The organism is Siphonobacter curvatus (assembly GCF_002943425.1).
Taxonomy (GTDB): domain Bacteria; phylum Bacteroidota; class Bacteroidia; order Cytophagales; family Spirosomataceae; genus Siphonobacter; species Siphonobacter curvatus.
Genome location: NZ_PTRA01000003.1, coordinates 172,024 through 287,366, shown reverse-complemented (window position 1 = coordinate 287,366; position 115,343 = coordinate 172,024). Strand labels below are relative to the sequence as shown.

Below are 115,343 nucleotides of genomic sequence, written 5' to 3'. Positions count from 1 at the left end.
CCCAGAAACGGGTCTACGATCAGTTCGTAGGGCGAATGTTTCGCGTATGCCGCCGCTATGTACGCAACGACGAAGAAGCCCGCGACTTGCTGATGACTGGTTTTGTTAAGTTTTTTCAGCGCATACAAACCATTGAATGGCGACAGGAACAGGCGCTGGAGCCGTACCTGCGGAAACTCATGGTCAACGAATGTTTACAGCACTTACGAGGGCAGAAGATTTCGTACGTGGCCGTCGATGAGCTTTCCGAACACCAGCAGCCTTTTCAGCCACCGGATGACCACTGGAGTAGTGAAGAAGTATACCGCCTGATTCTGGAACTACCCGATGGGTACCGCACCGTTTTTAATCTTTACGCCATCGAAGGGTATACCCACCGGGAAATCGCAGAGCAGCTTCAAATCAGTGAAAATACGTCTAAAAGCCAGCTTCATAAAGCCCGACAATTATTACAGGAAAAACTTAGAAAACGCGGATACGATTATGGAAAATCCCATGGATGACTGGTTTCGAAACCAGCTTGAGGAGGTACCGGAAACGGTACCCTTCTCGACGGAATCACTCTGGAAAGACATTCAGACCGCACAAAAAACCAAACCCCGCCCCTACTACCGCTGGGTTGCGGCCGCGTGCGTTGCCGTGTTGGTACTGGCAGGACTTAGTTGGTTTTTGACTCAACCCGATCCCGTTGCGGCTACGCCTGAGCTGGCCCAGCGTTCAACTCCTCGTACCACCGCACCCGCCAAGCCTGCGATGCCAACTCCCAAACGAGTCCTTTCGGTACCGCCCACTTTAGTCACAAGTCGTTTGGCAACGGTTACAAAGAAACCAGCTTTGCAAGTGCCTGTACCCCGTGATTCAGCCGTGGATGTTCTCAACGTTACACCAACGGAACTCATTGCGGTAGAAACCCCGGTCCTTCCGCTGCCTTCATCCGTGGCCACTCGCCCCGTCAAACGGTTCCGGGTCTTGCATGCCAATGATGTACAGGCTCAGCAGGACGCTCAACCTAAACTGTACCGCTCCGAAGGCTTTGTCCGGTTGGGGCCACCCGCGGCCGATTCAGCTCCGGTGCACACTCCTCACCTTTCTACGCATTCTCAACCCTAAACTTCTCTTTCGTATGCTACGTACCTTTTTACTGGGCTTGCTGATTCTGGGCGAGCTGGGATCGCTATGGGCTCAGTCCATTGATCAGACGTATAAAAGTCACATTACCCTTCGACTAACCAACAACCAGTCGGTAGAGTTGGAATTCAATCAGTTTTCGGTCCTGCTGGCACACCGAAACCTGGATTCGGTCCTGCATCTTTTTGTAAGGGATTACCAGAAAGTGCGGGATACTTCCGAGGCGTTGACGGCTCATAAAATTCGTTTCCGCTTCGACGAAAATCGGCGGCAACTCGATGTACGCTCGTACCCGCAAACGCAGCAGGCCTACCATTTCTCCGGTACGGAGGAACCCGCCCTGCTTAAAACCCAAAGCGATACGCTTGAGTTACCTGCCTGGCAAGCGCCTGCCGCCGTAGGTTGGGGTTCGGGTTCGCCCCAATTCTGGGTACAATTCGTACTTAATGATCTGTCGTTTATTGAAACGCAATTGAAAAATGGTGGTTTTAATCCTTTATTGGAAGAAGCTATTCAATCGGTGTATCAGTACAAAAATCATCATCTGACCTCGTCTAAGGTAACGTTCGATTTGGTACAGGAGGGTAAAAAAGCGACGTTCAGTCAACTGAATTTCGTTCGGGCGGCCTTTATCTCTTTTCAGCCCCGGGCGGAAGTAGGTGTCATTCGGCATCGACTGGTGCCCGCACTGGCGGCGGATGTCATGTGGGTACCCGACTCGTACCGGGGTATGGGTTTCTCGGTCGGCTTGCAATCACACTTCTTTTTCCGGGGCACGCCCGAAACGGGTTTTCATACCGATCGCAATGATTTCCTGAATCTGGGCGTCCATTTCTATAGCCGCCGTCCCAACGGTCAGAAAGCGGAATTCAGTAAACTCCTGACGCACCTGAGTGTGGGCGTTCCCCTCCGGCGAGTGGGTGGGTATTTCCCAAAAAATACGGTCCGACTGAGCGGGACAGTCTTTAGTCGCGGATTCATTAAACTTGAACCCGAATTGTATATGACGGGTTTTTTCAGGAACGTCTATCCGGGGGTACGCCTTCGACTCGGTTTGTAGATTTTCCCGCGATTTAGCAACGTAGGGTTCTAAATTTCCGTATATACAGCTAGACAGACCCCTAGCGGCTTAAACAATCAGGCTAATTGCTTGTTTATAAGATAATTACGCATTATCCCCGATTGAAGCGTCGCTCCGGACTTTTTCAGCCTACGAGCAGGCTGGCCTGAAAGTTTACAGCATATCCAAAAGAAATCCATTTCTTATTCCAACTATTTGGCTTTAAGCTGTGTCTGTAGTGTAATTTTGCCTTTACCACCGCTAAATGAACCAGAACCTTATCGCTGATTTATAATGAGCCAACCCTTCAGAAAAGCAGATATCATCTTCGACTGTGAACGAATGAAGCATGCTCATACGGGGCTTTATCACTTCTGTTTGCAACTGGGTAACGCGTTGCTCTTAAATCGAAAAAATACGCAGCACCGGTTGGGCTTTTATCTGCCTTCTTCGGAAATTGATTTATTTGGCGATAATCCGTTTAACAAACGGCAACATTCGCTGCATAAATATGCCATGCCTTTTGCTAATCAGTACAAAGTATGGCATGGTACCTATCAGGATTCTAATTATTTCCCCTTACGGAGTTCGGCGAAGAAAGTACTGACGATTCACGATCTGAACTTTTTACACGAGAATAAACCCCCGGAGAAAGTTAAGAAGTACACGCAGAAATTACAGGATAAAATTGATCGGGCGGATCGCATTGTGACCATCTCTAATTACGTCAAAAACGAGATTGAGTCTACGATGCACATGGGTGGTAAAGAAGTACAAGTCGTTTACAATGGCTGTAACATCAACGAACATATCAACCCCATTAAACCCCAGTTTTCAACGGATAATCCGTTTTTGTTCAGTATCGGTACGGTAGCTCCCAAGAAGAATTTCCACGTTCTGCCCGCCATGCTGCTTCAGAACGATCTAGATCTGATCATTGCCGGCACGACTACGCATAAAGAGTATTACCAGAAAGTACTCAACGAATCCAAACGGCTGGGCGTACAAAACCGCGTTCACCTGACGGGACCGATTACTGAAGCCGAAAAATACTGGTTACTAAAAAACTGTGATCTGTTCTGCTTCCCCTCGCTGGCGGAGGGTTTTGGATTACCCGTTATTGAAGCCATGCATTTTGGCAAGAACGTAGTACTCTCCGATGCTACTTCCCTACCCGAAATTGGCGGACCTTACGCTCATTATTTCAACGGCTTCGACCCTGAACAAGTCAGTGATTTAACTACCCAGATTCTGGAACAAATCGATACCAAGTCCGAAAGTGAGCTCATCAAGGAATGGTCGCAGCAGTTTAACTGGCGGAATACGGCCAATGACTACTGGCGGATTTATGAAGAACTACTGAATGAATAAACGATACAAAAAAGGCCACCCGATTGGGCGGCCTTTTTTGTATCGTTTAAGCTACTGACTTGTGCTTAAAGAGCGGGTCATTATCTGGCTTTTACTTCCGTTATTTCGAGATATCCCAAAGGGCAACCCTGAAAGGGACAAGGCCCGTCATAACATTTAACCTTTCCACTAACTAAAAGGTTAAAATCGTCTATATAAACAACTCCATCCTCTCGTGTTGCATTTTTAACACCCTTAAAAGGCATGAGTTTGGTTGAATCACATACGGTATACGTACTTAATCCAGAACCTGCCTTGTACAAAAAACCCCTAGTGCCTTTTTCGTGAAAACTCATAGGTACATCTTTGAGCGTTTCAATGGTTGCACCGTGGCAGGAGCATTTGTCCTTGCGATCACAAGAAAGGAAAATACTTCCAATCATTAAAAGTCCAAAAGTGAGTGCTTTTCTCATCATACTTTATTAGTAATTATTAGCTTATGAGCGAATGCTCCTGTGGCGTTTTCAAATATTAATAGGTAAGTTCCTGAATGAAAGCCGTTTATATTAAAGGTACTTATTGGCTCTTTGGTAATCCATTCTTTAGAATATTCTCCCTTACAAACTTATCGTACTGGTTTAAATTGTAACAAAGTCACTGGTTGAATTAGGATGAATCTTCACTTGATTTTCCGTTACGCTCTGATCTTATTCGGCTACGATCCGGCAAAACTATGCTTCGTTTTTTTTGACATAAAAATACCCCCAAGTAGTATCTAACTTCTTGGGGGCACTTCACAGTAGGCTGTTCTTTAAAATATTCCTACTTATGGATTCGCTTTTGCCGGAGCATTTTTCAGCGAGTTAATCCAGGCTGCGATTTTCAAGGCATCCCCTTTCGGTACCTGCGGCATAGGGGGCATTTCCGTCGCGTAACCCGGCCAGTTTTGCGGCTTAGGATTATAGATCAGATCCACAATTTTCTCGTTGGAGTAATTGCGTTTGGCCACGTCCCGGTACGCCGGTCCTACCTGACGCTTGTCAGCGTTGTGACAAGCCAGACAGGTATACTTCGAAAGCAGCGGCTTCACTTCTTCGTACGAAGGCACTTTCGCAACGGCAGTTTTGCCGTTTTTAGCTACGGTCTCTTTAGTTGTCGTCGGTTTCTTCACCGTACTCGATACCGCCGAAGTTTTCGTACTGGCCTGAGAAAGGCTCAGTTTTTCACCCGTCGGGATATTATTCAACGTGTAGTAAGCATTGGGGTGTACCAGACTGAACTTGGTACTTTTTTCGCGAATGCCATCGAGCGTCAATTGGTGGATGTAGTACTGACGCAGGTTGTCCACGATGATACGGGCCTTGAGGCCGTCGCTGGATACTTTCACGCCTTTTACCGCATTTTCCACTTCATTGATCGTGGGGCTACCATAGGTGGAGTGGTACTTGTAGATAAAGCTCTTCACCTTATAGCTGGCCAGATCTTCGGCACTGGCCGCGTCGATCGGTTGCGTAAACTCGACTTCGAAGCCGTCCGGCATGGCCCGTACCGCCTTCATTTCGAAGGGTGTTTTACCGGTCCATACGAGTCGTTGCAAGCCTTCGTTAGCTTCCCCGGCGGAACCCCAGCCCCGATTGGTTTCACCCACGAACAGCGAATGATCTTTACCAAAAGCCATCCGCAGTACACCCGACTGGAAGCCGGAACGGAAGTCGAAAGCTGCACCCTGGTATTCGCCGTTTACTTGTTCCATGAACACCCGCATGATTTTCGACTGTCCCTGATCACCAATCAGCATTTGTCCGGCGAACGGACCGAACGCTCCCTGCGTATCATCGCTGATGATCTCCGAGTTCGAAATACCCAGTACGCCGTGGGGCAACCATACGGCGGGCAACTGAATTTCGGGGAACTTCTTTTTGGCTTCAAACAACAGCAGCGGGTTCTTTTCCGAAGCATCGTTTTCGGGTTTGATGGCCCGGCCATTGTTGTCGCGGCGACGGCGTTCGTCGTACGTCTTGTAGAATTCTTCCTGCGAAAGTTTCACGGGTGAGTTTGGCAGCGACGTCCAGCGTAAACCTGCCGGGTGCCCTACGAACGCTCCTTTTTTCACGTGCCATACACCGCCTGAACCCATCCAGTCACCTTGGTTGTCGGTATAGAACAGATCGCCGTTGATCATACCCAATCCGCACGGTGAACGCATCCCGGTTGCCCAGGGCTCCATTTTTCCGTCGGGAGAAATTTTCATAATCCAGCCGCGGTAGGGTACTTTACTTTCCCCCCGCCACCATTCTTCGTCCCCGAAGGCCACGTTGGCACTCACAAAGAAGCTGCCATCGGGAGCCACTTTCGGCCCGAAGCTGTACTCATGGTAGTGACCAGAAATCGGCCAGGCGTATACCGTCTGGTACTTGTCGGCTTTTCCGTCCCCGTTGGTATCGGTCAGTCGGGTCAATTCACCGCGTTGAGCACAGTAGAACGAACCATCCTTGTAAACCAAACCCAGGATTTCGTGCAGACCGCTGGCAAACTTGCGGAAGAAAGGTCGCGGGCTGCTGGGGTTTTCAATCACCCATACATCTCCCCGACGCGTGGATACTGCCACATCGCCGTTGGGCATACTGGTGACGCCACCGATTTCGAGCACAATGCCTTCGGGCGTACTTACTTTGACAATTTTGTAGAGATCGCTTTCGGCCGGAGAACTGTCCTGAGCCAGGGCCGCCGTAGTCAGGCCCAGTCCGAGAAGCGTTGTATGAAGAATCCGTTTCATGCGTATATGCTTGTAAAGTAGCTGCTTAGCTAGTCAGCTACGGATCTTATTAAAACAGAATTTCGTATTTGATCGCGTTGGTACTCACGGGCATCAACAACTCCTGACGGTTGCCGGATTTGCGTAAGGTTGCACCCGTCACGCGGACGTAATACGACTTGCCGTCAATGGCATACAAACCGGGCTGTACCTCTACGATGTCGCTACCCGTAGCTACGAGGTGGTACAGATTGGCCGTCGGATTTTTCACCGTGATTTCGCGAACCAGGTATTTATTACCTTCCACCGGACGGATTTTATCCGAGACTTCGCTACCGAAATAGGTATAGTTGAAGGTCGGCAGTCCCGCTTCATCTACGTCGTAACCCAACGGTTTGTAGGTACCGCCTTCTTCGGGCATATTTTCCGTCCAGGCTTTGGAAGAAGAACTTAACACGGCGAAATCAGGAAAATCATTGAAAGAAGCCAGTACGCCACGGGGCCGCGAGGAACCGTCCCCCCGGTCGTGCCACATGGGCGTAGCATCCAGGAAATCGCCTTTCCAGGCCTGTACCAACGCTCCATTGTCGAGATCAAAGGTGTAATGCAGACCATCGGCAGAACCCACCTGTACGGCGTGTACAATCCGCTTGCGTTTGCCATCGGGATAAATGTCCATGAAGCTACGGGTAATCGTGTTTTCACGAGCATCAATCAAGATGGGGTCCGTCGATGGATTGGTCAGCAGGGAGGCAGGAGCCGTCAGGCTCGTATGCCGCACACCGGGACCTTCCACTTCGAGGGCTAAGCCGGGGCGTACCCATTCGTCGCGTTTGACGTAGGCAATTTCTACGTTCGCCGTACCAGCGGGCAGTTTAATCGTTCCAGCGTTGTACTGACCGGGTTGCAGAAATCCTTCTTTAACAACGACCTGATTGTTGACTTTCAAACGAGCCGTCCCCCCCGCGGAAAGGAAGAATTTGTATTCACCCGCCGTAGGAACCGTAAGCTTACCCGTGTAGAGCAGGCCAAAGTTATTGGTCTGATTGGTGACGTCCCAGTTTACCTGCGAAGGCGTACCCGTACTGGTCGATTTGAGTTTAGTGAAATCCGGAATCTGGGCAAAAGAATCGTTGTTGGAAGGTTCGTAGGCTTTGAACTGCGTACCCGTCAATTGCAGTTTTTCGTCACCGTAGCTGCGGTAACGAAGGTTACGGAAGGCAATCGCCCCGTGATCCCCCTGAATCATGATGGGTCCTTTGGCAGCTTCTTCTTCCGAGATCGGGCCGCCCGTCGGTCCGGAAAGCTCCACGTTTTCCTGAATAGTGATGCCGTTCAGCGAAATTTTCAACACTTTGGCGTTGGCAATTTTCTTACCGGAAGCATCAAAACGAGGAGCCTGGAATGAGATTTCCATGTGTTGCCACAGACCGGGAGCCTTACCGGCATTGATCCGCGGAGCGTGTCCTTCGTACATACGTCCCGAAGGCAATTCGCGGCGTTTGTAAATTCCGCCCACGTCGCTGTCTGAAGGAGCTTTCACGCCCCAGCTGTCGAGCAATTGAATTTCGTACCGGCCCTGCAGGTAGAATCCGGAATTTGAATGCGAAGCCATCATGAAGTCAAACTCCAGATCAGCATCTCCGTGTTCGAACGTAGTCAGCAGGTTGGCCCGGTTGTTGGCATCGGGCTGGTTAACCAGCACGCCCGAACCGGCTTTGGTGGTAAGTACTTCTTTTTGCTGCAAATCGGCCGCTACCTCACCGACAATTTTCCAATTGCCGGCTTTCGTAGGACGAAACGCACTCATATCGGTCAGTGAAAGGGTCTGGGGAACCGTACCAAACTGAGCGAAAGCCGCCGCGTTTAGTCCGGCCACAAGCCACCCGGCAGCCCACAGCCGAAGAAGAGGTCTTTTCATAGTACTGTTGAAATGTTGGTTAGCAATGAACTTGCAAATCAAAGCAGTGACGCCCACATTCCAACTATACTGATACCCACTTAACAATAAATAATCGTATCTAACCTACTTTAATTAAAATACGACTGGTTTCCGCTAAAGCCGTACAAGTTAAAATTTCGCCTTGGGCTAGCTCCCGTTCGGTCAGTACATCGTTGATGGTCATTTTCACCCGACCTTCCAGACACTGGGCCACGCAGGTACTACAACGCCCACCCCGGCAACTATACGGCAGTGCAATTCCCGCTTTGAGAGCCGCCGTCAGCAGATACGTTCCAGCCGGAACCTCAAGCGTATACCGTTGATTCTGGTAGTCAATTTCCACCTGACTCGCCACACCAAAGCCCTCGGGAATGGCGGGCGTCTGAGGAGGAATGACAAAGTTTTCCTTACGAATCGATTCGGCTGGGAAACCCAGAAATAGCAGTACAATCCGTACGAGTCGCATGAAATCTTCCGGACCACAGAGGTAGAAAGCGGGTCGACCAGCCCCCAAATGCCGGGCCAGCAATTTTTCAAAAAGGGTATTGTTGAGGCGGCGGGGTAGTTCATCCGCGGGCGGATTGCTATACAGATATTCAATGGTCAGTCGCTCCGGGAATTGCTGCGTGAGTGCATCCAGCTCGTCTTTGAAAATCGTACTGCCTTGACTCGTATTACTGTAAAAAAGTACGATTCGCCGCTGCGGCTGCTGATACAAGGCCGCTTTGATCAATGAATAAATGGGCGTAATGCCGCTACCCGCCGCTACAAAGAACAGATCCGTTTCCACTTGCGAATCCAAGGTGAACCGGCCGGCCGGAGGCAGGCTTCGTAGCGTATCGCCCACTTGCAGGTTTTGTAAAAGCCAGCGGGACACTTCACCGTTCACCACCCGCTTCAACGTCAGGCTAACGCTTGTATCTACTTCCGGCGTGGAGCTGATGGAATACGAACGCCGTAGCTCGTGTCCTTCGTGCTGCAACAATAGCGTCAGAAACTGGCCCGCCTGATACGGTACTGGCAAGCCATCGACCGGTTCGAGCACATACGTTTTACAATCGGCCGTTTCTGGGCGTATGCCGGTTACTTTCCATTCAATCCATTCAGCCATGGCATAGTTTATGGTTAATCGACTGGTTTTATTTCTTGTGTAACACAACGTTTCTAGCCGAAAATCGGCTCTTGCAATAACTCAAAAATGCGTAAACAGTTGAGTCCCCTTTTCTAACGACTGAGGCACCTTTTCCGGCAATTCAGCCGCCCCACTTTCTTCAATCGCTTCAGTATCAGCCAAATTCACACTCACAAACCCCTTTATTTTACGTCGATTGTAGGCAAGCAACCTTTATTTTTTTGTACTCCGTGGGGGATCACAAGGGTAAAGTTGTCCTAGGAGCGATGTCGAACCGAGCGGTTTTTCACCTTCCCTTCGATCCCTTTTATACGCCATGAACACTTTACCTACCCTTACTTTTCCGGCCTGGATGCTCTGGGTACTCGGCTTCCTGCTGAGTGTTCCGCTACACGGCCAAGTCTCAATCCAAGAGGTTTCCGGACAAATTACCGATCAGAAAACGGGTCAGGCCATTCCTTTTGCTTCGGTAGGCGTACTTGGTAAACCCAGTGGTACGGTCGCCAACGAAGAGGGTCGGTACCAGCTTCGCAGCCATCAGCCCCTGGATTCGCTGCTGATTTCTGCCGTAGGTTACCAAACTACTCGCGTCGCCGTTACGGGCGCTTCCCTTTCGGTGGCTCTGCTGCCCGCAACAGCTACGCTCAGCGAGGTCGTGATTCGGGCGGGTGAAAATCCGGCGTTTCGTATTCTCAAAGAAGTACACGCCCGCCGTACCACCAATGACTTCCGCCAGCTTTCGGGCTACACGTACGAGGCCTATAGCCAGCTTTCGGTAGGTATTACCCAGATGGACGAACGTTTTCAACAGCTCAAACCCGTGCGGACTATTTTACAGGCCGTACCGAAGGAGAGTCGGGAAAACCTTCCGGTCTTTGCTTCGGAGACGGTCTCGCGGGTGTACGCCCGTCGACATCCGCAGTTGAGCAAGGAGGAAATTCTTAAAACGAACATCAGTAGTGTAGGTATTACCGATGACAGCTTCATCGCGATGTTTACCGGAGCCGGGTTCAATACGATTAATTTCTACGAAAATGAGGTAAGTCTGTTTCGGAAGGCCTTTGTTTCTCCGCTGGCTTCACACGGACGCCAGGCGTATACCTACTTCCTGGCGGATACCACGCAGATCGAAGGCCGTACGTGTTACACCCTGGAATTCGATCCTAAACAGGAGCATGATCTGGTCTTCCGGGGCCGTCTATTCATTGATACCCTCACCTACGCCCTGGCGGGGATCGACGCTCGCCTGGGAGCCGAGGCCAATATTAACTTTATTAAAGGCATTGATCTGTCGATTACCTATGAGCTGAGTCCAGCTCAAGTCTGGATTCCTAGCCTTACCCAGTTGACGATTCAGGCCAGCGAGGTGGTGAAACATACCTTTGGAGCAAGGGTAGAGTATGCGACGTCCTTGCATCACTTTACAGCAGAAGAACCCCGAAATGTACGCTTCTTTTCGACCAACGTGGAGCTGGCAGCGGATCGTCAGCAGGCCAGCGACGCGTTTTGGCAAGAGCACCGCGAGCGGATGCCTTCCCAGGAATTGGAGAAAAGTCGTCATCTGATCGATACGGTTCGAAACGTTCCCCTGGTTAAGAAAGCAACGCAAGCGGCTGAATTGGTACTCAATGGCGGTTATTTGCCGGTCGTGAAAGGGCTGGAAACGGGCTCCGTATTTTCGGCCTGGGCGTATAACCGCGTGGAAGGTCACCGCCTCCGCTGGGGTCTGCAGACTAACGCCAGCTTTAGCAAAACCTGGCAATTATCAGCCTATGCGGCCTATGGTACCCGGGATCAGGTTTGGAAACGGGGGGGTGAAATTCGCTTCATTCCCAAACGAGCCCCCCTGACGTTAGTAACGCTTCGGCATACCTACGACCTGGAACAAGTGGGCTTACGCCTGGATGAAAGCGGCGATGATCCTTTTCTGAAAATCACCAATCGATTCAGTCGGTTCCGGCAAGCGTATTATTGGGGAGAAACCGTATTGGCAGGCCAGCAGGATTTGGGGCCGAACTTCACCCAAACGGTTGGGATTCGGCAGCAGTCCCTGGCGTTTTTGTTTCCCATTTGGCTCCCTGCTTCGGAAACCGGTGTAGCAACCTTGACGAATCTGTGGACCCGGGAGTTATTTATCGAAACTCGTTACGCCCCGGGTCGTTTGCCCAATCGCCGGGTAAACAACCGGAAAGTTCGGCAGCGACCCGCCGAAACCGCCCCCATTGTTACGCTTCGCTATCAGTACGGTACCACCTACGAACCCAGCGGAGCCTCATCTTCGTACCCGTCTACTACGTACCATAAATGGCAATTACAACTCGACCACGCCGTGCTCTGGGGACTTGGGGGGCGTACCAACTATACCGTTCGGGCGGGTTATACGCCTTCGACGTTGCCTTATCCTCTATTGACCGTTCATCAGGGGAACCCTACGCCTTTCTACAACCGCAGTGCCTTTAACCTGATGCAGTACGCTGAATTCGTGAGTGATCGTTACGTATCGCTAGCGGTAGAACATAAATTCGAGGGGCTGTTCACCAATCGTATACCCCTGATCCGTTACTGGGGCTGGCGAAATTTTATTACGGGTAAAGTACTGTATGGACAACTGAGTGCAGCCAACCAGCGACTCCTGATTCAACCCGAAGGAAAACCGGGTATTGAGTCGCTTCAATCCCTGCCGTATGTCGAACTAGGTTACGGATTTGAAAATGTCTTTCGGATCGCCCGCATCGAAGCCCTGCACCGACTAACCTATCGAGATCATCCCAACGCTCAGCGTTTTGCAATCAAAGTATCCTTCCCATTGGGTCTGTAATCAAGTGAGCCTTTCTCCGGAGAAAGGCTCACTTGATTTTGGCAGGCAGGGGCTTTTTGGGCTGGTGGCCAGCCGATCAACATACGATTGAAATTCGATTTATTTATGGTTCGGTTAAAAAAGACGGGACCTACTGACATAGGGTTGTCAATAGCGGGTTTTAGGTTTGCTTTTAGGAAATTGACGAATCGCTGCGTGAGGTCTAGCACGGTCCGGTAGTTCATCACGAAAATTCGTCCCTCTATCCTAAAAGTATAGGTTGATAAAGTCACTAATCTGACTTTTGACCTCTCATCTCCTTAACTCTATGATCCCATGATTGTTATGCTGCGTCCGCTTCGGCGAAGTCTTCTCATCCTGAAAAAAACTTCGTAGCTTTGAGCCGTTCCAGTTCGGCCTATTCTTAACCAATCAACGATTCCTCTCCCTACGAGTATGAGCTTGTAAGAACCCGGGGGCTGTGCATCCATCGCCCCTATCCGGTTTCATCCCCGGACCTATCATCTTCGGAGTACGATTCATCAAAGAATCCTTCAGGATTCAACGCTTACGTCGTGTTTCGGTACCTAACCGAAATACGTTCAACACAACCATATCCCATGAAAACACTCATTCTGATCCGATGGGGCACGCTTTGGTGTAGCTTCATTGTCAGTTTTACGGGTTTGTGCCAGCAAACCTTCACCCTCAAAGAGGCTGTTGATTACGGGGTCAAAAACAATCGCAATGTTTCCAATACCCAACTGGATGTAGCGATCGCTCAGGCTCGTATCGGCGAAATCAAAGCCACGGGTCTACCCCAGGCCAGCGTGGCCCTTGGGCTTTCGCATACCATCAAACCTCAGCCTTTCTTTATGCCTCCGGGGATGAGCTTCATCCCCGGGGAACCCGCTCTGCCGGGCGATGAAGAACTGGCCCTGGCTTTAGGTGGCGTTCGGTACAATTCCAATGCAGTCGCCAATCTGAACTGGCTGTTGTTCAGCAGTTCGTATCTGCTGGGTCTAAAAGCTGCCAAGGTGTATACCGAGCTGGCGAACAAGAACCTGACGGCCAGCAAGATCACCATTGCTGAAAACGTAACGAAAGCATACTATTCCGTACTCGTCAACGAAGAGCGGCTGAATTTGCTGGAAGTAAACGTGCACCGACTGGATACCCTGCTGCGAGATACGCGGGCTTCGAACGTGGAAGGCCTCGTTGAAAAAATCGACGTACAACGAATTGAAGTCCAGCGAAATAACCTCGTTACGGAACAACAGAATGTGCAGCGATTACAGGATCTGGCCTACCTGCTACTCAAGTACCAAATGGGTTACCCACTGGATCAACCGATGGCCTTAAGCGAAAAGCTGGCCAAAACGGAATTCAGCGAAGCGATGATTCAGCACGTCAAGAAACCGTTTCAATACGCGGACCGCATTGAGTATTCAACCTTGGAAACGCAACGCCAGCTGCAGGTACTTGACGTCAAGAATGTCAGCCGCAGTTTATGGCCTACGCTTTCGTTGACGGGGAATTACGGCTTTTACAACGGTCGGCAAACCATTGCCCGCTTTGTTACCCGCCCCTGGCTGGATGCTGGTTCGATTGGCTTTGCCATCAATGTACCCGTATTCGATGGGTTTACGCGACGGTACAAGCTTTCCCAGTCCCGCAGTAACCTTCTGAAGATTGATAACAGTATGAAACTTCTCGAGCAGAGCATCGACTTGCAACTCAGTCAGTCGGAAGTACAGCTTCGCAACTACTGGTTTACGCTAGGGGAGCAACAAAAGAATCTCGATCTGGCTCAGGAAGTACTGCGAGTTACGCAAATCAAGTACCGGGAGGGTGTAGGTTCCAACATTGAAGTTATCAATGCCGAAGCCAGCTTCCGGGAGTCTCAGACGAATTACTACACCGCCCTGTACAACGCTTTGGTCGCCAAAGTTGACTTGGACAAAGCAGCGGGTAAACTGTACACCGAATAACGGACTCAATTCATCTCTTTACACACGGAAACGATTCTCATGAAAGTCACATACTTACTTGCTATTTCCCTCTTCGTTGTTGCCTGTTCCCAAAAAAAAGAAGGGCTGGAAGGCAAAAGAGCCGAACTGGCTGAATTAAAGCAAAAACAGGCCGAGCTAACGGGCCAGATTAAAACGCTGGAGGGTGAAATTGCCAAGCTTGACCCCAAAAAAGCGGAAGAAACCAAAGTGAAGGCCGTTTCGGTAACGCCTTTGCAACCCAGTACCTTCGAACACTTGATTGAGGTGCAGGGTACGGTGGATGCCAAGAACAACGTGCAGGTAAGTCCCCAGGCTTCGGGTGTTATCAAAGCCATTTACGTCAAGGAAGGCGATGCCGTCAGCGTGGGAACGCCGCTGGCTAAAATCGACGATGCCATTCTGCGGGAATCCGTGGAAGAAACCAAAAACCAGCTTTCGCTGGCCAGTACCCTGTACGAAAAACAGAAACGCCTCTGGGATCAGCAGATCGGTACGGAGATTCAGTATCTCCAGGCTAAAAACAACAAGGAAGCCCTGGAAAAACGGATTGCGACACTGCAGGTACAACTGAATCAGTCGAAGGTTACTTCTCCCATCGCTGGTACGGTCGATCAAGTCGATGGTAAAGTGGGCATGATGGCAACGCCGGGGGTAAGTATACTCCGCGTGGTCAATTTGAGCAGTCTGAAAGTAATGGCGAAAGTGGCCGACACCTACGCCGCCAACATTCGCCGGGGCGACGCCGTGACCATCAAGCTTCCGGATCTGAACAAAGAAATGAAAGCAAAACTCAGCTTCGTTGCCACTACGGTAGATCCCCTCTCGCGAACCTTCACCATTGAAGCAACCCTCCCCCCCAGTAAGGAACTCAAACCCAATATGCTGGCCCAGGTACTCATCAATGATGTTACGAAGACCAATGCACTGGTGATTGACCAGAACCTGATTCAGAATACCGAAAACGGTCAGATCGTATACGTGGCCATTACCGAAGGCAACCGGAAAGTAGCCAAAGCCCGGCCCGTGAAAACGGGCTTGAGCTACAATGGGAAGATCGAAATTACGGAAGGCCTGCAAGCCGGTGATGCCCTCATCACGGTGGGCTACCAGGAGTTAACGGACGGACAAGCGGTTAGTTACTAACGAAACGCGGGGCTTGTACCCGCGTTCTCTCAACCATCCAAGCAATGAAATTTGAAGAATACAAAACCCTCGGTTTTACCAACTGGTGCGTAGAAAACCGAACGACCGTATACATCTTCACGGTCATCATTACGCTGGCGGGGTTTCTGGTGTACACGAACCTGCCCAAGGAGCAGTTCCCGGACATCAAGGTTCCGCAGGTGTACATCAATACGGTCTACTTCGGTACGGCTCCGGCGGATATTGAAAACCTCATCAATAAACCCATCGAGAAGCAGTTGAAGTCGCTTTCGGGGGTCAAGTCAGTCAAGTCGAATGCCTTGAATGATGTGTCGGTCATTCTGGTGGAATTTTTGCCGGAAGTGAATTCGGAAGTCGCCCTCCAACGAGTACGCGACGCCATCGACAAATCGAAACAGGATTTACCCGCCGAACTCGACGCCGGACCGACGGCTCAGAACGTCGAGTTTTCGGAGTTCCCGATCATGAACGTCAACCTGGCGGGTAATTTCCCCCTGCAGAAACTCAAGGATTACGCCGAGGACTTGCAGGATGCCATGGAAGGCCTGCCCGAAATCAGCCGCGTGGATATTGTCGGAGCCTTGGAGCGGGAAATTCAGATCAATGTGGACTTGCCCCGCATGCGATCCACGGGATTGAGCTTTTATGACATTCAGCAGGCCGTTCAGGGTGAAAACATCAACATTTCGGGCGGCGAGTTGAATGTGGATAACGTGCGGCGTACGCTTCGCGTGAAGGGTGAATTTACCGACGTAGCCCAAATGCGGGAGTTACAGATTCGCACGTCTACGGGAGCAACGGTTCGTTTGGGCGATGTAGCTGACGTAGAGGACAGCTACGAAGAACGGCAGGATTTCGCCCGTCTTGACAACAAGGCGGTCGTTACGCTCAACGTAATCAAACGAGCCGGAACGAACCTGATCTCCGCTTCCGAAGGCATCGAAAAGATCATCGAAGAGTACAAACAGGATCGTTTTCCGGCGGGTTTGAAGGTACAGATTACCGCGGATCAGTCCGAGCGAACCAAAGCCGACATTCACGATCTCATCAATACCGTCATCCTCGGTTTCATTTTCGTGGTACTGGTTCTGATGTTCTTCATGGGCGTTCGGGATGCCATTTTTGTGGGACTTTCGGTACCGCTTTCGACGCTGGTTGCGTTTGTTTGCTTCCCGCTCGTAGGTCCGCTGATTGGCTCGGCCTTTACGCTGAATACGCTTGTACTCTTCGCGTTTTTGCTCGGCTTAGGGATCGTGGTGGATGATGCCATCGTAGTGATTGAAAACACCCACCGCCTCTTCAATCAGCATAAGGACTGGGACATCAAGCAGGCCGTAAAAGCCGCCGCCGGTGAAGTATTCGTACCCGTACTTTCGGGTACACTCACGACGATTGCTCCCTTCTTTCCGCTGTTATTCTGGCCGGGCATCGTGGGTGAATTCATGAAATTCCTGCCCATCACGCTCATCATTACGCTCTTTGCTTCGTTATTCGTTGCCTACGTGATGAACCCCGTCTTTGCGGTAAGCTTCATGACCCGGCACGACGAGCAGCACGGCGAGCACGTACAGAAACAACACTGGCAAGAACTTCGCAAACCCACGTTTGCTATGCTGGCCCTGGCACTGGTGGGCTATTTGATCAACCGGGGTGTGGGTAACTTTTTCGTGTTCCTGCTGCTGCTGTACTATTTCAATCATTTCATCCTGACGCCGCGGATTCTGGTACCTTTCCAGGAAAACATCCTGCCGAAACTACAGCATGGCTATCGGCGACTGGTCAGCTGGGTGATTCAGGGCTGGCGTCCCGTATTGGCCGTTGTCGCGGCCTTCAGCTTGTTGATTGTGGCGATCGTCGCTACGGCGATTCGGCAACCTAAAGTGGTCTTTTTCCCCAGCGGCGAACCCGATTACATCTACATCTACAACGTGATGCCAGTAGGTACGGATGCCGTCGTAACCGATAGCGTCACGAAGGAAATCGAGCGGCGGGTCTTCAAGATTCTGGCGGATAATCAGGCCACGAAAGCCGTGAACTCCGTTATTTCCAACGTGGGTAAGAATGCGGGAGATCCCTTCAACCCCGACCGTTCGGATACGCCGCATAAATCGAAAGTGACCGTTGCGTTTGTGAAAAGTACCGACCGCGGGGATATCTCTTCGCAGGCGATTCTGGAAAAAGTACGCAACGCCATGCAGGGCATTCCGGGTACGGAAATCTCGGTGGAACGCGAGCAGAACGGACCGCAAACGGGGAAACCCATTCAGGTAGAAATTGCCGGCGATGAATTCGAGCCGCTGATGAAGATTGAAAAGGAATTTCGGCAGAAGCTCAAGGAATCGGGCATTACGGGAATCGATCAGCTGAAATCCGACCTGATTACCAACAAACCCGAAATCATCGTACAGATTGACCGGACCAAGGCCCAACGCGAAGGCATCAGTTCCCAGCAGATTGCCGGAGCCATCCGTACGGCCTTGTTTGGTTTAGAAATCAGCAAGTTCCGGGATGCGAAAGATGAGTATCCGATCATGCTTCGCCTGAAGCCCGACGACCGCAGTCAGATCGAACGCTTGCTGAGTCAGGACGTGGTATACCGCGACATGAACCTGGGTGGCCAACTGCGGCAGGTACCGCTATCGTCGGTAGCCAACATCAGCTACTCCACCACGTTCAGCCAGATTAACCGAAAAAATCAGGAGCGGGTCATTACGCTGAGTTCGGACGTAGTTCCCGGAGCTAACGCCAACGAAATCAACGTTCAGCTCCAACAGGTGATTAACCAGATGGAATTGCCCAACGGCTATACGATGGCTCTGGGCGGTGAACAGGAAGCTCAGGCCGAAACCTCCAACTTTCTGGGCGGTGCGTTTCTGGGAGCCATTCTGCTGATTTATCTGGTACTGGCCACGCAGTTTAACTCGGCCGTTAAGCCCGTCATCATTTTCAGTACCATTCTGCTCTCGCTGATTGGCGTACTGCTGGGCTTTACGATTTTCAACCAGACGTTTTCGGTAATCATGTCGGGCGTGGGAATTTTCGCTCTGGCGGGGATCGTGATTAAAAACGGTATCCTGTTGATTGAATTTACCGAAGAGCTTCGGCAACGGGGCTTCCCGCTCCGGCAAGCGATCATTGAAGCCGGCGGTATTCGGATGACGCCTGTACTGCTCACGGCTTCGGCGGTAATTCTGGGTCTGATTCCGCTGGCCATTGGTCTGACGGTAGATTTTGCTAGCTTCTTCAGCGATTTCAACCCGCATATTGTGATTGGTGGGGATAGTGCCGTATTCTGGAATATCCTGGCCTGGACGATCATCTACGGGGTTATTTTCTCGACGGTACTAACGCTGATCGTGGTGCCCTGTCTGTACTACATCAACGAAAGAGTACGGATGAAGTGGTTTGGAAAAGTGGACCCGGCCGAGGGAAAACCCTTGCCGGAATCCGCTGAGATGGCGATTTAATTTTTTCTTACAATCCCCGGCTACTTCGCCGGGGATTGTTCTTTTGAACGTAGGCCCACGCGGCCGGGATGGCAATCGCCAGAGTTTTACTGATTCCGGCATACGAAGCCCAGGCCTCCGACCAGGAATGGCCTTTCAGCCAGGGATACACGACTTCCAGGCCTACGCCAATGCTCTGCATCAATAGCGCATAGCTTAAGAAGTAAACGAAATAGCGTTGGAGCGAACGGTCCATTTTCATACGCCTATCACTGAAACAAGAACAGGAACGAAAGCCTGCAGGGGCCGTTTTAAAGGTGTACGAGGAAAGGGACAGCGTTTTCATGCGTAGGTCCTGGGTTTAGAGGATCGTGGGTTTACGGAAGGCCTGTACCAGCGTTATTACCAGTACGAACAGCAAAAGGGCCGGGAAAACGACATTCAAAACGCTGGTTGCTCCCCAGTACCCGAGGTTGTACCAGATGGACTTATCCGTAAATTTTCCGAAGTCCAGGGTGGCTAGTTTTTGGCTACCCTGAACCAGTTTTACCAAGATTTGAAGGGTCAGTACAGCCGTGGCTAATTTCATGCGAAGTGCAGTGTTCATGATTTTTGGATGGTTTGTGTGTGATTGATGATCCAAAATTGGCCACTCTTGGGGGCTCAGAGAAATGAAGATGACTAAGCCCGCCTACGCCGTGACGAAGCGGGCTTGAGCCGAGTAAAAGGCTTCGTCCCGCTGAATCGGGGGTTCGTCCAGTGCAGTAGGGTTCGTACCAGGACTACGGGGATTCATCCATCTAGGCGGGGGATTGATCCTACACATCCGCCGACCACTGCTTTTCTGCGTACTTTTGATTTCCTCTGAAATCCTATCGTATGCCCCTGTTTATAAAAGCGTTGCCGAAGTGGTTAGGACTCATCGTGGCGTTTGGTCTGTACGGGCTGGTGTTTTATGGATTGATCACCGCCGACGGAGCTACGTACGTACGGACCTACGCTCTGGTGTTCATTAGCTCAGGTGTGCTGTTGTTTGCCAGTCAATATTACGTTTGTCTGCCCTACTGGCAGCAACGCAAACGGGCGGAGTTTCTGCTGGCTACGCTCCTGCTGCTCGGAATCTGGACCCTATTCCGTTCCTGGTTCCTGTTGGCGTATACACCGGTCGATCGGCTCCTTTCCACGAATTCCGATACCCAGCGGGGCTTCAGGGATGGGTTGATGGAAAGCAACCCGGCCTTTGCTCCCGTGCTACCTCAGATCGTCGGGATCCTGCTGAATCTAGGCTTGACCCTAGGGGAAGGACTAATTTTTACGGCATTGAGTCTTTGGTATCAACGGGGCAGGCAGCCCCTACCACTGTTTTCCAAACGGCTGAAACAGTGGATACAACCGTCAAAAACCAGCCGTCTGGCCATGGGTCACCTGCTGGGCTGGGTAGCCTATTTGCTCCTTTCCAATCTGTTTGATTTCTTTCGAAAAACGTTTTATCTGCCCATGGAACTGCTCCTGCTGGTTCCAACGGTAGCGGCCTTTTACCTCTGCCTACGCAGCAGTTTCCGTTTTTTATCCCAAAATCGGTTGATTGTGGCCGTAGTTAGTGCCTTAGGCATTGGGGTAATTTCGGCCATACTGAAAGGCATCCTCTTTGGTATCGCCGTGAAAGCAGGCTGGCCGCCGTACCTGGACGGCATTAACGTGTTGGCCAACCCAGCGGACTTTCGTACGATTTCCGTGGCCAAGCTTACCGGCTATGGTATGGCCCGTACCTTGTCGAGCGAAGCCTATCCCATTCTGATCAGCTTTATTTATGGCTATGCCCTACAGGCCGTACGGGATCAGCAGAAGCTCCGTCTCTTGAGTGAAGAACGGCAAAGGGAAATCCAACGCCAGCAACAACTCGAAAATGAAGTCACCGCGGCGAAACTTCAGACCCTCCGCTATCAGATTAACCCGCACTTTCTCTTCAACAGTCTCAACTTTTTGTACGCTCAGGCTCTGCCTTTGTCCGAAAATCTATCCCGGGCGACGTTGTTGCTTTCGGAAATCATGCGGTATGGCTTGCAGGAATCCGAAGCGAAAGTACCCCTGGAACAAGAAGTACGGCACCTGCAGAATTTTGTGGATTTCAATCAATTACGGTTCGCCAATCGCCTACAGGTACAGTTTACAGTGGAAGGCAGTCCCGCCTTTCGTCGCATCATGCCGCTGCTTTTGATCACTTTTGTAGAAAATGCGTTCAAATACGGCGAGTTACACGACCCAGGTTTTCCTTTACAGATTATCTTACGCATTGATTTCGAAACGCTTTCCTTCTTCGTTCATAACAAAAAACGGCAAGGGCCGAAGGAAGAATCGACGGGTATTGGGCTGGATAATATTCGCAGGCGACTCGAACTGGCTTACCCTTCCCGCTATACGCTGAACTTACACGATCAGCCTCAGGCGTACACCGCTGAACTTCAAATCCAACTCTAATGCATCCATTAAACTGCCTGCTGGTCGACGACGAGCCCGCTGCGCTCGACATTCTGACGCATTATGTCAATCAGACGCCTTTCCTGAAGCTGGCGGGGCGTTGCCTCGGGCCGATTGAAGCGCTGCAAAAAGTATACAGCGAACCTATTGACCTGATTTTTCTCGACATCCACATGCCGGAGCTTTCAGGGCTGGATTTCATCAAGGTACTCAACGGTCGGGCTAAAGTAATCCTGACTACGGCTTATAGTCAGTACGCGCTGGAGGGGTACGAATACAACGTAGTCGATTACCTGCTCAAACCCGTAGCGTTTGACCGGTTCCTCAAAGCCGCCCAGAAAGCACTCGACCAGCGTTCACCCCTGACGCCACCCACCCCTACCGTACCTACGCAACCCGCCGAGGAAGATTACATTTTCGTTAAAGCCGATAACCGTACCCAGCGGATTACGCTTTCCGACATTCAGTACGTGGAAGGACTGGGCAACTATGTGAGCATCTACACGGACCAGGGCCGCGTGGTCACCCTACTGACCATGAAAGAAGTGGAAGAACGCCTGCCCGAACGCCGCTTCATGCGGATTCACCGAAGCTATCTGATCGCTCTGGATCGCCTCCAGTATATTGAAGGCAACGAAGTATTTCTGGATAAAAAAACGGCGATTCCTTTGGGTGAAACGTACCGGGAAAAGTTTTTCAAAGCCTTGGAGTCTAAGACTTTAAACAAACGCTAAGGCAGGGCGTTGCTGACTAAACTGGCGGGGTAACTTCCTAAAACCAGGCAGACCACCCGCCCTGAAGGAGCGTAGGTGGTCTGCGAGCACTGGTTAATTTTCTTACGGAATGGAAGCGTAACGAAAGAACCTTCCTTACCAGCCGGGGTTTTGAACCATCGCCTGATTTTTATCCACTTCACTTTGGGGTATGGGCCACCAGTAGTGCTTATTTTCAAAAACTCTGGTTTCAAAAACGGTTCGTTTGAAGAAACTTTCGTCGGTTGCACTGGCGCCTAAATCAACGGACATACCCTCAAAACTTCCCTTTAGCTCCGAGGCCTGTTTCCAGCGACGTAAATCGAAATAGCGTAACTGTTCGCTGGCCAGTTCAATCGCCCGTTCATGCTGAATTTTCTTCCGAAACTCGGTTTGCGAAAGACCGGAGGCTAGCGCCGGAAGCCCCGCTCTTGAACGGATTTTATTCACGTACCCGATGGCATCAGCGGTTGGCCCTTCCAGTTCATTCGAAGCCTCGGCGTACATCAAATAAATATCAGCGAGTCGAATGTAGGGGAATAGTTTCGCCCGGTTCCGGTTGGCGATCGGATCACTGACAGGGTCTATGAATTTACGCAGCAGATAACCCGTCCGGGAATGATCATCCCGGCCCACTTCCTTGCCGTCTTTTCCTTTGTAAAAGAATTCCGCTTTGGTATTGTCCCACCAGGGTGCTCCGGAGTAATTGACCGTTACGTAGAAACGAGGCTCACGACCCACGTACATGTTCCAGGTTCCTTTGGGGGCGTAAGTCGTAGCCTGTTGGGAGAAACCCGTTTCCACGTAGCCCGAGCCCGGCTCCGTGATGGCTTTTCCATTCGCCATTTCATATGCATCGACTGACTTTTGGGTAACTGCTACGCCATTCCATCCGCCTTTGCTGCGTAACATACAGTGTCGATCCAGTACCAGTGAGTTACCTCCGTCCAGATTCCGTCCCCAGATCATTTCTTCATTGGCATACTGGCTGATAAACAATCCTTTGTAGGAATCCACGGGCTTGACGGCTCCTTTGTCATCCAGTACGGTATACAGATGATAAATACCAAGATCGATCACGGCCTTACTGGCTGCCTTGGCCAATTGCCACCGCTCTTTATTGTAAGCCGTAGGAAATAATGCTTTCCCGTCGCGATTCACCAGTCCAGCCAGGTCAGGATTTCCGTTGACTAGTGGACTGGCAGCCCAGAGCAGGATGCGGGCTTTCATGGCCAGAGCCGTTCCTTTGGTAGGTTTACCAGCCCAGATGTTCTCATGTTTCAGGGGCAAATCGGTGGCGGCCTCGTCGAGGTCTTTCAAAATTTGGGTCACACACTCGTCGAACGTATTACGAGGGATATTGAAGGTACTGGACTCAAAGGATACCTGATCTAGAATCAGCGGAACCGGCCCGTACAATTGAACCAGATTCATGTAGTAATAGGCTCTTAGGAACTTGGCTTCAGCCTTGTAGAGCGTCTTGTTCTGCGTAGAAATCGGAGCTTTATCGACATTATCCAGGAAAATGGCAATTTGCCGGAACGACTGATAGTAATTTTTCCAAAGGTTCGTCACCAGGCCCGTGGTTGGATTCCAGTTACCTAAATTCATATCGTAGCTGGGATAATTGCTGCGATTCCAGGTGATGTCTGTATCATCGGCCAAGCCATTATACGGAAGATCCGTCCAGAAGTTATAGCTGGGTAAATACGCGTAAATGCGATACAGGAAGTTCTCCGTGTATTGACGATTGGCGAACGTGACTTCCAGCGATAAAAGCTCATCGGGAGCTTTGTCCAGGTACTTTTCGCAGGAAGAGAATAGGCTAACGGCAACCAGCATCAGGAATCGTACTACTATCTTTTTCATACATTAATAATCTTAGAAGTTCACATTAAGACCCATGTTGATGACGCGTGACGGCGGATATTTCCCGGCACCGTCGCCGCTCTCCGGGTCATACAGTTTGATACGATCCCACAGCAGCAAGTTCAGGCCATTCACATATAGCCGGATATTGTCAGCCTTGATCCGTTGAGCCCAGAGTTTCGGAATTGTGTAGCCGAGCTGGGCGTTTTTCAGGCGTAAATAGTTACCATTGATTTGCCAGAAGGTACTGTTGCGATAGTTGTTGTCATTATTTCCGGGGTACAGTCTCGGGAAAGAAGCGTTCGGATTGGGATTTTCCGTTGTCCAGCGGTCTAAAGCTACCCGCAGGACATTCCCAAATTGGCCCTGAGCAAAAGGAATATAGCCCTCGTAGTTGCGAAACACGGATACATTACCTACGCCCTGGAATAGAAGGGATAAGTCAAACCCTTGATACGTGAAGGTCCCTCCAAAGCCGTAAACCATCTCAGGAATGTTAGAATACCCAATGGGCTTTTCATCATAGATATCTATGGTTCCATCGTTATTCGTATCCCGGTACTTGACATCACCCGGAACCACCGTCGAGTTGAAAACCTGTTTGGGACTGTTATTGATTTCTTCCTGACTACTAAAAATCCCGATAGCCTCCAGGCCAAAAGGCTGACCAATTCGCTGGCCCGTCCGACGCAGATAATCATAGCGGCGTGTAGGTTCGTCGTTATGAATAATACGATTGCGGGCAAACGTATACGTTCCCTTCAGATCCATTCGGACGGGTCCGATCGACGTGCGATACGTCAGGGTCGCATCAATGCCTTTATTGTTGACAATGCCGATATTCGCGTAGGGCAGCGACTGGATTCCTAACAGGTCGGGTACCGTTCCTCGTTGGGTAAGAATATTGGTGCGGTGCTCCCGAAAAAAGTCAAGCATCAGGGAGATTCGGTCTTTCATCGCACGCAGTTCCATGCCTATATTCGACTTGCGAGAAGTCTCCCAGGTGATATTGGCATTACCAATGGCATCTTCCATAATGCCTCCGATTCCATTATTGAACTCGGTTCCAAACAGGTATCCATCGGTTGTTTTTAGGGTAGTCAGGTACATAAACCGCTGGTCGTTGATCTGGTCATTGCCTACAATCCCATACGAGCCTTTCAGTTTCAGGAGTGAAATAAAGGGCACGTTATTCTTGAAGAACGGTTCATCCGAAACGACCCATCCGCCGGAGAAAGCCGGAAACAAGCCAAATCGCTTACCCCGTGGAAAGTTTTCTGAACCATTATAGCCAAAGTTAATTTCGGCAAAATACCGCTCTTTCCAGCCGTAGGTTGCTCTTCCGACCAGGCCCATCCGTCGATACGGCAACGAACCAATGGCTGAACCAGCCGTAGCCTGCCGGCCACCCTGATTGTAGAGAAGCATCCCGCCCACGTCATGCCTTCCAAAACTGCGATTGTAATTCAGGCTTGCTTCCAGGTAACTGCGGCTTTCACCCCAGGTATCAATACTGTAGCCTAAAAACTTATCTCCTTCGGCCGTCAGATTGTAGATTGGCTCGCCCGTAGTGGGGTCATTCTCGGCAGAAACCAGCCACGTTTCAAAGTTTTTCTTACGACCGATATTATTACTACTATAGCTATCAAAGGCAAAACGCCCCATCGCACTCAGGCCTTTCGTCAATCGGCCGAGATTATACTTCAGTCCAAAGGTTCCCTGCGTAGTTCCTCTGAACTCGGTTGCGTAGCCGGTTTGCGTCAGTCGGCCGTACGGATTTTGCTGGGCAGAAGCAACGGTACCAGGTATACGTCCATTCGGATACACCATCGGATACAGAATCGGGGTTGCTTTATTCATCAGGTTGAAAATCTCCTGCGTACCGGTTCCGGGAAAATTCCGGTTTTCCGTAATGCCCGTAATGCCAATGCTCAACTCCAGATCTTTACTAAGATTGATATCGACATTGGTTCTCAAATTGAAGCGACGGCGGCCCAGATTGGTTGAATAGGCGTTGCGGGGATCTTCAATAAAAAAACCTTTGTCATGGAAATAGGACGTAGAGACGAAGTACCGTACCGTTGTGTTTCCACCCGAAATATTAAGGTTCACGTGCTCCTGACCCGCCGACCGCTTCATGAGCTTCATCCAGTCTACGTTAGGGTACCTTAAGGGGTCGCTCTGGTCTTTAATTTTCTGCAATACTTCGTCGGTAAAAGGCAGGGGTAAGTCAGCATTCCGGTTCGCTTCATTATACAGCGTAGCGTAGGTGTATCCATCTACATATTCGGGCAAACGAGTCGGACTTAAAAACCCTTTTTCTACGGTAAACGATACCTTGGGCTTACCCCCCGTCCCCTTACGCGTGTTTACCAACACCACACCATTGGCCCCTCGTACCCCAAACACGGCTGTAGCCGAGGCATCTTTGAGAATGGTAAAGCTCTCGACTTCGTGCGGGTCAATGTTGTTGAAATCCCGTTCTACCCCATCGACGAGTACTAAAGGCGACTGGTTCGAGCCAAAGGTACCCAGGCCCCGGATCCAAATGTTGGCCCCATCGTAGCCGGGCTCCCCCGAACGCTGCACCGTAACCAGCCCTGCCATACGTCCGCCCAAGGCATTACTCAGCAGAGCCGTTGGGCTTTGCTTCAATTCACGCGTCGTGATGATGGACTCTGATCCGGTGAAGCTTACCTTCTTTTGTTCACCATACCCCACGACCACGACCTCCTGTAAGGCTTTTTCATCGGGTTTAAGCTGCACGTTCACCAGTGTTTGACTGCCCAGCGGAATTTCCTGTTTGAGATAGCCGATGGAGGTTATTACTAAAATGGCGGATGAACCCTCCGGTACCGACAACTGGTAGTTCCCATCGTTATTGGTATTGACGCCCACGGTCGTACCCTTCACCATGACATTGACGCCGGGTAAGGCCTCGCCCGTTTCAGAGGTAATCTGTCCACGAACGATCCGGTCCGGGATAGGTTGAAACGCTACGGATGGCAAAGGAGCCCCTCGTTCCTGGACCGACATAGCCAGCACTGAAGCGGGTGTAGTCACGGTTGAGGACAGAACCCGACTCAGTACAATGTTTCCATGGATGACTTCATACTTGATTTGCAAGGGGATAAGCAAGCGATCCAGAATGTTTTTTACCTTTTCACGTTTGCTGACCAGGTTCACTTTCTGATCCAGTGCAATGACATTTTGACTATAGACAAAATGCAACGAAGCCCGTTTTTCCAGCGATTGAATCGCTTGTTTCAGGGTAACATTGGACCAGTTTACGGAAATTATTTTTTCAATTTCAGGCTGAGCATGGGTTACTTCTGCTTTCCCGATGCTGACCAGAAGTAAGAAGAAAAGCTGCATGCGTGCGATCCGCATAATTTTTCCAACGAATGGTGAAATAAGGAGATTTTGCTTCATAGATTTAGGGTGAATTGAGTCAATAAGCTCCCTGTCACTCGGTTAGAGTGATGCGGGAGGTGAAGAAGGGTGCTGGTACCACCCTTCTTCTTTTTAGAAAATAGCGTATACTACCTGAAAAGAGGACTCTGCCACTATAGGGAACAACCCTGACCTTTAACGATGACTCGGTTCTGGTTAAGCTCGTATGAAATGTTGAGTGATTTGCTGATCATTTCCAGGATATCAGGTAAATTTTGATGGGTGAAATGAGCAGAAAGCTGGCATTGATAAATTTTTTCGTCTTCTACCTCGAATACAACGCCAAATCGCTGGGTTAAAGCCTTCGTAATCGTAGTCAAGGGCGTATCTACGAACACGAAATCGCCTTTCTCCCAAACGTTCGAAGGGTCTCGTTCTGACGTTTCATATACTTTGGTCTCTTCCCCCTTTTGATAGTAGGCTTTCTGTTTAGGTAAGAGAACAATATAGTTTTTCGACTGTTCCTCCTTCACCCGTACTTTCCCCGTAAGCACCGAAACCTCTACCCTACGCGAAGTCGGATTTGCATCAATCAGAAAGCTGGTTCCCAGCACCTGCGTTACCAGTCCTTTGCTATGAATGATAAAAGGACGACGCTCATCACGCTGGACCTGAAAGAAGGCAATCCCCGTTAAGGTTAAGGAGCGGGTATCATCGCCAAAATCTTTGTCTAAGTTGACACGTGCACCCGGATACAGACATAGTTGGGATTGGTCGGGCAACGTGAGTCGCTTCAATTCTCTCGTTGGATTCTCGTAAACCATCGGTTGCGAGTCCGTCATTTCTCGCTTCCAGACGTAGAAACCCAAGGACAGAACCAGGACAATTCCAGAAGCGATAGCGATGGCTCGTTTCCAGTCGAAGAGGGAACGCTCCTTATCGAGGCCGACTTGTGCGGTAATGTTACGGTATAGTTCCTTTTTTATTTCTTCCCGTTCGGGTGCACGCCAGGAGTCGGATACATCTTTATCAGACTCGAAGGACTCATACCATCGTTCCACCTGCTCCCGTTCCTCGGGAGAAGCTTTTCCAGCGGTATATTTTTCTAGTAACGCAACGGGTAAGAGTGGCTTCATACCTAGACAGCGAAAGTACAAGTTGATCTTCTATGTACTAAGTGTGTCAACGCCGGTTTTACCCCCAAGCCTATCCCTGAAAAATTTAAAATTTTATGAGAAAATAAATAAAACGAAGACACTGACGTATTCTCGCAGGGAGCTACGCAAGGCTCTGAGCGCCCTACCTAAGTGATTTTCAGCGGTTTTCTCGGAAATATTTAATTGCTGAGCAATCTCTGGAATCGTCAGGTGATGCTGTCTGCTCAGCTCATAGACTCTTTTACTTTGAGGAGGCAAGTACGCAACGTGTTGCTGCAGGACATTTTCTAATTCATTGAAGGCCAATTCTTCTTCCGTACAAGAGGTCTCCGTAGCCTTATTTTGCTGGTAATAGGCTAAGTACCGATGACGAACTTCTTCCCGCTGGAAATAATTGAGGACTAGATATTTCACCGCCGTTCTTAAATACGCTTCGAGGGAAGAAGTGATCAGTAATTCGGCTCGTCTTTCCCATAAATCGGCGAATAGCTCCTGAATGACTTCTTCCGTACTGTCTCTAAATTTTAAGCGTTTATAGGCTTGACTATATAGTTTCGACCAATAGCGATTGTAAATTTCTTCAAACGCTTGAGCGTTGCTCTGACGAAGTAACAACAGCAGATTTTCATCAGTATGAAGAAGCCGTCTTTTCATTACTAAGCTTGGTCTAGGATATAGCGGAATAAACTATTGCAAAAATCATAAAAAAGGTACAAATAATTCAAAAATTATTCAAAATAACCTGTAGCGGAATGGTGCCCTACGCAGAGATGATTCGCTTTTTAAGCCTACATGGACTTGACCAACGATCCTGAGTGTCGTCTTAACTACTAATGGATTTTCAGGTAAAACCTTTAAGTACGTTTTTCTGGCAAAGACGGGTAGCTTTTTCCCCAAAGGAATACTTTTTTAATGTATTGTAAGCAGTAGTAAAGCGAATCCTTATGAACTCAACAAATCTCTGGAGTAATTCGGCTACTCCTGACCCTCAGCCCAAAGATAATCAAGAAGGTAACGATGAAGAACCTTCCAGTACGAGTGTTCGTGAAGACGCAGATTTTCCAAATACGGAATCCAAAATACTGGAAAAACTAATAGAAGAACTGGAAGGAGGTTCTAAAAAGTAATTACTTCCACCTAGTGAAAAAGCCGCCCACGGTATCCACGGGCGGCTTTTTCTTTGTTTGTATACGCATAAACTGGATTACTTTCCTGCCAGCCAACCTTCCGGATTCATCTTACCGCGACCTTTCCAGATCTGGAAGTTGATTTCCGCTCCGCCGTTTCGATCCGACAACGCTGTTCCAATCACTTCCCGAGCTTTTACCCGATGCCCCTCAGATACCGAGGCACTAGCCAGCTTGGCGTAGATGGTAAAGTATTCGCCGTGCTGTACGGTAATTACGGTTCCCATACCCGGTACGGACATGACGTTGCGTACGATGCCTTCGTATACGGCCCGAACGGGCTCACCAACGTTGGTAGCAATATCCACTCCTAGGTTACGGGTCGTAATACCCGGCATGGGAGAATTCAGACCGAAGTGCTCGGAAATGTAGCCGGAACGAACCGGCCAGGGCAACCGCCCCCGCGAAGAGCCGAACGATGCTCCGGCTTCCGCTTCTGGAGCCGCTCCAATACTAGCCCGGGTGGGTTCAGCTGGCCGTATTTCGGGCGTTTTCGCGACTTCTTCCTCGGCTTCTTTAATAATTTCTTTCGCTTTTTCGGGCGTTTCCGCTTTGGCGGCTTTGGCGGCCGCATCCGCCCGGGCTTTGGCAATGGCTTCGGCTCGGGCTTTGGCGGCGGCTTCCTGCCGCTCAGCCTGCTCGCGGGCTATGCGTTCCCGCCGGAGTCGCTCTTCTCGCTCACGGGCAGCCCGCTGAATTTCCCGCTCAATCACATTCGCGATGGCATTATCGAGTCGGTTGACGGCCTTGGTACGCTCGCTCAGCTCTCCTTTCAGCGTGGTTTCCTGCTTGCTTAGTTCACTCGCTACAGCAGCTTGCCGTTCCTTGGTAACCTCCAGGGTCTTGGTTTCCGTTACTTGAGCCTGCAAGACGTCGGTTTTCCGAACCTGCTTGTACTTGATGGTTTGCTGCTTGGTAGCGAGTTCACCGCGTACCTGCTCAATGTGCCGGGCCTGCGTTTCGCGGGCTTCCGTGTACTGACGCAGGTATTGGTAGCGCATCACCAGAGAATTGAAGCTGTTGGCCGAAAAAAGAAAACTCAGCTTATTATAGGTGTTGGCCGTCTTGGAAGCCGCGTATACCATCGAGGCGTACTCCCGCTTCAGGTTTTTTAGATCGCGGGCTAGTTTACCGGACTGTACCGCTAGGCCACGCATTTCCTGATTCAACAGGTTCAAATCCTGGGAAAGCAGATCAATCTGTTTGGACTTGGTTTCGATCTTGCTATTAAGGGCCTTGAGTTCGGTCAGCGTAGCCGTTTTTTTGCTGGCGGTCTGGTTGAGTACCCGGTTGATTTCCGTAATACGCTCCTGATTTCGGCGTTTTTCGGCTTCGAGTTGCTGACGGCTTTGTCGTAAGGAGACTTCGGTATCCTCCGTTTCGGCTCGCGAGGTACGCCGGGACGAGGGTCTTTGCGTCGTTGTTTTTTTCGGAGCTGGCTGGGGTTTCGTCGGTTTTTTAGCCTTTGCGGGAGCCTGTTTCGCTTTTGCTTTTCCAGCAGCGGACTGCTGACGCGTGGGCGTTTTCTTTTTTCCCCGCTGAGCCAGTACGGGCTGAAAACCGACCAGAAAAAGTAAAAGGCCCAGCCCTATCAGCTTTGGCTGTATGATTCGCTTAACCAAAGAGAAGGTTGGGAAAATACGCAAAATGTGAAAAAGCAAAAGTTGAACCACTACTATGAATTAATTACGGCTTGGCTAGTTACGCGTATATCGCGAGGGAATACTAAAGGGAAAGGTTTGAACCTGATTCGTCAGCTCCACTTTGCGGTGCCGGAGTTCCACAACGGTTTGCTGCGGCGATCCCGTTCCGGTTTTTCCTTCCAGGGTCAGGGTACTACTCAGCGGAAACAGAAAACGTTCAATGGTCGTGAAATCCTGGAATGACAAAAGTAAGTGACGGGAGCCTTCCGAAGCTTCTACCTGTACAATTTTACGAGTAGCCGGATTGAGATAATTGGCGATTTGTACAGGTCCCGAACGTTGCCGCAGGACATGGGTACTACTGTCTTTCTGAATTTGTTCGATCTGGGTTTTCCAGGGCATACTGCCAATGATAATGGATTGCAGGAGATCATAACTGACTTCAATACCCAGACGGGCACTGAGTTGGGGGAAGCTCAGTTGCGTATAACTCCGGTGCAGCACATCGACAATCGTTACCGAATCCCGCGTGATCCGCCCCCGGGCTCCGGTAATGCCAAACTGACCGGCGGTGAACCAGATCAGGCTGTCTTTCTTCATGCGGAGCGTTAAATCGGCATTATCGATACCGTCTGCTTTGGAACGGAAAGATACTTTGGAACGAGCCACCAGATACGTAAAATCGACCTCATCAATGGCTACTTTCTCGCTGGTTGCTTCCGGTGTTCGGATTGTAGGCAGCTTCGTAACTTCCGTAGGGCCGCTGGCCGAATCGACGCGGGCCATCGGAACTGATTTACGCGTTTTCTGCCGCTTACAACTTACCGTCGTACTCAGAACTATTCCTAAAAAAAGAGATACAAACCAATGCTTCATGGTCAATCGTTACAAGTGCGGTCTTTCCCTGGCTCACCCGGTCTTGCCAATGTATTTACTACCTTACAGCGATCCGGTGGATATTTTCTTTTCGATTCGCTCCGAAGCTACGCCCAGGCTTTTGGCCTTCTTCCACTGTTCCAACGCTTTCTCTTTCTCGTTTAACTGAAAGAGTACGTCACCGTAATGTTCCCAGATGGTTCCATTGGAAGCGTCGAGTTTGACGGCTTTTTCCAGAAACGTACGGGCCATGGCATAATCACCGCGCGCAAAATACACCCAGGCATGGGTATCCAGATACGTGGCGTTCTGCGGGAACAGTTTCACAAGACGGCTCGTCATTTCGGTAGCCTTATCGAGTTTAACCTTACGCAGAGACAAAAAATAACCGTAATTGTTTAAGACATGCTCATTATTCGCGTCAATTTTCAGCGCGTCTTCGTAGGCTCCGTCCGAAGCTTCGAACTTACCCATCGCATTGTACGCATCGCCTAGTTGGGCGTGAATGAAGGTCAGTAACTTCGTATCGCTCGAAAGACGTCGGGCTTCTTCCAGGGCATCCACCGCTTTTTTATACTGCTTTTTTGCCAGGTTAGCCGAGCCACTGGCGTACCAGAATACGGCCTGATTAGGAAATACTTCCAGTGCTTGTTCGGCATGCGTAACGACGCTATCCATCTGGTTAAGGTCGCCGTCGAGTTGAATAACGCGTTGCCAGACTTCGTTAAGCGAGCCATCCAATCGAACCGCTTTGGCGTAACTATCCCGGGCGGCGGCTTTGTCATTGCGTTGAGCCAGTAAATCACCGAGAATGACGTGTCCCTGGGACTGCTCCGGATGACTTTGCACCAGACTGCGGGCGAAGGCCAGTACATCCTCGTTCTGACTCTCCTGCGGCAACATGGCCATGTAGCTCGTCAATACGCGGGCTTTCGTCGTGGCATCGAGTGAAGGGTCGGCAAAGGCTTTGCCTAATTCTTCATTACAGCGTTTTAAATCGCCTTTCTTGCGGTAGAGCTCCGCCAGCATAATGTGAGCCTGAGCATTGTCGGAGCGAAGCTGGAGGATTTTTTCGAGGACGGGAATGGCCTGTTCCGAACGGTCATGCGTCATGAGCAGTTCGGCCTGATCCACCAGGTATTCTACTTCCGAAGGATCGGAATTGATGAGTCGCTCGCCTTCCTTGATCGCTTCGTTTACTTTGCCCTGCTTGAGCAGTACCATCTGCTTTTGCTGGGTAATTTCTTCCGAAAGTCCCAGCGTTTTTTCGACCTTGTCGTACGCCTTCAGCGCTTCGGCATACTGATCCTGCTGTAAGTACAGCGAGGCTAATTCAATGGCGTATTCCGTATTTTCGGGGTACCGCGTCGCCAGCAGTTGATACAGCTTAGCGGCCTCGGCAAACTTGTGTTTTTTCTCGTAAATATCGGCCAATAAGGTAGTGGCGAATTTATTTTCGGGGCTGAGCAGAAAGGCCTTTTCGGCGTGTGGCATGGCCTTGTCCGTATCTCCCTTTTTATCGTAGGCTTTGGCCAGGGAATAACTGACCCCGGCGTTTTCCGGCGACATTTCCAGGGACTTTTGGAAGGCAGGAATAGCTTGTTCGAAATCATCCTGCACAAAAAACTTCATCCCTTCCGCGAATACGCGTTCTGCCTCGGCGATTTGCTCCGCCGTAGGTGCTTCTTTTTTCTTTTTTTGCTGGGCAATCGTAGGCCCGGCCAAAAAAGCCATCAATACGGCTAGGGCAACTGCTTTCATAGAGGCTGTCAGTGGGCTCAGGATTGCGAAAAAATAACCTTCGGAGCGTTTTACTTTTACAATTTACTGGATTTCAACGAATTGAAAGCAAAAATTAATACTTTCAATACCCACAAAAAAACGCCTGAGGGTACTGAAAGTATACAAACACAGGCTCGCTCTAAAGCTACGCCCGTCATTTCTAAGCAGATACGAACGGCTGCGTGGTTTGCTTAAACCGTAATCGAGTTATAATCGCCGACACTCAAATCAGCGGCTTTACTGGTTAAGTGAACGAAGTTGCCCACCATGGAATTTTCTAGGTTGACACTTTCGATCACCGTATTTTCCTGCACAATGGAATTGCGGATCACGGAATCCTTCACGCTCGTCTTTTTACCCACGGAAACGTGGGGACCAAGTACCGTATTTTCAATGACGGCATTTTCACCTACGAATACGGGCGGAATGACCACCGAGTTGATCAGCTTTACGGATTCGTGAATGAGGTTCTGGTCGCGGACAAATTCCAGGTAACGGCGATTGGTTTCTACCGTGGCCTGTTTGTTGCCGCAATCCAGCCATTCCTGCACCTGACCCGGTACAAACTTCAGGCCTTTGCGACGCATATTTTCAATGGCATCCGTCAGCTGATACTCACCGGAAACTTTGATATTGTGATCCACCAGGTATTGTAATTCCTGGCGAAGGTTCTCACCGTCTTTGAAATAATAAATACCGATGATCGCCAGATCAGAGACGAAGGTTTGCGGTTTCTCCACAAAACCGATGATTTCGCCCGCTTCGTTTACCTGAGCTACCCCAAAGGCACTCGGGTCTTCCACCGCCTGTACCCAGATGATGGCGTCCTGATCGGTCTCTAACTTGAAATCGGCCCTAAACAGGGTATCGGCGTACGCAACAATGACATTTCCTTTCAGACTTTCAGCCCCGCATAAAATGGCGTGAGCCGTTCCAAGGGGTTCATTCTGATAACAAATACGGCCTTTTGCTCCGACTGACTCGGCAATGGCCAGTAAGCGTTGCTCTACTTCTTCACCAAAATCACCAATGACAAAGGCTATTTCATCGATGGGGGTACCACATACTTTGGCAATGTCTTCTACGAGCCTTTGTACAATGGGTTTTCCGGCAATGGGAATCAGGGGCTTCGGGATACTGAGGGTGTGAGGCCGCATCCGCTTACCCATCCCTGCCATGGGAATAATAATGTTCATGACTTAATTTTCTACAATTCTATACGTGGAACTACTTGGTTGAATAGGATTCAAGTATAGCGGTGATTCATTGTCGGAATTACGAGTACTGGCTACAAACATAAGCCGATAGTTCTGCTTCAGCAAGTTTTAAATTTGTGACCTCAAGCGGGTGATCCACAGGCGGTTTCGGCTTATTTTAAAAAGTTTTTTAAAAAATATTGCCTCAGGTATTGCTTTTGGCGCTTTATGCTACTACTTTTGCAGTCCCAAAACACACGTAGTAGCGGGACAAAAAATGGTGAAGTAGCTCAGTTGGTAGAGCAACGGACTGAAAATCCGTGTGTCGGCGGTTCGAACCCGCCCTTTACCACCATTTTTTAAAAGCACGTTAGTCGCTGGCTAACGTGCTTTTTTTATGCCCTTTTCTTAACGCATTACTTTCCGCGTTCCGAACGATTCAGTTCTTACTCAACGGAAGTCACTGATTTTTTCCTGAGTCGTCGACTTTTTCCAGCAAAAAATCTATTTTTCTCCCGTGATTTGACTTCGTGGCTCCGACTGCGTCCAATACGGGCTATGACTACCCTGTTCTGCCTGTGGAGCACGGATGATCAATCCGATGAACCAATTCCTAATTCAATACTTTTTATGATGCGAATGACGCTGGCCCTTGGGCTGGTACTCGTAGCCTATCTGGGCGGTTACGGTCAACAGGTGTATTCGTTCCGTCAAACTCTCAAACGGGTACGGGAAGCCAATCCTACCCTACAGTTACAAACGCTGGACATTGCCGCCAGTCGTTCGGATGAAATTACGGCGGGCCTTCGCAGTAATCCTATTCTCAATAATCAGACCCTGCTTCAGCTTTCCTCCAAACACCTTCCCGCCGACGCGGGCTACCTAAGCCGACAGAATCGTCAGTTTTGGTTACAGCTCACCAAAGAGTTCGATTTGTATGGGAAACGCACCCGCCGGGTAGCTTTTGCCCAGGGACTAACGCAGGTGTCGGAAGCGACGTTGAAAGAAAATACCCGTCAAGTACTACGAGAGGTCTCCCTCAGCTGGCTGGATGCCTGGTATGCGTCCGTTAAACTCGACTTATTGCAGCAAACCCAGGGTAACCTGGATAGTCTGGTGGCCGTCAATCGGGTTCGCCTACGCAATCAGGTCGTGAGTTCCTCGGATCTAACCCGGACGGAAGTTTTCTCGGAACGAAATGCCGTACTGATTCTGACGGCCCGGCAAACCTACGCTAACCAGCTCATGGCCCTGCAGGTACAACTCGGGCAAACCGATAGCGTACAAATTGATTTAAAAGATCCCATTCTATCGCAGGTACAATTCGATAGCTTGTTGAACTACGCCCTGGAGCAGCGTTCGGATGTGCAACTGGCCCGTAGCGGCTTGGAGGCAGCTCAGCGAAACGTGGCGTTGCAACGCGTACTGGCCAAACCCGGCAATGAACTCGGAACCATCTGGAACCCGCAGAATGCCGTACCGTACGTGGGGGTGTTTCTGACCTTCGAATTACCCGTTTTTAGTCGCAATCAGGGTGAGATCCAGAAATCGAAAATCTTACAGCAACAGGCGCAGGATCAGCGTACCTTTCTGGAAAAGCGAATCAGCGTGGAGCTTCGGACGGCCATTCATACGTTTCGTAACCACCAGCGATCCATTCAGCGATTCGAGCAACTACTCCGCCAATCCGATCAGGTACTCAACTCCGTCCGCTACAGCTACGTCAAAGGAGCAACCACTTTGGTGGATTACCTGGAAGCCCAGCGAGCCTGGTACGAAACCCGCCAAAGCTACTTTGATGCCTTATACGATTACCGGAAAAGCTTCGTAGACGTCCTCTATACTTCCGGCCTCATTTCTGAATGGTAACCCCTCACTCGAACAATCGTGAACGTACGCACCTATACCTGCCTACTGCTGCTAGGACTTTTGGCCTGCCAGAAAACAGAAAAAAAAGCTCCTCCGGAATTACTTCGACCAACGGTTGCTCAGGATGGTCAATTAATTACACTGCCCACGGATGCGATGGCCGCTGATTTCAAAACAACGCCCGCTGAACCCAGTAATCTACGGGCCGATTTTGAGGCTCCAGCTCAGGTGGCGGCTACCGTGATTCCTTCCCAGGAAAACCCCGATCAGCATCTGGTACTCTTCAACGATGCTGAACTGGCTTCGGAGTATACGCAGTTGCTTCAGCACCGCATCAACATTCGTACGCTTACCGTAAGCGTAGCCCGGGCAAAAGATCTGGCCAGCAACGGAGCCGGTACGGGCCGCGATGTACTGGAAGCCGAAACGCAGCTGGAAAATGAAAAAGCCGCCTTAATCGAGCACGAAGCCCGGCTGCAAATGGGCGGATTTCCGGCGGAGTTATTGATGAAAGCCCGTCCCCGCACGGCCTGGGTCGTTTGTGAGGTTCCCGAAAGTCAGCTCACCCGCGTCAAACAGGGACAAACCTGCCAGCTCAGTTTTACGGCGTATCCCGGCGAAGGATTCCAAGGCAACTTACAGGCCATCAATGAAATTGCCGATGCTCAAACCCGTATGATCAAACTACGGATTCTGGTCGCCAACGCCGGAGGACGTCTCAAGGCGGGTATGTTCGCTACGGTTCGCTTTGGCATCAGCGAAGGAAATTTCCTCTCGGTACCGCAGTCGGCCGTGGTAACCATTCAGGGCAAAGACTACGTGTTTGTCCAAACCCAGCCCCGCCGTTTCGTGCGTCGGGCCGTTACTACGGGTTCACAAACGGGTTCGTCCATCATCGTACTCTCGGGTCTGAAAGCGGGAGAAGCCGTGGTCTCTGAAAATACCATGCAGCTCAAAGGAATCAGTTTTGGTTTCTAACGCTCACGAATACTAGCTACTCCTCCTCATGCTCCTGCAGGCTCAAATTATTCTCAATAAGGACGAAATGGATGACCACGGCCATCCACTCTACCTCACCATTCTGCAGTGGATGGTTCAACAACAGATGCCTAATGCCCGGGTTTTGGAAGGCATCAGCGGCATTGGACAACACCGAATTCTCCGGCCCGGAGCCTTGTTTTCGTTCGATGAACCGCCCATTCTGATCCTTTTCGAAGCCGAAGCCGAACAGGTTCGGTATGCGCTTCGGGAGATTCGCCAGTTTTCGCCCACGGCTTTAATGCTGGCTTACGAAGTCGAATTATTCTAATCCCCTTGCTCGGCATTTTGGACCGAGTGATGTCCTACTACTTCTTCCATGATTCGCAGTCTTTTATTGTTTTCCCTCAAGAATCGATGGGTGGTTATTGCCCTGGCGGTGGCTCTGATGGGCGTGGGATACGCGTGCTTCCGTACGCTCAAAATTGAAGCGTACCCGGATATTGCGGATACGAATGTGATCGTCATTGCCAAGTACGACGGGCGGGCCGCTGAGGAAGTCGAACAGCAGGTAACCATTCCCATCGAGCGGGCGCTCAACAATACGCCTCACGTAACGGACCGCCGTTCGCGTACCATTTTCGGTTTGTCGGTCGTACAGCTCAATTTTGATGAAACCGTTACGGATTATTTTGCCCGTCAGCAAGTACTCGAACGCATTGCGGACGCCGAATTGCCCGACGGCGTTACGACCGAACTGGCCCCGCTGACGACGGCGGTAGGTGAGATTTTTCGCTATGTGGTAGAAGCTCCACCGACCTACACGCCCATGCAATTGCGTGATTTGCAGGACTGGCGGATTGTACCGCAACTGCTACAGGTGCCGGGTATTGCTGACGTAGTGACGTTCGGGGGACCTTTGAAAGAATTCCATATCCTGACCGATCCGGCCAAACTGCGGAAGTATCATTTGAGCCTGCCCATGGTGATGGAAGCCGTTAGTAAGAACAATCAGAACACGGGTGGTAATTTGATTGATCGCGGTGGACAAGGCTTCGCCGTACGCGGACTAGGGGTACTCAAAACACCCAAAGACATTGAAAGCATTGTATTGACGGCCATTGACGGCGTACCCGTTTTCCTCTCCGACGTAGCCCGCGTGGAAATTTCCCCACCCGCCCCTTCGGGTATTCTGGGCTATACCGTACGCGATGCGAAGGTCGATGTCACGGGTTCTACCGAAGGCATTGTGGTACTGCGACGCGGCGAAAACCCCAGCGAAGCGCTGGAAGCCCTGAAAGCCAAAATGGCCGAACTGGAAGCCCGCGAATTACCCAAAGGGGTTCGCCTGCGGGTTTTGTACGACCGGAGTTTTCTGATTGATCATTCGCTGGAAACCGTTGCTCATACCCTCTTTGAAGGTATTTCCATTGTCATTATTCTGCTGGTATTGTTTCTGGGAAGCTTCCGGGCGGCCCTGGTCGTTACGGTTACCATTCCTTTTGCCCTGCTTTTTGCCTTCATGTTAATGAAATTGGCGGGGATACCGGCCAACTTACTTTCGCTGGGAGCCATTGATTTTGGTATTATTGTGGACGGAGCCTGCGTCATGGTCGAGCACCTAGTGCGGCGATACCGCTCGGCAACCGCCGAAGAAAAACGCCGGGGAATTGTGCCCCTTACGCTATCGGCGGCTCAGGAAGTGGGGCGGGAAATTTTCTTTTCCGTCACGATTATTATTCTGGCGTACCTGCCCATTCTGCTCATGCAACGGGTAGAAGGCAAATTGTTCCGCCCCATGGCTCTCACGCTGGCGTTTGCGGTGGTTGGTTCGATGCTAGCCGCTCTGACCTTTATTCCAGTACTGGTTTCCTTTGCCTTCAAAAAATCCCTGGATCCCAACGCCAAGCCTTTGAAGGAACACCGAAATATCTTCTTACTACCCTTCGAAAAAGGGTACGCCTGGCTACTGACGCGTTTGCTGAAAGGTCCTAGGTTAGTACTCACCCTGGGCTTTGCGGTGGTGCTGCTGATGATTGGTACCGGAGCTAAATTAGGAACGGAATTTCTTCCTGAACTCGATGAAGGCTCCATCTTTCTACGGTCGTTTATGCCTTCGGGTGTGACCATTCAGGAGAACGCCAAGATTGCTCCGAAAATCCGGGAAATCATCGCAAAGAATTATCCGGTCGATTTCGTCATTACCCAAACGGGTCGTAACGATACGGGTACCGATCCGTTCCCCCCCAACCGAACGGAAATTCTGGTGGGTTTAAAGGATTATTCGAACTGGACGGACAGTCTTCGCAAGAAAGACCTCGTCGCCCGGATTCAGACCGAATTACAGAACGCCTTTCCCGGTTCCTTCTTTTCTTCCGGACAACCCATTATCGATCAGGTGATGGAAATTGTTACGGGTTCGGCGGCAGATTTGGCTATCTCGGTCGTGGGCAATGATCTGGATTTACTCCGGGAAAAAGCCAATCGGATTTCGAAAATCGTACAGCAGACGGCGGGGGCCTCGGCCACCAACATCGAACAGGAGGGTCCGCAGGATCAGCTTTCCATTCAGGTAAATCGGCAGGCTGCCGCCCGGTACGGGGTGAATGTGAGTGATGTGGAAACCATGGTGGAAGCCGCCGTGGGTGGCAAAGACGTCGGTACGATTTACGACGAAGACCGTCGCTACGATCTAATCATCCGGTTCACGCCCGAAAGCCGGAACTCCATTGACGTCATCCGGCAATTGCAGGTACCGGCTGCTTCGGGGGCTTTGATTCCCATGAGTGAGCTGGCCGACATCAAGTACGTGCAGGGTCAAACGAACATCTACCGCATCGACAGCAAACGGATGGTCACGGTGCGTACCAACATTCGGGGTCGTGATCAGGGGGGCTTTGTGCAGGAAGTACAACGAAAAATTCAGCAGCAGGTCCAGATTCCCGAAGGCTATCAGGTCATTTATGGCGGACAGTACGAAAACCTCGAACGGGCCGGTGGGCAGCTTCTACTGACCATTCCCCTGACGGTCGTGGTGGTTTTCCTATTCCTGTACATCCTTTTCCGAAATTTCCAGGACACCTTACTGACGCTCACCTGTATTCTTTTTGCCCTGGGTGGCGGTATTGTCGCCTTGCTGCTGCGGGGGTACAATTTCAACGTATCGGCGGGGGTAGGCTTCGTTTCCATTTTCGGTATTTCCGTGATGGCGGGCGTACTGCTGGTTTCGGCCCTCAACCGGGCTACGCTGGAAGGAACGGAACTCACCCGCATGGTTTACGAGATTTCCCTCGAACAACTGCGGGCCATCATGGCCATTATGTTGGTTGCCATCATTGGTTTGGTCCCGGCAGCTACTTCTTCGGGGATTGGCTCGGACGTGCAGCGGCCCCTGGCTACGGTCATTATTGGCGGACTTACGTCTACGCTGATCTTTGCCCCGCTACTCATTCCACCCCTATTTTTGCTCCTGGCTCAGCGGGCGGCCCGCCGTCCCAAACGCGTTTCCAGTGACTCAACGGAGGAAATTTAATTTTTTAAAGGCAACGTATAACCTTGCGGTACCTTAAGCGGTTTTGAGTGTTAGCTACCCTTTTCAAACGGATTCTGGTTTCGAAGCCATAGAATCCGTTTATTTTGTGACTTCAATCCGATGATTTGTCTGTAATGTGTACTCGCTTTTTCTTTCTTGTTCTGGTTTTTTGTGGTTGGCAAGCGTTTGCTCAGCAGAGCTCGCCCAAGCGAGAGCTTCGGGCCGTATGGATTGCTACCGTAGATAATATCGACTGGCCGCGTCCGGGTGATTACAACCCCAATTCGCAGCAACAATCCTTTCGCCAAATCCTTAATAACCACCGCCAGTCGGGAATGAATGCGATCTTCGTACAGGTTCGCGATGCCGCCGATGCTTATTACGCCAAAGGGGCTACGGAACCCTGGTCGGAGTGGCTCACGGGCCGCCAAGGCCGAGCCCCCGAGCCTTTTTACGATCCGCTGGAGTTCATGATTGCCGAATCGCACCAGCGGAATCTGGAATTTCACGCCTGGCTGAATCTGAACCGGGCGGTATTCAAAGGACACCCCAACGTAACGCCCGATCACGTGAGTCGCCAGCACCCCGACTGGATGCTGACCTACGACGGCACCAAGTTCTTCAACGTCGGTGTACCCGAAGTACGAAATTACATTACCAGCATTGTCACGAATCTGGTCCGGAACTACGACCTGGATGGTATTCACTTTGACGACTATTTTTATCCCTATAAAGTGGTTGGACAAGTGCTCAACGATCAGGTGACGTTTTACAAATACGGAGCGGGTTACGCCAATATTCACGACTGGCGGCGGGATAATATTAACCAGCTCATTCACCAGATTTCGGATTCGGTGAAAGTCATTAAGCCTTACGTGAAATTTGGGATCAGTCCGTTTGGTATCTGGCGGAATCGCAGTTCGCTGGCCCCCGACGGCTCCGAAACCCGTGGTTTGAGTTCCTACGACGATCTGTACGCCGATACGCGGAAGTGGTTGCAAATGGGCTGGATCGACTACATTGCTCCGCAGGTCTATTTTCACCGCGGGCATAAACGGGTACCCTACGAACCTTTAGTAGACTGGTGGCGAAAAAACTGTTTCGGGCGACATCTCTACATCGGTCAGGGAGCTTACCGGATGAATGGGGAAAGTGGTTGGGATAGCCCCGATGAAATGCCCATCCAGATTCGCTTCAACCGGCAGCACTCGGAGATTCAGGGTAGTATTTACTTTAGTTCGCGGTCCTTACTCAATAATTACAAAGGCTTCCAGGATACGCTTCGCCGGGATCTGTACCGACTTCCGGCCCTGGTACCCACCATGCCCTGGAAAGATCATACCCCGCCGCTCCCACCGCAGGAGTTCGAACTCAAACGCACGCCAACGCAGGTACTCATGCGTTGGCAGATGCCACCCGCCGCCGTGGACGGCGAAGTACCCCGGCGTTTTGTGGTGTATCGATTCCGGGAAAATGAACCCATCATTCTCAACAATACGTCTAAAATTCTGGCGATTCTTCCCGTACCCCAAACCTCGTACGCCGATACGCCCCCTACGCCCGGCAACTATCGCTACGTGGTTACGGCTCTGGACCGACTACAGAATGAAAGTTATGGCGTCATGACGGACGTGGAGGTGCAGTAGATACGTTAGAACGGCAATACACTTGCGTTTGAGTTTCTATCTACTTCTACGGAAGCTCTTTTAGCCTTGGATCAGGCGGGAAAGCTTGGCTATGCCTTTCGGCAAGAGCGAAGGTTGCGTATTTACTCCTTCAACCTCCACTCCTTACATGCCTAGCCCGTAATATTCAGGTAGATCGTATCCAGGATGCGGACGAGATCGTCGAAATCCTGATCGGAAAGATTAGCCCAGCCGATTTTACGTACTTCCGCCACTACCGGGAACGCGATGTGATATTTCTCCATTCCGGCAGGCGTTAGGTGGAGATTAAACTTGCGACGGTCTTCTTCGGCCATTCGGCGTTCGACCAGCCCTTTTTTGACCAGAATATCCAAAATTCGCGTAACGGTAGGATTGTCTTTAGCCGTTTTTTCCGCCAGTGCATTCTGACTAATGCCCGGAAAATGGAAGACGTGGTCGAGTAATACCCATTGATCGACCGTCAATTCCATTCCCGCTTCATCCAAGCGTTTCTGAAATACGTAACGGACTTTTTTAATGGTAGTATCAATCTTGAAAAAATAAGCCCGTTGATCAGAAGCCGTCATATCTACTGGAAAATTAGGAGTCAAACTGGTTCTTCAAAGATAGGCTTCAAATGACAGAATCCTTGTCTTTGGGCATAGGATGCGTTGGTAGGCGGACAAACGCTTTTTACTCAAAAGCTCAAGAAGCCAAGTAGCAGAGCGTCCGGTGGGTACTGGACCCGTAACCTACCGGCCCAGTACGACCCGAACGGGTGTTGATGAAGTGTATCGAATAATTAGCAAAGCAACTATTCGTATACAAAGAGAATACAAGAAAAAAGAAAAGTCAACCCTATACGTATAATTTTATTTCCGGCTGAAATCGTTACCATACCGTTGACAAGCGAAAGAAGGACTTACTTTTGCACCTTTATTTTTCCTGTTTGTATGCAAAAGACCGACGAGTTGGTACTGGCCAGTGTGGGTAACCGGTTTCTGGCTAATTTAATTGATTACTTCCTCATCAACATCGCTACGATGTTGATTGCGTATGGGGTAGGCATTCCTATTTTCAATCTGGATTTTCAGTACCTCAATTCACATCCGGAAGCCCTTTCTGAATTGTACACGCAATTGTTAATGGTCCTTGTACCGACGAGTTTTTTCTACCGTTTCTTTCAGGAAAGCTCCCGCTATCAGGCCACGCTGGGTAAGCGTATCCTGAAATTACGGGTGGTGAAAACGACTGGCGAGCCGCTCAGCTACAAGGACGCCTTCATTCGAAATGCCGTTAAGGAAATCAGTGGCTATTTTTACATGGTGTACGTCTACGGGCTTTTCAGCCGTTTTCATCAATGCATACACGATGTGGCGGCTCGCACGTACGTAGTCGATAATGTGTAGAAATCGAATTCAGATGGACTAAATCATGCGAATACGGTTCTGGGTATGGGCAATCAGTATAAGTCTGGCGGCACTCCTGCTCCTGGATTTTGTCTTTCCCTTTCGGGTAAAACCTTCGTATTCCACGCTGATCGAAGCCACCGATGGCTCCATGCTACACGCCTTTCTTAGTGAAGAAGACAAGTGGCGACTCTATACCGAGCTTGACGAGATCAGTCCTACCCTACGTAAAACCCTACTCTTTAAAGAAGATCGCTGGTTCTACTGGCATCCGGGTGTGAATCCGGTGGCGGTTGTACGGGCTCTGTTTAACAATACCACGACCGGGCGGCGTACCTCCGGAGCTTCCACCATTACGATGCAGGTCGTTCGACTGCTGGAACCGCGTCCCCGCACCTACGCCAATAAGCTCTTGGAGATCGTACGGGCTTTTCAGCTGGAAGCCCATTTCTCCAAGGATGAAATCTTACAGTTGTACCTTAATCTGGTGCCCTACGGCTCCAACATTGAGGGCATCAAATCGGCCTCCTGGTTGTACTTTCAAAAACCGCCGCAAATCCTGAGTCTGGCGGAAGTAACGGCCCTGACGATCATTCCCAACCGCCCCAATAGTTTGCGACCGGGTCACAGCAATGCGTATCTGATTCAGGAACGCAACCGCTGGCTTCGGCGATTTGAGCACGAGCAGCTGTTCGACCAAGCTACCGTAGCCGATGCCCTTACGGAACCGCTACAGGCCCGCCGCAGTAATGCTCCGCAGGCGGCTCCGCATCTGGCCCTGCGTTTGAAAAAAGAATTCCCCGGACAGCCCATTCTCCGGACCACGCTCGTACCCGCCCGCCAATCGGCCCTGGAACGGCTGGTCAAAAACTACGTCAATCGATTGAAAGTCAATCGCATTCAAAACGCAGCCGTGCTGGTTATTAACAACCGAACCATGGCCGTAGAAGCGTACGTAGGTTCGGCTGATTTTCGGGATGCTTCCGACGGTGGTCAGGTCGATGGCATTCGGGCCGTGCGTTCACCGGGGAGTACGCTCAAACCGCTCCTGTACGCTACGGCCTTTGATCAGGGCTTACTGACCCCTAAATCGGTAGTATATGACGTGCCGAGTAACTTCATGGGGTTTGAACCCGAAAACTTTGACCGTCAATTTCACGGAAAAGTTAGCATTGAATACGCCCTGGCTAATTCGCTGAACGTACCAGCCGTACAGGTGTTGCAAAAAATGGGAGCTTCTACACTAGTTGAAAAACTCAAAAAAGCACAGTTCCAAACCATCCAAAAGCAATCCGGAAAACTGGGCCTTTCCCTGATTCTGGGCGGTTGTGGCGTAACCCTCGAAGAGTTGACCACGTTGTTTGCCAGTTTTGCCAACCAGGGACAATTCAATAAGGCGTATTTTTTAAAAAACCCGGATTTCCATAATGCAACGGAACTCGTCAGTGAGGAAGCCAGCTTTCTTATTACGCAGATTCTAACCCAGGTAGCCCGTCCGGATTTACCCAACAACTACGCCTATACGTATCGATTGCCGAAAATAGCCTGGAAAACGGGGACTTCGTTCGGGAAGAAGGATGCCTGGAGTATCGGGTACAACGCTCATTATACCGTTGGCGTTTGGGTCGGTAACTTTTCGGGGGAAGGCGTGCCCGAACTCAATGGAGCTAATACGGCCACGCCCCTACTCTTCGAAATTTTCAACACAATTGATTACAACGCAGCGGCTCAGGGCTTGCCTACGCCCAACGGACTGGCCCTGCGGCAGGTTTGTGCTGAAACGGGCCAGTTACCCAGTGAATTCTGCACGCATACCTTGCCGGATTATTACCTGCCGGGTGTTTCTTCGACGCAACGTTGTACCCATAAAAAACGCGTATGGCTGGACCTGAAACGGCACATGAGCTATTGCCCTTACTGTAAGCCGGAGCAGGGAAGTATAGAAACCTGGGTGGCCCAGGATCCGCCCGAACTCATCCACTGGTACGAGACCCGGCACATTGCCTATGAACGCGTCCCACCGCACAATCCGGCATGTACGCGGGTGGCCGCAACCAGCCAGCAGCTCATCATTACCTATCCGGTAGATGGAGCTACCTATCGCCTGAGCCGGCGGGAGAAAAATCAGTTATCGCTCCATGTTCAGGTAGGTAATGAAGTAAAGAACGTTTACTGGTATATCAATGATCAGCTCATTCAAACGGCGGATCCTACCCAAGCGGTGTTCTGCCAGCCACCCGCGGGTCGGGTAAAAATTTCCTGTGCCGATGATCAGGGCAGGCACCGCGATAGCTATATACAGGTAAGCTATCAGGATTGAAATATCGCATCCAATTGAGCCCGCGTCAGCGGCTTTTCCAGCGACCCTTTCACGTAGGGATAGAGCTGGGTCTTTTCCCGGTCCCGTAGGTCTATCGAAGACGAAAGGATGTAAATGTGAATATACGCTTGTGCCTGAGTCATGAATGTTTCCAGGGCATCGAGTACTTGCCAACCCGTTAATTCAGGCATATTTAAATCAAGTAAGACCAGGGTTGATTGGGGCGTATTCAGACTCAGCAGATACGCAAGTCCCTCTTCAGGATTCGTAAAAGCCCGAATGGGAACGGGTTGAGGAAAATACCGTCCCAGTAAATACGTACATATTTTGTTATTGAGGGGATCGTCGTCGATCAAAATAATCGTTTCAGGGATTGTCATATACTAACGGCGGAAAGCACGGGGAATTTTAGCGTAAAGCGGGACCCACGCCCCAACTCACTTTCTACAAAAACCTGGCCTCCTAATAATTCCACTTGCGTTTTCATTAAATATAAACCCATGCCCTTGCCTTCAATGGGGCGATGAAAGCGTTGATACAGGCCAAATACTTGCTCGGATTTACGACGTAGATCAATTCCTAGCCCATTATCTTCCACGACGAGCTGAAAGATGTCCTCCTGCATTGCCCCACTAATGTAGATGAGGGGTTCGTGATCAGGCTGACTAAACTTAAGTGCATTAGAAATGAGCTGGGAAACAATACTATAGAAATACGAACGAACGGTATACCATTCGTCTACCTGCGAAAAATCCGTCACCAGCTGGGCACGTTTGGCCGTTAAGGAGGGCTGTAATTGAGCTTGTATGTGGGCAACGAGTTGCGGTAAATGTACCCATTCCTTCTCCGTGGGTACTTCATGGCGTAAGCTTACAATCTGATTAAGGTCTTTAATTACCTGATCCAGCCGCTGGGTGCACAGGACCACATCTTCCAGGAGTTGCTGCCGTTCGGCCTCCGGCAGATCCGGTTGCTGCAATATTTCGGTTAGCCCCAGCACATTAGCCACGGGTGCCCGGAGGTTATGGGAAACAATGGAAGCGAACTGTTCGAGGTTATGGTTTTTCAGCAATACTTCCTGCGTCATGCGTTGCTGCTCTAATTCAACCTGTTTCCGCTGACTGATGTCCTGCATACTTAAGCAAAGACCCAACACCTGTTCTTCCCGAACCAAATGGATTGTCACATAGAAATAAAGTTCCCGCTGTTCATCGTAGAGTTCATACCCAATACCTTCGCCCGTGGTGAGCACCTGTTGTAACATGGCCTCGACCACCAGTCGCCGCTCGGGTGATACTAAGTCGATAAATCGTTCGGTATGGGCCACGTGGGGTTTCGTCTCGGGCCGACATAGCTCAGTAAACCGTTGATTATACAAACGAATCCTTCCTTGCGTATCCAACAAGACATAGCCTATTTCCGTATGATCCAAGACGACACGTAGATTGGCTTCCGAGCGTTTGAGTTCCTCCAGGGCCTCCTTCCGTTGCGTAACGTCCACTTGGTAACCTTCCCAAACGACGGTGCCATCATCCAGAAGCCGCGGCGTGGCCCGTACCCGAACCCAGCGAGCCTCCTGATGCGCATTAATCACCCGCAATTCAATCTTTAGGGGTTGACGACTTTTTAAGGACGTTCGAAGTTTTTCCCGTAGCTGCTGGTAGTCATCCGGATGGATCCGTTTGAATAATAGATCTGCATTATGGATTACTTCTTGAGCGGGTTGTCCCGTAGCTTCTCGCACCGTATCACTTACGTACGTAAAACGTATGGGTTTGCCGGGCTCCTGCACGGCCTGAAAAATCATCAGTCCGTACAGGTGATTGCTCAGTAAGGCCAACTGGGCCTTTTTTTGGGAAATTTCTTCTTCGGCTTGTTTTCGGTCCGTAATATCAGCGGCCTGCACAATGAAATGATGCGGCTCCAGGTCCAAGCGAGCGATGGAAAGTAGTACCCAAACGATTTTTCCGGTCTTGTGAACGTAACGCTCTTCGGTTTGATACGTTTGCTGTTGACCCAGCCTTTCAAACGTTCGAGGATTCTCGCCGTACGTAAGGGAGTCAAAGGTTTTGCCGAGCATTTCTTGCTCCGTATAGCCCAACATCTGACAGAAGGCCCGGTTAACGGTCAGGCAAACGCCTTCTTTGGAAGTCAAAGCCACGCCGCTGGCTGAATACTCCAGAGCCGTGCGGAAGAGCTTTTCACTGTCCTCTATCTTTTGACTGCTGTATACCAAAGAAGTGATATCCTGAAAATTACCAATAATGGCGTTTAGACCCTCCAAGTCAAGTTTATTGACGATGTATCCTTCCAGCCAACGGGTTTGCCCCTGGGCATTGACAATACGGTGCCGACTTTTGAAGGTTTGATCGGGATGGGCCATGAGTTCCCGGTACATCTCCGTCAGCGCAGGCAGATCGTCGGGATGCACCAGGTCGGCGTAGGGCTTTCCCAACAGGGTGTCTAAGGTATAGCCAGTGAGCCTGCTTACGTAGGGATTTCCGTACAACCACCTTCCCTGCTGATCTAGCAAGGCCATCGTATCCCGGCTGTTTTCACTCATCAGCCGAAACTTTTCCTCACTTTTTTTCAGGGCTTGATACGATTGTTTGGTAGCCGTAATGTCCTGGATTTGTGAAATAAAGCAGGACATATTGCCCTGACGGGCCAGCGTAACCGTTAATAATCCCCAGACTACCGAGCCATTCTTATGCAAGTAGCGTTTCTCCAAAGCGTAACTCGCGATTTCACCGCGTATCACTTGATTGGCCAGGGCAAGGTCTTCGGCCAAATCCTCGGGATGGGTAATGGATTGAAAATCCATCTCGAGCAGTTCCTCTTCCGTGTAACCCATGAACTGACATAGGGCTTGATTGACCCGAATCCACTTGCCATTGAGCTCAAGCAGGGCCATACCAATGGGTGCGTAGCGCAAGATGGCTTCAAACTGCTGCTGCCCGGTGATCTGCTCGGATGGCCACGCTTCGGCTAGGGCCAGAACGCTGCTGCCCCGTTTAATACCTTGGTCATCCAAACGCGGCATTATCTCCAAACGCAAGGAGTGATGGGTATTCTGAGCCCGAAACTCATGAATAGCAGGGCTTGAACTTTTCAGCTGGTTTTGTAAATAGATATAATCCAGATCCTTCAAAAGTAGTTGAAAAGGATCGTTGGTAGCACTTACTTCCCGTAAGGGGGCATTGCCATAGGTGTAGGTTCCTTGGCGGTCAAATTCGGCATAATAAACTAATCTAGATTGGTCTAGATTTGAAGAATGGGCAAAGCTTTGCATATAGTTGGCGGTCAAGCAAAAGCAATAACAGGTACTCTTCGCTACATAAACTAAGCGTATAAATTTCGAGAGGCAGCTATTGCGGCGAAGATAAACACCAACGCAGGTGGGGTTGAACCCTGCTAGAAACCGATGAGAAAACTGGCTTTTTCCCATCAAGTTTGTGATTGAGTACCTCTACCGTCCGCACGTATTGGCTACATAAGTACTAAAGTCGAAATATACTCTCTTTTGCCTAGAAAACTAGGAATAAAAAGGAACAAGTACTTATTTTCAATTCGTTTCTATCGCTTGTTTACGGGTTGATTCATAAAAAATCCCGTTTATTAAGAAAAGTACGTGCTTTCTTAATAAACGGGATTTTAAACAGGCCATAGGCTTTAATGTGCCGACCTATAGCCTTTTTTCTTTGACGAAACTTAATCCTCGCTGGCCGCTCCCAGAGCCCCGGAAACGAGCGAAACGATGAAGCTAAATATCAGAGCGATCAGCCAGTTATCGACCGAAAAGCCGTCAACGAGATAATCGGTCATTTTGATAATCAAAACGTTGATTACCAGAAGGAACAAGCCTAGCGTCAGAATCGTAATCGGCAGGCTGAGGAGTTGTAAAATCGGCTTGACGAACGTGTTGAGTAAAGCCAGTACAACGGCAACAATGAGAGCCGTCGTAAAGCCATCGACCGAGACCCCGGGCAGAAAACTGGCCACCAGGTACACGACCACAGCATTAATTAATAAACGGACAATAAGGCCCATAAGAAGAAGGTGTTAGTACAAAGGTTCAACATGCAAAATTTTGTACCAAAAACCTAAGTCTCTGTACTTATTATTGACGCTCGCGATGGCGATCTTCGAGAATAGCAATGACCTCGTCGAGATCGATATTGCGGTCTTCGAGCAGGATCAGATAGTGAAACAGCAAATCCGCTGCTTCGTTTTTGAACAGCTGGTCGTCATTGGACATGGCTTCGATGACCAATTCAACGGCTTCTTCACCCACTTTCTGGGCAATTTTATTCGTACCACGGGCGAACAATTTAGCCGTATACGAACCTTCACTGGCGGATTGTTTCCGCTCCCGGATAATAGCTTTTAACTGATCTAAGAATTCAACGGCCATACAGAATGGGCAAGGTTGCCTTTAAAATGGGATGGACGGAAGAAGCAAACGCTCCTACCGAGGATTTTCTTCAAAAAAACAGGTATCCGCTCCCGTATGACACACGGGCCCCACGGGTTCTACCTTAATCAACAACGTATCCTGATCGCAGTCGATACGAATTTCCTTGACGTGCAGAAAATGACCAGAGGTTTCGCCCTTGGTCCACAGCCGATTTTTGGTGCGGCTGAAAAAGGTTACGATCTGGTCGGCCTCCGTTTTAGCGTAGGCTTCTTCGTTCATAAAGCCCAGCATGAGCACTTTATTCGTCTGAACGTCCTGGATAATGGCCGGAATCAGACCGCCGGCTTTTTCAAAATTCAGTTTCATAAGACTTGATTACAGTCGCATCGTGACGCCCTTTTCCTGGAGGTACATTTTCAAAGGCTGAATACCAATTTCCCGGAAGTGGAAAATACTGGCGGCTAGGCCCGCGTCGGCTTTTCCGGTCGTAAATACTTCATGGAAGTGTTCCATTAACCCCGCTCCCCCCGAAGCAATCACGGGAATACTGAGTTGTCCGGAAACCGCCGCCGTTAGCTCCAGAGCAAACCCGGCTTTGGTACCGTCGGCGTCCATGGAGGTCAGCAGTATTTCGCCCGCTCCACGTTCCTGAGCTTCTTTTGCCCAGGGCAAGGTACGCAACTCAGTAGGCTTACGGCCCCCGTGCGTGTGTACGACGTGTTCAGTCGTCAGGCGAATCTCGTGAGTACTGACGCGTTCGTTGCCAAACCGGCTGGTCGTGGTTTCCTGATGGCTTACCACGTCGCTGGGTACGGAAATCTCCCGCGTGTCAATCGCTACAATGATGCACTGCGAACCGAACTGCAAAGCCAGTTCGTCGATGAGTTCAGGCCGACGGACGGCCGAAGAATTGATTGAAATTTTATCGGCTCCGGCATTCAGTAAGGCCGATACATCGGCTACGGAACTGATACCCCCACCAACGGTGAAGGGAATATTCACGTGGCGGGCTACGTTACGAACCAGATCTACGAGCGTTTTCCGATTATCGACGGTAGCCGTAATGTCGAGAAATACCAGTTCGTCGGCTCCCTGTTCGGCGTACAAAGCCCCCAGTTCTACCGGATCTCCGGCATCCCGCAGGTTCACGAAATTCGTTCCTTTGACCGTGCGTCCGTCCTTGATGTCCAGGCACGGAATGATGCGTTTGGTTAACATAGGGACCTAGTTTTCAACGAAGGTACTTAAATCTTTCAGGGAAACCCGGCCTTCGTAAATGGCCTTCCCGACAATAACGCCGTATACGTTCATCTCTGCCAGCTTCTCCAGATCAGCCATTGAACTAACGCCTCCCGAGGCAATCACCCGCAGGGCCGGTGACTGCTCTTGAAGTTTCTGGTACAGATCAAAGCTGGGACCCTGCAAGAGACCATCTTTGGCCACATCGGTCGAAATGATGTACTGAATGCCTTTTTCTTCCCACTGCTTCACGAAATCATACACCCACAACTGCGTTCCTTCTTCCCAGCCACTCACGGCGATGCGTTCGTTTTTGGCGTCGGCTCCAAGAATCATCTTCTCACCGCCGTACTGACTGAGCCAGCTGGCAAACAAATCGGGATTTTTTACGGCAATACTCCCGCCCGTTACTTGCGTTGCTCCGCTTTCGAAGACGATTTTCAGGTCTTCATCCGATTGTACCCCACCTCCAAAGTCAACCTGCAAACGCGTCTGTGTAGTAATAGTTTCGAGTACTTTCCAGTTAATGACTTTCTTGGCTTTGGCTCCATCGAGGTCCACCAGATGCAGACGCGTCAGCCCGGCTCCTTCAAATTCCTTGGCTACTTCCAGCGGATGGGCGTTGTAGACGGTTTTCTGCGAATAATCGCCCTGCGTCAATCGAACGGCTTTGCCTTCAATCAAGTCGATGGCGGGAATAATAAACATAGCTACTTAGAGTTTCAGGAAGTTTTCAAGAATGAGCTGCCCTTCTTTTCCGCTGATTTCAGCGTGAAACTGAGCGGCGTAGAAATTGTCTTTGTGCAGCATCGCCGAAAAGGGCACGACGTAATCGCAACTGGCTACCGTGTATTCACATACCGGAGCCGCGTAACTGTGCACAAAGTACACGTACGGATGGGGCGTCATCCCCTCCGTCAGCGGCGACTTCAAATCGTACAGGTTATTCCAGCCCACGTGCGGGACCTTGAGTTCACCCGCCGGAAAACGTCTGACGTCTACCGGGAAAATGCCCAGGGCCTGCGTCTGGTTTTCCTCCGAATACTGGCACATCAACTGCATACCCACGCAGGTGCCCAGTACGGGTTGCTGGAGCGTAGGAATAACGCGGTCAAGGCCCTTTTCCCGCAGGTATGCCATGGCGGTTGAGGCTTCGCCGACGCCCGGAAAAATGACTTTGTCGGCGGTACGGATCTCGGCCTCATCGTCCGTCCAGAGGTACGAGGCCCCGATGCGTTCCAGCGCATACATGACGCTCTGTACATTGCCGGCGTTGTATTTGATAATGACGGTTTTCATAACCTTCAGCGATTACGTTCGATCATAAAAAAACGCCCGATTCGGTGAATCAGGCGTTTGTATCTGTTATTCGGTGTTTGCTAGACCATAAAACCGGAATCACATCAGCCTGTTCAGCGGAGCCATACATGGGAATGATGATGAAATACGGTGCAATTCATATGGCAAAAGTAGAAGAATTTTCCAGAAATCGCATTTTTGCGAAAGGGATACATCCGCTTTTCTTTAAAACAGACTCATCTGATCGACTTTCGGTAAAAACTTAGGTAGCTTCAGTGACAAGCCCAGATGCGTATTCAATTCCTGAATCCAGTAGTTAGACAACTCGGGAGCACACTCACTCTGTCCACAGTGAATGAACGCGTAGAGTTCTTGTAGACCCTGTTGCTGCCATTTTTTAAGGCGTTGAATCCATTCGTCGGTACGGGTATAATCCGTGGGATGCAGCTCATTACCCACAAAACGAATCACGGCTTTAGGAACCGTCAGCGTCTGATGCAGCACATCCCGGCGACCTGACACATCGGTAATCACCGCCGCGTGCCCCGCCTCCCGCAGGATTTCGCAGGTACGGGCCCAGATGCGGGGATTGGCAAACCAGTCCGGATGCCGGAATTCCACGGCAATTGTCATTTCTTCCGGAATGAGTTTGAGAAACTCCACCAGTCCTTTTCCCTTCTGTGGCGTATAAGCCGGCCCCAGTTGCAGAAACGGAATGCCTAAGTGATCGCCCAGTTTCAGTAATTGCCGACAGAAAAAAGCGGTAACCTCTTCTACGCCGAGCAATTCTTTTTCGTGACTGATGGCTTTAGGAAACTTGGGACAGTATTTAAAACCCGGGGTAGCCTCTTCCAGCCAACGCTCAATGGTTTCGTCGTTAGGCATCTGGTAATGAGTGCCGTTGAGTTCGATGGTATTGAACTGCTGGGTGTAATGAGCCAGTGCTTCTTTATCCTTCATAGCCGAAGGATAGATTTTGCCCAGCCAGCTTTTCTCCATCCAAACGGGGCAACCCACATACGCGGGCAAGGGATGAGCCACCGGCTGGCCCGGCAATACTTGCGTATTCAGGGGCGAGTCGGCGGGAAGCGTAAAATTGATGGTATTGATTTGACCGGGTGAAACTTTACCAAAGTCCATGATACGTGCAAATTAGGTGGCATCCGCGATGAAAAAGTCAGGCCACCTTAGTCCCAGTCCTCGCCCAGTACTTTCCAGACCAGGCCCGACTCGTAGCCTTTGCTTAGGGCGTACCGAACCAGTTTCTGCTTGCGTACCCGTGGGTCGGTATCTTTCAGGGAAGCGTCTTTCTTGGCCAGTAAGCTTTTCAGCGAGTCGTGGTATTCCGTCTGGTCGATTTCTTCCAGCGCGTTTTTGCGGTCGGTTTCGCCGAGGCCTTTCCGCCGCATTTCCATTTCGATTTTGATTTTTCCCCAGTGGCGGGTTCTGAATTTTCCCCGGGAAAAACTTTTGGCAAAGCGTTCTTCGCTGAGGTACCCGTCCTGAATTAATCGGGCCAGGATGGCTTCCGTATCTTCCTCGGATACATCCCAAGCACTGAGTTTCTGACGGACTTCCTGCACCGTTCGTTCCTGGTAGGCACAAAACGAAGCGGCCTGTCGTAGGGCATCTGCATTCATGGCAAAAAGGGCTTAATCCTTAAAATTACGAATTTTTTAGCGAATTTGGAAGGCTTCATTCTTTTCTTTCTCGGGAGAAAACAGGGAATGCTTACCTTTGACTTTCTTACACTAGTTTATTCTTCCTCCCCCACTCTACCCATGATTTTACAACTCTATCGATCCGCCTATAGCGGGCTTTCGCGATCCATATGGTTGCTGGCTTTGGTCATGTTTATCAATCGCTGCGGTACTATGGTTATTCCCTTTCTGGGGGTATACCTGACGGAGTCACTGCACTTAAGTATTGACCAGTCTGGCGTAATTATGGCTCTGTTTGGGGTTGGTTCCATTGGGGGCACCCTGCTCGGCGGACGACTTACGGATCGCCTGGGAGCCTACCGGGTAATGTGGGTATGCCTGGGGCTGGGTGGTGTGATGTTTCTGGTCGTAGGCCAACTCAAAACGTTCGAAAGCCTATGCCTGGGCACGTTTGTACTGGGACTGGTTGCCGAGGGGTTCCGTCCCGCCGTCACGGCCGCAGTAGCCCTATACAGCACCCCCGAAAACCGGACCCGTTCGTACTCGCTCAACCGCTTGGCCCTGAATCTGGGCTGGTCGGTAGGCCCAGCGGTAGGCGGCTGGCTAGCATCCATCGATTACTCGCTACTGTTTTGGGCCGATGGCTGCACCTGTCTGGCCGCGACGCTTTTGCTCGTACTGATTCTTCCTCGAACGTTCGTTTCCCACGACCGTCAAACCGTTGAGCAATCCCGTCAGGATTCCGCGTATCGGGATACGCATTTCATGGTTTTCATGGTTTTTGTTACCCTGTTTGCCATTACTTTTTTTCAGTTGTTCTCAACGGTTCCGCTGTATTATAAGCAGGTGTATCACCTACCCGAAAATCAGATTGGTACGCTCATGGCCCTGAATGGCGTGCTGATTGTAGCCGTTGAAATGGTGCTGGTCCATCAACTGGAAAACCGTTTTGTACACTTGCGGCTCATGGCCATTGGAACGTTACTGGTGGGTATATCTTACCTAATTTTTAATGTATTCTTTGGTGTCATCTGGTTAGTAGTGGCCATGATCCTGGCTACGCTGGCCGAAATGTTAGCCATGCCTTTCATGAACTCGTACGCCATTGCCCGCTCGAAACCTCACAATCGGGGACAGTACACGGCAGCTTATACGGCCTCGTGGTCCATTGCTCAAATTTCAGCTCCCCTGCTCGGTACCCAGTTTATCAGTCGCGTCGGCTTTGCATCGGCCTGGTGGTTGATGATTAGCTTTTCACTAGTGGCTACCATCGGGTTTTTAAGCCTTTCGTACCGTTCTAAAAAAAGTTGAAGTTTTCATAAAAAACTATGAGACTATTTTTCAACCCTGAAACTTTCAGATAGGGTTCGCCGTTTTACATACAATTGCGACTAAAACGAATAAAAGACCCGACTGTTCAACGAGCCGGGTCTTTTGTTTTTCCCTCATGGTTAGCTTACAATTTCAGCTTTAGGTGGCTTTCTTCATCCTGCGTTAGCGTCTTCAGTTTTTCCAGCGAATGTTTTAACTCTCCGATGTGCTGGCTGATTAACGCCTGTACCTGGTCATCTCCACTTTGGTTATTCTGCCATTCCTGCTCGTACTTCTCTAGATTTGCCTCTTCGGCGCAGCACAAGGCCTCTAAAATAGCTTTAGAATCGTGACCGGATAGTTTCGAGCGGAAGTCGATCCATAGATTATGCAAATCCCCCGAAAGCGTACTTTGTTCTTCCCATGGTAAATCTAATTCCTGCAAAAGTGTGCGGATTTCCTGCATCATTTGTCCACTTTCACGTTCGCCATTGCTAAACATTTCTTTCAAATGCGATTCTCTGGCTTCTTCCTGAGCGTTTTGGTACTGTTCATGGCGATCACTACAAACCGCGTACAGGAAGTTTAATATTTGCTTTTGTTCACTTACGTCCATAGCGATTGCTCTTTGAGAGAGTGGTTTATACGGAGAAGAAAAGATCTGTCGTTGCATTGTCTTAGAAACAATGTTTGCTTAAAACCGAAAATGTAGTGCCACTTCCCTAGTCCAAAGATTCTGGCTTATCTTTCGAAAAGTTACGCTGATCTGGACTGTCTTTTTATTGACTTTTACCGCTCCCTAACGTCTTATTCCCATGCTTATTCAAGCCAGTTGCCAGATTGAACTAGAAGCCCTAGCTCATGTTCCCGCCGTTTTTATGCTTCGACCCCGCAGTGGAGCCAGTCAATTTATCGTCAAGGAAGAGTACATCGTTGATCCGCTCGTTCAGATCACGGAATACACGGATTCTTACGGGAATCTTTGCCAACGCTTAATGATTCCACCCGGTCCTTTTCGGCTGGAATCAAGAGTAACGGCCGATTGTGCGGACCAAATTGATGTTCATACCGAAGCTGACTGGGTACCCGTATCCAATGTACCCGATGAAGTGATGCAATTTCTGCTGCAAAGCCGGTACTGCGAAGCCGACAAGCTCGGTGGGCTAGCCGCAGAAATCATTCAGGGCTATCCGCTGGGATACGCTCAGGTAGAAGCTATTCGGCAGTGGATTTATAACAACATCCGGTACGAATACGGCGTAACGAATTCTTCTACATCAGCCATGGACATTACGCTCAATCGCGTCGGCGTTTGTCGGGACTTTGCCCACCTGGGTATTGCCCTATGTCGTAGTTGCAACATCCCAGCCCGGATGGTAGTAGGTTATCTGTATCAACTGGACCCGATGGATTTGCATGCCTGGTTTGAAGCGTACGTGGGCGATCGCTGGTATACGTTCGATCCTACACAGTCACAGCCCCGCGGGAATCGTATTGCGGTTGCTTACGGTCGAGATGCGGCAGATGTTGCCTTTGCTTCTTATTTTGGAGGCGTTAATTTTAAAAGCTTACAGGTAGCCGTAGAAGCGGCTCAGCCGGTACTACCTACCCCTTCAAATGGGTAAGATTTCAGATAGGCCAACTGTATTTCGAGTATTTTTTTCTACACATTTCCTTCGAATTGGTAACCTAAGCTTTTCTACACATCGATCTTAATCGATTGATTCCACCAAGCGGTTAAAAAAGCATGGCCATTAAAACTTAGGTACATTTCTTTATTTGTTAGCTATTGAGTATGGACGCTTAAATGAAGAATGCCTTATGAAAAAACAAATGCTTTGCTGGGTAAACCTGGGAATCCTAAGTTGCTCGCTCTTAATAGGTTGTACCGCAAAAGAGAAACACCAAGCTGCTGAAGATGCCCAGAAAGCTCAAGACAACATAGAAAATGCAGCGGATCGAGCCGCAGACAAAACTAAGGAAGCCTTTGATGAGGTAGCTACGGATGTTAAAGAATCAGGACAGGAAAGTAAAGAAGACTGGCAACGTGAACGTTCGGAGTTGTCTGTTAAGGTAGAAGATCAGAAAATGGCGCTACAAAATGAGATTGACCGCGTAGACGCTAAAATCAAAGTAGCCAAAAACAAAGAAAAAATCCGCTGGCAGCAGCGAAAAGCAAAATTAGAAGTGAAGCGAGATGAACTAGATGCTTCATTAAAAAAGATTCAAAACAATGCGAAAGCGGACTGGAAAGAATTCAAGAGAGACCTAAATCGAAAGATTGACGAAGCTCAAAAGAGTTTAAAGGATTAAGTATAAATACTGTGTAGCCCAAAATCCCCTATATTACTCAAGGGCTTTTTTGTGATAGTGCTGCTTTGATAGTAATCGATTCACTAGATCATCCATTGGCCAATTAGTCAAGTCCCAATGGGTATTATTTTTTAGAAATAGCTATTAGTAAAATCATTGGAAAATAATAAAGCTCCGGCCTATCAATGACCGGAGCTTTATTAAAAAATATAGTATGTGTTTGGTACGCGATTAGTCCAAAACTGATTCCACTAGTCTAAAACTCAAGGGTTTTTCCAGAAAAGCATCAGCACCACTAGCCAAAGCTCGTTCACGTAAATTACTCATGGCGCTAATCATAACAATGCGACTTTCAGGATATAACTGTCGCCAGCTAGGCAGCGCTTCAAGGCCCGTTCCATCTGGTAAATTATTATCAAGAAAAACGACGTCTGGATTGACATGGTGCAACTGCTCCAAGCCGTTGCGAAGATTATTAGCGTAGCTTACTTCTGCTTTTTTTCTGCGAAGGAAACTTCCTAGCAGCATACATAAATCCTCTTCATCATCTACGATCAAAACCTTCATATTGTCTCCGTATATACTCGGAAGATACGTGGGCATATCTTATACAATTTATAGCCAAGACTTAACAAGTCTATCATAATCATTTAGGTCTGAACCGATTAAGTTAAAAAAAGATTGGGCAAATCCGGTGGACTTGCCCAATGCCGATCTTCCACCTAACCTAAAACACCTGTACGGTGCGGTATCCGGATAAAAGTTTTTAAAATAATATACCAAAGCGTTTCTGAGGGTTTTTTTCCCCATTTTGAGTCATCCTGTTAGCTTTTTGGAAGAATGGGTGATTTTTCGCATTTCTTGAATTTCCCCGAAAATATACTATCATTTGATAATTTATATCTAATAAATCTTATTACTCAAAAAATCACCCCTGCTTTTTCATTTGCTGGCACGGCTGTTTTTCCATTTTCAATCGAATCAAAAGTTTCACTATTTAAACAGGAGGATGTCATGTCTAATAATGGAAAAATCTTTTTAGGAATTGTTACTGCTGCTGCTGCTGGAGCAGTGATCGGTCTGTTGTTCGCTCCCGATAAAGGAGAAGACACGCGGGGTAAGATGAAAAAGCAAGTGGGAGATCTGGCCGATGAAGTATTAAAAGCGATCCAGAAAGGTAAAATCTCTTTGGAAGACCTAAAGAGTCAAGCTGTTTCAAAAGCTGGTGACTTAAAAGATAAAGCACGCTCGAAATTCGAAGACCTGCAAGATCAGGCTGAGGAAGCAAAACAAACTGCTAAGCAGAAAGTGAACGAGCAACTCGGTTAATCTCGCTGGCTAGATCAGTCACCGATTAGTCGATGATCAACGGGGAGCTCACGGTTGAGTTCCCCGTTTGTTATTACATCCTGATATCCTCCAATCGATTGTACGTCTTTTGATTTAAATCTACTTTTATTTATCGCTCTCAACCCTTATGGAATCAATAAAGGACCTTCGCGAATCAGCCGAAGACTTGTTTGCACGCGTTACTGAATATGTAGAGGCCCGCTGGAATATGGCGGTTCTGCAAACAGCCGATAAAACGGCTGATATTGTCTCGTCCGTGGTTGCCGGTTTAATCGTCAGTGTATTTGGTGGACTTGTTTTATTGTTTGGCAGCATTGCATTGGCTTGGTGGATTGGTGAATCGGTAGGTAGTGTAGCCGCGGGATTTGGCTACGTAGCGTTGGGATACGCCGTATTAACCCTTATTTTATTCATGATTCGTGATAAATTTATTAAGATTCCTGTTCTCAATGCCTTTATCAAACGCTTCTATTACGAAAAAGATCAATCTAAAAAGTAGCCTCTACTTTAGTCTTATTTGCTAATGACCATGAACAATAGAATAGAAAGTTTATCCGACTTACAGGCCGAACGAGCCCGCTTGAAAAATCAGATTGAAACGTCAAGAGTAGGAATCCGGCGGCAGTTTGATGATATTAAAGAAGATATAAATCCCGCCCGGCAAGTCGTCCAGACGTTTACTCAATTGATGAGTAAACCCAAGAACAATGCCTTGCAGATGGGCGTGGTACGGGGCATTGATATGGCCTTAGCCTATACACCCATTGGTCGGATGGCGTGGCCGTTACGGTTCATTATTCGTTTTCTTTTGAAACGGGCCACGGCCAATTACTTGTCCTCTAACCAGAATCACTTACTTCAAAAATCGCTGACTTGGGTGAAAGAAGTATCGGATGATGAACCTAAAGTGGTTCGGATTTCCGAAGGAAAACCGAAGAAGCACTGGAAAGAGCGGTTTTTCCGCTGGTTGAAGGATGCTACTGCCGAGGATGACATTCCGCGGGCGCATGTGGTAGAGTCCTTACCCCTGGCTCAACCGGAACGATCCGTTCGAACGCCACTATAATCGTTAACCCAACAAAAAAGCCGATTCTCGCAAGAATCGGCTTTTTTGTTGGGTTAACGATCTTATTTCCAAGGGATCGAAGCAATGCTTAACCAAAACTGACCAAAACTTTTGACAATCTGCAAGAGCTGATCAAATGAAATGGGTTTTGTAATGTAGCAGTTCGCTCCTGACTCATACGTACGAAGAATATCCCGCTCCGAATTTGAAGTAGTGAGTACAACCACTGGAATGGCCTTCAGCTCTGGATTTTGTTTGATTTCAGACAAGGCCTCCCAGCCGTCTTTGCGGGGCATGTTTAAATCCAGGAAGATAATGCCAGGACGTGGATATTTTTCAACATCAGCGTAAGGCCCCTGATGATACAAAAACTGCATCAACTCTACGCCATCGGCTACAAAAAATATATCGTTGGTTAATTGGCTGTCCCGAAAAGCGGTTCGGATTAAAAAACGATCATCTTCATCATCATCAGCCACTAAAATGGGAATCTGTGTATTCATACCTGCACCAGGCTCAGAGCCATACGCTATTGCTATTTAACTGCCTTTAAAGATACGGCTATTTTTTTATTCTGTCGTACCCGTCAGATTCTGTTGGGTGGTTTCAATGGGCAGGTAGATCGTAAAGAGAGCCCCCTGCCCCGGTTTGCCTTCCGCAAAGATATAACCTTCGTGATTGGTCACCACCCGTCGACAAATGGCTAATCCAATCCCCGTGCCCCCATAAGCCGATTTGGCGTGTAACCGCTGAAAAATTACAAAAATTTTCTCAGCATACTCGGGTTCAAACCCGATGCCATTGTCGCTGATGCGTATGCAGTGATACCATTGTTCTTTTTTCAGGTCCGAATCTAGGGTTGGTATTTCAGATCCATCTACTTTTCGATACGTGACTTCAACCATTGGAAGCACATCGGGCTTAGTAAATTTAAGGGCGTTACTGAGCAGGTTCAGCAAAAGTTGCCGTACCTGCGAAGGATAACCTTGAATGGTGGGTAAAGCCTGTACATGAACGGAAGCTTGCTGTTCAGTAATTACCTCTGAAAGATCCAGTTGAACCTCGTCGAGTACTTCATTCAAATTAACCATTTGCAATGGGTCCGTACGACTTACCATTCGCGAGAAAGTCAACAGATCGTTAATGAGGCTCTGCATGCGTTCGGCGGCATTCGCGATTTTGTCCAGCATGGTCTGACCATCTTCGGTGAGCTGATCGCGTTGTCGCATCAACAACCGATCCGCAAAAGCTCTAATTTTTCGTAACGGTTCCTGTAAATCGTGCGAAGCTACGTACGCAAATTGTTCGAGCTCAGCATTCGAGCGGTTGAGGGCTTCGACTTTTTTCTCCAGATCAATCTGGATCAAACGCCGCCGTCGAAGTTCGATGTTGAGTAGCGTCGCCGAAATAATCAACAGCCCCCCTGCCAGCAGTGCCAACGTTAATAAGTACGTAGGAGCCAAATTGAATTCGCGTTCACGAGCCTTTAAACGGCTTGTCAACAGCTTACGTTCTTCGTCCTGAATTTCATTGATCTGCTTTTGCATGGCATCCATGATGGCCTTGCTCTTGAGAATCATAGAATCCTGATTCTGGATTTTATCTATCCCTTTCAATTGCAGATCCATACTTTCCCACTTATCACGAGCCAGACTTTTAAATACAGCCAGCCGCCGTAACTGATGGGCATTATCATTGAGCAGGAATTGCAGACGTTGAGCGGAAGCTTCGTACTCGGTACGCCCCTGTTTATACGATTTGATGAATAATTCATTCGAGGTAAGTAGATAGCCCCGAATCCCTGCTTCCGCTTCCTTAACCTGCGAAAACAGCCGTTCACTTTCGTTAATGGTTTTATACGTATGCTCTACCCGTTCACTAAACCATTCCGTAGATCGTACCTGATCTAAACACAGGTAGGTCAGCAGTACCAGTATGGCAATGGCAGAAGCAGCAGCAATATTGAGTAGCCAGACGTTCGAAGACTTCATTTACTAAATCGAAAACCAGACGAGTGGTTATATTTCTACAGTTTGGGGAAATAAGAGGAGGCAAAAAAAGGTAGCTTTCCGCCAAAAGAAAAGAGAAAGGTCAAGTAAAAAAATAAACTCGTCGGTCCCATTCGTACAAAAACGGCTTGATTATCAACAAAAAAAATGTGCTAGGTACTTAAAATCCGGTTCGAAGATGCAGGATTTGGCTGAATAGGTCTCGTGTGGCTTGACTTTATGAATAGGTATAGTACTTCAGTTACCGCCTTAAACGATCCAAACCACATATGAGCACTTCTGTCAACCTCTCTCAAACTCAGAAACAAACCCTACGGGTAGCTCCTCAGCAGATACAGTTTTTAAATTTTTTACAACTTTCTACGCTGGAGCTTGAGCAACACCTTCGCAACGAATTAGAGGAAAACCCGCTGCTAGAAGAAGGTGCCGCCGAAAAGGAGTCCAGCGATGAGGCCGAAATGGAACTTTCCTCGGACGAACGGGACGATCATACGGTCGATTACGAAACACCGACGAACGTTGAGGACTATAGGGATTGGGACGAATTTTCGAACGATGATATTCCCGAATATAAAACGCGGCTGAGCCAGGATCCCAATGCGGAAGACGATCTGTATTCGTCACCCATCGTTGAACAGGAAACCTGGCGGGAAGTAATTAAAGAACAAATTCGCTGGATGAATCTGAAAGATCGTCAGCGGGCTCTGGCCGAATTTATTATTGATTCCCTCGACGATGATGGCTTCTTGCGTAGCGATGCGGATGCGTTAGCCGATGATTATTCGTTCGGGCATGGAATTTTTGTAGATGGTTCAGAAGTCGAAGAAGTACTCACAGCCATTCATGACGAGCTTGAACCAGCCGGTTTGGCAGCTCGTGATTTACGCGAATGTCTGCTTCTTCAGCTAGAAAGCCGCCGGGCTACTGCAGCAACGCTGCGAGCCATGGATATTGTCAGCGAATGCTTTACTGAACTTTCCAATCGTAACTTTGAAAAGATCTGTAAGCATTTGAGTATTGATCAGGACGAGTTACGAATGGCAGTTGCCGAAATTGGTAAACTCAATCCCAAACCCATCGTCGGTGGGAATAACGATTCAATAGTCGTGAAACGTGGTATTATCCCTGACTATGTTTTACATTACGACGACTATGGACGGATTGAAGTAGCCCTCAACCGCGGCAATTGGCCTGATATTCGGGTAAATAGCTCGATTATCGGTTTAGTCGATACCAGTCGTGAACGCGGAGCCGCCACTTACCTGAAAAATAAGCTACAATCGGCTCAATGGCTGGTTGACGCGATTCGTCAACGGGAAAATACGATGCATCGAGCCATGCGAATGCTGGTTGAGTTACAGCGGCCTTATTTCGAAACGGGTGATGTGCGGAACCTGAAACCCATGATTCTCAAAGATGTAGCAGATCGAATTGGTATGGATATTTCTACCATTTCACGGGTAACGTCGGGTAAATACGTACAAACGCCTTTTGGTCTGATTCACCTGAAAGATTTATTTACGGAAGGCATTCGAACGGAAGACGGTCACGAAGTTTCAAACAAAGCCATTCAGCAAGCACTCGTAGAGCATATTTCCTGCGAAGACAAACGTAATCCATTCAACGACTTCGATCTGATGCGATTACTGGCTACGCAAGGCTATAAAATCTCACGTCGGACGGTCGCTAAATATCGCGATCAACTGGGCATTCAGTCCGCTCAATTCCGACGGGGCATCTAATCGTTAAGCAGATACTAATCGTTTGTTGTTAATAAAAGAGCATTTCACACCCATAAGGCTCTAGTTCAAGTGAGGGTAATGGTAGATTTTCTATGCAGAAAATATTAGTAATTGACGACGATACGGACATTTGTCTGCTTCTACGGCGATTCTTGGGGCGTAACGGCTTCGAGGTCGCCATTGCTCATAATGGAACTTCAGGTCTTGAAATCCTTACTGATTTCAAGCCCGACTTAGTCATGACGGACTTCCGTCTGGGAGACATGGACGGAGGCGAATTACTCGTTCGCATTAAGGAACAGTTTCCGCACGTACCTGTCATTGTCATCACGGGTTATTCAGATATTAAAATCGCTGTAAACGTGATGAAACAGGGGGCGTATGACTACGTAACGAAGCCTCTGTTCCCGGATGAGATTTTAGTGACCATTCGGAAGGCACTCGATCAAAGTACGGCTCAGCCCTCCGCACCTAGTGTGAACGGAGAAGCCGGATCTTCAACGCCTGCTCCGAAACGTCCCACCGGATCAGAACAGTATATTTTTGGCAATGGCCCAGAATCTAAATACCTGTATCGTCAGGTAGATCTGGTAGCGCCAACCAACTATAGCGTCATTATCTATGGCGAAAGTGGCTCGGGCAAAGAAGCCGTTGCTCAGGAAATTCACAAACGTAGTAAACGCTCCAGCGGACCTTTCGTAGCCATGGATTGCGGAGCGATTTCCAAGGACTTGGCGGGTTCAGAGCTATTTGGGCACGAAAAAGGTGCTTTTACCGGAGCCCTCAACCAAAAAATTGGTCACTTTGAACAAGCCCACGGGGGTACTCTTTTCTTGGATGAAGTGAGTAACTTACCTTATGATGTGCAAGTTTCGCTTTTGCGGGTGGTACAGGAACGGAAACTACGCCGACTAGGCGGTACGAAAGAAACGCCTATCGATGTACGCATCATTGTCGCCTCGAACGAACGTCTGATTGAATCCGCTAAAAAAGGAAAATTCCGAGAAGACCTTTACTATCGCTTTAACGAATTCAGCATCGATGTACCACCGCTTCGCGAACGTAATGCCGATATCCTGGTATTTGCCGATTACTTTCTGCAAGCCACCAATGGCGAGCTGGGCAAGCAAGTACGCGGCTTTGCCGATGATGTCGTAGATTTGTTCATGCGTTACGAATGGCCGGGTAACCTTCGGGAAATGCGTAACGTCATCAAACGCGCTACGTTACTTACCGATAGCGAGGCTATCCAGTCCAGAGACCTTCCTTTTGAGATTGTACACTTTAACAAGTTGCAATCCATGGAGACCAATACGCCACCCGTAACGCCCGTATACGTACCGGAAATTCCGGTTATTCCTCCACAAACCTACTACAGTGAACCACCCGTTAGCCTGGTGGCTCCGGATGTACCTAAGGGTGAAAAACCCAATTTGCGTTCGGCTGCACTCGAGGCTGAGTACGATATGATTCTCAAGACCCTTAAACAGGTCAATTTTAATAAAAGTAAAGCTGCTCAATTGCTAGGCATTGACCGTAAAACGCTTTACAACAAAATGAAAAATTACCACTTGTCGTAAGTGAAAAGGGCATGCTCCTGTTTAGGCAGGCGTATGCCCTTTTCACGAATGTCGCTTCTTTTTAGCTTATCAGTATGTCTCAGCTTTATGATAGTACTGCCTACCTTCGGGAAGCTGAATCTTTATTACGATTTGGTACCTTCGATTGGTCGACTACTACGGAAGAATTTTACTGGTCGGAGGGTTTATTCCGCGTATTGAGCTTTCCGTCTGAGGTTCGTACGCCCCCTACCGCACACTGGTTTTATGAGCAGATTCTGGAAGTAGATCGCGAGAAAGTGGTCACCTCGATTCAAGAAGCCATTGAACACCAGCTCCCCTTTCAGGTACAATATCGCATTCTAGACTATACGGGCCATGAACTCGTACTCATGAGTCGGGGGAATGTGCTTGTGAGCCCTGAAACACCAGATGTACGTTTGGTAGGCATCACGGCTGATCTCACTGCTCATTACCTCTTTGAGCAGGAGCTCAAGTCGAAAATGGACGCGCTGGATCGATCCAATTTTGAACTCGAGCAGTTTGCCTATATTGCTTCACACGACTTACAGGAACCACTTCGCAAGATTACTTCTTTCGGCGAACGACTGACGAGCCGTTATCAGGAAAATCTGGGAGAAGAAGGCAAACACTATCTTTCCCGAATGCTCGGAGCTACGCAGCGAATGAAATTGCTCATTGAAAGTCTGCTTGGTTACTCCAGAATTTCGCGTCCAGAGGAGCCGTTTACCCCCGTCAACCTAAATGAGGTTGTCAAGAACGTACTCAGTGATTTTGAATTACGGTTAACGGAAACGGAAGCAGAAGTCGAAGTAGGTCCACTACCGACCCTTTCTTCCCTGCCCACTCAAATGCACCAGTTGTTTCAGAATTTACTGAGTAACGCCCTGAAGTTCACTAGTCCTGATCGGAAGCCTCGCTTAAGGATCTTGTCAAGTCTACTCAACCGTCAGGAGATAGCAGAGCACCGCTTCGTACCGGGCACCATATACCATAAAATCACGGTTAGCGATAACGGTATTGGTTTTGAACCCGGACAGTCGGAACAGATTTTTACTTTATTTAAACGATTACATGGCCGTTCTGAATACGAAGGAGCGGGTATGGGATTGGCCATCTGTAAACGGATTGTTGAAAATCACGGTGGAATCATTTACGCTCAAAGTGAACCGGGTCAGGGTGCTTCGTTCGTACTGATCTTTCCTCAACAACAGAAAGCATCCGTTAAATGAGGTAGGAATGTAGCGTACCCTTATCCCTCCCGCCCACTTGTTTAGGAGCGTCATGAAACACAATCTCAAAAAACCGGTCGTGCTACTCATTGCCGACGATGATGAAGAGGACCGGGAAATGACTCGGGAGGCTTTCGAAGGAAATTTCGTTTTTAGCCAAATACAGATGGTAACGGATGGTCTGGCCTTGATCGACTATCTGTTTCGTCAAGGAATCTACGTCGATCCCGAACGCAGTCCACGACCTGGCTTAATTTTACTGGATTTGAATATGCCTCGTATGGATGGTCGTCAGGCCTTACAGCACATCAAGTCGCATCCAGAATTACGAAGCATTCCGGTTATTGTTTTGACGACTTCGCACGCAGAGGAAGATATTTTCAAGAGTTATAATTTGGGCGTGAATTGTTTCATCTCTAAACCGATAAGTGCTAAGGATTTTATCGAAGTTGCCCAGTCTATTGGGCGGTATTGGTTTGAAACGGTTCTATTACCTTCGCCTTCGAAATAACCTATACCTTCGTTTCACCTTTAAATGCTCTCTGGCGAGCAGGGAGAAATTATGAATAATGTGACGAAAGTCTTAATCGTGGATGACGATGAGGACGATTACCTGCTCACGAGTGACTACCTGCGAGACATCCCAGGCAGTCAGTTTGCGTTAGAGTGGGCCAATAGCTATTCCAGTGCCCTGGAAAAACTCAAGACCAGTAATCCCCAAATTGCTTTCGTAGATTTCTTTCTCGGAGCCAAAACGGGCCTTGACCTTATCGAAGAAGTGCACGCCATTGGGTTGTCTACACCCATGGTACTACTGACGGGTCGTGGAGACCGTAAAGTGGATGAAGAAGCCACGAAACGGGGAGCTGTGGATTACCTGGTGAAACGGGATTTGAACGCCGAAAAACTCGAACGCTGTATTCGCTACGCACTTGAGCGGGCGGCTACGCTTAACACCCTGCGCGAGAGCGAACGCCGGTACCGGAGTTTGTTCAATCAATTGCGGGAAATGATTTTTCTGGCGAGTCCTTCGGGTGAATTCTTATACGTCAATCCAAACGGTAGCGAATTACTGGGCTATACTCCGGAAGATTTTACCCAAAAGCGGATGCCCGAACTTTTCGAAAGCACGGAACGCTACGCTATTTTTTCTTCCATACTCGATCAATTCGGCGAAATCGAAGACTTTGAGGTGGCCTTACTGACTAGTCAGGGAGAAAAACGATACTGTACGATATACGCCAGTGTACAGAGTGATGGCTTTGGGGTGCGGCAGATTCAGGGAATTGTCCACGATATTACGGCTCGAAAGAAGGCCGAACGAGACACCTTGCTTACGGAGAAACTGGCGGCTACAGCCCGCCTCGTACGCACGCTGGCTCACGAAGTACGTAATCCGCTCACCAACATCAATTTATCGGCGGACGAACTGCTCACGGGCATGGAAGACGATACCTTGCTGATGTATCCTCAAATCATCAAACGCAACTCTCAGCGGATTAATGATTTGATTTCGGAACTTCTGAATTCCTCCCGGCAGGCAGAAATCAATCTGGCCGATTTCTCAATCCACCAGATTCTCGACGAGACGCTAGCCCTGGCGATGGACCGGGTTCAATTAAAAAACATTACGCTACAGAAAGATTACGGCGAAGATTGCTTCGTAAAGGTTGACAAGGAGAAAATCAAAATTGCGATTCTCAATATCATTGTCAATGCCATTGAAGCCATGGAACCTGAAATAGGTATTCTTCACGTGCAAAACCACGTAGCCGGTGACTTCTGTTACGTAACCATTGAAGACAACGGATCAGGCATTCCAGCGGAGAATTTGGGTCGTTTGTTTGAACCTTATTTTACGTCTAAAAACAATGGAATCGGACTGGGTCTGGCCGCTACGCTGAGTATTGTCCAGTCCCATAAAGCCCGTATTGATGTCGAATCAGAGGTGGGTGTAGGTACGGCCTTTACGATTTCATTTCCGCTGGCCGGAACCGAAGCCGAAGACTTTTAATAGGGATAGTAGTATATAAAAAAGCCCCCGCTTAGCTATAAGCGGGGGCTTTTTTATTCATTCACGGGTACATGCATGATTCGTCGTCGGTGCATTTCTCCCCATTTACTCAGGGATTCTAGTACGTCCTGCAGCGTATCACTGTATTGGGTCAGTTCATATTCAATAACCACGGGCGTTTCGGTATACACCACCCGTTTAATGAATCCGTTGATTTCCAGCTCTTTTAGCTCGTGAGAAAGTACCCGGGCCGAGATTCCTTCTACCGCCCGTTGAATCTCATTAAATCGCTTTTTTCCTTCCTGCAGGGCGAGGATGATTCGTAGTTTCCACTTTCCGCCAATGACGTACAAAGCATCGCCAATGGATGCTAGCTTGTTGGTACAGGCCTGAGCAGACAACGGAAGTTCTTCTTCTAGCTGAAACATAATAGCTGATTTTGAGGCCTTAGACTAACCCAAAGGTTACCACTAACCTTTTGTATACTGCTAACTTTTGGTAAGTAAAGGTACATACTTTTGTTTCAAAAAACAGAACAATGAAAGCAACGAACCTTATTTACTGGATTACTACTGGACTAGTAGCGGTGATGATGAGCTTTTCGGCCTATCTATACCTGACGAGTCCAGAGATGGAGAAAGCTTTTCAACACCTGGGTTTTCCCGCCTACTTTCGCGTAGAGCTAGCCATCGCTAAACTATTAGGCGTGGTAGGTTTGATGATTCCCTTTACGGGCCGATTGAAAGAATGGGTATACGCCGGATTTACGATCAATTTTATCTCCGCATTTATCGCCCATACGGCTTCTGGAGATCCCCTTTCGGGTAGCGTAGCTCCGCTGATTTTTCTGGGATTGCTCCTGACCTCGTACGTAATGTATCACAAACGCCAAAAGCATACGGCTCCCGCTGCAACATTTGTTGCTTTCGCCTAAAGTTAAGTCCATAAAAAAAGCCGTATCGAACGTTCGATACGGCTTTTTTTATGGAAAATGCATTCCCTTACTGCAACACTTTTTCCGGTGAAGCCGTCGATTGTTTCTCCCGGAATACGGCAATAAACAGCAGAAGAATGATACCCGCGATGCCCGCTGGTACCATCCAGTAACCACTCCAGTTTACCCCCGCTTCCGTCGTAAAGGTATCTTTTAGCACACCCGAAATGTACGAGCCGATGCCCATTCCCACCCCGTAGGTAGCAAACGTGATCAAGCTCTGGGCCTGTGTTTTAATGCGTTCACCCGCTTTGTTATCGGTATAGATTTGTCCGGTTACGAAGAAAAAGTCGTAGCAAACGCCGTGCAAAATGATCGCCAGGTACAGAATCCACTCGCCGGAACCGGCATCGCCGAAACCAAAGCACAGGAAGCGGACAATCCAGGCAATCAATGCGACAATGAACGTCCACTTCACGCCCAGTTTGCTATACGACAGTGGTAACAGCAACATGAAGATCACTTCGGAAGCCTGTCCCAGCGACATTTTGTTTTCCACGTTCGTCATACCGGAATCCGTCAGCGAAGGGTTCGCCATGGCGTAGTAAAACGAAAGCGGAATACAGATCAGAATCGAAGACAGGAAGAAAATAGCGAAAGAACGATCTTTGAACAGTACAAAGGCATCGGTTCCGAGAATCTGGGACGCTTTAGCCGGACCCGTTGCCTTCGGCGGCGTATCGGGTAAGAAAAATGAAAAGACGCCCAGAATCAACGAAGCAACCATGGCAAACTGGAAGATCGTTACCTGATCTCCTACGCCCAGATAGCCCACAATGTTCGCCACGACAATCCACGCAATCGTTCCGGCCACACGAATATTAGGGAATTCCTTCTCCGGGCTCGCCATCTGGTTCATGGCAATGCTTGTTGCCAAAGCCAGCGTTGGCGTAAAGGTGAGGCAGTAGGCCAGAATCAGCCAGAAAAACTGATCGGGATTCGTTGCCTGCGTTAGAAAATAAAGAACGGCAGCTCCCAGCAGATTTAATACGCCCAACACTTTCTGAGCTGAGAAATAGCGGTCCGCGATCATCCCTACGAAAAAGGGTGCAATCAGCATCGCAATCGAAAACGTCGAAAAGGCAGCACCTTGTTGTTCACCCGTAGCTCCCAGTGTCGTTCCCAGGTACTTGGTTACTTGACCATACCACGATCCCCAGCAGAAAAACTGGAGAAACATCATGAGCATGAGTTGAATCCGAACGGTAGACTTCATTGGTAATGTAAAGTTAGAGTATAGTAAAATAGACGAAAGATCGTACGCAAAAAAGAGTAGCGTACCTTCTCATAAAGTCAAGCGGTCGGAGTTTTTTACTGCGAGTATACCCATTTTTTCGCGATTCTGTCCCGCTCTAGCGACGAGTTTCGCCAGCATTTCGGCGAAATCCATGGAATGAGGTTCTTTTGTTCAGCGGTATCGCAGGGATACGCCTATCCCATGGGTTCATTAGAGAAGCTTCCGGTTGTGTGTAATTCAATTGTATCTTTGGACCGTTTGAAAGCTGTATGGAATGAAAAACAAAAACCTCACGACTGAACCGACCCCCGTTTCCACTGCCGGAACCTCCCGAATCCTCCTGTACGTATACGCCGCTTTGTTAGCTTTGATTGGATGGTTTGTTTTTCAGTACATCTTCGACAAGAAACTTTCGCTAACCGGCGATGCTACGGATTACTACATGTTAGGTAAAGCCATTGCTCAGGGGGATGGCTACGTGGGCATCACGGGTCCGGAACGCGTACCTGCCAATCACTTCCCGCCGGGATATCCCTTTGTGATTGCCCTGATCATGCGGTTGTTTTCGGACAAAACGACGACCATTCAGGCCTTCAATGGCTTTTTCTTGGTAGTATCCCTGTTACTACTATTCGACATGTTTCGCCGCATGGGCCGGAATATTCATCTGGCTTTTGTCGGGGCATTACTGGTGGCTCTCAACTTCCACATTTTACAGTATGCGACCATGATGATGAGTGAAATGACGTATTTCTTCATTTCGCTACTGGCGCTGTGGTTCTTCGTAAAGTCAGACCTCAAACGTCCAGCCTGGAAAGATCCCTACTTCTGGGGCTTTGCTCTGGGCGTGGTGGCTTCGTACTACGTGCGGCAAACGGGACTGATGATGCTGGGCGGAGCCGGACTCTATCTGTTGGTTCGGAAGAAATGGCAACACATCCTTTTCATGGGTGTGATTTTCGTACTGGGCGTGTTGCCCTGGCAGATCCGGGCTTCGAAACTGGGCGGTGATAGTCACTTGAGAGATATGCAACGAATTAATCCGCTTCGGCCCGAAGAAGGAGTGGTACAGGGTTTCGGCGGCTGGGTAGAGCGTTTCTGGCACAATACCGAACGCTATATCACGCGTGAGATTCCCAGTGCCACACTGAGTACGAACGTGGAGGATTACGCTTCATCCGTTTCTTCGGGGGAATGGCTGGCTGGACTCGCGCTGTTGGCTCTGATTACGTTAGGTTGGTTCCATTTGCGACAGTATCGCTTACTCATGGCCGGGTATGCAATGGCTACCTTCGCTCTGTTACTGATTTACCCGGAAGTCTGGACGGGGAACCGACTGATGCTACACCTGGTCCCCTTCTTCGTGTTTTGTGGGCTGTATGGGCTGTATTACCTGATTGGACTAGGACTGGAAAAAGTACGGGTAACCAGCCCACTGGTTCGGCGGGTGGGGGTTCCCTTTCTCTTCCTGTTTTTAGTACCCAGCTTTATCGGGCAAACGGCTACGGAAACGCGACCCGGCGATGGGATCAAGTTTCTACGGCAGATGGCCCGGATTCCCAGCTACGACCCGGCTCACGAAAACTATTTTCAGGCCGCAGCCTGGATTAAGGAGTACGCTCCCCAAAACTCCATGGTGGTATGCCGCAAACCCAGCTTGTTCGTCGTTTTCTCGAACAGCTACGTAACCACGTATCCCTACACGGAGAACCAAAAGGACTTTCGGGAGTATCTCACCAAACGCAAAACCAACTTTGTGGTAGTTGACGCTCTAGGCTATTCGTCGACCCCCCGCTACCTGATTCCTTACGTGCAGGCCAACCCCGATCAGTTCGAGATCGTCCTGCAATTGCAGAATCCGGATACCTTTCTCTGTCGTTTCCATCCTGAATTGGGGTGGCACGGTCCCTACAACGACAAAGGCATGCCGGCTGGGAAAGGCGAGTATCGCTTCGGTGATGGTCGCAAGTTCGTGGGTACGTTCAGCGACGGTCGCATGCTATCGCTGACGGGCGAAGGTACGTTCTATGATCCGCAGGGTAAGGTACTGGGTCCCGCTACGTTTGTAAACGGTCAGCAAAAGTAAAGGCAAAAAAAAGAGAGCAACGGTTGCCGCTGCTCTCTTTTCCTCAATTGGGAAGAATCCTATTGCTTGTGACGTTTTTCGTCAGAAACGGTCAGTTTCCAGCGACCACGTGCCCGACGGGCAGCTAGTACACGACGTCCATTAGGAGTGCTCATCCGCTCGCGGAAGCCATGCTTGTTGCGACGCTTGCGATTTGATGGTTGGAAAGTTCTTTTCATTGCCTTATCTATTTATTTGGTTATCTGTTATCCGTACAGGCCGTTGAGCTTGAGAACTGACAACGGATAACTCATTTTTCCAGAATCGAGCGGCAAAATTAGCCATAAAATTCTGTTTCACAAGACGTCCCCTTAAAAAAAGGATTTTTTTCTCTGTTTTTGGTGTTAGAAAATGAAAATGGGTCAGAATGAGAGGGTTTCAGTGGAATAGAATGGACTTATGGATAGGATAGTTGCAGTAGAAGTCCAGGAGGTTGATACTTGCGGATTTGTTTCTGTTTAGGTCGCATCTAATCAGTTACGGACCGATGGATTCTCATTTTAGTCCGGAAAATAGCATTGCATATTCCTGCAAAAACCCTTCTCTTTGCGATTCTTTTTCGAGAGAAAATACCGTAGCGCGTTGCCTTTCAACCTAGGTAACGGATAGATGTGGTAAACTTTTTGTAGATTCAAAGCAAAATTGAACAAGCCTTTACCCGGCTTACTTCATCGTTAATATGATTTCAAAAAAAGCCAAATATGCTCTCAAAGCCCTGAAAGTGTTGGGTCAGGAGTTTGGGAACCAAAAACCAGTACTGATTTCCTATATTGCCGAGCAGGAGAAAATCCCCAAGAAATTCCTGGAAGCCATTTTGCTCGATTTGCGGAATCACGGCATTCTGCAAAGCCAGAAAGGGAAAGGTGGTGGTTACATGTTACGAATTCCACCAGCCGAAGTAAACTTTGCCAAAGTACTGCGAATTATCGACGGTCCGATTTCACCCACGCTTTGCGTTTCGCTGTATTTCTACGGAAAGTGCGACGACTGTGCCGATGAGCATACCTGTACCTTACGGAATGTCATGCGGGACTGGCGGGACGCCAACCTTCACGTACTCGAGCAAACGACGATTGCCGACTTACTGGAGAACAAAGCGGCCGTGAATCTCGAAACACCCCAAACGAATATCGAGTAATAAAAAAAGGCTGGTTGAACCAGCCTTTTTTTATTACTCGGGTTGATGGTAGAGCGTCAGTCCCGCAATGGGTGTTTCCATAATCACACCGATGGTTACGCCCTTTTCCCGGGCTATTCTTCGAATAATGTCGGAGTAATAAAACGCTACCGATCCGGTCAAATGCACGCGGTAACTCGCATAGTCGGGGTATTTGAGAATGTATTTGTCGAAGAACAGTCGAAAGGCATCAGCGGCCAGTTGATAGGCAAAGGGATGCGTACGATTATCGAACAGAAATTTGGAGAAACCCGCGAAATAGCGATTCGGAAAAGGTTTCTGATACGCATTTTCCAGTACCGTATCCCGATTGACGGTGGGATACCGCTTCTCGAATTTTAGCTTCAGTTCTTCCGGTAATTCGCGGTGCAGATACGCCTGAACCAGGGTTTTGCCCAGATATCCCCCACTCCCTTCATCGCCCAGCCAGAAACCCAGCGTATCGACTTTGTATTGAATATCTCCGTTAGCGACCTGACAGGTATTCGAACCCGTTCCCAAAATACACGCAATGCCTGCGTCACGTCCGCATAGGGCCCGGGCCGCTCCCAGCATATCGGAATGAGCTTCGATGTGCGTAGCTTCGGGAAACACCGCCGATAGCCCCGCCTGGATGATTGCCGCCTTTTCCGGCCCGCTCACGCCCGCTCCGTAAAAGAAAATTTCCGTAATGGGTTCCGTCACTTTTGGTTTCAGACTCAGCGACAGTTCTTTAGAAATCTCTTCCGAGGTCTGGTAAAAGGGATTGAATCCCACCGTACGGGCCTGCGACACGCTTCCATCGGCGGCCAGCATACGCCAGTCGGTTTTCGTTGATCCACTATCTGCAATCAGTTGCACCTTTGTTTCGTTTAGACGTGATTCTCAGCGATTGGGTTAGCCTTTCAGGGCAATTTCCCGATCACCCGCCCACTGTTTCAAATCCTGCTTATTAATGGCTGCGGCCATGACTTCTGGGAACATATCGGGCGTACAGGCAAAAACGGGAATGCCCAGATCCCCTAAAAACTTGGCATTTCCGTGATCGTAATACGGGGCTCCCTCGTCATTCAAAGCCAGCAGGCAAATCAGCTGAACGCCCGAAGCTACGATTTCCTGCACGCGTAGCCGCATCTGAGCCAGATTTCCGCCTTCGTATAAATCCGTAATCAGAACCAGAATCGTATCGTTGGGTTTCTGGATGACCTGTTGACAATAGCCCAAGGCCCGGTTAATGTCCGTACCGCCCCCGAGTTGTACACCAAAGAGCAAATCAACCGGGTCGCGTAGGTCTTCCGTCAGATCGACCACTTCGGTATCAAATACGATCATTTGCGTTTTGATGGCCGGAATGGATGCCATGACTGAGCCGAAAATTCCGGAATAGACGACAGAACTCCCCATCGAACCCGACTGATCCAGGCACAGCACCACGTCTTTTAGTGAACGCCGCGTTTTTCGCCCAAAGCCAACCAGTTCTTCGGGAATGATCGTCTGATAGGTTGGCTGGTAATACTTCAAGTTTTTGCGGATGGTACTGGGCCAGTCCATTTCACTCAACCGCGGACGACGGTTCCGAACGCCCCGATTTAGAGCCCCAGTAATCGACTGAATGGTATTTTGAGCCAGTTTTTCCAGTAACTCATCCACTACTTTTTGCACGACCCGCCGGGCCGTATCGCGGGTTTTTGAAGGAATCAGCTTACCCAGTTCCATCAGCGTAGCCACCAGATGTACATCGGGCGTAGCTTGTTCTAAAATCTCCGGTTCAAAAAGTAATTTCTTTTGTAATTCCGGCTTTTGCAGGGCGTCCTGCTGCATCACCTGTACCACCGACGCCGGAAAGTACGTGCGAATATCGCCCAGCCATCGGGCTACGTTCGGTTGCGAAGCGCCCGACCCACCCGCCCGTTCGGGGCTGTACTCAAATTTGCCGCGTATTTCAAAGTCGTACAGGGCCGACAAAGCCTTGTCAATCTGGGCTTCCGTAGGGTCGAGAGCCACGCCTGTGCCATCGGCCTGATCGCCTCCCAGCAGCAATCGCCAGCGCTTGAGCGTTTCTTCGTGTATCGCCATGTGTGCTTAATTCAGTCCCAGTAATGCTTTCATCGGTGATAAACTGGCTTCCGCTCGTTCCCAATCGAATTCGCCTTCGGCCCAACTCGTCTGCACGGCCGTTTCCAGCGTTACGGGCGGTTGTTTAGCTTTTTCACCCAGCTGGCGGCGTTCGGCTACTTCGAAGGTCGCAAAGGTCCGACGCAGGACGGGCAGTAACTCCATGAAGGTTTCCCCTGCCAGCTCAGCCACCCAGGTATACAGCAATTTCCAGAGAGCCGGATCGTAGAGCAGAATCAGCCCACTGCCGCTTAAAAAGCCCTCCAGCCAGGCCGCCGAATCGCTTGGTTCGTTGCCTTTCGACAAGGCTCGTTCAAACCGCTGCGTCATCTGTTCCTCTTCCAGTACTTTACTGTCAAAGAGCAATCGCGTACTTCCGCCGGTAATGAGAGCGGGCAGATGTTCTTTCGTTGCCAGCATCCATAAGGTATCCCGCCAGGCCTGCACCAGCGATTCGCGTTCGAGCAGACGTACGGATTCATCCACCTGACGAATGAGTCCGAGCATCCGGCGGGCGTTTTCGTCATCCAGTCCGTAACAGGCCGTAGGCAGGCCAATGCAGATTCGCGTCAATAGCCCTTCCACGACCTGCATGAGGGTGGATAAGTCCGTTTTCCGAACGCTTCCGTACCGACTCACCGTGACCAGCGGTTGCAGGGCCATCATCAGTTCCTGCATATCCGCCGACACCGTCGCCAGTTCACTGATCTTATGAATCAGGCCGTCGAGTACGCCAAACAATTCCGCCGGAATGGCTGCTTCCAGTTTTTGAGCCAGTTCGGTAATGGAGGTACTCCGTTGGGTCTGGTCGAGCAGATACTGCGTGGCCGCGTCTTCAATCCGGTTCCCCCAAATGGCTTTTTCAATGAGCTGAAGAATCGCCTCCGGACTCCATCGCAGTTGCCAGCCTTCCTTAAACGTCCCTTTCCCGGAACTACCCGTCAGACTGCCCCAGGGCACCTCCAACACCCGCAGGCGATGCAGAAAGATACTCCGGGAAAGATCGAGGTCTTTGCGAAGGTCCAGCTCCAGAAACTTGGTCTCTTCCCGAATTTCAAGGCGTAACTTCTTGGCAATCGTTTCAAAATCGGTCTGAATAGGCAATTTTGGTAGTTCGTCGGGCACCTGTCCCATGCGGTGAGCTACGATCAACTCCTTTTCTACCAGTCGCATCAGAATGCCGTCGCCCATGCACATCACCGATTGCGTAGCTTCATTCAATTCGTTCAGACCTGGACGCGGGAGATTCCGCAAAGTCGCCAGTGAATCCGCCAGTCGGAAAGCTTCGATAATATGAGCCGTGGACACGTCCATCTTCTGGCGACGAAAGAGCCGGGCTACGCGGGTGAGCCATTGTTCGCCCCGGTCTTCGGGTTGATACCAGCGGTGCTCGTACCAGCCCGGCGAGTGAATCCCGGCCCCGTACCCACTCCACCAGCTCATGCGGGTGTTCGTCCAGGGAATCCAGGTCAGGCGTACTTTAGCTTTGGGTAAGCCTTTGACGAGCGGCGTATCCTCCTTTTTGGTCGTTTTCAGATCGGTCAAAGCCGGCACGTGCCAGGCTCCGCAGACCACGGCGATGTTGGCAAATCCCTCTTTTTGAGCTTCACGAATATGTTGCCGCATGAAGGCTTCCCGGATCGCATCCTGCTGCGGCGTCGGATGGGCCGAAGCGGCCCGAGCCGTTTCCATGGTTAGCTGTACCGCCTCGAAATAAGCCGCCGAATCCCCGATGCGGGGGTCCTGTTCGAAGCGTTCCTCCCACCAGTCGTGATAGGTTTCGTAGCCCGCCAGTTCAGCCAGCGTATGCAGCGGCGAAATTTCCCGTTCGGGAGCCTGCTCTTTTTGCAGGGAGTCGATTTTGGGTGCCTCCTCCTTCGCCAGCGAATGCAGTAAAGGCATATCGGTCATGCGTACGGGCACCGCGTGCCGATGAGCGTATTGCACGGCCACCCATTCGGGGGAGTACTCGACAAAGGGGTAAAATACGGCTTTCTGCGGCTCATCGGCGTCGTAAGCGAGCACGGCTACGGGCGGCTGTAAATCTTTGTGAGCCGTCCAGTGCAGCAACTCCGTCAGTTCGGGCGGCCCTTCCACCAGAATCAAATCGGGCTGAATCTCCGTGAGCCGCTGCTGCACCCGCCGGGCCGAACCTACACCGTGGTGGCGAATGCCCAACAAATGAATCGTCATAGCGTCAGTTCCTTGCAGGCCCGGTACAAATCGCGGTAGTTTTCGCGGGTCTTCAGTACCGTTTCCAGGTATTCATTCCAGACTACTTTATCTTGAACCGGATCTTTCACCACGGCTCCGATCAGACCCGCAGCCAGATCTTCCGCCGTTACCCGGCCATCGCCAAAGTGAGCGGCCAGAGCCATTCCGTTGTTCATCACGGAAATCGCTTCGGCGGTACTCATCGTACCCGAGGGCGTTTTCAGCTTGGCTTTGCCGTCCTGCGTAGCCCCCGAGCGTAATTCGCGGAAGATGGTAACCAGTCGCTGAATTTCAGTCAGGTGGGGAAGCTCCGCCGGTAATTCCAAGGCTTTGGAAAGACTACTCACCCGGCGTTGTACAATGCTGACTTCTTCATCCATACTTTCGGGTACGGGCAGAATAACCGTATTGAAACGTCGCTTCAAGGCACTCGATAATTCATTGACGCCCTTATCACGGTTGTTGGCCGTGGCAATCACGTTGAAGCCTTTGGTGGCCTGTACTTCCGAATTCAGCTCGGGAATGGGCAGGGTTTTCTCCGAAAGAATGGTAATCAGTGTGTCCTGTACGTCGGCGGCAATCCGCGTTAATTCTTCGATCCGGGCAATTTTCCCGTCCTGCATGGCCCGCATCATGGGCGTTACGACGAGGGCATTCGGGGAAGGTCCCTCGGCCAGCAGGCGGGCGTAATTCCAGCCGTAGCGAATCGCTTCTTCCCCCGTACCAGCGGTTCCCTGGATGAGCAGCGTAGAATTGCCCGATACTGCAGCCGCCAGGTGCTCAGCTACCCAGGATTTAGCCGTACCTGGCAAACCGTACAGCAGCAGAGCCCGGTCCGTGGTCAGGGTCGCGACGGCGATTTCCATCAGGCGGCGACTGCCAATGTATTTGGGACTTACTTCGAATCCGTTTTTCAGCGTACCGCCCATCAGGTACGTTACGACCGATTGCGGCGTCAGGACCCAGTTGGGGGGCCGCTGACCGTTATCCTGTTTCCGCAGTTCTTCTAATTCTTCGGCAAATTGCTCTTCGGCGTGTTGGCGTAAAGCGTTCATTTCTTCGTGAAAAGTAGGTTAGAAAACAGTTATAAGGCTTCGATGCGTTGACGAAGCTGAAGGATTTCCTTCAGTAGAACGATGAGTTTTTCTTCGCCCGACTGGTAATACGAAGGCGTATCCGAGGGCCGAAGGGCATCCATCTCCGCGTCGCTCAGCGGGTACCAGTACGCACTGGCCTGGCGAACAAATTCCAGATACACGTGCGAGTTTCTGACCAGCTCGAACGATTCCCGCAAAATATGTTTGCTCAATTTCGACGACCAGGGAGCGGTCAGTAATTCGGAGCGTTGCATACTCAGCTCCCGGAACGAAACGATGGTAAAGATTTTCTCCCATTCTTCCATCGTGAAGGAAGTAAGGCCGGGATACGGAATATGTGCTTTCGCCAGTATGCCAAAGAGTTCAGGGACGCGAAAACGAACGGACGCCTCCATCAATGATACGTAGCGGGCGTACGAGCGGTCCGCTTTGGCTTTTTCTACGGTGAAAAAAGTAACTACGCCGGGCCAGTCCGTTTTGAGTTCTTCTTTCCACACCCTGGGATCGATCAGTACCAGGGCTTCGGTAAACCAGTATTCGATTAGCGATTGGTACTGATAGGAATCCGTAGGTTGGGCCGCAAAGCCCCAGTGCTGGTGAAAGCGTTCCATCGAAAAGAACGCATCTTCGGTTTCGGGCAGTACCAGTTTGGGATCAGAAGAAACTAGTCCCAATAGTTTTTTTTCGCGAACGACATACTTCCGCATTTCCTGCTGCACCAGCCGCCGTTCGGGCGAATCGGGTAAGGTGGCCAGCAGACGGATGAGCAGTTGACGGGTTTCCTGCTGAATGGGTTTATTGCCCTTGAGTTCCTGTTGCACCTGCCGGAGAAAAGGCTCGTCGGCGGGGGACAAATCCAAAAAGAGTACGTCCAGAAAATCCTTGCGTTCGCGGGCGTTGAGTTCGGGCCAGGCTTGTTCGAGTCGCTCGCGGGCGGCGGTGGGGTTTTGCTTTCGCAGGGTCGTTAATACCTGCTTGCGTTCACTGATCTTGCCTTCCTCCCAGCTCGCCTGCGAAGCTTTGGTTTTCCAGGGTTCGTAAAAATTCCGCAACCACTCGCCCCGTTTGCCCTGCACGGGAATCAGGGCTTCCTGTACGGAATCAAGTCCGATATTCAGCAGCGATACCAGCCAGGCGGGCGGCACAATCCAGTCCTTCTGAGCTATTTTTTGTAATAATAAACCCAACAACACCGGATTCAGCGGCTGCTGATCCAGCAGGGTTTTAAGGATGCGAACGGCCTCCGCTGAGGCAACGGCCTTTTCTTCAGCTTCAGCAATGGGTACGCCCGGCGATTCCAGTACGGGAGCCCGGCGACCCGCCCGCTCGTACTGATGGGTAAGAGCGGCGGCCTGTAAGAAAAAACCTTCGCGGTCCTGCGGATTGGCCTGAGCCAGTGCCTGCTGAAGGGGTTCGGGCAAGGTTTCGGGGGAAAACCTGCCTTTCTCCGTTCCCAGCAACGCCACTTGTACGAGTTCATTCCAGGTATTCATGCGGCTTAAGAAGGTAAGAGTTGGTACTGATCATCCAGCCAAATTCCGAGCGGATAGACCGTACCGTCGCTGTAGCGTACCGATAAGGTCAGGGGATTTCCGCCACCGAGAGCCAGCAGATGGAAAATTTTCATTTCGTAAAATTGATCCGAGAGCGGTACAACCCGGTTTTCAGTATCCCGCAATACCCATTGATCGCCTACCCGTACCAACGATACCTTTTCTATCCACAGCGGAATTTGATCAGCCCAGGGTTGAATCAGCCAGATTTGGTTCAGGAACGCTTCTGTCTCCAGCCAGTTGGCAAATGCCAGCGGTGGTGTATGTAAAGTGGAATAGCCGGAATGATTACTAACGATCGCCCGAAAAGGAAAAGCCGAGGGAAAGAAGCGTAACTCCGCCCGGGAACTCGTGCCCGGTACCAGGGGCGTTTCGATGCCCGCATTCTGATACGCGAAATTCAGTACCAGTGCGATGCGGTTCGTCTGGTGACCCCAGAGCCAGTTTTGCTGCACGGTAATCCGCTCTTCTTCCCGCGTCAGGCGACCCAGTACCAGCCAGTCATCGGTGACGACTTCGCCTTCAGAATCCAAGTCTTTGGCCGAGCGGCTCCAACCGAGGGCCGTTTTAATATCTTCCTGTACGGGTATGGGCAAGGAATCCAGATTTTTGAACGCCTCCGTCCAGACAAACAGCTTGGTACACTGTTCCAACACCTGACTCTGCCAGTCGGAGCCCGCGTACGGAATGGCATTGAAGGCTTTCACGGCATTCGCCAGTCCGGTAGCCTGAGCATCGACCATGCGGGCGGCGGTCTGATCAAAATGCCGGTAGCCGCGTTCGGGTACGTTTAGGGTTCCCGTTCGCACCATATCCCGCAACCACTGGCCCAGCTCCGTAACGCCGCCCTGTACTTTTCGCAGGCGTTCCTGTTGCCGTTTCTGTCGATCCTTTTCTTTTTGCTCGTCCGTTGCGGGCGAGGCCACCACGGATTCAGCGGCTTTTTCGGCTTTCGTCTGGCGTTTATCCATCCACTCGCTTACCCAACCGGGTTCTTCGGGCGGAGACTGAAAGGCAGGTGAGGATTTAGCAAAGAGTAACAACAGGCCCAAGCCGTGTTTGCAGGGAAATTTCCGGCTGGGGCAACTGCATTTAGAGGCCATTTGCCCCAGGTCTATCTGGGTGCGGTAGGGATCCTTGCCGCTCCCCTGTAGCTCGCCCCACAGGACGCGGTCGTTGAATGCCAGCGTCAGCCATTTATTCTCAACGGCTAAGGCTTTGCCTGCTTTGAGCGAAGCAGCATCGGGAGCTAATGAAACGACTTGTTCTTCCGTTATTGAATTCACGTGGTTCGCTTAATACAACATCCTTCAAGGGGGTAAAGAAAAACAATGATCCGGAAAATGTCCGTATTAGCCAGCCAAGGCAAGGCGCAAGCTTCTCCTCATCTGACAGAAAATCAAAGACTTAGTTCCGTCATTTTTTTTCCAGGATTATTCCTTTTTCGTCATGAAAGCTCCGTTGTTGTTTAGGTGACCCGCCCAAAATCCGGGCTTTTTTTCGTAGCTTAGGCCATCTAACATGCATAGTATGGCCGATTTATTTCACAAACAAACCCTCTTTTTCCTATGCCCGAGCAAAGCCCGGCGGACGGCTACGGCGGGTACCTTGTACGGTCATTTCTGTAAGCTTCACCGCATCCGTACCTCCTCCGATCAACTGCTCTACGTCATAGCCACGGCGGGTGAAATTCCGCAGTAGTACCGCTTTCCTGGTTTTATATAAACGAAGGGCCGCCGCCTTTCGGTTTTCTTCCTTTTCACCCCTAGCTAGCGATGTACACGACGTTTGAATCCCCTACCCAGCGAGCCATTGCCCTGGAAGAGCGATACGGTGCTCACAATTACCACCCCCTCCCCGTAGTCCTGAGCCGAGGCCAGGGCGTATACGTTTGGGATGTGGAAAATAAACAGTATCTCGATTTTCTTTCCGCGTATTCAGCGGTCAATCAGGGCCATTGCCATCCCGCGATCATTGCTGCGTTAACCGAACAGGCCCAGCGACTGACGCTGACCTCCCGTGCGTTTTACTCCGATAAACTCGGCGAATGCGAAAAGTATCTGGCCGAATATTTCGGTTACGACAAGGCCCTGATGATGAATTCGGGCGTGGAAGGCGGCGAAACGGCTCTGAAGCTCACCCGGAAATGGGCGTATAAAGTCAAAGGCGTTGCTGCCGATCAGGCCAAAACGGTATTCGCCGCCGGAAACTTCTGGGGTCGTACGCTGGCCGCCATCTCGGCCTCGACGGATCCCGACAGCCGGAACGAATACGGACCTTTCCTGCCCGGGTATGTCATTATTCCCTACAATGATCTGACGGCTCTGGAAGAAACCCTGGCCGCAGATCCGACCATCGCCGGTTTTATGGTAGAACCCATTCAGGGTGAAGCGGGCGTAGTCGTACCCGACGAGGGGTATCTGCGGGGCGTTCGTGACCTCTGTACGAAATACAACGTACTCTTCATTGCTGACGAAGTGCAGACGGGTCTGGGCCGTACGGGTAAACGACTGGCCTGCGATCACGAAGGCGTTCGTCCAGACATCCTGGTACTAGGCAAAGCTTTGTCGGGTGGCGTGTATCCCGTTTCCTGCGTCCTGGCTGACGACGAGATCATGCTGACCATTCGCCCCGGCGAACACGGGAGCACCTACGGCGGAAATCCCCTGGCCTGTGCCGTCACCATGGCCGCTCTGGATGTGATTCGGGAAGAAAAACTCGCCGAAAACGCCGAACGAATGGGCGAACTGTTTCGCCGCCGCATGGGTGAACTCAGCCAGAAAAGTGATCTGATTACGCTGGTTCGGGGAAAAGGCTTACTCAATGCCATCGTTATTAATGACACCGAAACGAGTAATACCGCCTGGCAACTGTGTCTGGATTTGAAAGACCGGGGGTTACTGGCCAAACCTACGCACGGTAATAAAATTCGCTTTGCCCCACCCCTGGTGATTACCGAAGCTCAGATGGAGGAGGCTTGTGCTATTATTGAGCAGGCCGTGCGGTCGAAGTAATTGATCTTTATCTCTTCATTCAATTTTTCATAGCCTAAGGATTTCCTTCTTATCATCGGAAGGAAATCCTTATTTTTTGTACCGCTTACTAGTAAAAGCCATTCATCCTGTAATTTTGAAGACGAACTACATTCGCCTACTCTTAGAAACGCTTTCTTTGTAAAGCCAACGAAGAAGAAGCCCCCGTTTTAACTATGAAATACCTTCTACCTTCCTTTAATACCCCTTTATTAAGTTTACTAGTGGGGTTATTGAGTACGCTTTCCGTGAGCGCCCAGCAAGTGGGCTGGGTCACGTTCGATCAGCTTCCCCGCGATAATCAGCTTTATGCCCGCGACGATAACAATACGGCCCTTGTACCGATCTCAGGCCGAACGACGGGTACGGATTGGGAATATATGTCGGTAATTACGTATCGGAACAATCAAAAGTATTCCTACCACAAAGCGGCCTTTACCTTTATCCCCAATACGACCCGGGCAACCTTTCAGTTGTCGCCGACCATCAAGGCCGAACTCGCCGACTATTCCTTTCAGGTGTACTGCTGCCGTAAGCAGGATTCGGTACTGATGGCCACTCGATCGGACGTGGTGGCGGGTGATTTTTTTGTAATCCAAGGGCAATCCAATGCCAATGCCCTCAAGCCTTACAACTATAGCGGTAAATATGCCCGCACCTTTTCGAGTACCCCCGCTCAGAGTCCGAATGGGGTTTCCCAAGCCGATACGAACTGGATTGACGCGGGTTGGGCCGTTTCTCCGGTCGGTTATTGGGGCCGGGAATTACAGCGGCAAGTAATCGAAACCTATAAAATTCCCGTTTGCGTGGTCAATGGAGCCTTTCCGGGTACAAAAATCGACCAGCAATTAGGCGGTATTTACGACCATTTGCTGTACCGGATTCAAAAATCCCGCATCAATCGCATTCGGGCGTATTTTTATTACCAGGGTGAAGATGACATCCTGGGCTTTACGGAAAATTATCCGGCTCAGTTTGACCAGTTGCAGAAGAAGTGGCAAAAGGATATGCCCCTGGTCGACCGCTTCGTCATTATGCAGCTCAACCTACTCGCTTCCGCTAATTATACGGCAGGAGCCATTCGGGAATTGCAGCGAAAAAGCCCAATACTGTATCCGAAGAATGACCACTTTGCTACCGTAGGATTACCCTCTTATGACGGCATTCATTATGAAGTACCGGGTTATCAGGAACTCGCCGAACGGCTTTTCCGCTTTCTTTCGCCCAAACTCTATAAATCCACGGATACACTGCAGGTTCGTACCCCTAACATCCAGAAGGTATTTTACGGAAACGCCGAAAAATCGAGTATCGTCCTGGAATTTGATGCCAACCAGACGATGGTATGGCCCGCCGATCAGGTAGTAACCGACCTATCCGGCAAATCGGTTACCGTCAGCCTAAAAGACTTTTTTTACCTGGACGGCAAGGAAACTTCCGTAGCTCCCGTCGCTTCGGGGCAGGCCAGCGGCAATCAGGTAGTACTGACGCTTCGAAATCCAATCGCAGCAACGAAGCTTAATTATCTGCCTTCGTACAACATCCGGTCGGATATGCGTTTTTTCCCAGGACCCTTTTTGTCAAATAGCCGGGGGCTGGGCGCATTTACTTTTCACGAATTTCCAATTGCAACGGCCATTGAGTTATCCCTAAAAGCTCAACTCAACCGGAGTGTCGTCTCGCTGAACTGGCCAGCCGTAACGAATGTCCAGCGTTATCGGCTGGAGCGGAAGACGGCTTCATCCAACACCTATGAATTACTAGCCGAACTCAAGGGTGAGGCCACTTCCTACGAAGATCTAACTACGGAACCCAGCCAAACCTATACGTATCGGCTAAAGGCCATTAGTGCCGTTTCGGAATCACCGTACGCTTCCGCTGAAATTCAAAGTCCTGCTTTATCAGAATCGTACTTAACGGCGAACTGGCGGGTTATGCCTAACCCCGCCACCACAAACGTCTCTCTGAGCTTTGGAGCAACGCTGAAAGGGACCTTGACACTATCTAGTTTGCAGGGTGCAAAACTGGCCCAACGGGAGATTTCCGACGAAAAATCGGCGGACTTGAACGTGCAAACGCTTAAACCCGGTATCTATGTACTGACGCTGGTGACTGATACGGGTCTGAAAGTAAGTAAACGATTGATGAAGTATTAAACCGTCGAAAGTCTAATCGAATTCGGCTGATGTATGCAGGGGCTATCCACATGGATGCCCTCTGTTAGTTTTTACTTAGTACCAGACACCTTCTTCCCTTCTATGACGCAAACGGCTCCTTCTTCCACGACTCGACCCCTCCTGGCCTCGCTGGTTTTTCTGGTGATATACGCTTTGATTTTTGTGTATAAACGCTTTTTCAGCGAAGCCCTGTATCAGGATGAAATTCACTTTCTGCAAACGGCCATTCAGTTTAGTAAAGAACCCATTCCTTCGCTCCGTTTACTCGAAACGTACGGAGAACTGAACACGCCACTCCCCTTTATTCTAGGTGGCTGGATCATTCGGTTGTTTGGTGAAGACATTTTTTACTTACGGATGCTGAATTTCGTATTGAGTTACGGCATCCTTCTCCTCTTTATCTGGACCCCACCCCGGCCTACGGCTCGCTTGTGGGTGAGCCTAATCGGCATTTTCCTGTTTCCTAGCTACTACCTCTGTAGCATTTATTACTACACGGACATTATCGCTATGATTTGCGTGCTGCTGGGTTTCGTCTATTACCTACGGAATTCCCACCTGGTAGCCAGTCTGTTTTTTATTGCGGCGGTTTGTTCACGGCAGTACATGATTGCCTTTCCAGCCGCAATCCTCATGCACCTGGTCTGGCAATCGTATCAACAAAATGGTTGGGGATTTATTCCGGTTTTTTTCAAGCAAACACCCTGGCCTGCTTACCTATTAGCCGTACTGAGTCTGGTACCTTGGGTTTTACTGTGGAAAGGAGCGGCTCCGGCGGCCGAAATGGCTCGTCAATATTACGAGACGGGAAAGATGTATAACCTGGGTTTTGTCCTCTACGCCAGTTCCTGTATCAGCGTCTATTTTGTCATTCCCGAAGCTCTGATGACCCGCCGCTGGGGGCACTATCTGGCTTATCCCCGCAAGAATCCCCTTCTCTTCCTTGGACTGGTGGTTGTGGTCCTGATTATTGCCGTATTCTTCCCGGCTCAACAAACCAATAACAAGTATTTTGACTGGCCGTATCTGGGCTATGTCGATCAGGGCTTAACCTTAATTGGACTTTCGGGCCTTGTTAAACAACTGCTATACGCCGTTTTGATGCTCTTGCTGTTGATGCGATTCATCACACCTGAGCTTTCACTGGGTAGTTGGGTGTTACTCATTAATCTATTGATGCTCGGCAAAGCTCAGCTTTCCTGGGATAAATATTCATTACCTACGGTATTGATCTTGTGGTATCTAACCCTGTTCAATGCCTACTGGCCCTTACAAAAGAACGCAGAAGCTTAACCTTTGTATCCGTTCTATTAAAAAAGAAAACGTTCCGAAGCATTCGTTCGGAACGTTTTCTTTTTAAAGCGTATGCTTCGGATCGGCTTAGCCTCCCAAGCCGTACTTGAGAATACAGTATATGGCCCGAAAGCCGTCTTTCCAGTTGATTTTTTTACCTTCCTCGTAGGTGCGTCCGTAATACGAAACGCCCACTTCATAAATGCGGATGCCTTTGATACGGGAAATTTTGGCCGTTACTTCGGGCTCAAAGCCGAAGCGTTTTTCTTCCAGTTTGAGCCCTTTTAGTAGATCAGCCCGAAAGAGTTTGTAACACGTTTCCATATCCGTGAGGTTAAGATTGGTGAACATGTTGCTAGCGAAAGTCAGCATTTTGTTGCCGATGGAATGCCAGAAAAACAAAATCCGGTGCGGGCGACCACCCATAAACCGCGAACCGTACACTACATCGGCATAACCATTGATGATCGGTTTCAGCAGTAGATTAAATTCTTCGGGGTCATACTCCAGATCCGCATCCTGTACAATGATATAATCTCCTTTAGCAGCTCTGAAACCCGTATGTAACGCAGCTCCCTTTCCCTGATTTACTTCGTGCTTTAAGTACGTCAAATCCAGGTTAGGATGCAGACTTTGAAATTCCTTAACGGCTCGTTCCGTCTGATCTTTTGAGCAGTCATTGATGACAATAATTTCTTTCTCAAAAGGGGATAACAGTTGAATGGATTCCAATCGTGAAAGAACGCGTTGAATCGTTTTTTCTTCGTTGTATGCGGGAACAATAACAGATAGTAACATTGTAAACGCGGTAGGATAAGGTCGAAAGTTCGGGAAGTAGGTCAAAAAAGTTTGAAAAGATAGGTATAAAATTCCATAGCAGAGGTACTAGTATCAACCGCACACCGTAGGTATGCAGTGATTTGCTAGGCTTTACTCTATTTTTTAAAACTTAAATAACTATTTGATTTCCACAACCTTAACTACCCAAATCCGATCCGCATTTACATGCCTTTGTGTTTCTATCGTTTTTTTTTAAAAAAGGGAAGGACAAACACTTGACTATCGTATCCACCCGGACTTCTTTAGCTCTATTTTTCTCGGAGTTTACTTTGCTTTTTTCCGTATAAAAAATAAATCGCAAAGCCAATCAGTAGCCATACAATTAAACGAATCCAGGTATCTAAAGGCAGAGAAAACATCATCAGTAAGCACGTGAGAATGCCCAAAATGGGCACGACGGGTACCCAGGGCGTACGGAACGGCCGAGGCGTTTCGGGTTGTCGTTTTCGGAGAACAATTACGCCCAGGCAAACCATCACAAAAGCTAGTAAGGTCCCAATACTAACCATTTCACCTACAATGTGAATGGGCATGAACCCGGCGAATAAGCTGATGAATGTACACAGTAAAACGTTGGATTTATGCGGCGTCTGAAAACGCGGATGTAGGCTGGAAAAGACGCGGGGCAGCAGGCCGTCTTTACTCATCGTGTAAAACACCCGGGACTGTCCTAGCAAGTCCACCATGATTACGGAGGTATATCCAATCAGAATGCCCAGGATGATCAGCTGCTGTAGCCACTGATACGGCGTTTTTTCGATCGCTACGGCGATGGGAGCTGCACTATTTTTAAATTCCGTATAGTGAGCCATACCCGTAAGGACAAAGCCAAATACCACGAATAAGACCGTACAGATGGCTAAAGACCCAATAATGCCAATGGGCATGGTTCGTTGGGGATTGCGGGCTTCCTGAGCCATTGCGGCTACAATATCAAAACCAATGAATACGAAGAAAATCACCCCGGCTCCGCGAAGGATTCCACTCGCTCCAAATTCGCCAAAAGTACCCGTGTTTTCAGGAATGAAGGGATGGTAGTTTTCCGGTTTGATGTACTGAATACCCAACGCAATAAACACAATTACGACCGCAACTTTGATCGCCACGATGATGCCATTTACCCAGGCCGAGCCCTTTGTACCCCGAATGATAATAGCAGTGATGATCCAGAGAATAAGCAGGGCCGGTACATTCATAATTCCGCTGACCGTACTACCGTCGGCCAGCGTTACGGCTTCAAAAGGACCGCGTACCCACTGCGGTGGCAGATGAATCCCGTAGGAAGCCAGAAATTTAATCAGGTACTGCGACCAGCTAATCGAAACGGTAGCCGCTCCTACGGAGTATTCGAGGATTAAATCCCAGCCGATGATCCAAGCAAAAAGTTCGCCCATGGTGGCGTAAGCATACGTATACGCACTACCCGCTACGGGCACCATGGCCGCAAATTCGGCGTAACACAGGGCACTGAACGCACATCCAACAGCCGCTAGCAAAAAGGATAGTACAACGGCCGGACCCGTATTGTTGGCTGCGGCGATACCCGTGAGCGAAAAAAGTCCGGCTCCGATGATTACGCCAATACCAATGGCAATTAAATTCCAGGAACTCAGGCTTCGTTTTAGGGTATTACTACCTTGCTGGGCAGCTTCGGTTTGCAGCGAAGCAATGGACTTAATCCGGCTCATTAATCTATCTTTTTGGTAGGGAATTTTGTAAATATAATTTGCGAAGGGCGATCCCGCTACCATTGAGCCTGAAAATAGGATCATCTGGAACGAAAGTGCGGCCAGTTTGCGGACTTTCAAGCCATAAAAAAAGGCTGGATCGCTCCAGCCTTTTTCAGTATCCCTAGCAGTTGACTCTTAAAGTCCGCTGAAATCGAAGTCATTGAGGAATTGCGTCGTGAACTGTCCGCTTTGGAAGGACGGATCGTCCATGAGTCGCAAATGGAAAGGAATCGTCGTTTTTACGCCTTCGATGACGAATTCCGACAGAGCCCGTTTCATCCGCGTAATCACTTCCTCCCGACTCTGACCCGTTACGATCACCTTGGCAATCATGGAATCATAGTTCGGCGGAATGGTGTAACCCGCGTATACGTGGCTGTCAATCCGTACGCCATGTCCACCGGGCAGGTGCAGCGTCGTGATTTTGCCGGGAGCCGGACGGAAATTATGTCCGGGATCTTCGGCATTGATGCGACATTCCATGGAGTACAGTTTCGGACTGTAGCTCTGACCTGAAATGGGTACACCGGCGGCCACTTTGATTTGTTCTTTGATCAAATCGAAATCGGTTACTTCTTCCGTAATCGGGTGTTCAACCTGAATACGGGTATTCATTTCCATGAAGTAGAAGTTACCGTGTTTGTCGACGAGGAACTCAATGGTACCCGCTCCTTCGTAACCGATGGCGGATGCTCCTTTGATGGCCGCTTCACCCATTTTTGCCCGTAACTCCGGCGTAATGATGGGAGAAGGCGTTTCTTCGACCAGTTTCTGGTGACGACGCTGGATGGAGCAATCGCGTTCGGACAGGTGGCATACCCGACCAAATTGATCTCCTACGATCTGAATTTCGATGTGACGGGGTTCTTCCACGAATTTCTCCATGTACAGACCATCGTTGCCGAACGCCGCCGCCGATTCCGTACGAGCGTCGTGCCAGGCTTTTTCAAATTCTTCTTCGCTGCGAATGACCCGCATACCGCGTCCACCTCCACCGGCCGTAGCCTTGATGATGACGGGGTAAATACCACGGGCTAACTCGATTCCCTGCTCAAGGGATTCCAGCAAACCGTCGGAACCGGGGATAACCGGTACACCAGCGGCTTTCATGGTTGCCTTGGCCGTAGCCTTATCACCCATGGAATTGATTTGCTCGGGAGTAGCGCCAATGAACTTGATTCCGTATTCGCGGCAGATTTGCGAAAACTCGGCATTTTCCGAAAGGAATCCATAACCGGGGTGAATGGCATCCGCACCGGTTACTTCAGCCGCTGAAATCAAATTGGGGATACTTAAATAAGACTGGCGACTTGGCGGAGGCCCGATACATACTGCCTCATCCGCAAAACGTACGTGCAGACTTTCGCGATCGGCAGTCGAGTATACAGCCACCGTTTTAATACCCATTTCCCGACAGGTACGGATGATCCGCAGGGCAATCTCGCCACGGTTGGCAATCAATATCTTCTTAAACATCTTTTCAGTTTGCAGTTTTCGGTTTTCTGTATTCGATAAAATCACCGCCCGCTCCTAGTGAAAACGGACGACTGAAAACAGAAAACTAACTTACACAGGTTCAACTAAGAACAGAGGCTGGTCGTATTCAACCGGCGTGGCATTTTCAACCAGTACTTTCACGATACGGCCGGATACTTCTGACTCGATTTCGTTGAAAAGTTTCATGGCTTCAACCACACAAACTACTTTACCAGGCTTGATTTCCGTACCTACTTCCACGAATGCCGGAGCATCGGGGCTACCCGCCCGGTAGAACGTACCGATCATGGGCGACTTAACCGTAATCAGGTTGGAAGCTTCCGCCGCCGCTGCAGGCTGGGCCGGAGCCGCCGGAGCACTCGGAGTAGCTACCGGAGCCGGAGCGGCAGCGGGGGCGGCTACCGGAGCTGGAGCCGCCACGGGGGCTGCTACACCCGCGTAACGCTTCACGCTGATTTTCAGGTCAGTCGTTTCAATGTTTACTTCGTCCAATCCAGATTGGGCGATGAAATCAAGTAGATGTTGTATGTCTTTGGTTTCCATTGTGAATGAATTTTCGGTCTTGAAGAGTCGACGCGTACAGGCCGACTGGCGGTATTACTTTACGCGTTCTACGTAATCGTAGGTACGGGTATCGATCCGGATTTTTTCACCTTGCTCGATAAACAGAGGTACCATGATTTTAGCACCCGTTTCTACTTCTACGGGTTTCTTGGGGGAGTTGGCCGTATCCCCGCGGATACCGGGCTCAGCGTAGGTTACTTCCAGTTCAACAAAGGGAGGTAATTCCATCGTTAAGGGAGCTTCCGTTTCCGTATTGATCAGAATTTCAACGTTCTGGCCTTCTTTCATCAGATCAGCCCCTTCCACGAGTTTTTCGTCCAGCGTAATCTGATCGAACGTTTCATTATCCATGAAGTTGTAACCCGTCTCGTCTTTGTAAAGAAACTGGAACGTACGACGTTCTACCCGTACTGGATAAATCGCTACGCCGGAGTTGAACGTGTTATCAATAACCCGACCCGTGGTGAGGTTTCGCAGTTTCGTACGTACGAAAGCAGGGCCTTTACCGGGTTTCACGTGTAAGAATTCGACAATTTGGAACAGGTCGTTATTGTAATTAATGACCAGGCCGTTTTTAATGTCTGCGGTCGTTGCCATGAAGGAGAATTTTTGAATGCTTGAGTTGCTGGATTCCAAACGGATATTCCGTGAACCGGAACCAAGGTATTTGATAATAAAAGTAGCCAGGATTTCTGCTGGCTACTTTCTTCGTATTCAAAGCCTGATGAACATCAGGAAAGATGCGTACAGAAAGTTAGATCGCCCACTTTACTAAAGCGGCACCCCAGGTAAACCCACCGCCAAAGGCAGCCAGTACCAGATTGTCGCCTTTCTTGAGTTGGCTTTCGTAATCCCACAAACACAGTGGAATCGTAGCTGCGGTGGTATTACCGTACTTGTGAATGTTAAGCATTACCTTTTCGGGCCCAATGCCCATGCGTTGAGCCGTCGCATCGATGATGCGTTTATTGGCTTGGTGAGGTACCAGCCAGGCAATCTCTTCGCTGGTCAATTGATTTCGCTCCATGATTTCGGCGGCTACCTCGGCCATTCGTACCACGGCGAATTTGAATACCGCCTGCCCTTCCTGACGGGCAAAGTGCTCGCGGTTCTGTACCGTTTCTAGCGTGGGTGGATACTTACTCCCCCCCGCCTTTTGGTACAGGTGTTGCACACCGGCTCCATCCGAATAAACTTTCGAGTCTACAATACCATATCCATCGGCATTGGGTTCGAGCAAAACAGCTCCGGCTCCGTCACCAAACAGCACACACGTCGTCCGATCCTGATAATCAACGATGGATGACATTTTATCCGCTCCCACAACAATGACTTTGCGGTATTTACCGGTTTCGATGAACTGAGAGCCAATGGTCAGTGCATAGACAAAGCCCGAGCAAGCCGCTCCTAAATCGAAGCTGGGTACGTGACCCAGACCACAAGCCGTTGCAATCAGATTGGCCGTTGAAGGAAATACGTAATCGGGAGTAACCGTTGCACACAGCAACAAATCTATTTCTTCCGGCTTCGTATTCGTTTTGGCCAGTAAGCCCTTCACTGCTTCAATGCCCATGACCGAAGTACCTTGTCCTTCGCCTTTGAGAATATGACGCTCCTTGATGCCCGTACGACTCGTAATCCATTCGTCTGAAGTATCTACCATTGTCGAAAGTTCTTCATTCGTCAATATGTAGTCAGGCACGTATCCGTGAACGCCCGTGATCGCTGCAGTGATTTTCATAGTGTATTCTAAAGCAAAAAAGCACGAAGCCACTGCCCATACGTCGGCGGATTCGTGCTCACTTTGCTAACTTAACGCTTGCTTGATCTTCGTATATACGTCTGATTCGACTTGCCGTTTGGCTAATAGAATCATACTCTTAATCGCTAGCGGGGAAGAAATACCGTGAGCAATAATGACGTTTCCATTCACGCCTAAAATAGGGCTTCCGCCCGCGGCTTCGTAATTCATGTGGTTGACAAATTCGTCGTCCACACCCCGGCTTTTGAGAATATCATAAATGGATTCGCCCATTTTTAAAATGACGTTTCCGGTAAATCCATCACAAACAATCACATCTGCCTTATCCGTAAACAGCTCTTTACCTTCGAGGTTACCGATAAAGTTGTACTTCTTGGTGGCTTTCATCAACTGATGAGCCGCCTGAGCTACGAGTGATCCTTTCTGTTCTTCTTCACCAATATTCACCAGTGCTACGCGAGGATTATCGACACCGTGGGTATACTGTGCATATAGGGAACCAATTTCACCGAATTGTTCAAGCATTTCGGGCTTGCAGTCGGCATTGGCACCAATATCCAGCAAAACGGCCATTTTACCCGAAACCTGCGGAGCAAAACCCACGATAGCGGGCCGAATGAGTCCTTCAACAGCTTTCACGCTAAAGAGAGCCCCTACGTGCATCGCTCCCGTATTGCCAGCCGAGCAGAAAGCATCTACGACTCGCTCTTTCAAAAGTTTAAACCCAACTCCAATGCTGGAATTGGGCTTCTGAGAAAGGGCCTTGGTAGGATGCTCGCCCATGGCAATCACTTCGGTGGTATGTACAATTTCGATCGTAGCCGGTAACGTTCGTTCACCTAAGACTTCCTGAATATCCGCCTGATTTCCAATCAATACGATTCGAACTTGCTCGGTTAATTCATTAGCAGCCAGCAATGCTCCTTCTACAATCGCTTTTGGGGCAAAATCACCCCCCATAACATCAACAGCAATCTTCATCCAGGTAACCAATTTTGGTGGCGGGCAAAATTAAGGGATTCGCCAAAAAAATAAATGGTTAATTGCCGATAGTTCACCGGTAGAAGTTGACCGGAGTGGTCAAACCTCTCATCTCCAATGAATACCCAGCAATTAACCATTTCTAACGCCCGTACTTAGGCGTTGGCTTTGTAGTTCTCAACTACCACTTTACCGCGGTAGTACAGATTTCCTTCGTGTACGTGAGCCCGGTGGTAAAGGTGTACTTCGCCCGTAGTGGCATCCGTTGCCAATTGTTTTACGGTCAGATTATCATGAGTCCGGCGTTTGTCACGACGGGTGCTGGAGTGACGGCGTTTAGGGTGTGCCATGTTGTTCTTAATTATGAGCCGCTACAGGCGGCTGTTTGTTAGCTATTGATCGATATGAATACGCTTAATCAGGGCTGAAATCAGGATCCTTTCGAACCATTTTTCAACTTTTTCAGGGCTTCCCAGCGGGGATCTACCTCGGGTTCGGCGTTTTCTTCGGGCTTAGCCGATGAATACACCAGAATTTCGGCGGTAGCTTCTTCGTCCTCTTCATCGCTCTCTGCGGTACGAAACCGGGGATGTAGCTTTTTCATGGGGACGGTTAAGCCGATGAAATCAAACAGGAAGCGGGCGATGTTTACGGTAGCCGTTTCCCAGGGAATAATTTCGATTTCATCCGAGAGTTGCTCTGCCTTATCTCCAAACTTTAGAATCTGCTTCTCCTTCGTCTGAAACGGTTCCTCGAAAGGATCCAGACTACGGTCACAGATGAGTTCGTAGCTACCGGCAATATCAAAACTCAGTTGCAGCATCGTGGACGATTTGTCCAGACCTACTTTCGCTTTAAAAGCTCCTTTTGAAATCAGATTCTGATCCAGAGCAGCGAAAAATTCGTTACCTCCCTCGAAATGAAAGTCGTAATGCTTGTTTTCGAGCTGGAGAATATCAATATCGTATTGGCGTAATTCCTTTGGATTACTCATCTCTGTCAAAAAGGCTCGCAAAGTTAGGCCAATCTGCTGATTTTTACAACGGTAGAAAAATCATTTTTTCCAGAACAGCCTAGTTTCGTGAATATTTAAGGGTTTCTATGCGTAAAATCGGACTTTGTTCCAGGCTTCCCGCTCTCCCACGAGTTAATTTTCAGCCTCAGAACCGTATCCTCTCACGTTCATTTAGGGCTAAATTGGCGTACCACCCAAGGCTGTTTCAGAAACGGTCTCCTTCCACTTCCTCCTCTTTTTTGCCCTTGTTTTTGTTTTCGTACACCAGTTTACCCCGGTTGTCATACTCCCGCAGCACCGTGCCTTCAATAGCTTCGTACTTGTCTTTTCCGTACTGAATATCCCGTTTGGTACGCCCACCCGAACCGAACTGATGATACTCCCGCCAAAGTTTCACGCGTACGGAATCATCCAGCGTCCCCTCTTCTTTGAGCTGCCCTCCCTCGTAAAACGAACGGTACAGGCCACTGTACTTTCCGTGCATTTTGGGAATCACTTCCTTGATTTTGGTTTGATTCGCATCGTAATACGTGATAACCGATTCGTTGGGAAAACCTTTTTCATAGATCTGTTTATCCGACAGTCCCTCATCTCCGTCCACATCCTTACCGTACTTTTCCCAGCGACCGTGTTTGGTGCCCATATAATAATAACCCTCTTCTTCCAGGTGTTCACCCCGGAATCGTCGGTAGGGACCGTGCAGAATCTGGGCGTATTCTTTGTCTTTGATCAAAGTCGTCAGAATCCGGTGTGCCCGGTAGTCAAACCAGTGAATATCTCGAACGTAGACGCTGGGAGCCTGGTAGGTTTTAAGTACAAAAAACTCTTCAATGGTTACGCGTTCGCCTGAGCCCAGTCGATTGGTAATATGGGTAATGGGAATGCCCTCGTACTCGCTAGCCGCGAATTTGTTGATTTTCTTTTTCCCGCTTTTCTTCGTTCGGTGCGATACTTTCAATCCCAGATCGGCCGGTAATCCGTCACTGTTAAGTTCCCCGAGTGGAGAGTTCACACCTGCACTAGCCGATACCCCTTCCAGAGCGGCCTTTTTCAAATTTTCCTTACTGCTGAAAGCCTCCTTGATTTTATTCTTTTTTTCGCTCAGTTCGTCCAGAATCGTTTTGCGGCCGCTTTTCTCGATGAGGGGCTTCTTAGCCGTCGTAAAGATGGAATCATTCTGGGCGAAAGTCGTCTGACTTAGACACACGCATAATCCGGCGACAAACCAGAAGCTGGAAATTTTAGTTATCGTTGTATCAACGCTCATACGCATAGATTCTACAGGGGTTGGAACGCAGACTTGCGGGAATTATTTTCTTAACGTGCTGATTATCTAATACAAAAATGCGAAAGAATTACGCAGAGATAGGAAAGTTTTCGTTTTTTGCAGAAAAATGTAACTCTTCCCGCCAATTATAATCGTTGACTATCGTGGAAAAAAACGCAAAAATCTATATTGCTGGCCATCGGGGCATGGTTGGCTCGGCCATTCTTCGCAAACTCCAGCAGGAGGGCTTCACTAATTTCGCCCTGCGCACCTCGAAAGAGCTGGATCTGCGTAACCAAGAAGCCGTTCAGCAGTTTTTCGAAGAAGAACGCCCGGAGTACGTCTTTCTAGCCGCCGCCAAAGTGGGGGGCATCGTGGCCAACAACACCTACCGAGCTGATTTTCTTTACGAAAATCTGATGATCCAGAATAACGTCATCCACTCGGCTCACGTAACGGACGTAAAGAAATTAATGTTCCTGGGCTCGTCCTGTATTTATCCGAAAATGGCTCCTCAGCCTTTGAAGGAGGAGTACCTGCTCACCAGCGAACTCGAACCAACCAACGAACCCTACGCCATTGCCAAAATCGCGGGCATCAAAATGTGCGAATCGTATCGTCGTCAGTACGGCCGCAACTTTATCTCGGTCATGCCCACCAACCTCTACGGTCCCAACGATAACTACGATTTACAGAACTCGCACGTACTGCCCGCGTTGATCCGCAAATTCCACGAAGCCAAAGTGAATGGCTCCCCCACGGTGGAAGTATGGGGTACGGGCTCGCCCTTACGCGAATTTTTGTACGCGGATGATCTGGCTGATGCCTGCTACTTCCTCATGCAACAGTATGATGGCGAAGAGTTTGTCAACGTGGGTACGGGTGAAGACTTGTCGATTAAAGCCCTGGCTGAACTGGTGAAAGAAACCGTAGGCTTTGAAGGCGAACTGGTTTGGAATACCGAGAAACCCGACGGTACGCCGCGCAAGCTCATGGATGTAAGCAAACTGCATGGCTTAGGCTGGAAGCACCGCGTAGATCTGCCCGAAGGGATTCGTAAGGTATACGAAAAATTTGTCGAGCACGAAGAAATTCGCGTCCTCTAAGGCAGCTTTTCCTTTCTCATTCTGACTAGGGAGTCCATCAATCGATGGACTCCCTTTCTTTTTTGGGGTTCTTTTGAAACGTTTCCTTTCGCTTAGCGCCTCAGTTTCAGAACTCCCTTTTTTCCTTAACATTTTTTCAGAAATGGCTTAACACTCTTTAACGCAGGAAATTCTTGAAATATTCAAATCAAAGCCACTTTTGAATCGTCTAACGGACCTTGCATCGAAAACAATAAAACGGGTATTTCCCTGATAAGCCATGAAAAAATTATTCTTCACTTCAGCCTTTGTTCTTTCCATGATTGTAACCTATGCCCAGTCCTATCGCTACCGCCCGACGAGCGAGCCCGAGGGCGTTCGCTTTGGAATTAAAGGCGGGGTGAACCTGGCAAATGTCATCGTATCGCCCCGGCCGGGTAACCTGGTCAACGGACGGACGGATTTCCACGCGGGTCTATTTGCGGACATTCCCGTGGCCGAAAAATTCAGTATTCAGCCGGAGTTATTGTACTCACGTCAGGGCTTTCGGGTCTTGAATGGAATTGGTTCCGTGACGATGAACACGATCAGTGTACCCGTATTAGCGAAGATTCACGTGACGCCTAATGTATCAATTGTGGCTGGTCCTCAGGTAAGTTACCTGGCCAATGCCCGGATTGGCTTAAATAGCTGGTTTGCCATTAACTACAATAACGCCTTCCAGAAAGTAGGGGTTGATGGCGTAGCCGGACTGGAATTTGAAGCGGGTAATTTCGTCGTAGGGGGTCGCTATAATTATGGCTTCAATAACCTGAATAAAGACTTTACATTCAGTAAAAACTCAGACATGTCCTTCAACGACTTGGTTCAGTTACGCAATTCGACGGTACAACTTTCCGTAGGATATAAATTTTAAGCATTTCCCCCACTCGTCCTTTTATTTTCAGTACAACAGATAACTTTCAGGTTAATGAAAAAACCTCCGGGCGTTGCCTGGAGGTTTTCTATTTAAAAATGGCTACCCCTTATAGTTTTGGCGTATTGGGCTTTCGCAGGAGTACGCCGGGCAAATCCACAACCTGATGTGCCCGAATGGCATACGGATTGAAATTAGCTAACCTTCCGCTTGAAGCCGGGAATTGCCCCGTCGTAATAAAACTCAACGCATCTTTAATGCATAGTTCCTGCGGATCCCCCCAGTTGCGGGTCACATCATCCGCCTGCTGGCGATCTACTGGGAGTCCCTCGTAATATTCACCGTAGTTGCTGGCATTTACTTGCTTGACGGCGAGTGGGAATGCGTAATAATTCATAACCGGAAGAGGGTAATAACCCGCTGGTTTTCCGTAGGTCGTCTCCCCTACTAGCTTCACCGTCATGTAGGGCTTGAGTACGTTAATCAGTAATTCACTAGCGGAAGCCGTTTCTCCGGTAGTGATAAACACCACCTGGCTTAGGTTTAGGTTATTCGTGGGCAGAGGATTACTAAAATTCTCACTTGTGTTATAACCCGAATACTTGGAAAGCGTTTGATTGTGCTGGTCCTTATACATAAGCTTACCTGCAGCTGAACGGGGAACAATCAGATCGGCTATTTTCTCAGCTAATACGACCTGGCCGCCGCCATTGTATCGTTCATCAAAAATCAAATCGGTTACGCTATTCGCTTTAAAATAGGCAAAAGCTTCGTCCAGCTCTGCTGAAGCAGTAGCTCCTAAGAAACTGCTAAAAGCGATATACCCCACCTTCTTGCCATTCTGACTGATGATTGTACGCGTCAGTACAGGATTGGTCTGATACGAAGTAACCTTCAGGGTTAGGGTCTGCGTCGTACCATCCGGCTTTTTAAAAGCTACCTGCATAGACTCTTTAAACAGGGCTTTCGAAAGGGCATCTATATTAGCCGTGTTCGCTGTAATACCATCGACCGAGGTAATCTGCCAGCCCCGTTGCACGCCTTGTTTACCAGGATCGGAGTTCTTGTACACAAACGCTACGCGTAAATCATTCGCGGCAACAAAGCCAAAACTAATGCCTAAGTCGCCACTCGCTCCCGAAGCTACCTCATCCCACTTTTCCTTAGTCATCGCAAAACTCCAGCGGTCTAGGTTTTTGCCGTTGGTTCCCAACGGACTATAGGTACGTACTTTCTCCATGACCGCTTCCGGCGAATCATAACTCGTAGGATTAAAGCTAGCTAAGGAAGGCAGTCGGTCGTTCCAGAGATAATAGGTTTTTGAATAGAGGTAAACGCTGTCTCGTACATCCGCTGTAGCTTTAGCTCCATCGTTTTCATTGTCTTTTTTACACGACGAAGCCAGTGTTCCTAGTAGTAGGATCGTGATGGCGTATTGAAGTGCTCTCATTCGGAATATATTGTTTTGGAATAAGGATTGGTCTCAAAAGCTATAGATAACTCTAATTCAACCCATAATATTACATTTTAAGCACTTTTTAAAGCAAGAGCCAGTCTTTCACAAGACTGGCTCTTTAGATAAAATAATATGCCGGATCGTTAGAGTACGGTTTCCAGATCGCGTTTGAATTCAACTAGTAGCATTTCCTTCACGGCTACTTTCCGCTTCTGGGTATTCACCTTTTGGAAAAGAGCTTTATCAGCAGCTACATAAGCCCGAATTCGACCATCAAACTCCAGGTATTGTTCCAGATCGCCTTTTTCCTTGCGTACCAGATATTCCATCTGATAAATCTGAATTTTCAGCTGATCACGTTTCGGCTTCTCGTCGAAATCCGGATAACGATAGCCAATCACCCGACGCAGGTAGTTCAACTCAAATACTTTATCGCAGGCTAAGCGGAATTTCTCGGCCACGTTCCGGTCCAGCGTTTTCACCTTCGGAGCGAGGTCTTTCCACTTCACCAGCAATTCCTTGGCCCGATCAGAGGCTTTGGAAATAACATCCTGATGAACGGATGCGGTTAGCGTTTCCGCTTCAGCCGCAATATTTTGTAGCTCCTGTAAACGGGGGTCTACCCGAGGACGGGGCGTAATGCCTTTCATGGCATTATAACGATCAAAGAAAATGGTCGTCGCCTTCTTGAAGCGTTTCCACAGTTTACTTTGCCGCTTGGGAGGTACGGGGCCTACGGTTTTCCACTCATTCTGTAGCTGACGAACCCGTACAAAGGCTTCATCAAACTCCGTGCTCCGCATTAATTTTTCCGACTCGGCAACGATGTCTTCGAGTTTATCAAAGCGTTCATCAATGATCCGATTTTGTTCGGCGTAGTATTCGCGACGGCGTTGGAAGAAATCATCCGAAATCCGATCGAAACCACCTTCGATTTCATCGTGATACGGTTTATCGACCGGTCCGGTTTTTAGCCATTTGGTTTTGATTTCTTGAATTTTGTCCGTGGCTTCATTCCAATCGGGAATAGCCGTAGCGGCCTGATGAACTTCTTCAAGCAGGGCTCGTTTAATTTCCAGATTTTTTACCTGGTTTGAGGAGATCAGTTCGCGAAGGTACGTTTCCAGCTTATCGAGCATAGCCAGCAAAGGCGGAAAATCGCCAAGGCCGTCGAACTCCAGCAGGTTTTTGCGTAATTGCAAAAGTTTGGTCAGGTACGAGCCCTTGTTTTGGGCTTCCTGCACGTCCTGGTGAAGCTGAATGACTTTTTGCTGAGCTAACTGAAATCGATTTCGGAAATAATCTAACGCTTCCTCTTCTGTATTGCGTACGTAGCCAATTTCCCGGTCGGGATAGCCAGCATAGCCTTTCAGATAAACTTTTCCTTCTTTTGTGTAACCGTGGGTATCTTCTACGTAGCGGTTGGGTGTGATGGTGGTCTCCATGGGTTTTTGAGGGATGAGACTGGGCAAACGGTCCTGAACGCCTTACTTTTGCCAGTGCTGATATTCAAGCAACAAATAAAACAAAAAATGAGTAACGAAACCATAATCTTTTCGATGTCTCGGGTGAGTAAAGTAATTCCACCCAGTCGAACGATCATTAAAAACATTTCTCTTTCCTTTTTCTACGGTGCCAAAATTGGGATTCTGGGTCTGAACGGTTCAGGAAAATCGACGCTGATGCGAATCATCGCCGGCATCGATAAAAGCTACCAAGGAGAAGTAGTGTTTTCGCCGGGTTATTCAGTAGGTATGCTGGAGCAGGAACCCCAGTTGGATCCCGAAAAAACCGTTCGCCAAGTGGTCGAAGAAGGCGTTGCCGAAGTGGTGGGTTTACTCAAGGAATTTGAGGAAATCAATGAAGCGTTTGGTGAACCCGATGCAGACTTTGACAAGCTACTGGCCCGTCAGGGAGAAGTGCAGGAAAAACTCGATGCCCTAGATGCCTGGGAGCTGGACACGAAACTCGAACGGGCCATGGATGCCCTGCGTTGTCCGCCCGAAGATGCGAAGATTGGTGTACTCTCCGGTGGGGAGCGTCGCCGGGTTGCCTTATGCCGCTTATTATTACAAGAGCCTGACGTTCTGCTACTTGATGAACCTACCAACCACCTGGATGCTGAATCGGTACTCTGGCTGGAAGAACACTTGCGGCAGTATAAAGGAACGGTCATTGCCGTTACGCACGACCGCTATTTCCTAGACAACGTAGCGGGCTGGATTCTGGAACTGGATCGGGGCGAAGGTATCCCTTGGAAAGGAAATTATACCTCTTGGCTGGAACAGAAGCAGAAACGACTTTCGCAGGAGGAAAAGCAGGAGTCCAAGCGTCAGAAAACCCTGCAACGCGAGCTGGACTGGGTACGCATGGCCCCTAAGGCTCGTCAGGCTAAATCAAAGGCTCGTTTAGGTGCGTACGAACGCCTCTTGAACGAGGATGTCAGAGAGCGGGAAGATAAACTGGAGATCTTTATTCCGGCGGGTCCTCGTCTGGGCAGTAAGGTCATCGAAATTGATCAGGTGTCAAAAGCGTACGGCGATAAAATTCTTTTCGAAAATTTAACCTTTTCGCTTCCTCCAGCGGGGATTGTCGGCGTAATCGGGCCGAACGGTGCCGGGAAAACGACGCTTTTCAAGTTACTGACGGGTCAGGAACAACCCGATTCAGGTACGGTTGAAGTCGGCGAAACGGTTCAATTGGCTTACGTTGATCAGTTACATGATAACCTGAAAGCGGATAAGTCGGTCTACGAAACCATTTCGGGTGGTAACGACCCGATGCTGTTAGGGGGCCGGATGGTCAACGCCCGGGCGTATGTGAGTCGTTTCAACTTTGGCGGTTCGGATCAGGAGAAAAAGATTTCGAACCTGTCCGGGGGTGAGCGGAACCGCGTCCACCTAGCCATGATGCTCAAGGAAGGTTCGAACCTGCTGCTCTTAGATGAGCCGACCAACGACCTAGACATTAATACCCTGCGGGCTTTGGAAGAAGGTCTGGAAAACTTTGCGGGTTGTGCCGTCATTATTTCCCACGACCGCTGGTTCCTCGACCGGATTGCTACCCATATTCTGGCTTTCGAGGGCGATTCGCAAGTATACTACTTCGAAGGAAACTTTAGCGAGTACGAAGAAAACCGCCGCAAACGTCTGGGTACGGACGCTACACCGAAGCGGATCAAGTACAAAAAACTGGTATAGTCAGGTTAGGGGGAATACGCTTACTACGTATTCCCCCTAACTTTTGTAAGGTCCAAGAGACATGCTATAGATTCGCAACCCCAGTAGTAGAAGATAGACGAGTAAAGGCCCCAGCAAAATCAGCCCAGTCGAGGTCGAGAAACACCGAAAGCTAGGCGTGAAGACCGTTGTATAGAGGACATAACTAAGGGGAAACCCCAGGGTCCAGGGTATCCGTTTGGGCGTTAGCCTACCCGTTCTGATCAGGGAAATTTGACTGACTATCATTCCCACGTACAGCATGGTTTCGAATAAAATCATCGGCCACTCTTCGGGAAAGTAGGGCATTAAATAAGAGATAGGGAATCCTATTTCATTATAGAACAAAGGATAATAAGCTAATCCTCCCAGACAATTAAAGGTCTGACAACTCAGGGTACACAGCAGTTGAATCCATTTGAGTAGCCCATCGGTGCTTCTCAGGTACCGTACCTTCTTCGGTTGAAGAGGGTTAAACGCGTACGCCTTCGGCATAAAGGAAAGGTCTTGTTTTGCACAAAACTCTATCTTACACACCACGTATGCTTTTACAATTGTTAAAAAATTACGGCCGATACGAAGCCCGAATCCGGCTCAGTGTTACCTGCGTAATGCCTAGGTACGAGGCAATCAAGTGCAAGGGTACTCGCTGTAGAATAGCGGGAAATTGTTCAAGCAAGAGAGCATACCGTTCTTCCGCCGTATGAAAAGCAAAAAGTTTCATACGCTCATCGAGTCGCAGATAATTTTCGGTAATCATCAATCGCCCCAGTCGTTCGGTAGCGGGGTGTTGAGCGAAGAGCCACTCGATATGGGTGTTTGAGATACTACAGATCTGCGAATCTTCCAGCATTTCGATCCAGTACTCACTGACCTGACCGGTAAAAAAGCTATCAATCGCACTGATGATTTGGCCTTCAAAACCAAACCAGGCCGTAATCTCCTGATCGTTGCGGTAATAGAATACCCTTCCCAGCCCTCGTTCGATGTAATGAAAGTGCGTACACACCTCCCCCGCCCGCAAGAGCAACGTACGTTTGGCAAACGTTTGTCGATGGGTAATCTGAGCGATGGCCTGCCTTTCTGCATCCGGCAAATCCGGTGTGAGTTGCGAAACGTAGGCCTCAAACGATTGCATACCGAATTATTTTCCTTTGGCTGCCGTCAGCATTTCTTCCGCCATCGGTTTCAGATTGCTTCCGGGATAATTCTGAATAAAATCATTGAGAGCCTTGCGGTACGCCTCCGCATTTTGCGTTTTCGCCATTAGCATCGCTTTCAGCAAGGCGAATTTATCTTCGAGTGCATTTCCCGCGTAAGCCTGTAATCCACGCTCGGTTTGGGATAAGGCATTCGTATAATCGCCCTGACGGTAGGTTTCGTAGGCCTGAGCGTACAGATTCTGGGCTTCCGATTCGGCCCCTGCCGTCAATGGGGTCAGACTACTACGATTGATCAGACGGACATAATAGGAATCCGGGAATTTCTGGAACAGGCGATTTTTGTACTCCGCCTGCCGGGGTGTTCCTTCGGTAGCCAGGTAGAGTAAATACAGGGTCTCGGATTCGTACTGCGTTTGGGGGAAGAGCGTCAGTAATTGCTCAAAGGTTTGAATGGCTTTCTGATTTTCATTCAGCGTCAACCGGTACAACTTGCCCAGTTCAAAATAGGCCAGTTCCTGTTTCTTACGCGAAGCATCCAGGGCTTCCGGCGTAAACGGAATCGTCTTTTTCATACTCTCGACTTCGGCCTGTAAGGGCGAAACTGCCTGAGTAGCCTGTGGATTAGAAGGGTCCCCAGTTCCTGGCTGGCGTACAGCGGTGATGTTCGAATTATCCGAAGTTAGGGAGGTTTCTTTCGTTACCCGCCGCCAGTTATCTTCCAACTTTCGGGTACCCCATTTCTCCTGAAACTCCTGTCTACCCCGTTGTACCGAATTAGGATTATAAAAGTACCAGACACTGGAAGCCTGCACATTATCCGGCTGAATACCCGACGCCGCTAGCATCTGTTCCTGCCGGGCCCGGGCAGCTTTTTCCTCGGCCAGTCGTTTTTCGGCGGCTTCCTTGGCCTGACGATCGCTTACCACCTTTTCCAGGTACTTGTCCAGCTGGGTAGGATTCATTGCCGCCAGTTTTTGCAGGCTGTCTTCCGTTTTGATGACTCGTAAATGCATGACAAACTGATCAAGCCCCCGTTTTTTCTCCGTAATCTGGGCCAGATTACCCAGATTGCGAGGTCTGAGTTGTACCGTGCTATCGTAGTACATTTGAGCACTTTCGTAATCCTGTAGCGGGTCGTAACTCAAATCCGCAATCCGCAGATAGACCGCCGCTAGTTGTTCCGGTTTCTGAGCGGCCAGACTGGCGGCTCTTTTATAGTAGGGAATAGCTTCCCGAATATGGCCCCGCCGTTCTTCGTAGGACCCCATGGCAAAATAAATTTGGTCCTGTAAATCGGCATTTTTACGATCCCGTAGCATGCGGTTAAAACTCACCTTGGGATCCTGATTAGGCTGATTGAGCAGCGAGTTCAGTCGAGCATAAAACGACAGATCGTAATTAGGCCGGTTCCGCTGAACGGCCGCGTATTGACTCATGGCCTTGGCTGGCTTGTCCGTTAGTTCGTACAACTGCCCCAATGCATAGTACACCCGAGCCTTCCTATCATTTTTAGGCATCATCGGTAAACTCTCTTCCAGAATCGCAGCGGCTACGGCATATTCCCGACGTTGCTGGTGTAAATAGGCCTTGGTCAGGTAATACGCCAGCGTTTCGCTTTTGGATAAGGGCAGATTACGCACCACATCCGCCACGCGTAGAGCTACGTTATACTCGCCTTCCTCCGTATACGCCCGCATGAGTCCGATCAAAGCTGCGGAGCGAGCGTTGCCATCGGGATAGTTCGTATTGATATACTTGAAGGTTTCAATGGCGTTGCGAATGTCTCCCTGCTGCAGGCGGGCTTGCCCGAGTACCAGATACGCATCGTCAAGGTATTTGGCATTCTGGTGCCGCTCCGCTACCAGCGAAGCTTTTTTAATCACTGAAGCCAGTTCATTAGTTACCAGCAAAGCCGCCTGCGAATCGATCGGTACTAAAACCGGAAGCAGGGCGGCGTAGTTATCTCGTCGGTTGGCAAAAATGGTTTTATTGGCTTCCCCTAGCAGTTCCTGAGCCTGTAATAAGGCGTTGTACTTGGAAGTTAGGTTGTGAAAAGCCACATTCGCTGGGGCTGTGGAATGCTGGGTACAGCTAATCATCCCGAGCAAAAAAAGTACTAGAAAGCTATAACGGTACAATGGAGTTGGCATGGATCAAACGCAGAGTCGAACCTAAAAACGTGGAATTAGGCTCATATTTTATGCCAAGTTCGTAAATTCCTCTCAAAAAATTGAGATAAGTCGCTAGCCGCATATCCTATGGAAAATGAAGAACGGAATTTTAATCCCTACATCCGGTATACGGGTCTGGCCATGCAAATGCTGGTCACGATTGGCGTAGGTGTTTTTTTAGGGCTGAAGCTCGACGAATGGGTCGGTACAAAAACGCCCTGGTTTACCATTGGCTGTTCGCTGTTTTTTATTGCAGCCGCCCTGATTTCTCTCATTCGGGGGCTACCCAAAACCTAAAAACTCAGCCATTGAAACCTGGAAAAGCGGTAGGAGAACTTTTTTCAAAGCCTTACCTTTGCAGGCTGGTATTAATCAAACCCCAACATGTGGCGAACCCTGCTGCCCGTACTTCTCGTAGGAATTGTATTTTTTCTAGCTCCTCGATTGGGGCTTCAGGCCTGGATACATCCCGATAGCTGGGATATGCTGGCCTTTTTTGCCTGCCTGGGTTTTCTCAATTATCGGCTTGTCAAATGGGGATTAGCGGACAATGGCGACAAATTCGTTAACTTTTACCTGGGCAGCATGGTATTGCGGATGATTTTGAGTTTTGTATTCCTAATAGTCTACTTTTTTCTAGGTACCCTTGCCATCAAGCACTTCATTCTTCAATTTTTTGTACTCTATTTATTTTTCACAGGTTTTGAAATTGCGGGCGTGTATAGTAACTTGCGGCACTTTTCGGAGAAAAAGCCCTGAAATCCCTACGTGATGAGCCGCAATCGATCGTTTAAAGTCTTTGCAATCAGTATTTTATCTTTTGCTCTTTCTGTTTTTAGCTCGCAAGTCGTTTTTGCTCAGCACGAGCACGAAGGCCATGCAGAAGCTACCCATGAGCATGGAAAAACGGAAGAATTTAACCCTGGTCAAACGATTCTTCACCACGTAGCCGATGAGCACCAGTGGCACCTGGCTACGATTGGCGAATCACACTTTGCTATTCCGCTTCCGGTTATTCTGTATACGCCTACCCGGGGCCTCAACATTTACTCCTCGAACGCGTTTTACCATGGTTCAGGCGAGCATGATGGATTCCACTTACATCATGAGCATTTTACGTCAGAAGACGGGTCACACGTTTATGACTTTTCCATTACCAAGAACGTCATGTCGCTGATCATTAGCGTGCTGCTCCTGATCACCATTTTCTCGATCGTGAAAGGTGGCTACGCCAAGCGTCAGGGTAAAGCTCCCAAGGGTCTGCAATCGGCTCTGGAACCCTTCATCATCTTTATTCGTGATGAAGTAGCTAAAAACTATATTGGCGAAAAGCACTACCGTCGCTTCTTGCCTTACCTGTTAACGGTTTTCTTCTTCATCTGGATTAACAACCTGCTGGGTTTGTTACCGGGTGCCGCTAACGTAACGGGTAACATCGCCGTAACGCTTACGCTGGCCGTATTGACCTTTATCGTGGTAAACTTCAACGGTCGCAAAGCCTACTGGACGCATATTTTCGCCATGCCCGGTGTACCGAAATGGATGCTGATCGTGATGACGCCCGTTGAAATTGTAGGGATGATGATGAAACCCTTCTCCCTGATGGTTCGTCTTTTTGCGAACGTTACGGCCGGTCACATCATTCTGCTGAGCTTACTGAGCTTGATTTTCATTTTCAAGTCAGCGGCTTTGAGTGTAATCGTAGGTCCCTTTACGGTATTCATGACGATGATCGAGCTGCTGGTAGCGGTGCTACAGGCGTATATCTTTACCGTTCTTACGGCCAGTTACATTGGAGCCGCCGTTGAAGAGCATCACCACGATGATCATCATTAATAGCGTTTTTGCTTGCGCTTTACAGTCTTTTTTAAATACATTCTTTGTTTCACTTTAATAAATAAAACAGTCATGTTGACTACTCTCTTACAAGTTGCTCAAGAAGGTGGACTTTCATTAGCATACCTTGGTGCGGCAATCGGTGCAGGCTTAGTTGCTATTGGTGCAGGTCTGGGTATCGGTCGTATCGGTGGTACTGCCATGGAAGCTATCGCTCGTCAGCCTGAAGCTTCTGGAAAAGTACAAGGTGCGATGTTGATCGTAGCTGCTTTCGTAGAGGCCGTTGCCCTGTTCGGTGCGGTAATCTGTCTTCTCGTAGCTGTGAAGTAATTCACACCTCGAGCCGAAATTCTGACATCTGGCCCGGCTTGCATTAGGTGACCGGGCCCGATGTTCTTCTCACTGAGTGAAACAAACAAAGAAATAGGCATTCGCCGCTATTTGATTTTTCAACCCAAACTAGTTCCAACGTCATGGACTTAATTACCCCGAGTCTTGGTCTGATTTTCTGGCAATTGGTTTTCTTTCTGCTCCTGGTTTTCGTGTTGGGCAAATATGCCTGGAGACCCATCCTGTCGAGCCTGAACGAACGCGAAAAGTCGATTGAAGACGCTATCGAACTCGCTAAGAAAACGCGTAACGAAATGGCTCAGCTTAAAGCTGATAACGATCGGGCCAAAGCCGATGCCATCATCGAACGCGACGCGATCCTGAAACAGGCTCGCCAGACGGCTGAGAAAATGATTGCCACGGCAAAAAATGAAGCCGCTCAGGAAGCCAAAGCTGAAATCGAAAAGGCTCGCAAGACCTTCCGTGAAGAGCAGGCTGCTGCAGTAGCCAAGCTGAAAGGCGAGACTTCGAAGATCGCTCTGGAGATTGCTGAAAAGGTACTTCGTCGCGAATTATCTGACAAGACTTCGCAGGAAGCTCTTGTGAATGATTGGCTGAAAGACGCCAAATTGAACTAATTACGTACTACGGCGACAAAGCCGTCGTTATAAATACGTATTATCACTATGTCTGACCAAAGCGTAGCGTTTCGATATGCCAAATCGTTGATCGGGCTGGCTCAGGAAAAAGGAGTGCTGGATAAAGTACAGGAAGATATGCAGTTGTTTACGCAGGTTTGCCAAACCAACCGCGATTTTGCATTGGCTTTAAACAGTCCTATCGTTAAACACTGGAAGAAACTGGAAATTTTGAAAGCTCTGTTTCAGTCCCGTGTGAGCCCAGTAACGTTTTCGATTTTTGAAATCATTACGAAAAAAAATCGGGAGTCTATTCTACCTTCTGTAGCTCGGGAATTTAACCGACAGTATCAGGAGCTAAAAGGAATCCAGGTAGCCCATATTACGACAGCTTCACCCCTGACGGATGCCCAGCGGACTCAATTTAAAGCGGTGGTATCTCAACAGACGGGCAAGATGATTGAACTGTCGGAGACCGTAGACCCCAACCTGATTGGGGGTTATTTACTTCGGGTAGGAGATAATCAGATTGATAATTCGATTAAGAGTCGCTTGAATGATTTAAAAATTCAATTTGCTCAAAGTTAGTTTAGTACCAGTTATTTCTGATTTTTTACCTGTTTGCATACAGTTAGAAAAAACCCGCCACTTGGCGGGTTTTTTTTGGTTTTACTCGATTCGTAGAATGGAACAGGATTTACCCCGAAACTGGAAATGCTCCCCTACCCGCTTACCTAGTAACTGACTCCCAATCGGTGATCCGGGTGAAATCACAACTACTTTTTCGGTATCTACGGGTACAATACCTACGCTGATGGCAATGAGAAACCAGCCCTCAGAGGTTTCAATCAATGATCCAAATTCCACGCGTTCGTAGCGAGCAGTCAGTTCCTGACGTTCGAGCTGTAAGCGTTCCTGCCGTAGGATTTCATATTGCTGGGCGTAGCGATCCCGCTCATTCTGGGCCATTGCCCGGCCCGTTTCGTACTTGTCGCCCGCCGAGCTCTTACTTTCTTCATTGGCGGAAGCCTGAGCCGCCTGCATGGCATTCCAGGCAATACTCACTTTTTCATCCAGCAGTGACTTTAAGCGTTCGATGATCGTAGTTTTATGCATAGCTGATGTAGTATAGCTAAAGAAGGGCTGATGAGAATGCTCACCAGCCCTTCTTTCCTAAGAAATAAACGTCGGCTTATTTCAGTCCCAGGTCTTCCTGAATCTGCTTTACCTTCGCTTTTAGGGAATCATACGTCGTATTAAAATCTTCTGGTTTTTCCAACGGAGCATTCACGGATACGTAAAATTTGATTTTAGGTTCCGTACCCGATGGACGAGCGGATACCTTCGTACCATCCGCCAAGATCAGTTGAATTACGTTTGACTTTTCAATGCCCATTTCCGCCGCGATTGGTGTTTGCTGACCCGTTGCTACATCCTTAGATACCAGGTTTTGATAATCCAGAATCGTAACGGGCTTTGATCCGGCCACTTCAGCGGGTGGGTTGTTGCGCATATCGCTCATCATTCGCTGAATCTCTTCGGCTCCCTCTTTTCCTTTTTTCGTCAGCGAAATTAGTCCTTCGTAGTAGAAGCCGTTTTCCATGTACATCTCGGTCAGCATGTCAAACAGACTCAGCCCTTGGTCTTTCGCGTAAGCAGCCAGCTCCGCAATAATAGCGCAGGAAGCAATCGCATCTTTATCGCGTACGGCATCACCGATCAGATAACCGTAGCTTTCTTCTCCACCACCGATAAATTGTTCGCGTCCTTCCAGATCACGGATTACTCCCGCAATGTATTTGAAGCCCGTCAGAGTATTGTAGCAATTCACGCCGTACCGATCACACATTTTATCGATCAGATTCGTCGTTACGATGGTTTTCGCTACGAATTCCTTACCCGTTAACTTACCCGCTTCTTTCCAGGCCCGTAACAGATAGAAGATAATCAAACTAGCCATTTGATTCCCGTTCAGTAGCTGCCATTCGCCATCGGCATTCTTTACGGCTGAACCTACGCGATCCGCATCCGGGTCGGTTGCCATCACCAGATCCGCATCAATTTCTTTGGCCTTGTTCATGGCCAGAGTCATCGCTTCCGTTTCCTCGGGATTCGGATACACTACTGTAGGGAAATTTCCATCCGGTGTTGCCTGCTCTTCAACGATCGTTACATTGGTAAAGCCAATCTTTTCCAGGGCTTTCGGCACCAACGTGATACCGGTACCGTGAATCGGCGTATACACGATTTTAAGGTCTTTCTGCCGCTCGATTACGCCAGGATTTACTACATTCTTCGTAATCACCTGCTCCAGATACTTTTCATCGACTTCTTCACCAATTTTTTCAATCAAATCCGGATTTCCCTGGAAGTTGATGTCGTCAACGGATTGAATGTTATTGACTTCCGCGATGATATTCTTATCGTGCGGAGCCACCACTTGAGCCCCGTCGTTCCAATACGCCTTATACCCATTATACTCTTTCGGGTTGTGGGAAGCCGTAATGACTACTCCACTCTGGCAACCCAGCAAGCGAATGGTGAACGAGAGCTCGGGCGTTGGACGCAGTTCTTTGAAGAGAAATACTTTGATTCCATTCGCAGAGAAGACATCCGCCGTTACCTGAGCAAATTCAGGGGACATATTCCGGCTGTCGTGAGCGATGGCTACTTTTATTTCCTGACCGGGAAAACTTTTCTTCAAATAATTAGCCAGACCCTGCGTAGCCGCCCCTACCGTGTATTTGTTCATACGGTTTGAGCCTACGCCAATCAAGCCACGTAAACCACCCGTACCAAATTCCAATTCTTTGTAAAAGGCATCGGTTAATTCCGTATCATTTTCTTCATCCAGCAGTTTCTGAACCGCTGTTTTGGTTGTTTCATCGTAGTTCCCAGAAACCCAATTCTGTACTTTCTGGCGGATAATCGCGTCGAGACCGGTTGACATATAGGTAGTTAAAGTTGATAAAAAATTAAGATGTACGAGGAAACTACAAAATTCTGTGCACCACGGAGTAAAAAAGAATTCTACTACTAAAATGCTTACTAAATAGTAGTACAATCTTACGGGGAATTTTACTTGTGAAACAAGCCTTTGTACATTTCGTCGAAAAAATTTACGGCTTTACAAATCCAGCCATTATTAAAATCTCGTTAATATGAAATGAGAATCAGTTACAAATCAACCCATTACATTAACCACTTATTTACTAAAATGTTAGGGCCTCGTTGCACCAGATTTTAGTAACGTGTAAAAAGCCGGAGTTCATCGTCCTCTTTTTTACGCACTCATATTTTTTGTTGAATTTCATTTTTAACCCTTTATCCATCGTAATAGCGTATAACTATGGAGACTACGAATCAAAACAAATCATCTAGCGGAATTTGGGGAGCTGCCTTTGCAGTAATGTTGGCCATTTCAGGTGTATTAGGTTTCTTGTTGTTCCAGGAGAAAACGGAAACCGATAAGCAATCGACTGAAATTAGTATCAAGGCCCGGGACTTGGCTATCACGCACAGCCGTCTGGACTCCATCTCTAGAGAATTGGATGCTAAAATTGCTCAAGTACAACAGTTAGGTGGTAACATCGAAGAGTTACAAAAACTTAAAGTGCAACTCGAAGCGGACAAAGCCTCTTTGTTAAAAACCAAGAATGTTTCGATTGCCAAGTATACCAAGAAGATTAAAGAATATGAGGCAATTCTGACCCAAAAAGATGAAGAAATTGCCCGCTTGCAGGAAGAAAATGGTCAGTTAACGAATCAGAACCAA

General features: G+C 49.2%; 100 protein-coding genes and 1 tRNA gene (2 of these 101 only partly in view). 47 read left to right on the top strand and 54 right to left on the bottom strand.

The annotated features are described in order from the left end of the window. The 4 genes from C5O19_RS18300 to C5O19_RS18285 all read left to right on the top strand — a co-directional run. Positions 1–503 carry the 3' portion of an RNA polymerase sigma factor gene (locus C5O19_RS18300; RefSeq protein ID WP_165796063.1) on the top strand. Its footprint begins 40 nt before the window's first position, so the window shows 503 of its 543 coding nt (coding positions 41–543); its start codon lies beyond the left edge, outside the window; the stop codon is at positions 501–503. Next, positions 484–1,110, top strand: coding sequence for a hypothetical protein (locus C5O19_RS18295; RefSeq protein WP_104714827.1), 627 nt, complete (start codon positions 484–486; stop codon positions 1,108–1,110). Before C5O19_RS18300 ends, C5O19_RS18295 begins: the two co-directional genes overlap by 20 nt. 13 nt (positions 1,111–1,123) lie before the next feature. Further along, on the top strand, positions 1,124–2,188 hold the full coding sequence (locus C5O19_RS18290) for a hypothetical protein (protein WP_104714826.1): 1,065 nt from the start codon (positions 1,124–1,126) through the stop codon (positions 2,186–2,188). A gap of 342 nt (positions 2,189–2,530) precedes the next feature. After that, the gene (locus C5O19_RS18285; RefSeq protein WP_165796062.1) at positions 2,531–3,559 is read left to right on the top strand and encodes a glycosyltransferase family 4 protein; all 1,029 of its coding nucleotides are present in this window, start codon (positions 2,531–2,533) and stop codon (positions 3,557–3,559) included. Between the two features lie 80 nt (positions 3,560–3,639). Here the strand turns inward: C5O19_RS18285 and C5O19_RS18280 are convergent, their stop codons facing one another. The 4 genes from C5O19_RS18280 to C5O19_RS18265 form a co-directional block, all read right to left on the bottom strand. Continuing rightward, a complete protein-coding gene (locus C5O19_RS18280) occupies positions 3,640–4,014 on the bottom strand; it encodes a hypothetical protein (protein WP_104714824.1) in 375 nt (124 codons plus the stop codon). A 350-nt stretch (positions 4,015–4,364) separates the two neighbouring features. Then, positions 4,365–6,314 carry a hypothetical protein gene (locus C5O19_RS18275; protein WP_104714823.1) on the bottom strand — a complete coding sequence of 650 codons (1,950 nt, stop codon included), beginning with the start codon at positions 6,312–6,314 and terminating at the stop codon, positions 4,365–4,367. Positions 6,315–6,363: 49 nt separating this feature from the next. Continuing rightward, positions 6,364–8,214 (bottom strand): family 16 glycoside hydrolase, encoded by a 1,851-nt coding sequence (locus C5O19_RS18270; RefSeq protein ID WP_104714822.1) that lies wholly within the window; start codon positions 8,212–8,214, stop codon positions 6,364–6,366. A 100-nt stretch (positions 8,215–8,314) separates the two neighbouring features. Continuing rightward, the gene (locus tag C5O19_RS18265) at positions 8,315–9,346 is read right to left on the bottom strand and encodes a ferredoxin--NADP reductase (protein ID WP_104714821.1); all 1,032 of its coding nucleotides are present in this window, start codon (positions 9,344–9,346) and stop codon (positions 8,315–8,317) included. A 337-nt stretch (positions 9,347–9,683) separates the two neighbouring features. Between C5O19_RS18265 and C5O19_RS18260 the strand changes: the two genes are divergently transcribed. The 4 genes from C5O19_RS18260 to C5O19_RS18245 all read left to right on the top strand — a co-directional run bounded on the left by C5O19_RS18260 (position 9,684) and on the right by C5O19_RS18245 (position 18,807). After that, complete coding sequence (locus tag C5O19_RS18260) at positions 9,684–12,185, top strand: DUF5686 and carboxypeptidase-like regulatory domain-containing protein (RefSeq protein ID WP_104714820.1); 2,502 nt, start codon at positions 9,684–9,686, stop codon at positions 12,183–12,185. A 599-nt stretch (positions 12,186–12,784) separates the two neighbouring features. After that, the gene (locus tag C5O19_RS18255; protein WP_104714819.1) at positions 12,785–14,155 is read left to right on the top strand and encodes a TolC family protein; all 1,371 of its coding nucleotides are present in this window, start codon (positions 12,785–12,787) and stop codon (positions 14,153–14,155) included. A 39-nt stretch (positions 14,156–14,194) separates the two neighbouring features. Further along, on the top strand, positions 14,195–15,319 hold the full coding sequence (locus C5O19_RS18250; RefSeq protein ID WP_104714818.1) for an efflux RND transporter periplasmic adaptor subunit: 1,125 nt from the start codon (positions 14,195–14,197) through the stop codon (positions 15,317–15,319). Positions 15,320–15,363: 44 nt separating this feature from the next. Then, positions 15,364–18,807 (top strand): efflux RND transporter permease subunit, encoded by a 3,444-nt coding sequence (locus C5O19_RS18245; RefSeq protein WP_104714817.1) that lies wholly within the window; start codon positions 15,364–15,366, stop codon positions 18,805–18,807. A gap of 7 nt (positions 18,808–18,814) precedes the next feature. On the opposite strand, the gene C5O19_RS18240 is transcribed toward C5O19_RS18245, so the two are convergent. Both C5O19_RS18240 and C5O19_RS18235 read right to left on the bottom strand, forming a co-directional pair. After that, positions 18,815–19,042 carry a hypothetical protein gene (locus tag C5O19_RS18240; RefSeq protein ID WP_165796061.1) on the bottom strand — a complete coding sequence of 76 codons (228 nt, stop codon included), beginning with the start codon at positions 19,040–19,042 and terminating at the stop codon, positions 18,815–18,817. Positions 19,043–19,147: 105 nt separating this feature from the next. Beyond that, a complete protein-coding gene (locus C5O19_RS18235; protein ID WP_133163390.1) occupies positions 19,148–19,393 on the bottom strand; it encodes a hypothetical protein in 246 nt (81 codons plus the stop codon). A gap of 272 nt (positions 19,394–19,665) precedes the next feature. On the opposite strand from C5O19_RS18235, the gene C5O19_RS18230 reads away from it, so the two are divergent. Continuing rightward, positions 19,666–21,264, top strand: coding sequence for a sensor histidine kinase (locus C5O19_RS18230; protein WP_104714814.1), 1,599 nt, complete (start codon positions 19,666–19,668; stop codon positions 21,262–21,264). Beyond that, complete coding sequence (locus tag C5O19_RS18225; protein WP_104714813.1) at positions 21,264–21,998, top strand: LytR/AlgR family response regulator transcription factor; 735 nt, start codon at positions 21,264–21,266, stop codon at positions 21,996–21,998. Before C5O19_RS18230 ends, C5O19_RS18225 begins: the two co-directional genes overlap by 1 nt. Positions 21,999–22,133: 135 nt before the next feature. On the opposite strand, the gene C5O19_RS18220 is transcribed toward C5O19_RS18225, so the two are convergent. The 4 genes from C5O19_RS18220 to C5O19_RS18205 form a co-directional block, all read right to left on the bottom strand. Then, positions 22,134–23,885, bottom strand: a complete 1,752-nt coding sequence (locus tag C5O19_RS18220) for a RagB/SusD family nutrient uptake outer membrane protein (RefSeq protein ID WP_104714812.1) — start codon at positions 23,883–23,885, stop codon at positions 22,134–22,136. Positions 23,886–23,897: 12 nt separating this feature from the next. Continuing rightward, positions 23,898–27,275 (bottom strand): SusC/RagA family TonB-linked outer membrane protein, encoded by a 3,378-nt coding sequence (locus C5O19_RS18215; protein WP_165796060.1) that lies wholly within the window; start codon positions 27,273–27,275, stop codon positions 23,898–23,900. Between the two features lie 176 nt (positions 27,276–27,451). Then, positions 27,452–28,414: a FecR family protein gene (locus C5O19_RS18210; protein ID WP_104714810.1), complete on the bottom strand. Its 963-nt coding sequence runs from the start codon at positions 28,412–28,414 to the stop codon at positions 27,452–27,454. A 93-nt stretch (positions 28,415–28,507) separates the two neighbouring features. Then, positions 28,508–29,089: an RNA polymerase sigma-70 factor gene (locus C5O19_RS18205; RefSeq protein ID WP_104714809.1), complete on the bottom strand. Its 582-nt coding sequence runs from the start codon at positions 29,087–29,089 to the stop codon at positions 28,508–28,510. 290 nt (positions 29,090–29,379) lie between these two features. Here C5O19_RS18205 and C5O19_RS18200 point away from each other — a divergent pair, with 290 nt between their 5' ends. Beyond that, the gene (locus C5O19_RS18200; protein ID WP_094814866.1) at positions 29,380–29,562 is read left to right on the top strand and encodes a hypothetical protein; all 183 of its coding nucleotides are present in this window, start codon (positions 29,380–29,382) and stop codon (positions 29,560–29,562) included. 77 nt (positions 29,563–29,639) lie between these two features. Here the strand turns inward: C5O19_RS18200 and C5O19_RS18195 are convergent, their stop codons facing one another. The 4 genes from C5O19_RS18195 to C5O19_RS18180 form a co-directional block, all read right to left on the bottom strand. Continuing rightward, entirely contained in the window at positions 29,640–31,244 is a 1,605-nt protein-coding gene (locus C5O19_RS18195) for a murein hydrolase activator EnvC family protein (protein ID WP_104714808.1), read from the bottom strand. Between the two features lie 75 nt (positions 31,245–31,319). Continuing rightward, a complete protein-coding gene (locus tag C5O19_RS18190; protein ID WP_165796059.1) occupies positions 31,320–32,051 on the bottom strand; it encodes a DUF4292 domain-containing protein in 732 nt (243 codons plus the stop codon). Between the two features lie 153 nt (positions 32,052–32,204). Beyond that, complete coding sequence (locus C5O19_RS18185) at positions 32,205–33,902, bottom strand: tetratricopeptide repeat protein (RefSeq protein ID WP_104714806.1); 1,698 nt, start codon at positions 33,900–33,902, stop codon at positions 32,205–32,207. A 212-nt stretch (positions 33,903–34,114) separates the two neighbouring features. Next, positions 34,115–35,119 (bottom strand): sugar phosphate nucleotidyltransferase, encoded by a 1,005-nt coding sequence (locus tag C5O19_RS18180; RefSeq protein WP_104714805.1) that lies wholly within the window; start codon positions 35,117–35,119, stop codon positions 34,115–34,117. A gap of 279 nt (positions 35,120–35,398) precedes the next feature. Here C5O19_RS18180 and C5O19_RS18175 point away from each other — a divergent pair. The 6 genes from C5O19_RS18175 (at position 35,399) to C5O19_RS18150 (ending at position 43,144) form a co-directional block, all read left to right on the top strand. Then, positions 35,399–35,474: transfer RNA gene (locus tag C5O19_RS18175), tRNA-Phe, on the top strand. A 203-nt stretch (positions 35,475–35,677) separates the two neighbouring features. Then, on the top strand, positions 35,678–36,988 hold the full coding sequence (locus C5O19_RS18170; RefSeq protein ID WP_104714804.1) for a TolC family protein: 1,311 nt from the start codon (positions 35,678–35,680) through the stop codon (positions 36,986–36,988). An 18-nt stretch (positions 36,989–37,006) separates the two neighbouring features. Then, positions 37,007–37,966 carry an efflux RND transporter periplasmic adaptor subunit gene (locus C5O19_RS18165; protein WP_104714803.1) on the top strand — a complete coding sequence of 320 codons (960 nt, stop codon included), beginning with the start codon at positions 37,007–37,009 and terminating at the stop codon, positions 37,964–37,966. 28 nt (positions 37,967–37,994) lie between these two features. Beyond that, complete coding sequence (locus C5O19_RS18160; protein WP_104714802.1) at positions 37,995–38,297, top strand: DUF190 domain-containing protein; 303 nt, start codon at positions 37,995–37,997, stop codon at positions 38,295–38,297. A 48-nt stretch (positions 38,298–38,345) separates the two neighbouring features. Next, positions 38,346–41,498 carry an efflux RND transporter permease subunit gene (locus tag C5O19_RS18155; RefSeq protein ID WP_104714801.1) on the top strand — a complete coding sequence of 1,051 codons (3,153 nt, stop codon included), beginning with the start codon at positions 38,346–38,348 and terminating at the stop codon, positions 41,496–41,498. Positions 41,499–41,632: 134 nt separating this feature from the next. Continuing rightward, positions 41,633–43,144, top strand: coding sequence for a glycoside hydrolase family 10 protein (locus C5O19_RS18150; protein WP_104714800.1), 1,512 nt, complete (start codon positions 41,633–41,635; stop codon positions 43,142–43,144). Positions 43,145–43,296: 152 nt separating this feature from the next. Here C5O19_RS18150 and C5O19_RS18145 read toward each other — a convergent pair whose 3' ends face one another. Further along, a complete protein-coding gene (locus C5O19_RS18145) occupies positions 43,297–43,731 on the bottom strand; it encodes a MarR family winged helix-turn-helix transcriptional regulator (RefSeq protein ID WP_104714799.1) in 435 nt (144 codons plus the stop codon). A 366-nt stretch (positions 43,732–44,097) separates the two neighbouring features. Here C5O19_RS18145 and C5O19_RS18140 point away from each other — a divergent pair, with 366 nt between their 5' ends. Both C5O19_RS18140 and pbpC read left to right on the top strand, forming a co-directional pair. Then, positions 44,098–44,553 (top strand): RDD family protein, encoded by a 456-nt coding sequence (locus C5O19_RS18140; RefSeq protein WP_104714798.1) that lies wholly within the window; start codon positions 44,098–44,100, stop codon positions 44,551–44,553. Between the two features lie 25 nt (positions 44,554–44,578). Continuing rightward, complete coding sequence (gene pbpC, locus C5O19_RS18135; RefSeq protein WP_104714797.1) at positions 44,579–46,873, top strand: penicillin-binding protein 1C; 2,295 nt, start codon at positions 44,579–44,581, stop codon at positions 46,871–46,873. On the opposite strand, the gene C5O19_RS18130 is transcribed toward pbpC, so the two are convergent. From C5O19_RS18130 to C5O19_RS18090, 10 genes are all read right to left on the bottom strand, one after another. Beyond that, positions 46,864–47,253, bottom strand: a complete 390-nt coding sequence (locus tag C5O19_RS18130) for a response regulator (protein ID WP_104714796.1) — start codon at positions 47,251–47,253, stop codon at positions 46,864–46,866. The genes pbpC and C5O19_RS18130 overlap by 10 nt on opposite strands. Beyond that, entirely contained in the window at positions 47,250–50,165 is a 2,916-nt protein-coding gene (locus tag C5O19_RS18125; protein WP_165796058.1) for a PAS domain S-box protein, read from the bottom strand. The genes C5O19_RS18130 and C5O19_RS18125 overlap by 4 nt, the downstream gene beginning before the upstream one ends. Before the next feature lie 419 nt (positions 50,166–50,584). Further along, positions 50,585–50,923, bottom strand: coding sequence for a phage holin family protein (locus C5O19_RS18120; RefSeq protein ID WP_104714794.1), 339 nt, complete (start codon positions 50,921–50,923; stop codon positions 50,585–50,587). A 70-nt stretch (positions 50,924–50,993) separates the two neighbouring features. Continuing rightward, positions 50,994–51,287 carry a phosphoribosyl-ATP diphosphatase gene (gene hisE / locus C5O19_RS26540; RefSeq protein ID WP_394341794.1) on the bottom strand — a complete coding sequence of 98 codons (294 nt, stop codon included), beginning with the start codon at positions 51,285–51,287 and terminating at the stop codon, positions 50,994–50,996. A 54-nt stretch (positions 51,288–51,341) separates the two neighbouring features. Further along, positions 51,342–51,656 (bottom strand): phosphoribosyl-AMP cyclohydrolase, encoded by a 315-nt coding sequence (gene hisI / locus C5O19_RS26535; RefSeq protein ID WP_394341793.1) that lies wholly within the window; start codon positions 51,654–51,656, stop codon positions 51,342–51,344. Between the two features lie 9 nt (positions 51,657–51,665). Next, the gene (hisF, locus tag C5O19_RS18110) at positions 51,666–52,508 is read right to left on the bottom strand and encodes an imidazole glycerol phosphate synthase subunit HisF (RefSeq protein WP_104714793.1); all 843 of its coding nucleotides are present in this window, start codon (positions 52,506–52,508) and stop codon (positions 51,666–51,668) included. Positions 52,509–52,514: 6 nt separating this feature from the next. After that, on the bottom strand, positions 52,515–53,237 hold the full coding sequence (hisA, locus tag C5O19_RS18105) for a 1-(5-phosphoribosyl)-5-[(5-phosphoribosylamino)methylideneamino]imidazole-4-carboxamide isomerase (protein ID WP_104714792.1): 723 nt from the start codon (positions 53,235–53,237) through the stop codon (positions 52,515–52,517). A gap of 6 nt (positions 53,238–53,243) precedes the next feature. Then, a complete protein-coding gene (gene hisH / locus C5O19_RS18100; RefSeq protein ID WP_102202355.1) occupies positions 53,244–53,828 on the bottom strand; it encodes an imidazole glycerol phosphate synthase subunit HisH in 585 nt (194 codons plus the stop codon). A gap of 225 nt (positions 53,829–54,053) precedes the next feature. After that, the gene (locus tag C5O19_RS18095; RefSeq protein WP_104714791.1) at positions 54,054–54,968 is read right to left on the bottom strand and encodes a DUF72 domain-containing protein; all 915 of its coding nucleotides are present in this window, start codon (positions 54,966–54,968) and stop codon (positions 54,054–54,056) included. 47 nt (positions 54,969–55,015) lie between these two features. After that, entirely contained in the window at positions 55,016–55,468 is a 453-nt protein-coding gene (locus C5O19_RS18090) for a regulatory protein RecX (RefSeq protein WP_104714790.1), read from the bottom strand. 141 nt (positions 55,469–55,609) lie between these two features. Here C5O19_RS18090 and C5O19_RS18085 point away from each other — a divergent pair, with 141 nt between their 5' ends. Then, the gene (locus C5O19_RS18085; RefSeq protein WP_165796057.1) at positions 55,610–56,800 is read left to right on the top strand and encodes an MDR family MFS transporter; all 1,191 of its coding nucleotides are present in this window, start codon (positions 55,610–55,612) and stop codon (positions 56,798–56,800) included. 145 nt (positions 56,801–56,945) lie between these two features. Here the strand turns inward: C5O19_RS18085 and C5O19_RS18080 are convergent, their stop codons facing one another. After that, positions 56,946–57,473: a PA2169 family four-helix-bundle protein gene (locus C5O19_RS18080; protein WP_104714788.1), complete on the bottom strand. Its 528-nt coding sequence runs from the start codon at positions 57,471–57,473 to the stop codon at positions 56,946–56,948. Positions 57,474–57,615: 142 nt separating this feature from the next. Between C5O19_RS18080 and C5O19_RS18075 the strand changes: the two genes are divergently transcribed. After that, positions 57,616–58,425, top strand: coding sequence for a transglutaminase domain-containing protein (locus C5O19_RS18075; protein ID WP_104714787.1), 810 nt, complete (start codon positions 57,616–57,618; stop codon positions 58,423–58,425). Positions 58,426–58,621: 196 nt separating this feature from the next. Beyond that, a complete protein-coding gene (locus C5O19_RS18070) occupies positions 58,622–59,113 on the top strand; it encodes a hypothetical protein (protein WP_133163389.1) in 492 nt (163 codons plus the stop codon). 231 nt (positions 59,114–59,344) lie between these two features. Here the strand turns inward: C5O19_RS18070 and C5O19_RS18065 are convergent, their stop codons facing one another. After that, on the bottom strand, positions 59,345–59,680 hold the full coding sequence (locus C5O19_RS18065) for a response regulator (protein ID WP_233207910.1): 336 nt from the start codon (positions 59,678–59,680) through the stop codon (positions 59,345–59,347). Between the two features lie 273 nt (positions 59,681–59,953). On the opposite strand from C5O19_RS18065, the gene C5O19_RS18060 reads away from it, so the two are divergent. From C5O19_RS18060 to C5O19_RS18050, 3 genes are all read left to right on the top strand, one after another. Continuing rightward, positions 59,954–60,442, top strand: coding sequence for a YtxH domain-containing protein (locus C5O19_RS18060; protein ID WP_104714785.1), 489 nt, complete (start codon positions 59,954–59,956; stop codon positions 60,440–60,442). Positions 60,443–60,590: 148 nt separating this feature from the next. Beyond that, positions 60,591–60,962, top strand: coding sequence for a phage holin family protein (locus C5O19_RS18055; RefSeq protein WP_104714784.1), 372 nt, complete (start codon positions 60,591–60,593; stop codon positions 60,960–60,962). A 30-nt stretch (positions 60,963–60,992) separates the two neighbouring features. Further along, positions 60,993–61,529 carry a hypothetical protein gene (locus tag C5O19_RS18050; protein WP_133163388.1) on the top strand — a complete coding sequence of 179 codons (537 nt, stop codon included), beginning with the start codon at positions 60,993–60,995 and terminating at the stop codon, positions 61,527–61,529. A gap of 62 nt (positions 61,530–61,591) precedes the next feature. Here C5O19_RS18050 and C5O19_RS18045 read toward each other — a convergent pair whose 3' ends face one another. Beyond that, on the bottom strand, positions 61,592–62,032 hold the full coding sequence (locus C5O19_RS18045) for a response regulator (protein ID WP_104714782.1): 441 nt from the start codon (positions 62,030–62,032) through the stop codon (positions 61,592–61,594). 66 nt (positions 62,033–62,098) lie between these two features. After that, on the bottom strand, positions 62,099–63,520 hold the full coding sequence (locus C5O19_RS18040; RefSeq protein WP_104714781.1) for a sensor histidine kinase: 1,422 nt from the start codon (positions 63,518–63,520) through the stop codon (positions 62,099–62,101). Between the two features lie 287 nt (positions 63,521–63,807). Here C5O19_RS18040 and rpoN point away from each other — a divergent pair, with 287 nt between their 5' ends. The 5 genes from rpoN (at position 63,808) to C5O19_RS18015 (ending at position 70,106) form a co-directional block, all read left to right on the top strand. Beyond that, a complete protein-coding gene (gene rpoN, locus C5O19_RS18035) occupies positions 63,808–65,280 on the top strand; it encodes an RNA polymerase factor sigma-54 (RefSeq protein WP_104714780.1) in 1,473 nt (490 codons plus the stop codon). Between the two features lie 92 nt (positions 65,281–65,372). Next, complete coding sequence (locus tag C5O19_RS18030) at positions 65,373–66,860, top strand: sigma-54-dependent transcriptional regulator (protein WP_104714779.1); 1,488 nt, start codon at positions 65,373–65,375, stop codon at positions 66,858–66,860. Between the two features lie 74 nt (positions 66,861–66,934). Beyond that, positions 66,935–68,092 (top strand): sensor histidine kinase, encoded by a 1,158-nt coding sequence (locus tag C5O19_RS18025; RefSeq protein WP_104714778.1) that lies wholly within the window; start codon positions 66,935–66,937, stop codon positions 68,090–68,092. Positions 68,093–68,144: 52 nt separating this feature from the next. Beyond that, the gene (locus C5O19_RS18020) at positions 68,145–68,603 is read left to right on the top strand and encodes a response regulator (protein WP_104714777.1); all 459 of its coding nucleotides are present in this window, start codon (positions 68,145–68,147) and stop codon (positions 68,601–68,603) included. Positions 68,604–68,654: 51 nt separating this feature from the next. Beyond that, complete coding sequence (locus C5O19_RS18015) at positions 68,655–70,106, top strand: hybrid sensor histidine kinase/response regulator (protein WP_104714921.1); 1,452 nt, start codon at positions 68,655–68,657, stop codon at positions 70,104–70,106. 53 nt (positions 70,107–70,159) lie between these two features. Here C5O19_RS18015 and C5O19_RS18010 read toward each other — a convergent pair whose 3' ends face one another. Next, the gene (locus C5O19_RS18010; RefSeq protein WP_104714776.1) at positions 70,160–70,534 is read right to left on the bottom strand and encodes a winged helix-turn-helix transcriptional regulator; all 375 of its coding nucleotides are present in this window, start codon (positions 70,532–70,534) and stop codon (positions 70,160–70,162) included. A gap of 110 nt (positions 70,535–70,644) precedes the next feature. Between C5O19_RS18010 and C5O19_RS18005 the strand changes: the two genes are divergently transcribed. Beyond that, complete coding sequence (locus C5O19_RS18005; RefSeq protein WP_104714775.1) at positions 70,645–71,040, top strand: DoxX family protein; 396 nt, start codon at positions 70,645–70,647, stop codon at positions 71,038–71,040. Between the two features lie 67 nt (positions 71,041–71,107). Here the strand turns inward: C5O19_RS18005 and C5O19_RS18000 are convergent, their stop codons facing one another. Next, on the bottom strand, positions 71,108–72,316 hold the full coding sequence (locus C5O19_RS18000; protein ID WP_104714774.1) for a nucleoside permease: 1,209 nt from the start codon (positions 72,314–72,316) through the stop codon (positions 71,108–71,110). 295 nt (positions 72,317–72,611) lie between these two features. Here C5O19_RS18000 and C5O19_RS17995 point away from each other — a divergent pair, with 295 nt between their 5' ends. Next, positions 72,612–74,423, top strand: a complete 1,812-nt coding sequence (locus tag C5O19_RS17995) for an ArnT family glycosyltransferase (protein ID WP_104714773.1) — start codon at positions 72,612–72,614, stop codon at positions 74,421–74,423. 59 nt (positions 74,424–74,482) lie between these two features. Here the strand turns inward: C5O19_RS17995 and rpmH are convergent, their stop codons facing one another. Continuing rightward, the gene (gene rpmH, locus C5O19_RS17990; protein ID WP_093208143.1) at positions 74,483–74,641 is read right to left on the bottom strand and encodes a 50S ribosomal protein L34; all 159 of its coding nucleotides are present in this window, start codon (positions 74,639–74,641) and stop codon (positions 74,483–74,485) included. Between the two features lie 500 nt (positions 74,642–75,141). Between rpmH and C5O19_RS17985 the strand changes: the two genes are divergently transcribed. Continuing rightward, positions 75,142–75,600, top strand: a complete 459-nt coding sequence (locus C5O19_RS17985) for an RrF2 family transcriptional regulator (RefSeq protein WP_094814933.1) — start codon at positions 75,142–75,144, stop codon at positions 75,598–75,600. A 33-nt stretch (positions 75,601–75,633) separates the two neighbouring features. Here the strand turns inward: C5O19_RS17985 and C5O19_RS17980 are convergent, their stop codons facing one another. Genes C5O19_RS17980 through C5O19_RS17955 form a run of 6 tightly spaced genes read right to left on the bottom strand, consistent with a single transcriptional unit; the run spans position 75,634 to position 83,883 of the window. Continuing rightward, on the bottom strand, positions 75,634–76,479 hold the full coding sequence (locus C5O19_RS17980) for an N-acetylglucosamine kinase (RefSeq protein WP_104714772.1): 846 nt from the start codon (positions 76,477–76,479) through the stop codon (positions 75,634–75,636). 36 nt (positions 76,480–76,515) lie between these two features. Beyond that, on the bottom strand, positions 76,516–77,694 hold the full coding sequence (locus C5O19_RS17975) for a VWA domain-containing protein (RefSeq protein WP_104714771.1): 1,179 nt from the start codon (positions 77,692–77,694) through the stop codon (positions 76,516–76,518). Between the two features lie 6 nt (positions 77,695–77,700). Beyond that, positions 77,701–79,926 carry a DUF5682 family protein gene (locus tag C5O19_RS17970; RefSeq protein WP_104714770.1) on the bottom strand — a complete coding sequence of 742 codons (2,226 nt, stop codon included), beginning with the start codon at positions 79,924–79,926 and terminating at the stop codon, positions 77,701–77,703. Continuing rightward, on the bottom strand, positions 79,923–81,002 hold the full coding sequence (locus tag C5O19_RS17965) for an ATP-binding protein (protein WP_104714769.1): 1,080 nt from the start codon (positions 81,000–81,002) through the stop codon (positions 79,923–79,925). The genes C5O19_RS17970 and C5O19_RS17965 overlap by 4 nt, the downstream gene beginning before the upstream one ends. 29 nt (positions 81,003–81,031) lie before the next feature. Beyond that, positions 81,032–82,537, bottom strand: a complete 1,506-nt coding sequence (locus tag C5O19_RS17960) for a DUF5691 domain-containing protein (RefSeq protein ID WP_104714768.1) — start codon at positions 82,535–82,537, stop codon at positions 81,032–81,034. Positions 82,538–82,542: 5 nt separating this feature from the next. Beyond that, positions 82,543–83,883 (bottom strand): SWIM zinc finger family protein, encoded by a 1,341-nt coding sequence (locus C5O19_RS17955; protein WP_104714767.1) that lies wholly within the window; start codon positions 83,881–83,883, stop codon positions 82,543–82,545. Between the two features lie 244 nt (positions 83,884–84,127). Between C5O19_RS17955 and C5O19_RS26070 the strand changes: the two genes are divergently transcribed. The 4 genes from C5O19_RS26070 to C5O19_RS17940 all read left to right on the top strand — a co-directional run bounded on the left by C5O19_RS26070 (position 84,128) and on the right by C5O19_RS17940 (position 89,099). After that, entirely contained in the window at positions 84,128–84,298 is a 171-nt protein-coding gene (locus C5O19_RS26070; RefSeq protein ID WP_165796056.1) for a hypothetical protein, read from the top strand. A gap of 74 nt (positions 84,299–84,372) precedes the next feature. Beyond that, on the top strand, positions 84,373–85,611 hold the full coding sequence (gene rocD, locus C5O19_RS17950) for an ornithine--oxo-acid transaminase (protein ID WP_104714766.1): 1,239 nt from the start codon (positions 84,373–84,375) through the stop codon (positions 85,609–85,611). 194 nt (positions 85,612–85,805) lie between these two features. After that, positions 85,806–87,785 (top strand): sialate O-acetylesterase, encoded by a 1,980-nt coding sequence (locus tag C5O19_RS17945; RefSeq protein WP_104714765.1) that lies wholly within the window; start codon positions 85,806–85,808, stop codon positions 87,783–87,785. Between the two features lie 102 nt (positions 87,786–87,887). Beyond that, positions 87,888–89,099, top strand: coding sequence for a hypothetical protein (locus C5O19_RS17940; RefSeq protein WP_104714764.1), 1,212 nt, complete (start codon positions 87,888–87,890; stop codon positions 89,097–89,099). A gap of 87 nt (positions 89,100–89,186) precedes the next feature. Here the strand turns inward: C5O19_RS17940 and C5O19_RS17935 are convergent, their stop codons facing one another. The 10 genes from C5O19_RS17935 to C5O19_RS17890 all read right to left on the bottom strand — a co-directional run bounded on the left by C5O19_RS17935 (position 89,187) and on the right by C5O19_RS17890 (position 98,761). Then, positions 89,187–89,897 (bottom strand): glycosyltransferase family 2 protein, encoded by a 711-nt coding sequence (locus tag C5O19_RS17935; RefSeq protein ID WP_104714763.1) that lies wholly within the window; start codon positions 89,895–89,897, stop codon positions 89,187–89,189. A gap of 290 nt (positions 89,898–90,187) precedes the next feature. Further along, the gene (locus tag C5O19_RS17930) at positions 90,188–91,627 is read right to left on the bottom strand and encodes an amino acid permease (RefSeq protein WP_104714920.1); all 1,440 of its coding nucleotides are present in this window, start codon (positions 91,625–91,627) and stop codon (positions 90,188–90,190) included. A gap of 177 nt (positions 91,628–91,804) precedes the next feature. Continuing rightward, a complete protein-coding gene (accC, locus tag C5O19_RS17925; RefSeq protein ID WP_104714762.1) occupies positions 91,805–93,145 on the bottom strand; it encodes an acetyl-CoA carboxylase biotin carboxylase subunit in 1,341 nt (446 codons plus the stop codon). A gap of 90 nt (positions 93,146–93,235) precedes the next feature. Further along, positions 93,236–93,709 carry an acetyl-CoA carboxylase biotin carboxyl carrier protein gene (accB, locus tag C5O19_RS17920; protein ID WP_104714761.1) on the bottom strand — a complete coding sequence of 158 codons (474 nt, stop codon included), beginning with the start codon at positions 93,707–93,709 and terminating at the stop codon, positions 93,236–93,238. Positions 93,710–93,763: 54 nt separating this feature from the next. After that, entirely contained in the window at positions 93,764–94,327 is a 564-nt protein-coding gene (gene efp / locus C5O19_RS17915; protein ID WP_094814963.1) for an elongation factor P, read from the bottom strand. A 157-nt stretch (positions 94,328–94,484) separates the two neighbouring features. Beyond that, positions 94,485–95,471 carry a beta-ketoacyl-ACP synthase III gene (locus C5O19_RS17910; RefSeq protein WP_104714760.1) on the bottom strand — a complete coding sequence of 329 codons (987 nt, stop codon included), beginning with the start codon at positions 95,469–95,471 and terminating at the stop codon, positions 94,485–94,487. Positions 95,472–95,537: 66 nt separating this feature from the next. Next, entirely contained in the window at positions 95,538–96,473 is a 936-nt protein-coding gene (gene plsX, locus C5O19_RS17905) for a phosphate acyltransferase PlsX (protein ID WP_094814967.1), read from the bottom strand. A 155-nt stretch (positions 96,474–96,628) separates the two neighbouring features. Continuing rightward, on the bottom strand, positions 96,629–96,823 hold the full coding sequence (rpmF, locus tag C5O19_RS17900; protein WP_094814969.1) for a 50S ribosomal protein L32: 195 nt from the start codon (positions 96,821–96,823) through the stop codon (positions 96,629–96,631). Positions 96,824–96,903: 80 nt separating this feature from the next. Next, positions 96,904–97,467, bottom strand: a complete 564-nt coding sequence (locus C5O19_RS17895; protein ID WP_104714759.1) for a YceD family protein — start codon at positions 97,465–97,467, stop codon at positions 96,904–96,906. Positions 97,468–97,693: 226 nt separating this feature from the next. Beyond that, positions 97,694–98,761 carry a toxin-antitoxin system YwqK family antitoxin gene (locus C5O19_RS17890; protein WP_165796055.1) on the bottom strand — a complete coding sequence of 356 codons (1,068 nt, stop codon included), beginning with the start codon at positions 98,759–98,761 and terminating at the stop codon, positions 97,694–97,696. 158 nt (positions 98,762–98,919) lie between these two features. On the opposite strand from C5O19_RS17890, the gene fcl reads away from it, so the two are divergent. Beyond that, positions 98,920–99,861, top strand: coding sequence for a GDP-L-fucose synthase (fcl, locus tag C5O19_RS17885; RefSeq protein WP_104714919.1), 942 nt, complete (start codon positions 98,920–98,922; stop codon positions 99,859–99,861). A 259-nt stretch (positions 99,862–100,120) separates the two neighbouring features. Further along, positions 100,121–100,756 carry a porin family protein gene (locus C5O19_RS17880; RefSeq protein ID WP_104714757.1) on the top strand — a complete coding sequence of 212 codons (636 nt, stop codon included), beginning with the start codon at positions 100,121–100,123 and terminating at the stop codon, positions 100,754–100,756. 109 nt (positions 100,757–100,865) lie between these two features. Here C5O19_RS17880 and C5O19_RS17875 read toward each other — a convergent pair whose 3' ends face one another. Together C5O19_RS17875 and C5O19_RS17870 are read right to left on the bottom strand one after the other, a co-directional pair. Beyond that, entirely contained in the window at positions 100,866–102,206 is a 1,341-nt protein-coding gene (locus C5O19_RS17875) for a S41 family peptidase (RefSeq protein WP_104714756.1), read from the bottom strand. Positions 102,207–102,355: 149 nt separating this feature from the next. Then, positions 102,356–103,657 (bottom strand): DUF349 domain-containing protein, encoded by a 1,302-nt coding sequence (locus tag C5O19_RS17870; RefSeq protein ID WP_104714755.1) that lies wholly within the window; start codon positions 103,655–103,657, stop codon positions 102,356–102,358. A gap of 87 nt (positions 103,658–103,744) precedes the next feature. Between C5O19_RS17870 and ettA the strand changes: the two genes are divergently transcribed. Further along, positions 103,745–105,412, top strand: a complete 1,668-nt coding sequence (gene ettA, locus C5O19_RS17865) for an energy-dependent translational throttle protein EttA (RefSeq protein WP_104714754.1) — start codon at positions 103,745–103,747, stop codon at positions 105,410–105,412. Positions 105,413–105,995: 583 nt separating this feature from the next. Here the strand turns inward: ettA and C5O19_RS17855 are convergent. Both C5O19_RS17855 and porW read right to left on the bottom strand, forming a co-directional pair. Further along, entirely contained in the window at positions 105,996–106,568 is a 573-nt protein-coding gene (locus tag C5O19_RS17855; protein WP_104714752.1) for a Crp/Fnr family transcriptional regulator, read from the bottom strand. 6 nt (positions 106,569–106,574) lie between these two features. Further along, positions 106,575–108,692, bottom strand: a complete 2,118-nt coding sequence (gene porW / locus C5O19_RS17850) for a type IX secretion system periplasmic lipoprotein PorW/SprE (protein ID WP_165796054.1) — start codon at positions 108,690–108,692, stop codon at positions 106,575–106,577. A gap of 159 nt (positions 108,693–108,851) precedes the next feature. On the opposite strand from porW, the gene C5O19_RS17845 reads away from it, so the two are divergent. The 6 genes from C5O19_RS17845 to atpH all read left to right on the top strand — a co-directional run bounded on the left by C5O19_RS17845 (position 108,852) and on the right by atpH (position 112,156). Continuing rightward, positions 108,852–109,061, top strand: a complete 210-nt coding sequence (locus C5O19_RS17845; RefSeq protein ID WP_094814985.1) for an AtpZ/AtpI family protein — start codon at positions 108,852–108,854, stop codon at positions 109,059–109,061. Positions 109,062–109,148: 87 nt separating this feature from the next. Beyond that, complete coding sequence (locus C5O19_RS17840; RefSeq protein ID WP_094814987.1) at positions 109,149–109,523, top strand: hypothetical protein; 375 nt, start codon at positions 109,149–109,151, stop codon at positions 109,521–109,523. Between the two features lie 12 nt (positions 109,524–109,535). Beyond that, positions 109,536–110,600, top strand: a complete 1,065-nt coding sequence (gene atpB, locus C5O19_RS17835; protein ID WP_104714750.1) for a F0F1 ATP synthase subunit A — start codon at positions 109,536–109,538, stop codon at positions 110,598–110,600. Positions 110,601–110,672: 72 nt separating this feature from the next. Then, a complete protein-coding gene (gene atpE, locus C5O19_RS17830) occupies positions 110,673–110,930 on the top strand; it encodes an ATP synthase F0 subunit C (RefSeq protein WP_102201216.1) in 258 nt (85 codons plus the stop codon). A 143-nt stretch (positions 110,931–111,073) separates the two neighbouring features. Beyond that, positions 111,074–111,568 carry a F0F1 ATP synthase subunit B gene (atpF, locus tag C5O19_RS17825; protein WP_104714749.1) on the top strand — a complete coding sequence of 165 codons (495 nt, stop codon included), beginning with the start codon at positions 111,074–111,076 and terminating at the stop codon, positions 111,566–111,568. A 48-nt stretch (positions 111,569–111,616) separates the two neighbouring features. After that, complete coding sequence (gene atpH / locus C5O19_RS17820) at positions 111,617–112,156, top strand: ATP synthase F1 subunit delta (RefSeq protein ID WP_104714748.1); 540 nt, start codon at positions 111,617–111,619, stop codon at positions 112,154–112,156. Between the two features lie 81 nt (positions 112,157–112,237). Here the strand turns inward: atpH and C5O19_RS17815 are convergent, their stop codons facing one another. Together C5O19_RS17815 and C5O19_RS17810 are read right to left on the bottom strand one after the other, a co-directional pair. Beyond that, complete coding sequence (locus tag C5O19_RS17815; RefSeq protein ID WP_104714747.1) at positions 112,238–112,684, bottom strand: GreA/GreB family elongation factor; 447 nt, start codon at positions 112,682–112,684, stop codon at positions 112,238–112,240. Positions 112,685–112,760: 76 nt separating this feature from the next. Beyond that, positions 112,761–114,518, bottom strand: coding sequence for a phospho-sugar mutase (locus tag C5O19_RS17810; RefSeq protein ID WP_104714746.1), 1,758 nt, complete (start codon positions 114,516–114,518; stop codon positions 112,761–112,763). A 399-nt stretch (positions 114,519–114,917) separates the two neighbouring features. On the opposite strand from C5O19_RS17810, the gene C5O19_RS17805 reads away from it, so the two are divergent. After that, a protein-coding gene (locus C5O19_RS17805) for a hypothetical protein (protein WP_094814999.1) crosses the window boundary here: on the top strand, positions 114,918–115,343 show its 5' portion. The gene runs 528 nt beyond the window's last position; the window shows 426 of its 954 coding nt (coding positions 1–426); the start codon lies at positions 114,918–114,920; the stop codon falls past the right edge of the window.

Excerpts from the sequence above, each read along its gene's own strand:
- C5O19_RS18295 (WP_104714827.1), top strand. The coding sequence starts at position 484 with ATGGAAAATCCCATGGATGACTGGTTTCGAAACCAGCTTGAGGAGGTA.
- C5O19_RS18290 (WP_104714826.1), top strand. The coding sequence starts at position 1,124 with ATGCTACGTACCTTTTTACTGGGCTTGCTGATTCTGGGCGAGCTGGGA.
- C5O19_RS18285 (WP_165796062.1), top strand. The coding sequence starts at position 2,531 with ATGAAGCATGCTCATACGGGGCTTTATCACTTCTGTTTGCAACTGGGT.
- C5O19_RS18280 (WP_104714824.1), bottom strand. The coding sequence starts at position 4,014 with ATGATGAGAAAAGCACTCACTTTTGGACTTTTAATGATTGGAAGTATT.
- C5O19_RS18275 (WP_104714823.1), bottom strand. The coding sequence starts at position 6,314 with ATGAAACGGATTCTTCATACAACGCTTCTCGGACTGGGCCTGACTACG.
- C5O19_RS18270 (WP_104714822.1), bottom strand. The coding sequence starts at position 8,214 with ATGAAAAGACCTCTTCTTCGGCTGTGGGCTGCCGGGTGGCTTGTGGCC.
- C5O19_RS18265 (WP_104714821.1), bottom strand. The coding sequence starts at position 9,346 with ATGGCTGAATGGATTGAATGGAAAGTAACCGGCATACGCCCAGAAACG.
- C5O19_RS18260 (WP_104714820.1), top strand. The coding sequence starts at position 9,684 with ATGAACACTTTACCTACCCTTACTTTTCCGGCCTGGATGCTCTGGGTA.
- C5O19_RS18255 (WP_104714819.1), top strand. The coding sequence starts at position 12,785 with ATGAAAACACTCATTCTGATCCGATGGGGCACGCTTTGGTGTAGCTTC.
- C5O19_RS18250 (WP_104714818.1), top strand. The coding sequence starts at position 14,195 with ATGAAAGTCACATACTTACTTGCTATTTCCCTCTTCGTTGTTGCCTGT.
- C5O19_RS18245 (WP_104714817.1), top strand. The coding sequence starts at position 15,364 with ATGAAATTTGAAGAATACAAAACCCTCGGTTTTACCAACTGGTGCGTA.
- C5O19_RS18240 (WP_165796061.1), bottom strand. The coding sequence starts at position 19,042 with ATGGACCGTTCGCTCCAACGCTATTTCGTTTACTTCTTAAGCTATGCG.
- C5O19_RS18235 (WP_133163390.1), bottom strand. The coding sequence starts at position 19,393 with ATGAACACTGCACTTCGCATGAAATTAGCCACGGCTGTACTGACCCTT.
- C5O19_RS18230 (WP_104714814.1), top strand. The coding sequence starts at position 19,666 with ATGCCCCTGTTTATAAAAGCGTTGCCGAAGTGGTTAGGACTCATCGTG.
- C5O19_RS18225 (WP_104714813.1), top strand. The coding sequence starts at position 21,264 with ATGCATCCATTAAACTGCCTGCTGGTCGACGACGAGCCCGCTGCGCTC.
- C5O19_RS18220 (WP_104714812.1), bottom strand. The coding sequence starts at position 23,885 with ATGAAAAAGATAGTAGTACGATTCCTGATGCTGGTTGCCGTTAGCCTA.
- C5O19_RS18215 (WP_165796060.1), bottom strand. The coding sequence starts at position 27,275 with ATGCGGATCGCACGCATGCAGCTTTTCTTCTTACTTCTGGTCAGCATC.
- C5O19_RS18210 (WP_104714810.1), bottom strand. The coding sequence starts at position 28,414 with ATGAAGCCACTCTTACCCGTTGCGTTACTAGAAAAATATACCGCTGGA.
- C5O19_RS18205 (WP_104714809.1), bottom strand. The coding sequence starts at position 29,089 with ATGAAAAGACGGCTTCTTCATACTGATGAAAATCTGCTGTTGTTACTT.
- C5O19_RS18200 (WP_094814866.1), top strand. The coding sequence starts at position 29,380 with ATGAACTCAACAAATCTCTGGAGTAATTCGGCTACTCCTGACCCTCAG.
- C5O19_RS18190 (WP_165796059.1), bottom strand. The coding sequence starts at position 32,051 with ATGGCCCGCGTCGATTCGGCCAGCGGCCCTACGGAAGTTACGAAGCTG.
- C5O19_RS18185 (WP_104714806.1), bottom strand. The coding sequence starts at position 33,902 with ATGAAAGCAGTTGCCCTAGCCGTATTGATGGCTTTTTTGGCCGGGCCT.
- C5O19_RS18180 (WP_104714805.1), bottom strand. The coding sequence starts at position 35,119 with ATGAACATTATTATTCCCATGGCAGGGATGGGTAAGCGGATGCGGCCT.
- C5O19_RS18170 (WP_104714804.1), top strand. The coding sequence starts at position 35,678 with ATGACTACCCTGTTCTGCCTGTGGAGCACGGATGATCAATCCGATGAA.
- C5O19_RS18160 (WP_104714802.1), top strand. The coding sequence starts at position 37,995 with ATGCTCCTGCAGGCTCAAATTATTCTCAATAAGGACGAAATGGATGAC.
- C5O19_RS18155 (WP_104714801.1), top strand. The coding sequence starts at position 38,346 with ATGATTCGCAGTCTTTTATTGTTTTCCCTCAAGAATCGATGGGTGGTT.
- C5O19_RS18150 (WP_104714800.1), top strand. The coding sequence starts at position 41,633 with ATGTGTACTCGCTTTTTCTTTCTTGTTCTGGTTTTTTGTGGTTGGCAA.
- C5O19_RS18145 (WP_104714799.1), bottom strand. The coding sequence starts at position 43,731 with ATGACGGCTTCTGATCAACGGGCTTATTTTTTCAAGATTGATACTACC.
- C5O19_RS18140 (WP_104714798.1), top strand. The coding sequence starts at position 44,098 with ATGCAAAAGACCGACGAGTTGGTACTGGCCAGTGTGGGTAACCGGTTT.
- pbpC (WP_104714797.1), top strand. The coding sequence starts at position 44,579 with ATGCGAATACGGTTCTGGGTATGGGCAATCAGTATAAGTCTGGCGGCA.
- C5O19_RS18130 (WP_104714796.1), bottom strand. The coding sequence starts at position 47,253 with ATGACAATCCCTGAAACGATTATTTTGATCGACGACGATCCCCTCAAT.
- C5O19_RS18125 (WP_165796058.1), bottom strand. The coding sequence starts at position 50,165 with ATGCAAAGCTTTGCCCATTCTTCAAATCTAGACCAATCTAGATTAGTT.
- C5O19_RS18120 (WP_104714794.1), bottom strand. The coding sequence starts at position 50,923 with ATGGGCCTTATTGTCCGTTTATTAATTAATGCTGTGGTCGTGTACCTG.
- hisE (WP_394341794.1), bottom strand. The coding sequence starts at position 51,287 with ATGGCCGTTGAATTCTTAGATCAGTTAAAAGCTATTATCCGGGAGCGG.
- hisI (WP_394341793.1), bottom strand. The coding sequence starts at position 51,656 with ATGAAACTGAATTTTGAAAAAGCCGGCGGTCTGATTCCGGCCATTATC.
- hisF (WP_104714793.1), bottom strand. The coding sequence starts at position 52,508 with ATGTTAACCAAACGCATCATTCCGTGCCTGGACATCAAGGACGGACGC.
- hisA (WP_104714792.1), bottom strand. The coding sequence starts at position 53,237 with ATGTTTATTATTCCCGCCATCGACTTGATTGAAGGCAAAGCCGTTCGA.
- hisH (WP_102202355.1), bottom strand. The coding sequence starts at position 53,828 with ATGAAAACCGTCATTATCAAATACAACGCCGGCAATGTACAGAGCGTC.
- C5O19_RS18095 (WP_104714791.1), bottom strand. The coding sequence starts at position 54,968 with ATGGACTTTGGTAAAGTTTCACCCGGTCAAATCAATACCATCAATTTT.
- C5O19_RS18090 (WP_104714790.1), bottom strand. The coding sequence starts at position 55,468 with ATGAATGCAGATGCCCTACGACAGGCCGCTTCGTTTTGTGCCTACCAG.
- C5O19_RS18085 (WP_165796057.1), top strand. The coding sequence starts at position 55,610 with ATGATTTTACAACTCTATCGATCCGCCTATAGCGGGCTTTCGCGATCC.
- C5O19_RS18080 (WP_104714788.1), bottom strand. The coding sequence starts at position 57,473 with ATGCAACGACAGATCTTTTCTTCTCCGTATAAACCACTCTCTCAAAGA.
- C5O19_RS18075 (WP_104714787.1), top strand. The coding sequence starts at position 57,616 with ATGCTTATTCAAGCCAGTTGCCAGATTGAACTAGAAGCCCTAGCTCAT.
- C5O19_RS18070 (WP_133163389.1), top strand. The coding sequence starts at position 58,622 with ATGAAAAAACAAATGCTTTGCTGGGTAAACCTGGGAATCCTAAGTTGC.
- C5O19_RS18065 (WP_233207910.1), bottom strand. The coding sequence starts at position 59,680 with ATGAAGGTTTTGATCGTAGATGATGAAGAGGATTTATGTATGCTGCTA.
- C5O19_RS18060 (WP_104714785.1), top strand. The coding sequence starts at position 59,954 with ATGGGTGATTTTTCGCATTTCTTGAATTTCCCCGAAAATATACTATCA.
- C5O19_RS18055 (WP_104714784.1), top strand. The coding sequence starts at position 60,591 with ATGGAATCAATAAAGGACCTTCGCGAATCAGCCGAAGACTTGTTTGCA.
- C5O19_RS18050 (WP_133163388.1), top strand. The coding sequence starts at position 60,993 with ATGAACAATAGAATAGAAAGTTTATCCGACTTACAGGCCGAACGAGCC.
- C5O19_RS18045 (WP_104714782.1), bottom strand. The coding sequence starts at position 62,032 with ATGAATACACAGATTCCCATTTTAGTGGCTGATGATGATGAAGATGAT.
- C5O19_RS18040 (WP_104714781.1), bottom strand. The coding sequence starts at position 63,520 with ATGAAGTCTTCGAACGTCTGGCTACTCAATATTGCTGCTGCTTCTGCC.
- rpoN (WP_104714780.1), top strand. The coding sequence starts at position 63,808 with ATGAGCACTTCTGTCAACCTCTCTCAAACTCAGAAACAAACCCTACGG.
- C5O19_RS18030 (WP_104714779.1), top strand. The coding sequence starts at position 65,373 with ATGCAGAAAATATTAGTAATTGACGACGATACGGACATTTGTCTGCTT.
- C5O19_RS18025 (WP_104714778.1), top strand. The coding sequence starts at position 66,935 with ATGTCTCAGCTTTATGATAGTACTGCCTACCTTCGGGAAGCTGAATCT.
- C5O19_RS18020 (WP_104714777.1), top strand. The coding sequence starts at position 68,145 with ATGAAACACAATCTCAAAAAACCGGTCGTGCTACTCATTGCCGACGAT.
- C5O19_RS18015 (WP_104714921.1), top strand. The coding sequence starts at position 68,655 with ATGAATAATGTGACGAAAGTCTTAATCGTGGATGACGATGAGGACGAT.
- C5O19_RS18010 (WP_104714776.1), bottom strand. The coding sequence starts at position 70,534 with ATGTTTCAGCTAGAAGAAGAACTTCCGTTGTCTGCTCAGGCCTGTACC.
- C5O19_RS18005 (WP_104714775.1), top strand. The coding sequence starts at position 70,645 with ATGAAAGCAACGAACCTTATTTACTGGATTACTACTGGACTAGTAGCG.
- C5O19_RS18000 (WP_104714774.1), bottom strand. The coding sequence starts at position 72,316 with ATGAAGTCTACCGTTCGGATTCAACTCATGCTCATGATGTTTCTCCAG.
- C5O19_RS17995 (WP_104714773.1), top strand. The coding sequence starts at position 72,612 with ATGAAAAACAAAAACCTCACGACTGAACCGACCCCCGTTTCCACTGCC.
- rpmH (WP_093208143.1), bottom strand. The coding sequence starts at position 74,641 with ATGAAAAGAACTTTCCAACCATCAAATCGCAAGCGTCGCAACAAGCAT.
- C5O19_RS17985 (WP_094814933.1), top strand. The coding sequence starts at position 75,142 with ATGATTTCAAAAAAAGCCAAATATGCTCTCAAAGCCCTGAAAGTGTTG.
- C5O19_RS17975 (WP_104714771.1), bottom strand. The coding sequence starts at position 77,694 with ATGGCGATACACGAAGAAACGCTCAAGCGCTGGCGATTGCTGCTGGGA.
- C5O19_RS17970 (WP_104714770.1), bottom strand. The coding sequence starts at position 79,926 with ATGACGATTCATTTGTTGGGCATTCGCCACCACGGTGTAGGTTCGGCC.
- C5O19_RS17965 (WP_104714769.1), bottom strand. The coding sequence starts at position 81,002 with ATGAACGCTTTACGCCAACACGCCGAAGAGCAATTTGCCGAAGAATTA.
- C5O19_RS17960 (WP_104714768.1), bottom strand. The coding sequence starts at position 82,537 with ATGAATACCTGGAATGAACTCGTACAAGTGGCGTTGCTGGGAACGGAG.
- C5O19_RS26070 (WP_165796056.1), top strand. The coding sequence starts at position 84,128 with ATGGCCGATTTATTTCACAAACAAACCCTCTTTTTCCTATGCCCGAGC.
- rocD (WP_104714766.1), top strand. The coding sequence starts at position 84,373 with ATGTACACGACGTTTGAATCCCCTACCCAGCGAGCCATTGCCCTGGAA.
- C5O19_RS17945 (WP_104714765.1), top strand. The coding sequence starts at position 85,806 with ATGAAATACCTTCTACCTTCCTTTAATACCCCTTTATTAAGTTTACTA.
- C5O19_RS17940 (WP_104714764.1), top strand. The coding sequence starts at position 87,888 with ATGACGCAAACGGCTCCTTCTTCCACGACTCGACCCCTCCTGGCCTCG.
- C5O19_RS17935 (WP_104714763.1), bottom strand. The coding sequence starts at position 89,897 with ATGTTACTATCTGTTATTGTTCCCGCATACAACGAAGAAAAAACGATT.
- C5O19_RS17930 (WP_104714920.1), bottom strand. The coding sequence starts at position 91,627 with ATGAGCCGGATTAAGTCCATTGCTTCGCTGCAAACCGAAGCTGCCCAG.
- accC (WP_104714762.1), bottom strand. The coding sequence starts at position 93,145 with ATGTTTAAGAAGATATTGATTGCCAACCGTGGCGAGATTGCCCTGCGG.
- accB (WP_104714761.1), bottom strand. The coding sequence starts at position 93,709 with ATGGAAACCAAAGACATACAACATCTACTTGATTTCATCGCCCAATCT.
- efp (WP_094814963.1), bottom strand. The coding sequence starts at position 94,327 with ATGGCAACGACCGCAGACATTAAAAACGGCCTGGTCATTAATTACAAT.
- C5O19_RS17910 (WP_104714760.1), bottom strand. The coding sequence starts at position 95,471 with ATGAAAATCACTGCAGCGATCACGGGCGTTCACGGATACGTGCCTGAC.
- plsX (WP_094814967.1), bottom strand. The coding sequence starts at position 96,473 with ATGAAGATTGCTGTTGATGTTATGGGGGGTGATTTTGCCCCAAAAGCG.
- rpmF (WP_094814969.1), bottom strand. The coding sequence starts at position 96,823 with ATGGCACACCCTAAACGCCGTCACTCCAGCACCCGTCGTGACAAACGC.
- C5O19_RS17895 (WP_104714759.1), bottom strand. The coding sequence starts at position 97,467 with ATGAGTAATCCAAAGGAATTACGCCAATACGATATTGATATTCTCCAG.
- C5O19_RS17890 (WP_165796055.1), bottom strand. The coding sequence starts at position 98,761 with ATGCGTATGAGCGTTGATACAACGATAACTAAAATTTCCAGCTTCTGG.
- C5O19_RS17880 (WP_104714757.1), top strand. The coding sequence starts at position 100,121 with ATGAAAAAATTATTCTTCACTTCAGCCTTTGTTCTTTCCATGATTGTA.
- C5O19_RS17875 (WP_104714756.1), bottom strand. The coding sequence starts at position 102,206 with ATGAGAGCACTTCAATACGCCATCACGATCCTACTACTAGGAACACTG.
- C5O19_RS17870 (WP_104714755.1), bottom strand. The coding sequence starts at position 103,657 with ATGGAGACCACCATCACACCCAACCGCTACGTAGAAGATACCCACGGT.
- ettA (WP_104714754.1), top strand. The coding sequence starts at position 103,745 with ATGAGTAACGAAACCATAATCTTTTCGATGTCTCGGGTGAGTAAAGTA.
- C5O19_RS17855 (WP_104714752.1), bottom strand. The coding sequence starts at position 106,568 with ATGCAATCGTTTGAGGCCTACGTTTCGCAACTCACACCGGATTTGCCG.
- porW (WP_165796054.1), bottom strand. The coding sequence starts at position 108,692 with ATGATTAGCTGTACCCAGCATTCCACAGCCCCAGCGAATGTGGCTTTT.
- C5O19_RS17845 (WP_094814985.1), top strand. The coding sequence starts at position 108,852 with ATGGAAAATGAAGAACGGAATTTTAATCCCTACATCCGGTATACGGGT.
- C5O19_RS17840 (WP_094814987.1), top strand. The coding sequence starts at position 109,149 with ATGTGGCGAACCCTGCTGCCCGTACTTCTCGTAGGAATTGTATTTTTT.
- atpB (WP_104714750.1), top strand. The coding sequence starts at position 109,536 with ATGAGCCGCAATCGATCGTTTAAAGTCTTTGCAATCAGTATTTTATCT.
- atpE (WP_102201216.1), top strand. The coding sequence starts at position 110,673 with ATGTTGACTACTCTCTTACAAGTTGCTCAAGAAGGTGGACTTTCATTA.
- atpF (WP_104714749.1), top strand. The coding sequence starts at position 111,074 with ATGGACTTAATTACCCCGAGTCTTGGTCTGATTTTCTGGCAATTGGTT.
- atpH (WP_104714748.1), top strand. The coding sequence starts at position 111,617 with ATGTCTGACCAAAGCGTAGCGTTTCGATATGCCAAATCGTTGATCGGG.
- C5O19_RS17815 (WP_104714747.1), bottom strand. The coding sequence starts at position 112,684 with ATGCATAAAACTACGATCATCGAACGCTTAAAGTCACTGCTGGATGAA.
- C5O19_RS17810 (WP_104714746.1), bottom strand. The coding sequence starts at position 114,518 with ATGTCAACCGGTCTCGACGCGATTATCCGCCAGAAAGTACAGAATTGG.